General features: G+C 43.4%; 110 protein-coding genes and 2 pseudogenes (2 of these 112 cut by a window edge). 75 read left to right on the forward strand and 37 right to left on the reverse strand.

What is annotated here, in order from left to right; translation table 11 throughout:
* The 14 genes from ITG09_08030 to ITG09_08095 form a co-directional block, all read left to right on the forward strand.
* Positions 1 to 8338, forward strand: the 3' portion of a protein-coding gene (locus tag ITG09_08030; protein ID UPR53557.1) for an amino acid adenylation domain-containing protein. 2642 nt of this gene lie to the left of the window's left edge; only the last 8338 of its 10980 coding nucleotides appear in the window; the start codon falls outside the window, past its left edge; its stop codon occupies positions 8336 to 8338.
* Positions 8335 to 13914, forward strand: coding sequence for an amino acid adenylation domain-containing protein (locus ITG09_08035; GenBank protein ID UPR50680.1), 5580 nt, complete (start codon positions 8335 to 8337; stop codon positions 13912 to 13914). The genes ITG09_08030 and ITG09_08035 overlap by 4 nt, the downstream gene beginning before the upstream one ends.
* Before the next feature lie 160 nt (positions 13915 to 14074).
* Positions 14075 to 16261, forward strand: a complete 2187-nt coding sequence (locus ITG09_08040; protein ID UPR53610.1) for a TonB-dependent siderophore receptor — start codon at positions 14075 to 14077, stop codon at positions 16259 to 16261.
* Positions 16251 to 17228 (forward strand): acetyltransferase, encoded by a 978-nt coding sequence (locus ITG09_08045; protein UPR50681.1) that lies wholly within the window; start codon positions 16251 to 16253, stop codon positions 17226 to 17228. The genes ITG09_08040 and ITG09_08045 overlap by 11 nt, the downstream gene beginning before the upstream one ends.
* Before the next feature lie 74 nt (positions 17229 to 17302).
* Entirely contained in the window at positions 17303 to 18592 is a 1290-nt protein-coding gene (locus tag ITG09_08050; protein UPR50682.1) for a lysine N(6)-hydroxylase/L-ornithine N(5)-oxygenase family protein, read from the forward strand.
* 356 nt (positions 18593 to 18948) lie between these two features.
* On the forward strand, positions 18949 to 19203 hold the full coding sequence (locus ITG09_08055) for a DUF3297 family protein (GenBank protein ID UPR50683.1): 255 nt from the start codon (positions 18949 to 18951) through the stop codon (positions 19201 to 19203).
* A gap of 500 nt (positions 19204 to 19703) precedes the next feature.
* Entirely contained in the window at positions 19704 to 21077 is a 1374-nt protein-coding gene (gene glpT / locus ITG09_08060; GenBank protein UPR50684.1) for a glycerol-3-phosphate transporter, read from the forward strand.
* A 240-nt stretch (positions 21078 to 21317) separates the two neighbouring features.
* Positions 21318 to 21782, forward strand: a complete 465-nt coding sequence (locus ITG09_08065) for an ASCH domain-containing protein (GenBank protein UPR50685.1) — start codon at positions 21318 to 21320, stop codon at positions 21780 to 21782.
* Between the two features lie 96 nt (positions 21783 to 21878).
* Complete coding sequence (locus ITG09_08070; protein ID UPR50686.1) at positions 21879 to 22808, forward strand: D-2-hydroxyacid dehydrogenase family protein; 930 nt, start codon at positions 21879 to 21881, stop codon at positions 22806 to 22808.
* Positions 22809 to 22860: 52 nt separating this feature from the next.
* Entirely contained in the window at positions 22861 to 23361 is a 501-nt protein-coding gene (locus ITG09_08075) for a GNAT family N-acetyltransferase (GenBank protein UPR50687.1), read from the forward strand.
* Positions 23362 to 23403: 42 nt separating this feature from the next.
* On the forward strand, positions 23404 to 23928 hold the full coding sequence (locus ITG09_08080) for an HAD family hydrolase (GenBank protein ID UPR50688.1): 525 nt from the start codon (positions 23404 to 23406) through the stop codon (positions 23926 to 23928).
* Entirely contained in the window at positions 23921 to 24517 is a 597-nt protein-coding gene (locus ITG09_08085; protein UPR50689.1) for a class I SAM-dependent methyltransferase, read from the forward strand. The genes ITG09_08080 and ITG09_08085 overlap by 8 nt, the downstream gene beginning before the upstream one ends.
* A gap of 112 nt (positions 24518 to 24629) precedes the next feature.
* On the forward strand, positions 24630 to 25010 hold the full coding sequence (locus tag ITG09_08090; GenBank protein UPR50690.1) for an STAS/SEC14 domain-containing protein: 381 nt from the start codon (positions 24630 to 24632) through the stop codon (positions 25008 to 25010).
* 228 nt (positions 25011 to 25238) lie between these two features.
* Positions 25239 to 25640 carry an NUDIX domain-containing protein gene (locus ITG09_08095; GenBank protein UPR50691.1) on the forward strand — a complete coding sequence of 134 codons (402 nt, stop codon included), beginning with the start codon at positions 25239 to 25241 and terminating at the stop codon, positions 25638 to 25640.
* A 53-nt stretch (positions 25641 to 25693) separates the two neighbouring features.
* Here the strand turns inward: ITG09_08095 and ITG09_08100 are convergent, their stop codons facing one another.
* Positions 25694 to 26095: a YkgJ family cysteine cluster protein gene (locus tag ITG09_08100; GenBank protein ID UPR50692.1), complete on the reverse strand. Its 402-nt coding sequence runs from the start codon at positions 26093 to 26095 to the stop codon at positions 25694 to 25696.
* Between the two features lie 198 nt (positions 26096 to 26293).
* On the opposite strand from ITG09_08100, the gene ITG09_08105 reads away from it, so the two are divergent.
* The 21 genes and pseudogenes from ITG09_08105 to ITG09_08205 all read left to right on the forward strand — a co-directional run bounded on the left by ITG09_08105 (position 26294) and on the right by ITG09_08205 (position 38226).
* A complete protein-coding gene (locus tag ITG09_08105) occupies positions 26294 to 26455 on the forward strand; it encodes a hypothetical protein (protein UPR50693.1) in 162 nt (53 codons plus the stop codon).
* Positions 26455 to 27144, forward strand: coding sequence for a pseudouridine synthase (locus ITG09_08110; GenBank protein UPR50694.1), 690 nt, complete (start codon positions 26455 to 26457; stop codon positions 27142 to 27144). The genes ITG09_08105 and ITG09_08110 overlap by 1 nt, the downstream gene beginning before the upstream one ends.
* A 68-nt stretch (positions 27145 to 27212) precedes the next feature.
* A complete protein-coding gene (locus tag ITG09_08115) occupies positions 27213 to 27587 on the forward strand; it encodes a VOC family protein (GenBank protein ID UPR50695.1) in 375 nt (124 codons plus the stop codon).
* A gap of 96 nt (positions 27588 to 27683) precedes the next feature.
* Positions 27684 to 28292, forward strand: a complete 609-nt coding sequence (locus tag ITG09_08120; protein ID UPR50696.1) for a sugar O-acetyltransferase — start codon at positions 27684 to 27686, stop codon at positions 28290 to 28292.
* Positions 28293 to 28452: 160 nt separating this feature from the next.
* Entirely contained in the window at positions 28453 to 28791 is a 339-nt protein-coding gene (locus ITG09_08125) for a hypothetical protein (protein ID UPR50697.1), read from the forward strand.
* 475 nt (positions 28792 to 29266) lie between these two features.
* Positions 29267 to 29884: an RraA family protein gene (locus ITG09_08130; protein UPR50698.1), complete on the forward strand. Its 618-nt coding sequence runs from the start codon at positions 29267 to 29269 to the stop codon at positions 29882 to 29884.
* 288 nt (positions 29885 to 30172) lie between these two features.
* Positions 30173 to 30730 (forward strand): nucleotidyltransferase family protein, encoded by a 558-nt coding sequence (locus ITG09_08135; GenBank protein ID UPR50699.1) that lies wholly within the window; start codon positions 30173 to 30175, stop codon positions 30728 to 30730.
* Positions 30731 to 30869: 139 nt separating this feature from the next.
* Complete coding sequence (locus ITG09_08140; GenBank protein ID UPR50700.1) at positions 30870 to 31286, forward strand: NUDIX domain-containing protein; 417 nt, start codon at positions 30870 to 30872, stop codon at positions 31284 to 31286.
* Positions 31287 to 31311: 25 nt separating this feature from the next.
* Positions 31312 to 31764, forward strand: coding sequence for an NUDIX pyrophosphatase (locus ITG09_08145; protein UPR50701.1), 453 nt, complete (start codon positions 31312 to 31314; stop codon positions 31762 to 31764).
* 73 nt (positions 31765 to 31837) lie between these two features.
* Positions 31838 to 32245, forward strand: a complete 408-nt coding sequence (locus ITG09_08150; GenBank protein UPR50702.1) for a VOC family protein — start codon at positions 31838 to 31840, stop codon at positions 32243 to 32245.
* Between the two features lie 142 nt (positions 32246 to 32387).
* Positions 32388 to 32744: a hypothetical protein gene (locus ITG09_08155; protein ID UPR50703.1), complete on the forward strand. Its 357-nt coding sequence runs from the start codon at positions 32388 to 32390 to the stop codon at positions 32742 to 32744.
* A 36-nt stretch (positions 32745 to 32780) separates the two neighbouring features.
* Positions 32781 to 33251, forward strand: coding sequence for a GNAT family N-acetyltransferase (locus tag ITG09_08160; protein UPR50704.1), 471 nt, complete (start codon positions 32781 to 32783; stop codon positions 33249 to 33251).
* Positions 33252 to 33331: 80 nt separating this feature from the next.
* On the forward strand, positions 33332 to 33676 hold the full coding sequence (locus tag ITG09_08165; protein ID UPR50705.1) for a hydroxylase: 345 nt from the start codon (positions 33332 to 33334) through the stop codon (positions 33674 to 33676).
* 119 nt (positions 33677 to 33795) lie between these two features.
* Positions 33796 to 34212, forward strand: coding sequence for a VOC family protein (locus ITG09_08170; GenBank protein UPR50706.1), 417 nt, complete (start codon positions 33796 to 33798; stop codon positions 34210 to 34212).
* A 52-nt stretch (positions 34213 to 34264) separates the two neighbouring features.
* The gene (locus ITG09_08175; GenBank protein UPR50707.1) at positions 34265 to 34684 is read left to right on the forward strand and encodes a GNAT family N-acetyltransferase; all 420 of its coding nucleotides are present in this window, start codon (positions 34265 to 34267) and stop codon (positions 34682 to 34684) included.
* A 63-nt stretch (positions 34685 to 34747) separates the two neighbouring features.
* Positions 34748 to 34921: pseudogene (locus ITG09_08180) on the forward strand (GNAT family N-acetyltransferase).
* Positions 34922 to 35063: 142 nt separating this feature from the next.
* Complete coding sequence (locus ITG09_08185; protein UPR50708.1) at positions 35064 to 35321, forward strand: hypothetical protein; 258 nt, start codon at positions 35064 to 35066, stop codon at positions 35319 to 35321.
* Positions 35322 to 35461: 140 nt separating this feature from the next.
* Entirely contained in the window at positions 35462 to 36466 is a 1005-nt protein-coding gene (locus ITG09_08190) for an LD-carboxypeptidase (GenBank protein ID UPR50709.1), read from the forward strand.
* Positions 36467 to 36617: 151 nt separating this feature from the next.
* Complete coding sequence (locus tag ITG09_08195) at positions 36618 to 37076, forward strand: DUF302 domain-containing protein (protein UPR50710.1); 459 nt, start codon at positions 36618 to 36620, stop codon at positions 37074 to 37076.
* 259 nt (positions 37077 to 37335) lie between these two features.
* Positions 37336 to 37851: pseudogene (locus ITG09_08200) on the forward strand (adenylate kinase).
* A 201-nt stretch (positions 37852 to 38052) separates the two neighbouring features.
* Entirely contained in the window at positions 38053 to 38226 is a 174-nt protein-coding gene (locus ITG09_08205; GenBank protein UPR50711.1) for a hypothetical protein, read from the forward strand.
* A gap of 96 nt (positions 38227 to 38322) precedes the next feature.
* Here the strand turns inward: ITG09_08205 and ITG09_08210 are convergent, their stop codons facing one another.
* Positions 38323 to 38655: an SEC-C domain-containing protein gene (locus ITG09_08210; protein ID UPR50712.1), complete on the reverse strand. Its 333-nt coding sequence runs from the start codon at positions 38653 to 38655 to the stop codon at positions 38323 to 38325.
* Positions 38656 to 38849: 194 nt separating this feature from the next.
* Here ITG09_08210 and ITG09_08215 point away from each other — a divergent pair, with 194 nt between their 5' ends.
* From ITG09_08215 to catB, 3 genes are all read left to right on the forward strand, one after another.
* Complete coding sequence (locus tag ITG09_08215; protein ID UPR50713.1) at positions 38850 to 39233, forward strand: nuclear transport factor 2 family protein; 384 nt, start codon at positions 38850 to 38852, stop codon at positions 39231 to 39233.
* Between the two features lie 125 nt (positions 39234 to 39358).
* Positions 39359 to 40090, forward strand: a complete 732-nt coding sequence (locus ITG09_08220; GenBank protein ID UPR50714.1) for a glucose 1-dehydrogenase — start codon at positions 39359 to 39361, stop codon at positions 40088 to 40090.
* A 91-nt stretch (positions 40091 to 40181) separates the two neighbouring features.
* Positions 40182 to 40808: a type B chloramphenicol O-acetyltransferase gene (catB, locus tag ITG09_08225; protein ID UPR50715.1), complete on the forward strand. Its 627-nt coding sequence runs from the start codon at positions 40182 to 40184 to the stop codon at positions 40806 to 40808.
* An 88-nt stretch (positions 40809 to 40896) separates the two neighbouring features.
* Here the strand turns inward: catB and ITG09_08230 are convergent, their stop codons facing one another.
* Together ITG09_08230 and ITG09_08235 are read right to left on the reverse strand one after the other, a co-directional pair.
* Positions 40897 to 42075: a BamA/TamA family outer membrane protein gene (locus ITG09_08230; protein ID UPR50716.1), complete on the reverse strand. Its 1179-nt coding sequence runs from the start codon at positions 42073 to 42075 to the stop codon at positions 40897 to 40899.
* Positions 42076 to 42193: 118 nt separating this feature from the next.
* Positions 42194 to 42559 carry a cytochrome c gene (locus ITG09_08235; protein ID UPR50717.1) on the reverse strand — a complete coding sequence of 122 codons (366 nt, stop codon included), beginning with the start codon at positions 42557 to 42559 and terminating at the stop codon, positions 42194 to 42196.
* A gap of 207 nt (positions 42560 to 42766) precedes the next feature.
* Here ITG09_08235 and ITG09_08240 point away from each other — a divergent pair, with 207 nt between their 5' ends.
* From ITG09_08240 to ITG09_08250, 3 genes are read left to right on the forward strand one after another with little or no spacing between them, the layout of a single operon-like run.
* Positions 42767 to 43018, forward strand: a complete 252-nt coding sequence (locus ITG09_08240; GenBank protein UPR50718.1) for a Rho-binding antiterminator — start codon at positions 42767 to 42769, stop codon at positions 43016 to 43018.
* Between the two features lie 8 nt (positions 43019 to 43026).
* Positions 43027 to 43260, forward strand: a complete 234-nt coding sequence (locus ITG09_08245) for a hypothetical protein (GenBank protein ID UPR50719.1) — start codon at positions 43027 to 43029, stop codon at positions 43258 to 43260.
* A gap of 48 nt (positions 43261 to 43308) precedes the next feature.
* Positions 43309 to 43758, forward strand: a complete 450-nt coding sequence (locus ITG09_08250; GenBank protein ID UPR50720.1) for a GyrI-like domain-containing protein — start codon at positions 43309 to 43311, stop codon at positions 43756 to 43758.
* A gap of 101 nt (positions 43759 to 43859) precedes the next feature.
* On the opposite strand, the gene gltS is transcribed toward ITG09_08250, so the two are convergent.
* The 3 genes from gltS to ITG09_08265 form a co-directional block, all read right to left on the reverse strand.
* Positions 43860 to 45083 carry a sodium/glutamate symporter gene (gene gltS / locus ITG09_08255; GenBank protein UPR50721.1) on the reverse strand — a complete coding sequence of 408 codons (1224 nt, stop codon included), beginning with the start codon at positions 45081 to 45083 and terminating at the stop codon, positions 43860 to 43862.
* Between the two features lie 75 nt (positions 45084 to 45158).
* Positions 45159 to 46532, reverse strand: coding sequence for a patatin-like phospholipase family protein (locus ITG09_08260; GenBank protein ID UPR50722.1), 1374 nt, complete (start codon positions 46530 to 46532; stop codon positions 45159 to 45161).
* Between the two features lie 159 nt (positions 46533 to 46691).
* Complete coding sequence (locus ITG09_08265) at positions 46692 to 47357, reverse strand: glutathione S-transferase (protein UPR50723.1); 666 nt, start codon at positions 47355 to 47357, stop codon at positions 46692 to 46694.
* Positions 47358 to 47461: 104 nt separating this feature from the next.
* On the opposite strand from ITG09_08265, the gene ITG09_08270 reads away from it, so the two are divergent.
* A complete protein-coding gene (locus tag ITG09_08270) occupies positions 47462 to 49717 on the forward strand; it encodes a U32 family peptidase (protein ID UPR50724.1) in 2256 nt (751 codons plus the stop codon).
* Between the two features lie 123 nt (positions 49718 to 49840).
* On the opposite strand, the gene ITG09_08275 is transcribed toward ITG09_08270, so the two are convergent.
* Both ITG09_08275 and ITG09_08280 read right to left on the reverse strand, forming a co-directional pair.
* Positions 49841 to 50305, reverse strand: coding sequence for an acyl-CoA thioesterase (locus ITG09_08275; GenBank protein ID UPR50725.1), 465 nt, complete (start codon positions 50303 to 50305; stop codon positions 49841 to 49843).
* Between the two features lie 220 nt (positions 50306 to 50525).
* Complete coding sequence (locus ITG09_08280; GenBank protein ID UPR50726.1) at positions 50526 to 52349, reverse strand: ABC transporter ATP-binding protein/permease; 1824 nt, start codon at positions 52347 to 52349, stop codon at positions 50526 to 50528.
* 533 nt (positions 52350 to 52882) lie between these two features.
* On the opposite strand from ITG09_08280, the gene artP reads away from it, so the two are divergent.
* From artP to ITG09_08350, 14 genes are all read left to right on the forward strand, one after another.
* Positions 52883 to 53626, forward strand: coding sequence for an arginine ABC transporter ATP-binding protein ArtP (artP, locus tag ITG09_08285; protein ID UPR50727.1), 744 nt, complete (start codon positions 52883 to 52885; stop codon positions 53624 to 53626).
* A 120-nt stretch (positions 53627 to 53746) separates the two neighbouring features.
* Positions 53747 to 54478, forward strand: a complete 732-nt coding sequence (locus ITG09_08290) for a transporter substrate-binding domain-containing protein (GenBank protein UPR50728.1) — start codon at positions 53747 to 53749, stop codon at positions 54476 to 54478.
* Positions 54479 to 54481: 3 nt separating this feature from the next.
* Entirely contained in the window at positions 54482 to 55168 is a 687-nt protein-coding gene (gene artQ / locus ITG09_08295; GenBank protein UPR50729.1) for an arginine ABC transporter permease ArtQ, read from the forward strand.
* Entirely contained in the window at positions 55165 to 55833 is a 669-nt protein-coding gene (gene artM / locus ITG09_08300; protein UPR50730.1) for an arginine ABC transporter permease ArtM, read from the forward strand. Before artQ ends, artM begins: the two co-directional genes overlap by 4 nt.
* A 312-nt stretch (positions 55834 to 56145) precedes the next feature.
* Positions 56146 to 56778 carry a hypothetical protein gene (locus ITG09_08305; GenBank protein ID UPR50731.1) on the forward strand — a complete coding sequence of 211 codons (633 nt, stop codon included), beginning with the start codon at positions 56146 to 56148 and terminating at the stop codon, positions 56776 to 56778.
* A gap of 96 nt (positions 56779 to 56874) precedes the next feature.
* Positions 56875 to 57081 carry a hypothetical protein gene (locus ITG09_08310; protein ID UPR50732.1) on the forward strand — a complete coding sequence of 69 codons (207 nt, stop codon included), beginning with the start codon at positions 56875 to 56877 and terminating at the stop codon, positions 57079 to 57081.
* Positions 57078 to 57560: an ATP-binding protein gene (locus ITG09_08315; protein ID UPR50733.1), complete on the forward strand. Its 483-nt coding sequence runs from the start codon at positions 57078 to 57080 to the stop codon at positions 57558 to 57560. Before ITG09_08310 ends, ITG09_08315 begins: the two co-directional genes overlap by 4 nt.
* 208 nt (positions 57561 to 57768) lie before the next feature.
* Positions 57769 to 58191, forward strand: coding sequence for a hypothetical protein (locus ITG09_08320; GenBank protein ID UPR50734.1), 423 nt, complete (start codon positions 57769 to 57771; stop codon positions 58189 to 58191).
* 16 nt (positions 58192 to 58207) lie between these two features.
* On the forward strand, positions 58208 to 58660 hold the full coding sequence (locus ITG09_08325) for a hypothetical protein (GenBank protein ID UPR53611.1): 453 nt from the start codon (positions 58208 to 58210) through the stop codon (positions 58658 to 58660).
* Positions 58661 to 58770: 110 nt separating this feature from the next.
* Entirely contained in the window at positions 58771 to 59103 is a 333-nt protein-coding gene (locus ITG09_08330) for a hypothetical protein (protein UPR50735.1), read from the forward strand.
* 59 nt (positions 59104 to 59162) lie between these two features.
* The gene (locus ITG09_08335) at positions 59163 to 59444 is read left to right on the forward strand and encodes a hypothetical protein (protein ID UPR50736.1); all 282 of its coding nucleotides are present in this window, start codon (positions 59163 to 59165) and stop codon (positions 59442 to 59444) included.
* A gap of 64 nt (positions 59445 to 59508) precedes the next feature.
* A complete protein-coding gene (locus ITG09_08340; GenBank protein ID UPR50737.1) occupies positions 59509 to 59958 on the forward strand; it encodes a DUF3291 domain-containing protein in 450 nt (149 codons plus the stop codon).
* Positions 59959 to 60076: 118 nt separating this feature from the next.
* A complete protein-coding gene (locus tag ITG09_08345; protein UPR50738.1) occupies positions 60077 to 60409 on the forward strand; it encodes a YnfA family protein in 333 nt (110 codons plus the stop codon).
* Positions 60410 to 60443: 34 nt separating this feature from the next.
* Complete coding sequence (locus tag ITG09_08350; protein UPR50739.1) at positions 60444 to 60659, forward strand: hypothetical protein; 216 nt, start codon at positions 60444 to 60446, stop codon at positions 60657 to 60659.
* 124 nt (positions 60660 to 60783) lie between these two features.
* On the opposite strand, the gene ITG09_08355 is transcribed toward ITG09_08350, so the two are convergent.
* The 5 genes from ITG09_08355 to ITG09_08375 all read right to left on the reverse strand — a co-directional run bounded on the left by ITG09_08355 (position 60784) and on the right by ITG09_08375 (position 68631).
* Positions 60784 to 62277, reverse strand: a complete 1494-nt coding sequence (locus tag ITG09_08355) for an efflux transporter outer membrane subunit (GenBank protein ID UPR50740.1) — start codon at positions 62275 to 62277, stop codon at positions 60784 to 60786.
* 2 nt (positions 62278 to 62279) lie between these two features.
* Positions 62280 to 65399 carry an efflux RND transporter permease subunit gene (locus tag ITG09_08360; protein UPR53612.1) on the reverse strand — a complete coding sequence of 1040 codons (3120 nt, stop codon included), beginning with the start codon at positions 65397 to 65399 and terminating at the stop codon, positions 62280 to 62282.
* 10 nt (positions 65400 to 65409) lie between these two features.
* Positions 65410 to 66543 (reverse strand): efflux RND transporter periplasmic adaptor subunit, encoded by a 1134-nt coding sequence (locus ITG09_08365; GenBank protein ID UPR50741.1) that lies wholly within the window; start codon positions 66541 to 66543, stop codon positions 65410 to 65412.
* A gap of 99 nt (positions 66544 to 66642) precedes the next feature.
* A complete protein-coding gene (locus ITG09_08370) occupies positions 66643 to 67521 on the reverse strand; it encodes a LysR family transcriptional regulator (GenBank protein UPR50742.1) in 879 nt (292 codons plus the stop codon).
* Between the two features lie 189 nt (positions 67522 to 67710).
* On the reverse strand, positions 67711 to 68631 hold the full coding sequence (locus ITG09_08375; GenBank protein UPR50743.1) for an IS5 family transposase: 921 nt from the start codon (positions 68629 to 68631) through the stop codon (positions 67711 to 67713).
* Positions 68632 to 69148: 517 nt separating this feature from the next.
* Between ITG09_08375 and ITG09_08380 the strand changes: the two genes are divergently transcribed.
* The 5 genes from ITG09_08380 to ITG09_08400 all read left to right on the forward strand — a co-directional run bounded on the left by ITG09_08380 (position 69149) and on the right by ITG09_08400 (position 72951).
* On the forward strand, positions 69149 to 69586 hold the full coding sequence (locus tag ITG09_08380; GenBank protein ID UPR50744.1) for a hypothetical protein: 438 nt from the start codon (positions 69149 to 69151) through the stop codon (positions 69584 to 69586).
* A 1-nt stretch (position 69587) separates the two neighbouring features.
* On the forward strand, positions 69588 to 70334 hold the full coding sequence (locus ITG09_08385; protein ID UPR50745.1) for a hypothetical protein: 747 nt from the start codon (positions 69588 to 69590) through the stop codon (positions 70332 to 70334).
* Between the two features lie 14 nt (positions 70335 to 70348).
* Positions 70349 to 71143: a hypothetical protein gene (locus ITG09_08390; GenBank protein UPR50746.1), complete on the forward strand. Its 795-nt coding sequence runs from the start codon at positions 70349 to 70351 to the stop codon at positions 71141 to 71143.
* Between the two features lie 109 nt (positions 71144 to 71252).
* Positions 71253 to 72047, forward strand: coding sequence for a hypothetical protein (locus tag ITG09_08395; protein ID UPR50747.1), 795 nt, complete (start codon positions 71253 to 71255; stop codon positions 72045 to 72047).
* 109 nt (positions 72048 to 72156) lie between these two features.
* Positions 72157 to 72951 carry a hypothetical protein gene (locus ITG09_08400; protein UPR50748.1) on the forward strand — a complete coding sequence of 265 codons (795 nt, stop codon included), beginning with the start codon at positions 72157 to 72159 and terminating at the stop codon, positions 72949 to 72951.
* A 55-nt stretch (positions 72952 to 73006) separates the two neighbouring features.
* Here the strand turns inward: ITG09_08400 and ITG09_08405 are convergent, their stop codons facing one another.
* The 9 genes from ITG09_08405 to ITG09_08445 all read right to left on the reverse strand — a co-directional run bounded on the left by ITG09_08405 (position 73007) and on the right by ITG09_08445 (position 83562).
* The gene (locus ITG09_08405) at positions 73007 to 74518 is read right to left on the reverse strand and encodes a sigma-54-dependent Fis family transcriptional regulator (GenBank protein UPR50749.1); all 1512 of its coding nucleotides are present in this window, start codon (positions 74516 to 74518) and stop codon (positions 73007 to 73009) included.
* 237 nt (positions 74519 to 74755) lie between these two features.
* Positions 74756 to 75160: an Hpt domain-containing protein gene (locus tag ITG09_08410; protein UPR50750.1), complete on the reverse strand. Its 405-nt coding sequence runs from the start codon at positions 75158 to 75160 to the stop codon at positions 74756 to 74758.
* A gap of 572 nt (positions 75161 to 75732) precedes the next feature.
* Positions 75733 to 76965, reverse strand: coding sequence for a glycine betaine/L-proline ABC transporter ATP-binding protein (locus ITG09_08415; protein UPR50751.1), 1233 nt, complete (start codon positions 76963 to 76965; stop codon positions 75733 to 75735).
* Positions 76958 to 77857: a proline/glycine betaine ABC transporter permease gene (locus ITG09_08420; GenBank protein UPR50752.1), complete on the reverse strand. Its 900-nt coding sequence runs from the start codon at positions 77855 to 77857 to the stop codon at positions 76958 to 76960. The genes ITG09_08415 and ITG09_08420 overlap by 8 nt, the downstream gene beginning before the upstream one ends.
* Before the next feature lie 143 nt (positions 77858 to 78000).
* Positions 78001 to 78993: an ABC transporter substrate-binding protein gene (locus tag ITG09_08425; GenBank protein UPR50753.1), complete on the reverse strand. Its 993-nt coding sequence runs from the start codon at positions 78991 to 78993 to the stop codon at positions 78001 to 78003.
* A 555-nt stretch (positions 78994 to 79548) separates the two neighbouring features.
* Positions 79549 to 80238, reverse strand: coding sequence for a chromosome partitioning protein ParA (locus ITG09_08430; GenBank protein UPR50754.1), 690 nt, complete (start codon positions 80236 to 80238; stop codon positions 79549 to 79551).
* Positions 80238 to 82337 (reverse strand): SLBB domain-containing protein, encoded by a 2100-nt coding sequence (locus tag ITG09_08435; protein ID UPR50755.1) that lies wholly within the window; start codon positions 82335 to 82337, stop codon positions 80238 to 80240. Before ITG09_08435 ends, ITG09_08430 begins: the two co-directional genes overlap by 1 nt.
* Positions 82334 to 83170: an OmpA family protein gene (locus tag ITG09_08440; GenBank protein UPR50756.1), complete on the reverse strand. Its 837-nt coding sequence runs from the start codon at positions 83168 to 83170 to the stop codon at positions 82334 to 82336. The genes ITG09_08435 and ITG09_08440 overlap by 4 nt, the downstream gene beginning before the upstream one ends.
* A 62-nt stretch (positions 83171 to 83232) precedes the next feature.
* A complete protein-coding gene (locus tag ITG09_08445; protein UPR50757.1) occupies positions 83233 to 83562 on the reverse strand; it encodes an STAS domain-containing protein in 330 nt (109 codons plus the stop codon).
* Positions 83563 to 83873: 311 nt separating this feature from the next.
* On the opposite strand from ITG09_08445, the gene ITG09_08450 reads away from it, so the two are divergent.
* Positions 83874 to 84716, forward strand: a complete 843-nt coding sequence (locus tag ITG09_08450; GenBank protein UPR53613.1) for a DNA ligase — start codon at positions 83874 to 83876, stop codon at positions 84714 to 84716.
* 101 nt (positions 84717 to 84817) lie between these two features.
* Here the strand turns inward: ITG09_08450 and ITG09_08455 are convergent, their stop codons facing one another.
* Positions 84818 to 86188 carry an MATE family efflux transporter gene (locus ITG09_08455; GenBank protein ID UPR50758.1) on the reverse strand — a complete coding sequence of 457 codons (1371 nt, stop codon included), beginning with the start codon at positions 86186 to 86188 and terminating at the stop codon, positions 84818 to 84820.
* A 427-nt stretch (positions 86189 to 86615) separates the two neighbouring features.
* Here ITG09_08455 and ITG09_08460 point away from each other — a divergent pair, with 427 nt between their 5' ends.
* Positions 86616 to 87224 carry a riboflavin synthase subunit alpha gene (locus ITG09_08460; GenBank protein ID UPR50759.1) on the forward strand — a complete coding sequence of 203 codons (609 nt, stop codon included), beginning with the start codon at positions 86616 to 86618 and terminating at the stop codon, positions 87222 to 87224.
* A 177-nt stretch (positions 87225 to 87401) separates the two neighbouring features.
* Here ITG09_08460 and ITG09_08465 read toward each other — a convergent pair whose 3' ends face one another.
* Both ITG09_08465 and ITG09_08470 read right to left on the reverse strand, forming a co-directional pair.
* A complete protein-coding gene (locus ITG09_08465; GenBank protein UPR50760.1) occupies positions 87402 to 87605 on the reverse strand; it encodes a CPXCG motif-containing cysteine-rich protein in 204 nt (67 codons plus the stop codon).
* A gap of 110 nt (positions 87606 to 87715) precedes the next feature.
* Positions 87716 to 88582 carry a fructosamine kinase family protein gene (locus tag ITG09_08470; GenBank protein ID UPR50761.1) on the reverse strand — a complete coding sequence of 289 codons (867 nt, stop codon included), beginning with the start codon at positions 88580 to 88582 and terminating at the stop codon, positions 87716 to 87718.
* 585 nt (positions 88583 to 89167) lie between these two features.
* Here ITG09_08470 and ITG09_08475 point away from each other — a divergent pair.
* Entirely contained in the window at positions 89168 to 89512 is a 345-nt protein-coding gene (locus ITG09_08475) for a DUF3802 family protein (protein UPR50762.1), read from the forward strand.
* A gap of 108 nt (positions 89513 to 89620) precedes the next feature.
* Here ITG09_08475 and ITG09_08480 read toward each other — a convergent pair whose 3' ends face one another.
* Positions 89621 to 90106 (reverse strand): C40 family peptidase, encoded by a 486-nt coding sequence (locus ITG09_08480; GenBank protein ID UPR50763.1) that lies wholly within the window; start codon positions 90104 to 90106, stop codon positions 89621 to 89623.
* Positions 90107 to 90210: 104 nt separating this feature from the next.
* Between ITG09_08480 and ITG09_08485 the strand changes: the two genes are divergently transcribed.
* The gene (locus tag ITG09_08485; GenBank protein UPR50764.1) at positions 90211 to 92256 is read left to right on the forward strand and encodes a methyl-accepting chemotaxis protein; all 2046 of its coding nucleotides are present in this window, start codon (positions 90211 to 90213) and stop codon (positions 92254 to 92256) included.
* Positions 92257 to 92427: 171 nt separating this feature from the next.
* Here the strand turns inward: ITG09_08485 and ITG09_08490 are convergent, their stop codons facing one another.
* Positions 92428 to 93231, reverse strand: a complete 804-nt coding sequence (locus ITG09_08490; GenBank protein ID UPR50765.1) for a sterol desaturase family protein — start codon at positions 93229 to 93231, stop codon at positions 92428 to 92430.
* A 68-nt stretch (positions 93232 to 93299) separates the two neighbouring features.
* Here ITG09_08490 and ITG09_08495 point away from each other — a divergent pair, with 68 nt between their 5' ends.
* Positions 93300 to 94046 carry a DTW domain-containing protein gene (locus ITG09_08495; protein UPR50766.1) on the forward strand — a complete coding sequence of 249 codons (747 nt, stop codon included), beginning with the start codon at positions 93300 to 93302 and terminating at the stop codon, positions 94044 to 94046.
* A gap of 163 nt (positions 94047 to 94209) precedes the next feature.
* Positions 94210 to 95118, forward strand: coding sequence for an N-acetylglucosamine kinase (gene nagK, locus ITG09_08500; protein UPR50767.1), 909 nt, complete (start codon positions 94210 to 94212; stop codon positions 95116 to 95118).
* A 192-nt stretch (positions 95119 to 95310) separates the two neighbouring features.
* Here nagK and ITG09_08505 read toward each other — a convergent pair whose 3' ends face one another.
* The 6 genes from ITG09_08505 to ITG09_08530 all read right to left on the reverse strand — a co-directional run bounded on the left by ITG09_08505 (position 95311) and on the right by ITG09_08530 (position 100816).
* Positions 95311 to 95577 (reverse strand): DUF2960 domain-containing protein, encoded by a 267-nt coding sequence (locus tag ITG09_08505; protein ID UPR50768.1) that lies wholly within the window; start codon positions 95575 to 95577, stop codon positions 95311 to 95313.
* A 302-nt stretch (positions 95578 to 95879) separates the two neighbouring features.
* Complete coding sequence (locus ITG09_08510) at positions 95880 to 97697, reverse strand: bifunctional molybdopterin-guanine dinucleotide biosynthesis adaptor protein MobB/molybdopterin molybdotransferase MoeA (GenBank protein ID UPR50769.1); 1818 nt, start codon at positions 97695 to 97697, stop codon at positions 95880 to 95882.
* A complete protein-coding gene (gene mobA, locus ITG09_08515) occupies positions 97697 to 98281 on the reverse strand; it encodes a molybdenum cofactor guanylyltransferase MobA (protein UPR50770.1) in 585 nt (194 codons plus the stop codon). Before mobA ends, ITG09_08510 begins: the two co-directional genes overlap by 1 nt.
* Positions 98259 to 98978 (reverse strand): energy-coupling factor ABC transporter ATP-binding protein, encoded by a 720-nt coding sequence (locus ITG09_08520; GenBank protein ID UPR50771.1) that lies wholly within the window; start codon positions 98976 to 98978, stop codon positions 98259 to 98261. The genes mobA and ITG09_08520 overlap by 23 nt, the downstream gene beginning before the upstream one ends.
* A gap of 10 nt (positions 98979 to 98988) precedes the next feature.
* Positions 98989 to 99687, reverse strand: coding sequence for an ABC transporter permease (locus ITG09_08525; GenBank protein UPR50772.1), 699 nt, complete (start codon positions 99685 to 99687; stop codon positions 98989 to 98991).
* Between the two features lie 322 nt (positions 99688 to 100009).
* Positions 100010 to 100816 carry a substrate-binding domain-containing protein gene (locus ITG09_08530; GenBank protein UPR50773.1) on the reverse strand — a complete coding sequence of 269 codons (807 nt, stop codon included), beginning with the start codon at positions 100814 to 100816 and terminating at the stop codon, positions 100010 to 100012.
* Positions 100817 to 101118: 302 nt separating this feature from the next.
* Here ITG09_08530 and ITG09_08535 point away from each other — a divergent pair, with 302 nt between their 5' ends.
* Positions 101119 to 102582 carry a sigma-54-dependent Fis family transcriptional regulator gene (locus tag ITG09_08535; GenBank protein UPR50774.1) on the forward strand — a complete coding sequence of 488 codons (1464 nt, stop codon included), beginning with the start codon at positions 101119 to 101121 and terminating at the stop codon, positions 102580 to 102582.
* Positions 102572 to 104599 carry a cache domain-containing protein gene (locus ITG09_08540; GenBank protein UPR50775.1) on the forward strand — a complete coding sequence of 676 codons (2028 nt, stop codon included), beginning with the start codon at positions 102572 to 102574 and terminating at the stop codon, positions 104597 to 104599. The genes ITG09_08535 and ITG09_08540 overlap by 11 nt, the downstream gene beginning before the upstream one ends.
* Before the next feature lie 138 nt (positions 104600 to 104737).
* On the opposite strand, the gene ITG09_08545 is transcribed toward ITG09_08540, so the two are convergent.
* Positions 104738 to 105625 (reverse strand): mechanosensitive ion channel, encoded by an 888-nt coding sequence (locus ITG09_08545; protein UPR50776.1) that lies wholly within the window; start codon positions 105623 to 105625, stop codon positions 104738 to 104740.
* Between the two features lies 1 nt (position 105626).
* Positions 105627 to 107972 carry an ATP-binding protein gene (locus ITG09_08550; protein ID UPR50777.1) on the reverse strand — a complete coding sequence of 782 codons (2346 nt, stop codon included), beginning with the start codon at positions 107970 to 107972 and terminating at the stop codon, positions 105627 to 105629.
* Positions 107973 to 108433: 461 nt separating this feature from the next.
* On the opposite strand from ITG09_08550, the gene ITG09_08555 reads away from it, so the two are divergent.
* A complete protein-coding gene (locus ITG09_08555; protein ID UPR53614.1) occupies positions 108434 to 110017 on the forward strand; it encodes an ABC-F family ATPase in 1584 nt (527 codons plus the stop codon).
* A gap of 216 nt (positions 110018 to 110233) precedes the next feature.
* On the opposite strand, the gene fdhD is transcribed toward ITG09_08555, so the two are convergent.
* Complete coding sequence (gene fdhD / locus ITG09_08560) at positions 110234 to 111079, reverse strand: formate dehydrogenase accessory sulfurtransferase FdhD (GenBank protein ID UPR50778.1); 846 nt, start codon at positions 111077 to 111079, stop codon at positions 110234 to 110236.
* A gap of 398 nt (positions 111080 to 111477) precedes the next feature.
* Here fdhD and ITG09_08565 point away from each other — a divergent pair, with 398 nt between their 5' ends.
* The 5 genes from ITG09_08565 to ITG09_08585 all read left to right on the forward strand — a co-directional run.
* Positions 111478 to 111942: a DUF3305 domain-containing protein gene (locus ITG09_08565; protein UPR50779.1), complete on the forward strand. Its 465-nt coding sequence runs from the start codon at positions 111478 to 111480 to the stop codon at positions 111940 to 111942.
* A complete protein-coding gene (locus tag ITG09_08570; GenBank protein UPR50780.1) occupies positions 111932 to 112612 on the forward strand; it encodes a DUF3306 domain-containing protein in 681 nt (226 codons plus the stop codon). Before ITG09_08565 ends, ITG09_08570 begins: the two co-directional genes overlap by 11 nt.
* 299 nt (positions 112613 to 112911) lie before the next feature.
* Positions 112912 to 114573, forward strand: coding sequence for a 4Fe-4S binding protein (locus ITG09_08575; protein UPR50781.1), 1662 nt, complete (start codon positions 112912 to 112914; stop codon positions 114571 to 114573).
* A 9-nt stretch (positions 114574 to 114582) separates the two neighbouring features.
* Positions 114583 to 115215, forward strand: coding sequence for a molecular chaperone TorD family protein (locus ITG09_08580; GenBank protein UPR50782.1), 633 nt, complete (start codon positions 114583 to 114585; stop codon positions 115213 to 115215).
* Between the two features lie 78 nt (positions 115216 to 115293).
* Positions 115294 to 115343, forward strand: partial view of a twin-arginine translocation signal domain-containing protein gene (locus tag ITG09_08585; protein ID UPR53615.1) — the 5' end (the start) only. The gene runs 151 nt beyond the window's last position; the window shows 50 of its 201 coding nt (coding positions 1-50); its start codon is at positions 115294 to 115296; the stop codon falls past the right edge of the window.

The following is a 115343-nucleotide window of genomic DNA, read 5'->3' on the forward strand; positions in this document are numbered from 1 at the left end:
GCTTTCAGGCGCGGAGTTCTGTGCTGTTGTCGATCATGAATCTCCCACGGGTAAAAAGCTTGTCGGTTATGTTCAGCTAAGTGAAGGACAACAAAGCGAGACTCAAGCAAATGAGGCCGAACTAAACGATGTTTTATCGCAAAGTACTCATAGAAATGAAGAAGTTCGATGGATTGAGCAATTAGGGCAAACACTGCCTGATTACATGGTACCTGCCTGTATCATTGTGCAAAACAAGTTGCCTCTGACACCTGCAGGCAAGGTCGATAGAAAGCAATTGTTTGCTCCAGACTGGGCTGAACTTCACAACGAACAAGGTGAAATTGAGAACGAGCGACAACAAGTTCTCGCTGATATTTGGTGTGATCTACTTAAAGTGAAGAGTGTTGGAGCGAATAGCCAATTCTTTGCGCTAGGTGGTGACTCGATTACGGCTCTTCAACTAGTCGGAAAGTTGCGTCAACAAGGTTTGATGTTATCGCCAAAACAAGTTTTCGATTTTCCGAAGTTAAGTGATATGGCGGACAATCTAACCGAAACCAAGCTGGTGAAAGCTGAACAGATTAAGCTTCAAGGCGAAGTCGCACTGTTACCCATTCAGCAAAGATACATCGACCATTTTGATCTGAGTCGTTGTAATCAGTTCATTCAGTTTAATTGGCACTACCCAGTAGATGTTGAACGATTGACTGCTTCATTCAAAGGTCTTGTTGAACACCACGACGCATTGAGACTGCGCTTTGCTCATTCGTCGGACTCTTCATTAAAAGCGACGGCAAATTATCAAGACAATGCCGAGTTTGCTATTCATTCATTTGAAGACGAGATAAACCTTGAACAAGTTCAGGCGAGCATAGATCTAACTCATGGTGTTATAGGTGCTGTCGGAATTCGTAGCCTGAACAAACACGATGAACTTGGTCAGCAAAGCGAGATTTTAATTGCGATTCACCATCTCGTTGTAGACGCACTTTCGTGGCCAGTGATTATTGAAGACCTCGCTAAGCTTTATAGTGCACATCAAGAAGCTTATGACACTCAAGATACGGTTCAAAAAGCATCACCTGAACTCTCATTGAGTCAAAAGACTCATCATCAAGGTAATTGGGGCTATACCTTAAGTACATTGACGATATCTGAAGATCAAAAAGCGTACTGGGCAGAGCAAACGAAATCACCGCTTTATCCTACAACACGTGGAAAGCCTATTGCGATGCAATGGCATACTCCTTTATCAAAAATCAATGCTCTAAATAAAGCTGGCCAAGAATTTGCTCGCCTCACTCTGGAACAAATTGCATTCATTGTGAGTGCTTTAACGGTCAGTTCGTTAAACCAAGGAAAGGCGTTAACCATTCATCGTGAATCTCACGGTCGCTATACCGAGGACTCTGGGATTGATTTAAGTCGAACTGTCGGGTGGTACACATCATTATATCCGCAAGTCGTTCCTGCTCTTGATTCGTTGGAAGAGTGGGTGAAATCCCTCAAAGATAATTCTAGTGCAGACGAGTTAGGCGGCGTAACGTTCCATGCTGGTGTTATGCAAAATCTTTGGCCTCATGTTGGTGATATGGATGTGCTGTTTAACTATCTAGGCAATCTTACTCAACAGATTAATGACGTGGTTGAGGTAACAAATACGGGTTTATGGCGAGATGAATCAAACGCTGCAGATGCGGCGATTGTTATCAATGCTTCTGTGCACACTGAGCACTTAACATGGGATGTTGAGTTGGATAGCCACAGTTTCAAACAAGTTGAAGTTGAGGCACTACATGCGGTATTTGATAGCAGCATCGAACGTTTACATGAATTGTTTATTGAAGCCAATCCGGTATTAACCAGCAACGATGTACCGCTGGTTGAGTTGACTCAAACCCAATTAAATCAACTTTGTGCTGGTGCAAGTTCATCAAGCTCATTACCTCGAACAATTTTACCGTTATCAACCTTACAACAAGGTTTATATTTCCATGCGAAGCTCTCTGAAAGTGATAGCACGTACGTTAACCAGATAACGTTGCCTTTAAACAACGTTGATGTGACCAAGATGATTGATGCTTGGCAAGGTGTGATGAATAGACATCAAATGCTGCGTTCTACATTGTTCTCATTTGATGGTGGGGCTTACCTTGCCGAATGGCCAGAACTTAGTCTGGATTACACGATATTGGATGTTCGAAAGCGTAGCCAATTTGACCTTGACTCCTACAAGCAGAAAACGATTGAGCAAGGCTTTGCGTTAGAGCAGTTTGTTGACCATGCAAAAGTAAAACCTTTGTGGCGCGTCGATTTCGTTCAAACTCATGATGATCAAGTGCAATGTATATTTACGATCCACCACATTCTAATGGATGGTTGGAGTACGGGCGTACTACTCAGCGATCTGTTTGCCTTGTATAAAGGTCATACTGTTGCACCAGTCAAAGGAGAGTTTGCAGACTATTTATCTTGGATACAGAATCAAGATAGTCAGCAGTCTAATCAGTATTGGCAGCGCTACCTTCAAAACATGGAATCACCAACACGTTTGGTTGAATCTTTTGGAAAACCGAATGCCGAGGTCACTGATTCTAATGTATCGAGTTTCCATCGTTACAATGACGACTATTCATCTGAGACCATCAGCGAATGGTTACCTAAGCTAAAACAAGCGGGTGTGACGCTTAACACGTTAACTCAAGCAGCTTGGCTACTGACATTGAACCGCTTCACCGGGCAAGAGAGCCCAGTTTTTGGTAATACGGTAGCGGGGCGTCCGACAGAGTTGGCTCACAGTGATTCGATGGTGGGTCTGTTTATCAATACGTTGCCTATCTCTCATCGAATCGATCTTTCTAAATCTGTATCTGAATGGATGTTAGAGATTCAAACATCATCCAGTGAGCAGCGTGAGTTCAGTTATTCTTCTCTGTCAGATATCCAAGCACAAACTGGGTGGTCTGGTGAAAACCTATTCGACACCTTAGTGGTTTTTGAAAACTACCCATTGGATGAAGCACTTCTAAATAGTGAAGGGAACGGTGAATTTAGCATTGGTGAGCCAGAAAGTTATGAGTTTACCCATTACCCGTTAACCTTGGCTATTTTGCCGAGCGAGTCGCTTCGCATCGTTTTTGCTTACGACGAGAGTAAGTTTACACCCCAACAAATAGAAGCTCTGTGTACAACTAATCGACACTATTTAACTCAACTGGTTCAACACTTAACGGAACGCTTAGGGCGATTGTCTGAATTGGCTCCAGAGCAAGTGAGTGAGCTTAGTTCATTTGACCGTGAACCAGAGGCTTGGACATTTGAACCGTTTACCGACTTAGTGGCAAAGCAGATGTTACTGCGTCCTGATAGTGAAGCGCTAGTATCGAACGTTGAGGTTGATAATGGACAACAAAGACAGCGTTTAACTTATCAACAAATGGTTGAACAGAGTGATGCGATAGCTTCGAGGCTCATTACTGAAGGTGTTGAACGCGATGATATTGTTGGTGTGCTCTTTGAGCGTGACTGCAATATGCTGGTGGTAATGATGGGTGTCATGAAAGCGGGTGCGGCTTTCTTGCCACTAGACCCTTCATATCCCCAAGAGCGCTTAGACTTTATGGTCAAAGATAGCGGGGCACGTGTTTTGGTTCATGATTTACTAAGTGAATCGTTAGCGAATCGTATTAAGAACCAAGCTAAAGCTATCGGCTATAGCTCGTTTGATTTAACTGAAACCCTCAGTCAAAAGCCTACGATATTACCTGACCAACTGGCATACATGATCTACACATCGGGTTCGACTGGCAAGCCGAAAGGGGTTTGTGTGTCGCAACAAGGATTGAGCATGCATGTCCAAACCATCGGGCAGCGATACGGCATGACGGCAAACGATGTAGAGCTACACTTTGCGTCAATCAGCTTTGATGGCGCCATTGAACGTTGGACTGTGCCATTGGCATTCGGTTCACGCTTAGTTATTCGAGACCAATCATTGTGGAGCGCTCAACAAACCTGCGATGTATTAACACGTGAACAGATCACTATTGCGTGTTTCCCTCCAAGTTATGTGTTGCCATTGTTAGAGTGGATTGAAGGCTGTAGCCCCGAACTCTATGTGCGCTCGTGGACATTAGGTGGCGAAGCCTTCACTCGTGATACCTATTTCCAATTGCAACGCGTTCTAAAACCTAAGCGAATCATTAATGGTTACGGGCCAACCGAAACCGTTGTCACGCCAATGATTTGGGAGGCGTATCCAGAAACTGAATTAGAAAGTGCTTACGCACCTATCGGGAAAGCCGTCGGAAATCGAACTTTATACGTGCTGGATTCGGCATTAAACCGGGTTCCTGCCGGTGTTTCTGGAGAGCTCTATATAGGGGAAGAAGTTGGGCTCGCAAGAGGTTACTTTGAACGTCCTGATCTAACATCTGAACGTTTTATTCCTGATCCATTCTCAAGTAATGGTGAGCGAATGTATCGAACCGGAGATGTGGTGAAATGGCGTTCAGATGGCGTTATGGAGTATCTCGGTCGTAGTGACGAACAGGTCAAGATTCGAGGGTTTAGAGTTGAGCTTGGTGAAATAGAATCTCGCCTACAAAAGATCACCGGTTCGGAGCAGTGTGCGGTCATTGCTTGTGACAGCCCATCAGGTAAACAGCTGGTGGCATATATTCAAAGCGATAACGAACTATCTAATGATCAAGCTCTGAAAGATCTTGCCAGAGATCTTCCTGATTACATGGTGCCTAGCCAAGTTGTCAAAATGGATAAGATTCCTTTAACTCCAGCAAGTAAAGTCGATAAAAAGCGCCTACCAATGCCAAACTGGCAAGAGGAAGCTAGCTCAGAGTATATAGCGCCAATTGGGGAGATGGAGTTAGCGTTAGCAAATCAATGGCAAGTGCTATTTAGCAAAGAGAAGATAAGCCGTGAGGATGACTTCTTTGCTTTGGGCGGTCAATCGCTATTGGCGACCCAACTTGTAGGAAGGCTGAACCAACAAGACAACATCAGGCTGCCGTTACAGGCGGTGTTTGATACGCCATTGCTTAAAGACCTTGCTGCTGAATGTGTGTTGTCAGACGCTCAGAGTCGAAGAGAAATGGCTGTCATCGAGCGCGTGTCACGACTGCCATACATGCCGGCTTCTGCTGTACAAAAACGATTGTGGTTCGTTCAACAACTGCTACCAACCAGTGCCGCTTACCACATGCCTTTAGGACTTAAATTTAATGGGGATGTGAACGTTACGGTTCTTGAGCGAGCAATCAATATTCTGATTGCTCGTCATGAAATCTTGAGGACGAACTTTAGCCAGGTTGAAGGTGAGCTGATGCAGTCTATTCATGCTGAGCGAGATATTTCTCTTGGTCTTCATGAGCACTTTGCATCCGATGAACACAGGTTGTCTGCTTACCAAGATCTGATTGCTAAACCGTTTGATTTTTCTGAAGGGCCGTTGATTCGATTTGATTGGATAATCGGTAAACCTGAGACATCAGCGAATGTTAAACAGGGCGAATTGCTTATTGTCGCGCACCATATTATTTGTGATGGAATCTCCATGCAGCAACTGCTTTCAGAATTGGCTGATTGCTATGTATCCATGATCGTAAGTGGAGAGGAAAGGAAAGGACAGGGGCTACGAACACCTGAAATTACGAATGATTTACAGTACGCAGACTATGCGAATTGGCAAAAGCAGTGGCTTGAATCTGAAGAAGCATCCGAACAAAAAGCATGGTGGTTGAATGCGCTGAAATATGACATTGAACCACTGATATTGCACAGTGACGTGTCGAGAGAACAAGCGGATACGCGAGGTAACCGACTCCACTTTGAACTGACAAGTGAGCAAGTTTCCAATATCACTGCATTAGCTGTATCGCATAACACGACTCCTTTTAATGTCATGCTGACGTTGTGGCACTTGCTGATGCACAAGTATTCCGGCCAAGAGCAAGTACGTGTTGGTGTGCCAGTTGCGGGTCGAACGCAGATTGAAACACAGACGATGCAAGGCTGCTTCATTAACAGTTTGGTTATTCCGGCTCAATTTAATGGTGAGTTGTCTTTCTCTGGTTTACTGAATCAAGTGAAGTCATTCACTGAACAGGCACTACAGCGACAAGGCTTCCCATTTGAAATGTTGGTTGAATCACTTGGGATCACCGGAAATCTGCGGTACCACCCAGTGTTCCAAACCAGTTTCAACTTCCAGAGCTTTGATGAGCAATCCTTGTTCGATTGGCAAGGACTCGATGTCGAGCCATTTGATCCGGGTGTTGTGAATGCTCAGCTCGAAATCGGTATGGATATCCAACAGATGTCTGAAAGTAAGTGGCTTGGTTTCGTAAGCTATGTATCACCGATTTTCACACAAGATTTCGCACAAGCGTTGCTTGATCATTGGCTATTGCTTTTAGATCGGGCAGCTACAAACAGTGATAAGTTAGTTAGCCAACTTCATTTGATCGATGAGAATGCAACACAGCAAAGTCGAGCGTTCAATAACACCTCCCTTGATTGGGGGAGCTTCGTGACGCCGTCACAAGCAGTTCAACAGCAAGCTGAAAAAACGCCAGATGCCGTCGCCTTATCTATGCAAGGAAAAACCCTTACATACAAACAATTTGATGAGCGTGTTAACCAACTCGCTAACTGGCTACGTGAGAGAGGGGTTACTAGTGAAACGCGTGTTGGTTTAGGGCTAGAGCGTTCGTTTGACTTAGTGGTTGGTTTACATGCTATCACTCGTGCCGGTGGTGCTTATGTGCCATTGGACCCAAGTTATCCGGCAGAACGACTTCAGTATATATTGCAGTCGGCGAATATAGACTTGCTGCTTACGGATTCAAGCTCAATGCACTTGTGGCCAGAAAGCGAGGGCTGCGAATATCTCGATGTAAGCCAGTTAGATACGTCAGCGCAGTCATCAATGCCACCATTAGTTCACTGGCATCCAGAGCAGGCGTTGTATGTGATCTTTACTTCTGGTTCAACGGGTTTACCAAAAGGAGTGGTGAACACCCAAGCCGCATTACAAAACCGTTTGAATTGGATGCAGCAAGAATATGCACTCAATGAATCCGATTGTGTGTTGCAGAAAACGCCATTTAGTTTTGATGTTTCGGTATGGGAGTTTTTCTGGCCATTGATGACTGGCGCACGCCTAGCGATCGCGCCGCCTGACGCTCATCGCCAATCAAGTTTCCTATCCGAAGTCATTCAACAAGAACAGGTCACAACACTCCACTTTGTGCCGTCGATGTTGAACGCATTCTCGGTAGAAACAGACATATCAGACTGTGTGTCTTTAAAGCGCATTATCTGTAGTGGTGAAGCACTACCTGCCGACCTTGTTGATCAAGTGCTTAATAACGCTCCTGTTCAAGTGCATAACCTATACGGACCTACTGAAGCGGCGATCGATGTGACGTATTGGCCGTGTGAGTTACCCGCGTCTAAGCGTATCCCGATAGGTTATGCAATCAGCAATACTCAGCTACATGTACTTGATGACAACTGGAACCCTGTACCGATTGGTGTTCCTGGTGAATTGTATTTGGCGGGTGTTGGATTAGCGCGTGAATATCTAGCTCGCCCTGACCTTACCGCAGACCGATTTGTACCCAATCCGTTTAGAGCGTCAGGAAGCCGAATGTACCGAACGGGAGATCAGGTTATTCAACTTGCTGATGGTCGATTGGAATATTTGGGTCGTTTGGATAACCAAGTCAAAATTCGCGGTTTGCGCATTGAGTTAGAAGAAATCGAAAATGTGATTAATCAACTCGAATGGGTAGAAGAGTCTGCTGTGATTGCGTTTAAGCATCAAACTGGCGACCAATTGGTTGGCTATGTCATCGACTCCAATTGGGATCAAGACAAACAAGATCTTGTAAACAAACACCTTTCTGAACATCTCCCTGACTACATGGTGCCAAGTATATTGGTTGGGTTGAGTGAGATGCCACTTTCTCCAAACGGTAAGCGTGACAGAAAGGCTCTGCCGGCTCCGGAATGGCAGTCAATCGAATACCGCGCTCCCGAAACGGAGTTGGAATTGTGGTTTGCGAGTAATTGGGAAGAGGTTCTAGAAGTCCCTCAAGTGGGCTTAAACGACAACTTCTTTGCTCTGGGTGGTCATTCACTATTAGCAACTCGAGTGGTCGCTAAGGCACATCAAGAGCTTGGTTTAGAGGTGGTACTGAAAGACTTTTTCGAGGCCAATAACCTGCAGGCGTTAACGGATAGCTTGCAAGCTCAATATCAAACACAAAATGAACATCAACAAGACGAATTCGATGCCATGGCAGCATTGATGGACGAACTGGAGCTGCTATGAACGACCCAATAGACAAGAACAATCTACAAACAAAGAGTCAGTCAAAAGCGACGACTCAACCCAAGGCGACTAACCAAGGACAAATCGATAGACACGCGTTAGCAAAACGTTTTCTACAACTGGGAAAACCAGAGCAAATCAAGTTTATCGAACTGCTGAGTAACAAAGGTTTAGATTTCGAAAAACTACCTATTGTTGCGGTTGGTTCTGAGCAGAAAATCTCGCTGTCTCCGGCACAACAACGTTTGTGGGATATTTATCGTCTAGACAAAGGCAACAGTGCCTACCATATGTCGGGGACGTTCAAAGTTAATGGTGATTTGGATATTGACCGATTAACCCAGCTCGTCAACCAAGTCTTAGAACGCCATGATGTGTTGAGAACACGCTTTATTACCAGTGCCACAGAGCAGGTTATTCAGTTTGTCGACAAAGCGGCGGTGATGCATCCGGTTGGTGTTGATGCTCAAAGTTGGAATCAAGAGCAAATTCAAGACGCCGAGCAGGAGTTTATTGGCAAAGCGTTTGAGCTTGAGACTGAACTGCCAATTCGTATGCAATGTTTACGAACCGGTGATCATTCGTGGAAGCTACAGCTTGTCATGCATCACATCGTTTCTGATGGTTGGTCGATTGGCGTATTTTTAAATGAACTCGTTACGCTTTATCAACAAGATAAATTGCCAGAGTTAGCGATTCAATATCGTGATTATTCTCATTGGCAAAGCGCGTTATTGGATGCGGGGAAAGGGCAGCAACATATTGAGTTTTGGAAGCGTGAGCTTTTACAAACAGATCAAAGCCCACTGTTCCCTTGGCATAGTGACGTTACACCAAATCAAAGACGCATTGCTGATTCGATCAGCTATGAACTCAATGAGTCGCAATCTGACAAACTAAAACAGATTGCGCGTCAGTTGTCGGTAACGACTTCGAGCTTATGGTTAGGGATATGGCAGGCTGCTTTAGCCAAGGTAACGTATCGCACAGATATATCAGTCGGTGTACCGATGGCGAATCGTACCCGCCACGAAGTGTCTAATCTGATAGGCTTTTTTGTGAATACTATGGTTATTCAGCAATCCATAACGCCTAACAGCTCTTTATCTGATGTGATTGAAGGAGCCCACAACAAAGTACTTGAGGCGCAAGAACATCAACTATTGCCATTCGATCAGTTAGTCAGTGCTTTCACGGCTGAGCAAAACGACGGTGAGCCAAAGAATTACGAACGAAAAGCAGGACAAACTCCCTTGTTTCAAGTGCTTTTTAACCATCAAAGTTCGTTGGCTGATGAGATTCAATTAGATAGCCAACTTACATTGAAGGCTGAGCAACAAAACGGGGAGTTTGCGTTATTCGATATTGCACTGGATATCCGTGAGACAGAGCGAAAAACAGGTGTCGTGCTCACGTATTCAAAGGATCGAATCGATTCTGATGCGATGGTTGAGTTGAATTCTGTACTTGAACATCTCACCGGCAGTCTGGAGTCGCATGTAGATAACAACCTGGCCCGAATCAATCACCTCACACGACACGATGCATCTGTTTTAGAAAAACTATCGCAACCAGAAGGTGAGTGGGAGTTTCAGTCAATTGTTGAACTTATTGGAGTTCAAGCCAAAGCACGACCTGATGCCATCGCACTAAAGTATCAAGACTTTGAGTTGAGCTACGCGCAATTGGATTCGGCGTCATCAGAATTGGCGTCCAAACTTGTCGCTAAAGGCGTAGTTCGAGATCAAGCGATCGGTGTGTTGTTCGAGAGAGGCGTCGAAATGATTGTCTCTATGGTTGCAGTCATGAAGGCGGGCGGGGCATTTCTACCACTAGACCCTGATTATCCAACTGAGCGTCTTGCATATATGGTTCAAGATTCTAAGGCGGGGTTTGTGATTACCCAGCAAGGCCTAGAGCTCCGTTGGCAAAACATTCAATCTGAGTTTGACGTTTCATTACCAAAAGTAAGTTATTTCGTTTATCGCCAGCAAGACTTAACTCAATCTTTAGATAACGGACAATGTTTACCAACTGAATTAATGCCAACGATACTCCCTGAACAATTGGCATACATCATTTATACCTCCGGTTCGACAGGTAAACCGAAAGGCGTGGCAGTCAACCACAATGGTTTGTCTATGCACGTTCAAACTATTGGCAAGCAATATGGTATGACACCAGAAGACGTTGAGCTGCACTTCGCTTCGATTAGCTTTGATGGTGCCGTTGAGCGTTGGACAGTGCCGTTAGCTTTTGGTAGCAAGCTTGTCATCCGAGATCAAGAGTTGTGGAGTGCTGAGAAAACTTGCGAGGTGCTGTGCAATGAAAAGATTACCATTGCCTGTTTCCCGCCGAGTTACGTGGGTCCGTTGCTTGATTGGATTGAATATCAAAAACCATCTATCAATGTCCGCTCCTGGACACTTGGTGGCGAAGCCTTTACCGCTGAAACCTATCAACGTTTGCAAAAGGTCGTGAACCCTTCGCGTATTATCAATGGTTATGGTCCAACAGAAACCGTAGTCACACCGATGATTTGGCGTGCATACCCTCAGGATAAATTGGACAGTGCGTATGCTCCGATTGGTCAGCCTGTCGGCGAACGTCGTTTGTACATATTGGATTCGCAACTTAATAAGGTCGCACTTGGCGCCGTTGGGGAATTATACATCGGCGGTGAAGTCGGGTTGGCTCGTGGATATTTAGACCAACCGGATTTAACTTCTGAGCGGTTCATACCTGATCCTTTCAATACAGATGATACGACTAGTCGAGATAGCTCTCACAAACGAGCAGGCCAACGTATGTATCGCACTGGTGATTTGGTTCGTTGGAATCAAAGTGGCGTGATGGAATATATAGGGCGCGTGGATCAGCAGGTTAAAATCAGAGGGTTTCGAGTTGAGTTAGGAGAAATTGAAAGCCGCCTTCAAGCACTATCTAAGGTTGAGCATTGCGTTGTTGCAGTGAAAGAGGCCGGCCAACAAAAACAGTTGTTTGGTTATTTGCAGAGTAGCGAGCCTGACCGTTTTGATCTTGATGAGATTCTCGAAGCGCTTTCACGAGAGTTACCCGATTACATGGTCCCAAACCAATTAGTGCTCTTGGATAAATTGCCTTTAACACCTGCTGGTAAAGTTGATAGAGCCTCGCTCCCCGCTATGGATGAGAACGTTCAATCGATCGCGGCTGTTGTATTACCTCAAACCGAACAAGAGGTGTTGCTTGTAGATATATGGCAGCAGCTACTAGGCATAGATCAAGTGAGCTGTGCGGATAACTTCTTTGCATTGGGAGGTGATTCGATACTTTGCTTACAAATGGTGAGTAAAGTACGCGTTGCGGGCTACAACTTAACACCACAGCAAGTATTTGAAGGCAAAACGTTAACTGACCTAGCCGAAGTATTGGATATCCATAAGGCAGCGACAGAGCGTGTTTTGACCGAAGAAGTGTTTGGCTTAATGCCGATCCAGGCTCATTTCTTTGCTCAAGAGTTTCCTGAGCCTGATCATTGGAATCAGCATATCTGTGTTGAGCTTAAACAAGACATGAATACCGACTATCTGGAATTGGCGATTCAGGCGTTGGTGAAACAACACCCAAGTTTGAGGCTCGCATTTAAACAACATCAAGGTCGTTGGAAACAACAGTATCAACCTTATCAAGAACGCCAATACCTTTGGATAAGCTCGGTGAGCTCTGAAGATGCATTTTCAGCATTTGCACAAGAGATTCATCAAAGCATGGATATCGATACTGGTCGATTAATTCAGGCTGGTTACGCGCAATGTTCGGACTCCCCCAATCGCTTGATGATAGCGATTCACCACTTAGCAGTGGATGGTGTGTCTTGGCGAATTCTTTTAGATGACCTTTGGAAGGCGTATCAACAACAAGTAGCAGGGCAAGCTATCCAGTTGATGCCGAATTCGAGTGAAATCGATGAAGCCGTCCGTCAAGTTGAACAGTGGTCGACTACTGAGCAAGGAAAGTTGATGCAATACGCTTGGCATGAGTTGACTCAAAAACCGGCTGATTCCATAGAAATTAAACAAGAGATAATTCCTGCTCTTTATCAAGACAAACAAGTCTACAAAACTGAGTTATCGAATGATCTAACACAAACATTGTTACGTGTTTCAAATACCAGTCACGGGGATATCCAAAGCGTGTTGATTGCTGCGTTAGTGTCAGCATTAACGAGTGAAGCGCAACCTGAGATTCCTCTTTACTTAGAGGGGCATGGTCGAGAAGCCTCTGTTTTCTCTGGCGTTGATCTATCAAGAATGGTGGGTTGGACGACCAGTTTGTACCCAATGATTGGGCATTTTCAACCTGATATTCTTGGTGTACTCAACCAAACTCATGACTATCTAGAGAGCGTTAAGAAAGATGGCGGCATTGGCTATGGCGTTAGGTACCTAAACAAAGAAATCGATGAGACCTATCGTGCAAGCGCGACATTTAACTACCTCGGACAATACGCTAGTGATGGGTTCGCACACTGGTGTACACCTATCGAAGACGGAAGCCTACCTCAATCCGGATTCAATCAGATGTTGACGCCACTTGTTGTTAATTCTCAGGTTGTGTCTGGGCAGTTGAGCCTGTCATGGGAGTTTGCGAAAACGCATTATTCGTTAGCGGACATCGAGCAAATAGCAGAGCAGTATGTTGAGCGTTTAACGGCGCTTGTCAGTGCTATGAAACAAGAAGCGAAAGTAACAAATAGTAATCAGAGCTTAGCCAATCTGCGACTGGTAGAAAAACTCAATAATACAACGTGCGAGAATGAACCTGTTTTCTGTATTCACCCTGTGACAGGGCGTGTGACGGGTTACCAGAGACTCGCACAAGCACTCGAAGGAGATAGAAGTGTATTTGGCATAAAGTCACAGAGCTTTGTATCAGAGAGCGTATTTGATTCCTCGTTTAATGATATGGCCGAGACGTACTACCAAACGATCAAACAGATCCAGCCTCATGGTCCTTATCGATTAGTCGGATGGTCATTAGGTGGGGCACTTGCTCAGGAAATCTCATTACGTTTAGAGAGGAATGGCGACGATATAGCGTTTGTTGGGTTACTCGATTGCTATGTGCCAGGCACTGAAATTGCTGAAGACCAATGGGACTCACCAACCTCAAAAACCAAACTCATGGAACATATTTCATTGCTGCTTGTTTCAATTACGAAAGCGCAGGGGCAGCGATGTTTACAGTTGCTCGATTCTGCGCCTCCTCAAAGGTGGCCAGAAGTCTTTAATACATGGTTGGCGGAAAATAACTTCGACCACTACATGGCGGACAACGCAAAACAAATGCTCTATAGCTGGGCTGTTGAACAACACATGCGTGCTTTGTGTCGCGGGTATCAATTACCGAGCGTAAAAACCCAATTGCATTGTTGGTGGGCAGGGCAGCCAAATGGGCGCTCAGAGCTGTTATCAAAAGGGTTGAATAAGCATAACAACCTCCAATATTCCGCTGTTATAGACACGGATCATTTAGGTATCGTTCAGAATAATCAAGTAATCAAAGACTTATACAGACATTTGTATTGTGAATAATTTTATAAATATCTATTGCTGAGATGTTTTATTTTGAAAATTACGTGGTACACTCCGTTAAATTATTAATCGCAATGATAACTATTATCGTTATTGTTTGTGTTTTTATTGCAATTGGTTCATAGCCGTATTGAAGGAGAAATATATGAATCGGCACTTTATGCGCACCCCAACAGCACTTGCGGTCGCTTTAGTTATAACGTCAGGAATGGTTCAGGCCAACGAAGATGAAACCGTTGTTGTTATTGGTCAGCAGCTAGAAGACAGTTCAGTCGGTCCAGATTTTAGTTACGTGGGATTAAGCAGTCGCACGGCAACCAAAACAGACGTTGCGATAGGCGAGACGCCACGTGCAATTTCTATTGTTACTCGTGAGCAGATGGACGACCGAGCGTCAATCAGTATTGCCGATGCATTGCAATACACACCGAGTATCCAAGCGAATTATTTTGGTGAAGACAACAAGCAAGATTGGTTTGTTATCCGTGGCTTTCAGCAAGCAAACAGTGGCTTGTATCAAGACGGTACTCGTTTGTATTCATCCGGTTTCTACAGTTGGCAAATCGACCCGTTTGGTTTGGAGCGTGTAGAAATCTTACGTGGTCCAGGATCAGCGTTGTACGGCCAAACCCCTCCTGGTGGTGTTATTAACGTAATCAGCAAGCGCCCACAGTTTGATGGTGGTTCGGGTCAGTTTGCTATCGAATACGGTACTGATGATCGCAAGCAAATTAGCTTAGATGTGAACTCTGAAGTTAACGATAAAATGGCGTTTCGCCTGCAAGCACTTGGTCGTAAAAATGGCAGTCGTGTCGATGGTGTAGAAGCTGAACGCATTTTTATCGCTCCTTCTCTGGCTTATAAATTCACAGACGATACAAAAATCACACTGCTAACTAGCTACCAGAAAGATGATTCCGACCCGTACCTACAGTTTTTACCAATGGAAGGAACGTTAACCTCGAATCCAAATGGCAAAATCAGTGATAGCACAGCTGTAGGTAATACAGATTGGGAAACGTTCGAGCGTGAACAACTGTCATTAGGTTATGAATTTGAACACCATTTCAATGACAGTACCTACTTCATGCAGAACACACGTTACAGCAAGATGGACATTAACCTTCGTCAAATGTACACGATTGGCTACGCGAAAGACTTGGGCTTTCCTGACCCCACAAGCAGTAATATTCTACGCGGGGCTACTACTGAAGAAGGCTCGTCTGACGCATTTAATATCGATAACCGTGTTGTGCACACCTTTACCACTGGCATTGTAGAACATACTTTGTTGGCTGGTATCGATTACCAAAATATTGATATCGATAGCAAGGACTATCCTACAGACGGTGTTGCATTTAATCTTGGCTCAGATCCATTTGTCGCAGTTGATGGAAACCTACTGTTTAACATTTTTGACCCTACATATGGCAACAATGTCGCTTTGATCAATCCGGTTAGCCAGCAACCGTATACAGAGTCGGATCGTGAAACGACGAAAACCAAAAACAATCAATTAGGTTTGTATTTACAAAATCAAATGATGATTGCGGATAAGTGGGCAGTACAAATCGGTGTTCGTTACGACGATTCCCAAAACAAGACACATAACACGACTACTGGCGCTAAAACTAAGGTCGACAACGAAGAGTGGACAACCAACTTCGGTGTTGCTTACCTAATGGATAGTGGCTTTACGCCATACGTTAGTTATGCACAGTCGTTCAATCCTATTATTCAACTTGACGCAAATGGCGACCCGGCTAAACCAGAACGCGGCGAACAGTATGAAGTGGGTTTGAAATACCAACCGCGTAGCTTTGAAGGCTACTTCAACATAGCGGCATTTGAAGTCTCGAAAGAAAACCTAGCACGTACTGTTAATAGCCAGCTAACGCAAATTGGTGAAGTTCGTAACCGTGGTATTGAATTAGAGGCGGTGGCTAACGTAACAGAAGAGCTAACGTTAATTGGTAACGTGTCATTCATTGATTCTGAAATAACAGCAGATTCGACAAGCAGTAATGTAGGTAACACGCCATCACAAATTGCTGACCAACTTGCTTCAGCTTGGGCAAATTACCGCTTCCTAAATGGTCCTCTTGATGGCTTAACGATTGGTGCAGGTGCTCGTTACGTTGGTGATTCATACGCCGATAATACAGAAACTAACGTTGTTCCTTCTTACACATTGTTTGACGCAACACTGAGTTACCGAATCGAAGATTACAAGTTCCAAGTTGCAGCGAAGAACTTAGCGGACAAAGAATACGTGGCGACTTGCTCTGGTTCTTGTTTTTACGGTGATCGCCGTAACGTAATTGCGAGCGTAACCTATGACTGGTAAGCACCAGCCTCTGAACACTCTGCCCGATGGGCAGAGTGTTTCTTTAAGTGAGGCACAAGACAGTTACTGCGTGGAAGTAAGCTCAGGTGTGATTGAAGTTGTACGTGAAACAAACCAGTTCTGGCGTTTAATTCAAATGACAGCGCTCAATACGGAACAACTTTCTGCCTTTGCCATTCTATGTTCTGCTAACCCTGAGATTCGAACGATTGAACTCGGACAGTTTAAAAGCGAAGTGTTGGATTCTTTGTGTTTTGAAACTGCTGAAGGTTTAAAGGTGTTATGGCGTGAAGCCGTTATGCAAACACCTGATCTTTGGCTAAAAAACCAGAATCATAACCTTTACCCGCACAAGCAAATCCTCGACGCAGCAGGGTATCACCCAGCCAGACCAAAGCCCTTATTGGGTGAGTTGTATCGCCGTTATATTCCCGATCTTAACGCTGTTCTCACTCTCGAAGGCTTAGATTTCGACAAGCACTTAACCCTCTTCAATAAGTGGCAAAATAGCCAACGTGTTGCGAATTTCTGGGAGCAAACTGGTTCACTGGAAGAACACAAACAGTACTTAGAAGAATCACTTAAAAACACCAAAAATCAGCTTCTTATTGTGTCTTTAGACAATCAGCCTTTCGCCTACGTCGAAGTGTACTGGACCAAAGAAGACCGAATCGCACCTTATTATGCGGCGGGGGATTATGACCGAGGTATTCATATGCTGGTCGGTGAAGAATCCCACCGTGGTGCACATAAAGTAGCGGCTTGGCTGCCTTCCGTTTGCCACTTCATCTATCTATCAGATCCCCGTACAGAAAAGATTGTTAGCGAGCCAAGAGCCGATAACGACAAGATGATCGGATATCTGCAGAAATATGGATTTGCCAAAGTAAAAGAATTTGAATTTCCGCATAAACGTGCGGCTTTAATGTGTCAGTTGAAAGACAGCTTTTTCAGTAACGAGTTCTAATAATGAAGCGATAAGTACTGGTAAAGGGAGTCGGAATAGGGGCCTTGTACCCAACAATTATCATGAGGTTATACATGACGAAACAAATTAAGGAATATGATGTTCTCGGAGTAGGTTTTGGCCCTGCTAATTTATCGATAGCCATTGCGTTAGAAGAACAAGCTAAAGATAAAGGCTTGAGTTATTGCTTCTTAGAGCAAAAACCTCATTTTGAATGGCACGGCGGCATGCTGCTTGATGGAACAAGAATGCAAATCTCTTGTTTAAAAGATCTGGTGACGTTACGAAACCCAACAAGCCCATACTCGTTCGTAAACTATTTGCACACCAAAGACAGACTCAACGCTTTCATCAACCTTGGTAGCATGAACCCGTCCCGTGTTGAGTTTAACGACTACCTGACTTGGGTCGCTAATCAATTCTCAGAACGCGTAAATTATGGACAGCGAGTCATTGATATTGAAGCGATTGAAGAAAACGGTCATAGCTCAAAAGTAAAAGTTACCTCTACCGATATACATGGCAATCAGACGGTTCGAATCGCTAAGAATCTTATTGTTGGTATGGGAGGAATGCCGAAGCTACCGAAACAGTTTGAAGGCCATGATAATGAACAAATTATCCATTCTTCAAAATACAAAGCATGGCGCGAGACCTTTAAAGGAAATTCAGAGCCTAAAATCGCGATAGTCGGAGCAGGGCAGAGCGCTGCAGAAATATTCGTTGATCTAACAAACCGTTATGCAGATGGCGAGATTCATATGGTCAACCGTCGCTTCGCATTACACCCTGCCGATGACAGTCCGTTCGTTAATGAAGTGTTCGATCCTGATTTCACTGACCACATGTATGAAAGCACGCAAGAGCAGCGCGATCATATTCTTTCTCGTTTTAGTGCTACCAACTACTCGGTAGTCGATACAGAAGAGCTTAATACAATATATGAGTTACTCTATTTACAAAAAGTAACGGGAGAAGGCAAGCATCAGCATCTACGTTGCCATGACATTCAAGAGGTCGCGCAGAAAGATGACAAAGTCGCATTACGCTTGAATGACACGATCAACAAAACACAGGTATGGAATGAATACGATGCCATCATTCTTGCTACTGGTTATCGATACGATGAGTTCAACCAAATGCTGAGCTCAATTGAACCTTTGATTGATAGTAAATCGGTAGGGCGTTCATACCAACTAGACATGAAGCCAAGCTGTGACGTCAAAATCTTCCTACAGGGTTGTTGTGAATCTTCTCACGGCCTGAGTGACACGCTTCTTTCAGTGTTGGCTGTTCGTTCTAAAGAAATCGTGGATGCGCTTCTTTTTAGCTCTAACCAAACGGTTGAGACTGAAAAAGCGTAATCAACATAGCTACATAGCTACATAGCTACATAGCTACTTAGCGCCGAGCCCCTGAGTTTGGCGCTAATTTTCTAGATACATAGATAGCTCGCCTATTTTCATACTCGTTCGCTACCTTTCGCTTATTCCTACCAATAATATTCTTACTTGAGTCATCGCTATTCTCACCTCAACACTCGATTGTGTTACTGCTGGGTTTATCTTGGGTTCAAACAGAGCAACTATCGCCGATAAATCAAACAACTAGACGCTGATTAAAACTATCAATACGATTTATTACAGCAGTTGTTGAGCACAAAGCCTATATTGACTAGAATGACGCACTTTTTTTATTTACGTACATACAGGTAATGAACATGAGCGATACTAATTCAAGACCAGCTTTACCAGATCATCTTGCAGGCAACCCACGCAGCCCACACCACGTGGCTGAGTGTTTCGAATACCCAATCGGCATTCGTCTAAATGGTAAAGAGCGTACTGATGTTGAAGAATACTGCATCAGCGAAGGTTGGGTTAAGATCCCTTCTCCAAAAGCGCTAGATCGTTTTGGTCAGCCAATGCTTATTACTCTAAAAGGCACTGTAGAAGCTTTTTACATCGACGCATAATCACTTCGTGTGGCTAGCTAATACAAAGTAATTAGTTAATGTTTGTCTAATTAGTCAACATAAAGCCACCAAGCGTTGTCACCTAAAAGGGTCTAGAGAAATCTAGCCCTTTTTGTTTGCATTGATTTTGGCGAACTTCTTTAACCAATAGCCCAAACCACCTTCATAACTCGACAGATTTAACCAAAATTGTCGTTATTCACTATGCATTCGCAGTAATAACAAAGTTGCTGTTGGTTGAACTATGTTCGCTCGCTCTTTTCTTGTGCATTTACATTCGAAATTTCTGATGTTTAATTAGACAGAACCCCACAGAAATATGAAGCGTAGTCTAATTAAATGAAACTAATTTGCTGTATTTAAAGTAATTAATTGTTAATGGCTATCTCTGTCACAGAAATTAATCCTGAAGCACATACAATCCCTCCTGTTTTCGAATGAGCGTGAATTTTTTCGTTCGAGCATTTTATTCTTCCTTCGCCCAATAATATGAGGTTCCTATGTTTGGAATATTCAAACCTATGGCACATATCGATCGTTTGTCATCAGATAAGATCGATAGCACCTACACACGACTACGATGGCAGCTGTTTCTTGGCATCTTCGTTGGCTATGCGGGTTACTACTTAGTCCGTAAAAACTTTAGTTTGGCGATGCCTTATCTCATTGAACAAGGCTTTAGCCGCGGAGAACTAGGGGTAGCATTAGCAGCGGTATCTATCGCTTATGGCTTATCTAAGTTCTTAATGGGCAGTGTTTCTGACCGTTCTAACCCTCGTTACTTCCTCAGCGGTGGTTTGTTAATGTCGGCACTGGTGATGTTCTGCTTTGGCTTTATGCCATGGGCAACAGGCAGCATTACTGCAATGTTTATTCTGTTGTTCTTGAATGGTTGGTTCCAAGGTATGGGTTGGCCGGCTTGTGGACGAACCATGGTGCACTGGTGGTCACGTAAAGAGCGTGGCGAGATAGTGTCGGTATGGAACGTCGCGCACAATGTTGGCGGCGGTTTGATTGGCCCAATGTTCTTGTTGGGGCTGTGGGCTTTTAACGACGATTGGCGAACCGCTTTTTATGTTCCTGCATTTTTTGCCACTCTCGTTGCTGTCTTTGTTTGGTTTACCGTAAGAGATACGCCTCAGTCTTGTGGTCTACCTCCAATTGAAGAACACAAAAACGACTACCCAGATGATTACGACAAATCTCATGAAACTGAGATGACAGCAAAAGAGATCTTCTTTAAGTATGTCTTCAATAACAAACTGTTGTGGTCAATCGCTATCGCGAACGCGTTCGTTTACCTGATTCGTTATGGTGTACTTGATTGGGCGCCTGTTTATCTAAAAGAAGCAAAAGACTTCTCAGTAGATAAATCGTCTTGGGCTTACTTCCTGTATGAGTGGGCAGGTATTCCGGGCACGCTACTGTGTGGTTGGATTTCAGATAAGTTATTCAAAGGTCGCCGTGCGCCTGCTGGTATCTTGTTCATGGTGCTAGTGACTATCGCAGTATTGGTTTACTGGTTTAACCCTGCGGGTAACCCAACGGTTGATATGTTGGCTCTAATTGCGATTGGCTTCCTAATCTATGGTCCTGTAATGCTAATCGGCCTATACGCACTTGAGCTTGCCCCTAAAAAAGCCGCGGGTACAGCGGCTGGCTTAACCGGTTTGTTTGGTTACTTAGGCGGTGCAGTTGCTGCAAACGCAGTATTAGGCTTCATGGTTGACCATTACGGCTGGGATGGTGGTTTCACAATCTTGGTTGGCGCTTGTATCGCTTCAATCATCTGTCTGATTTACGCGTTCTTAGGTGAGCGCGCGCACCATAAACAAAAAGATCTCGAACGAGAGGAAGAAGCGCTAGCTCAGTAGTGTATTTACTGAATCACATATATCAATAACAACAGAGGCAGGTATATCCTGCTTCTGTTTTATTTAAGTGTCCATTCCCAAACAATCCTACCCACAATCTTGCTACTTGTATCCCCCCCCCATTTTGACATGTCACTGGTTTACAGCAATAACTTGCCTTGATAGGTTACTATCAATGTAGTCAGGTATTTAATCTATAAGTACTTATCGGCTCAACCTAATATTGAATTTGGAAAGATCATGGAAGAAAGAAGCAAAGCTTATCTCGATAGCTACCTAAGCACATTGCCAGCAGACTTTGCTTCGCAATATACCTCTTTTAGTGCCGACTATTACTGTGCTGACGAATACAACGCTAACCTCTGCGCTCAGTTAATTCTTAAGGGTGAAAAACAGGCGTCTTGTAGCCTTGAATATTGGTACAGCCATGAAGGAGAAGCGATGCCTGTCGTAGGGCATTTGCAAGTCGTCACTGACTGGGATGGCAAACCTATCTGTATTGTTGAGATAACCTCTGTTTCCTTGTGTCCATACAATCAAGTGACCGCTGAATTTGCTGCCGCCGAAGGTGAGGGCGATAAAACACTCGAATGGTGGAGGGAAGCGCATTGGAACTTCTTCTCACGTGAATGTGAAGAGCTTAAGATCACACCGAGTGAAGACATGATGTTGGTGCTTGAGCGTTTCAAAGTGGTTCATCAATAAGAGTAAGATTAAAAAGTGCCCATTGGTTTAATTGAATCTTAAGTCGCGGCACTTAGATCTCGAAAAGCAGTCAAGCAATACAACAAGGAGTGTGTAGTGAAAATTGCAATATTGGACGATTATCAGAACGTAGTAAAAAGCCTTGTGTGTTACCAAAAGTTAGAACAGCACAAGGTTACGGTATTCACAGAAAGTTACCTTGAAGACGAACTTGCGCTGAAGTTACACGATTTCGAGGCGCTTGTGTTGATCCGCGAACGTACCGAAATCACCGAGTCGTTATTATCCAAGTTACCCAATCTCAAGTTAATCAGCCAAACAGGTAAGGTCAGTAACCACATCGACCCACACATGTGTGAACGGTTCGGCGCGAAAGTATTAGAAGGGCGCGGTTCACCTGTCGCTCCGTCTGAACTGTGTTGGGCGTTGATCATGGCTGCATCTCGTCATATTCCTACTTACTCTTCAAACCTCAAGCAAAACCAATGGCAAGATTCAGGCTCACTTGGTTTAGGAAGAGCATTAAAGGGCTTAAAGCTAGGCATTTGGGGCTATGGAAAAATCGGACGTTACATCGCGCAATATGCCAAAGCATTCGGAATGGATGTGATGGTGTGGGGAAGCCAAACCTCAAGAGACCAAGCACAGGCCGACGGATTTGAAGCGGCAGAAGACAAACACGCGTTTTTCAGTAACGTAGATGTACTTTCTTTGCACCTGCGCTTGAATGACGCCACTAGAGGCTGTGTTACTGCTGATGATCTCGGCCTAATGAAGCCAGACTCACTGTTCGTGAATATCAGCCGAGCAGAGTTGGTCGAGACAAAAGCCCTATTTAATGAACTCACCAAGGTGGCAAGCAAACGAGCGGCGATTGATGTTTTTGAAATAGAGCCCGCTACGTCAGAGATTGAACCTCTGTTAGCCTTGTCAAACGTCACTGCGACACCGCATTTAGGCTACGTCGAACAAAATAGCTACGAACTCTACTTTGATATCGCTTTCGATAACATTCTGTCCTATTAAAGGGGGGGGCATATCGATCTAGAATCTGCCCAAAGAAAAAGGTAGAGAAAGTATGAGCTTAACAATCAGACAAGTCACAGTAGATGATGCTCAGGGTATTATCGATGTATTAAACCCAATCATCATCGAAGGGCGTTATACCATCTTAGATCAGACGTTTACGTTGGATGAAGAGAAAGGTTTTATTGAGTCGTTTCCTGAACGTGGCGTGTTCAGTGTTGCTGTCAATCAAACGACTAACCAATTGCTTGGTTTTCAAAACGTAGAGCCGTTTGCCTCTTATACGAAAGCCTTTGATCATGTCGGTATTATTGGAACATATGTAGACGCAAACAGCCGTGGGCAAGGCGTCTCAAAGCAGTTATTTGAACACACATTCGAAGTCGCAAAAACCAAAGGCTACGAAAAGCTTTTTGCTTATGTTCTAGCTGGTAACGAACGCGCATTAGCGGTGTACCTCAAGCAGGGCTTTGAAACTGTTGGAATAGCAAAGAAACACGCCAAGCTTGGCGGCCAATACTATGATGAGATTCTTATCGAGAAGTTCTTATAAGTACAGCGAAACATTCGCTACATCATCGATGCAGGAGGCATGATGAACAAAGCTACAAAATCAACGGTTTCAACCAAACTAACCAAAGCCGTCTTATTTGACTGGGGTAACACCTTAATGATCGACTTCCCAGACGCGCAAGGGAAAATGTGTGACTGGGAAACCGTGCAAGAAGTGAGGGGTGCTCGCGCATTACTGGCTGAACTCTCCCAAAATCACCAAATCTATGTTGCCACCAATGCTGGTGATTCTAGTGAAGACGACATCATTCGAGCCTTTGAGCGTGTTGGCCTGTCTAAATATATCTTGGGTTACTTTTGTAAGGCGAGCATTGGTTTTTCTAAGTTCGATTCGGGCTTTTATCCTGCCATCATTACCAAACTCGGTGTTGCACCACAAGATATCACCATGGTAGGTGACACCTTAGACAAAGATATTTACCCAGCACTTGAAGCGGGTTTGAAAGCAGTGTGGTTGAACACAGAAGGCACTGCTCTTAAGTCAGGGTATCCGAATATCGTACAAGTTCAAAGCCTAAGCGAACTATTGGAGAAGTACCATGGATGATCACTCTGAGATCTGGCGTCAGTATTACCAAAAGGCACTAAGCAAACCTCATTTAAAGAGAACTGAGTACGCAATTAAACTGAATGAGTCAGGCTTAAATGTTGCGATTGATTGTGGATGTGGAACAGGTAGTGATATCGCCTTTTTAGAACAGCAGGCGTATCAAGTGTATGGGTTCGACGTTAATCCTGATGCCATTACACTATGTCGTGATCGTTTTGGTCGCAAATCTTTGGTCGAGATATCTGAAAGTGGATTTGAAAACTATGATTACCCGAAATCTGGTGTAGTGATCGCTAATTGTAGTCTGTTTTTTGCTGACCCAACCCGTTTTGACGAGGTTTGGCACAATATTGCAAACTGTCTTGAAGTGGGTGGCGTATTTGCGGGTGATTTCATGGGCGTTGATGATAGTTGGGCTCGTGGCTATCGAACCCCAACAACACCGTTAACGAAAGCCAAAGTACTCAGCTTGTTCAACGATTTCGAGATGGTTCGGTTTGATGAGCGTGACGAACAAGCACTCACGTCGTTGGGTAGGATGAAGCATTGGCACACTTACTCGGTCGTTGCGATTAAGCGTCGTTAAATGTCAGTAACTAAAACTCGTTCGGATGCTTGTCCGTTTTGACGCCAACTTCTCATCTCTTTGCTGTTTAATCCTCTAAGCTAACTCTAGTTTCCACTATGAGGGCTAGGTTATGAATATCGAACGTCACGGAATATCGGTTGGAATTGAACGTGTTAGCGGTGAAACCATTGTTGTGTTCAAAGCGAAAGGCAAACTCACACACGATGACTATCAAGCAATGATGCCAATTCTAAATACCACGCTAGAAGAACTCGATTCATCTAAACTCAAGATGCTAGTCGACATCTCCACCTTAACGGGTTGGGAGTTACGTGCTGCTTGGGATGATTTCAAACTAGGATTAGAATTCAATTCTAAGATAGAAAAAATCGCGATTTATGGTGACAAAAGCTGGCAAGAATTTGCTTCAAAAGTAGGGAGTTGGTTCGTGTCTGGTGAGATTAAGTCATTCGAAGACCATGACTCTGCGCTTAAGTGGCTAGTTGATTGATTCTATCTACGGACAGCTAGAGAGCAATCCGTAAACATCGCCAATGACAGTTGATGAGCATTGTCTCGAACGCTGTCATTTTTCGTTTTGGTTATGATATTTCCTATTCGATTCAATAGAGTATATTTACTGCAGCGTGTAACATACGCAGGCTTTGTTTGGTCGTGACTAATAGTGTGGTCAGATTCAGCAAAAACGAGAACTAAAACAGAAATAAGGTCTAACGACATGCATAAGGTAATTGATAAGCTGGCTTGGATATTCATCAAAGACGGCAAGTTGTTGATGGTGAGATCAAAAGGCAAAGAATTGTTCTATCTACCGGGTGGTAAGCGTGAAGCTGGCGAAAGTGATGAGCAAGCGCTGCTTCGCGAAATCAAAGAAGAGATCTCAGTCGATTTAGTGCCTGATTCCATCAAGTACGTTGAGACCTTTACAGGCCAGGCTGATGGCAAAGCGGAAGGCGTATCGGTGCAACTGACTTGTTATCTTGCTGATTATACTGGCGAACTGTCTCCAGATGCTGAAATCGAAGAACTTAAGTTTGTTGATGTCAACGACAGAGCAGTATGCTCATTGGCAGCACTGGTTGCGCTTGATTGGTTAGAAGCGAACCAGTATTTGGCTTAAGGCCTTAGCGGCTATTAGCTAATGTTGAAGATTGATCTTCAAAAGATCATCGCTTACGAATAGCTCGAAGGGCGGCTGTCTTTCATCAACAGGTCGAGTTTCCTTTGAGCTTTCTTCGTGTCTTGTAAATCCACCACCTCAATCATTTCACACTCATCTCGTACCATCTCATTAATTAGGCTTGGGTAGTGTCGGCAATCTTCTGGACGGTCTAAGTAAATGCTACATGTGTACTTGGCTTGAGCTTTGGTGTCTTTCGTCGGAACCAACTCCAGAAAAGGGCAGCGAGTTAAACGTTCGCCAGATTCAGGATCAAACCATATCTCGCTTCCTCGAACATATTCAAAGATGTCTGGGTTGAACAGCTCCCACAAATCGATCTCTTCTTGAGTCGCGGCAAGGTCGCCATCTCCGTATTTGATACAGCATTTTCCGCATTGATTACAATCTTTCATTATCGACTTCATAAGTTGGTGAGCTTTTGTCATTTTACCACTGATAGGTGTGGCACGTTGACTTAGTTGTTCATTGATCGGAGCTTTAAAAGAACGACCTCATTGGATACTGATTTATCTAAGTCACAATACTGCAAACAAGGCTGTTAACAGTGGTACAATTTGCACTTAGTAAGTTATTAAAACAAAGGCATAAAAATGAGAACCGTATACACCACTGAAGGCGACATCAACGCAAAGAAACAGAAAGACGCTTACCCAAAGTTGGCGCTATGTGATAACTGCGTGCGAGACTATGTGGTGATTGCTCAAGGTGAACGTACCTATAAGCCTTGTGCTAAATGTGGTGCAGACGATTAATGCGCCTTGATAAATACCTTTGTAAAAGCACAGACCTCACTAAACCAGAAGCCGTTCAGCAAATCCAAAACGGTAAGGTGAGTGTGAACAGTGTGGTTGTGCTAGACGAATCTACTCAGGTTCATGAAAGTAACGCTATCTTGTTTAATGGTGATGCATTAACGCTACGAGAGTTTAGGTATATCTTAATGCATAAGCCAGCGGGTACCATCTGTTCCAATATCGATGAAGTTTATCCCTCGCTGTTCAACTACATCGAGATAGAGAAAGCATCAGAACTGCATATAGCAGGGCGCTTAGATGCTGACACCACCGGTTTAGTCTTGATTACCGATGATGGGCGCTGGTCATTCAATATCACGCTGCCAAGCAAGTCATGTAAGAAGGTGTACCGCGTGACATTGTCACGAGATATCAAAGACGATGTCGCTGATAAGTTCAAAGTGGGCATTCAATTGCAAGGCGAACAAAAACCGACCCGCCCGGCAGAGCTTGAAGTGATTACTAGTAAAGAAGTGCTGTTGACCATTACAGAAGGTAAGTTTCATCAAGTAAAACGAATGTTTGCTGCGGTAGGGAATCGAGTTGTTGGCCTTCATCGCGAACAGATTGGTGATGTTCGTTTAGATGTTGAAGCAGGTCAGTGGCGTTATCTCACAGAAGACGAAGTTAGCTCTTTCAGCCAGTAACTTAAAATAAATTAAAGCATAGAGCCTAGTGATACTTCTGGGCTTTAAAACAGAAGGAATTGTTTATCATGGAAAACCTGAAAGTCACTGAAATCAAGTCGTTCGTACCCGCGAAAGATTTCGACTTATCAAAGCGCTTTTATCAAACTCTCGGCTTTGAAATCATGTCGGAGTTTCATGATATCGCTTATTTTCGGCACGGCGATTATGCATTCCTTTTACAAGATTTTTACGAACCTGCGCACTGTCACAATTACATGATGCACTTGCTGGTGGAAGACGTAAAAAGTTGGTATCAACACGTGCAAAACTCTAATGTAATGACGGAATTTGAAGTTACCGTTTCCGAGGTTGTTGAGCAGCCTTGGGGAATGCTTGAGTTTTGTATCACTGACCCAAGTGGCGTGCTATGGCGTGTTGCCGAGAACATCAGACCACGTTAGCCCATAAACTTGTTTTAAAGCCATTGAAACGCTTCAAATTATCCATATGTCGCTTTATTTATACCGCTCTTCGGTAATTATCAAATAGGTTCAAACATGGATATAAAGGCTAAAATGCACAGCCAAGACGTTTACTACTGTGACGACGTTGATTTGGTCGCAGAGCAAACTCAATGCTTAGAAGTGCTATACGATTTCAACCACACCCGCCCGAGTGAAGGTGATAAACGACAACAAATCATGAAGCAGTTGTTCGCCGAAGTTGGTGAGGGCTGCTACATTGAACCACCATTACATGCGAACTGGGGGCGTCACACGCACCTAGGCAACAACGTATACGTGAACTTCAATTTAACTTTGGTTGACGACACAGACGTATTCATCGGCGACAACGTGATGATTGCGCCTAACGTGACCATCGCCACTGGCACACATCCAATCAGCCCAGAGCTCAGGCTAAAAGCAGCGCAGTTCAATGTTCCCGTCCGTATTGGCAACAACGTTTGGCTTGGCGCACACACCGTCGTACTTCCTGGTGTCACCATTGGTGAAAACTCAGTAATAGGGGCAGGGAGCATCGTCACCAAAGACATCCCAGCTAATGTGGTTGCTGTCGGTAACCCATGCCGTGTGGTACGCGAAATCAACGAACGTGACCGAGAGTATTACCACAAAGGTCGCCGTATTCCTGATGAGCTAAAGTAAGCGATTTTTCATATCTCTTAAATTAGCTGTGACATAATTCATTGTTATACAATAGATTGCTTGTATATTATTTATGCATTTAAGACACTAGGCTGAATTATTCTGGATTTAAGTGCAGAATTTTTTGGTCTAATAGTTGCTATATGTACAGGGAGTTTCAATGAAGGGTTTTCTCAAAGGGATTTTAGCTTATCTGGTTGTGATTTCGTTAGTTCTGCTAATTTCTCGCTATTTTTTTGATTACCTATCCACAATAGACTTGGTTGACTACATTGCATATAGCGGGGTTTTACTTGTTGTATTGGGAGGCATTACATTTGATGGTAACAATCCAGCTAATCAAGACTTTTTGTCGTTAATGATTCATCGTGAACTTGTGTCCCGAACCAATGACTTTCAAGACGAAAGTAATAAAGTAAGTTTTGCAGTTAATGTCGGATTGATAGGTATATTTTTACTTATTGGTAGTGGTGTAATGGCTTGGCATATTAGCAAGTAAAACATACAACAAGGCGCTTAAGTCTGATTCGTAAACGCATGCCGAACTCGCTTCGCTCAGGCACGGCACACATTCATACACAGCTTATCGTTATGCCTCGTCATTTTTCCAGAATTAAACTAACTATCCATACCTAGTATTAATAGTTTGTTTGGGTTCACGGTGCTTTTATAAACGATTTGGTAAAGTGACAGTTCAATGTGCATGGGGGATTTACTATGGGAACAATAATCGGACTTGTGATTCTGGCTGCAATAGATTGGTATCTTTTTCGTAAAACAGGTCTTCATATTCATCAATGGATCTCTAAAAAGTATGCGACGCGTTTGTCGGATAAGGGAAACAATAAATAGTCTTTCTTATTAACTCATCAGATATCCATTGATGAAAAGCCTGAATATTATGAATTTAAAAATGAAACACATAATATGATAGGTGCGGAATTATTTGCCAACTTTGAAAGTGGAGAGTAAATATGAAGTCAGATTTTTCTAAATTAGCGACAACCGAGTATGGAAACATACTAAGTAATGAGCACTTTATTAACTTTAGTATTGTTCCTCTTTGGCTGGGAATACCGCGAATTTTTGGAGAGGCTTTTACTGTTCAGTTAACGTCAGGTGATAATTTAATGCTTCATTCTGCCATATACGAAGCTCCAGAAGGTTCCATCATTGTAGTGGATGGAGTTGATAGCGAATATGCAGTAGCCGGCGGTAATGTATGCGCAGTCGCTAAGAGTCGAGGTATCAAAGGCTTTATTATTGATGGTGTCATTCGCGATTTGTGTGAAATTTCAGATATGAAGTTTCCAGTTTTTGCGAAAGGTGTTCATCCAGTACCGGGAAAGAAAGAGATCTATTCTGAATTGGGCACTCCAATCACTTGCGGGGGAGCAAAGGTCTCTACGGGAGATATCATTGTGGCTGATGTAGAGGGGATTGTCGTTATTCCTAAATTAAAGAAAGACGAAGTGTTTTTAATGGCCTCAAAGAAAGCGAGTCAAGAAGCGTCATTAACACTCTTTGAGTGGGAAGCAAGTCATCGGGTCAAAATAGCTCAAGCAATAACTTCTGCTAAACAAAAAACTTAACTAGTGCTGCAATTGATTTATAACGCGTGGCATTTTTACCGATTAACAAGCGTTAGACAATAACGAATAAATTCACCCATGGAGAAGAGAGTGATCGTACGGACTACGACGAACTATGAAAATAACGACGTTGGTTGATAACTCTCGACTGGATAACAGGAAAGACTTAGCCGTGGAGTGCGGGCTGTCGTTGGATATTGAAACCGAGACACTAAAGTTCTTGTTCGATATGGGAAGCGGCAATACGTTTTGTCAAAACGCACCATTACTGGATGTTAATAGGTCACGATGAATACGCAAAAACTAAAGAACCTTATTCAACAAGTTCCTGAGCTAATCGAAACAGCCAACGTATGTCGTGAGGTGGGCTTGCCAAACTTCTATATTGCAGGCGGTGCTATCACTCAAATAATCTGGAATGATATCGAAAACAAACCGCTTCTAAACCAAGTTAAAGACTTCGATGTTGTCTATTTTAATAATGCTTCAGCCCTCACTGAGGACGAGTTCAAAAACCGCATTCGTTCGCGGTTAAGTCATTGTGTCGACGTTGATGTAAAGAACCAAGCGACCATTCATGAGCGTTACGCTAAGAAGTTCGGTTGCTTTATTCAACCATACGATCGTGTTGAACAAGGTATCGAATCTTGGCTTTCTGCGTTTGCTATCGGGTTTACTCTGGATGATGCTGGAGATATCAAGTTGTTTGCACCATACGGTGTAGAGGACGCGTTTGACATGCTGATTAAGCCGAATAAGCGAGCAATGACAGAAGCGAACTACAACAAAATGACCGCTGGTTATAAGGCCCGATGGCAGCAAGTAAAAGTGTTTCCTTGGGATTGACTGATAGAGCTTTACGAGATGATTCTCAACATTTGGTATTTCACTCGGCTTAGCGTCGGTGGTAAGTTTGAACGCAATCTCTGCATTGTTAGTCGCTTAGCTGTTCGTTTGTCTTTTGGTAATAATTAAGGAGTTTTAAGTGAATCAGGAAGTAAGAGTAGGTGTCGCTGCGGTTATTCTACGTGAAGGGCGAGTGTTACTTGGAGAACGAATTGGTTCTCATGGTGCTCATGCATGGGCAACGCCGGGCGGACACCTTGAGTGGGGTGAGAGCATTGAAGAGTGTGCCAAACGTGAAACACTTGAAGAGACTGGCCTAGTTGTTAGTGGATTTGAGAAGCTTTCTTTTACCAATGATATTTTTGAGAAAGAGAACAAGCACTATATAACGCTGTTTGTTGTTGCTTCTGACGTTAGCGGCGAACCAGAGATAACAGAACCTGATAAATGTAAGCAGTGGAAATGGTTTAAGCTAGATGAGTTACCTGAGCCATTGTTTCTTCCTCTGACGAATTTGTTGAGCGATCCGGTCATCCTTGGGAAGTTAGCTCCGTAAACGTGAACGATTGGAGGGTACATCAATGAGAGCACCTTTTCAGGTTTTGGTCTTTCCCTATCAAATAGTCGACACTAAACCTCGGTTTTTAATCGCACTCAGAAGGGACAATAGTGTATGGCAGGCAATATCCGGTGGTGGCGAAGACAATGAATCATTACTTGAAGCAGCAAAACGAGAGCTCTCTGAAGAGACTCAATTAGTTGGTTGTAACTGGCAGTTGCTCGATTCAATGTGCATGCTTCCAAAAGTCTTTTATGCAGGAAATAAAAATTGGACTGAGCATCCATTCGTAATTCCTGAGCATTCCTTCTCAGTAAAAGTCATGGAAGATCCTCGACTATCAAGTGAACACACAGATTACCGTTGGTGTGATTACCGAGAAGCCCGTGAACTTCTAACATATGACTCAAACAGGAATGCGCTTTGGGAGATCAACGAGAGGCTTTACAAAACAAGCTTAAAGTATACAGATTAATTAACTCTATATTAGAGTGGAAATCCTGATTAGACTTTTACTAATCTCTCGCTATTTAGTGAATAGGTAAATCATGACATTACGAGTAGTTCCAGAACTTTATTGTTTCGATATTAATGTGAGTAAATCCTTCTTTGTCGATGTGTTAGGGTTTGAAGTGAAATACGAGCGCCCAGGTGAGGAGTTTGCTTATCTAACGCTTGATAGTGTTGATGTGATGCTTGAAGGGATTGCGGGCAAAAGTCGAAAATGGCTTTCAGGTGATCTGGAGTTACCTTTAGGGCGTGGCGTTAACTTTCAATGGGATGTGATCGACATCGAATCTCTATATCAGAGAGTTAACGAAAGTGCCATTGATTCTATTTACTTAGCGTTAGAGTCGAAGTCTTATCAATGTGGTGAGTCCATCGCGATTCAGAAGCAATTCATCGTTCAAACCCCAGACGGTTATCTCTTTAGGTTCTGCCAAGATATTCGTTAACACATAAATATTATTGGTCATTTATTTATTGCGAAATAAGCTGCTAATTCTGGGATAGTGTGTCAATGACATTCAAACTCGATATCGAGCCCTTGGATGACGCATCTTCCCAATATCAAAACAATCCTTGGAGTATTTAGAAATGTTGTTTTCTAGTCTGTCTAAACCATTAGTTCATGGCTCCGAGTTATGTTCTGAACTGCTCAATTTCTTAACCGAGCACAAGAGTGATTTCGAAGAAAAGTTAATCCCCGATCTGTCATACATCGATGATATGGCACATGTGGTGAACGGCATTAAAATCAAAGACGTTCTACACATCAGTAGTAATCAATACCGACTTCAATATTCGTTTGATTGGGAGCTGTTTTTAGGATGTTCAGATAGGAACGAAACCGGTGTAGAGAATGGAAGTGTTCTATTCACACTCAATGACAGTAACGTTCTTAATATCAACTTCCCAAACTACGCCTCTCGAGACACTAGCGATGAGCTGTAGTCGGTTTTTCGTGCGTGTTATATAGAAGGAAGAACAATGATAACTATCGAAAGGCTTGAAGAATCACATGTGACGTTAGTTCAGGCTATCCAACTCGCCGATGAACAGGTTAAGTTCGCTGGCACAGCTGCGGAGTTTTTATTAGACGGCAGTGCAACGACGCACTTGCACGTGATTAAGTCTGATAACGAAGTTGTTGGTTTCTTTAAGCTTGATATCGCTTACGCAGATTCTTATGAGTTTTGCCCTGAAGGAAGCATTGGGTTAAGAGCTTTTGTGCTTGATAAAAATCAGCAAGGTAAAGGTTTAGGAACAGGCACGGTGAAGGCATTGTTTCCGTATTTACAAGCGAATTACTCAGCGTATGAGTCGATTTATTTAACCGTGAATTGCAAAAATCCCGCAGCATTCAACTGTTATCAGAAAGGTGGCTTCGAAGATACCAATGAACAGTATTTAGGTGGCGCAGCAGGCCCGCAATTTATCATGCGCGGTCGAATCGCTTAGTTCTGATTAACTGATGATGAGAAAACCCTGCACAGCTGTCTGCAGATTAAGAGTCTTAAAAAATACGAAAAGGAAATTTGATGAAAGTTCAATACCTTGAAGTGGTTACTCCAGAAGTCGATGTTGTTTGTGCAACATACGCTCAGCTCTATAACGTGAAATTCAGTGGTGCTGATGTGAACCTTGGTGGGGCGCGCACTGCAAAACTATCTAATGGTGGAGTAATTGGCATTCGAGCGCCGCTTCGTGAAACTGAAGAACCAACTGTTCGTCATTACACGCTGGTTGAGGATATTCAGTCGGCGGTAAATGCAGCTAGGAAACTAGGCGCCGAAGTCGCGGTGCCTCCAATGGAGTTACCACGTCATGGCATGTGTGCCATTGTTATTCAAGGTGGCGTCGAGCTCGGATTCTGGGAGTTATAGGTGATACATAGCCTTTAGATTGTGAAGGACGAGATACTACGATTTATGATACGACACCTAGTGTCTTTGCCGGCTTCATGGCATCATTCCACGCAGCTAAAACCCCAACAAGGTATGTTATGACACAGAATATTGTCCACATTGCACTCGTGGTAAAAGACTACGATGAAGCGCTTGATTTCTATGTAAACAAGCTTAAGTTTGATCTCATCGAAGACACGTATCTGCCAGAAGAAGATAAACGCTGGGTTGTTGTTGCTCCACCAAATTCAACCGGAGTGAGCCTGTTGCTTGCCAGAGCTTCTAAACCAGAGCAATTTGATTTTATCGGCAACCAAGCTGGTGGACGCGTATTCCTATTCTTAAACACCGATGATTTCTGGCGTGATTACGAACGTATGACGTCTTTGGGTATTAACTTTGTTCGAGAGCCTAAAGAGCAAGGCTACGGTACCGTTGCTGTGTTTGAAGACCTTTACGGTAACTTGTGGGATCTGCTTCAGTTAAACCCTGAACACCCTATGGCTAACAGGTAGATAAGCTTAACCAATAACCCTAATTCAAGTCATACGGATTTGCAGGAGCGACATGGAAGTCTCTAGGTATCAATCCAAGTATTTAACCGCTTTACAGGCGCTCTATCTAGAATCAAGACAGAGCACCTTTCATTGGGCTGATGCCGACGCTTTTAAGTTATCCGATTTCGATTTAGATACAGAAGGTGAAGAAATATGGGTCGCCGTTTCTGGCGCAGAGGTTTTAGGTTTTGCCTCTATTTGGAAACCTGAAAGCTTCATCCATCACCTCTATGTTTGCCCGCGAACGCTACGTTCTGGGGCAGGCTCTGCTTTACTTAATACCTGCAAACAATATTACTCTAATCTGACATTGAAGTGTTTGGCTGCCAATGAAAATGCTATTGGCTTTTATCAGTCGCAAGGCTTTGTTATCTCATCCACAGAGGAAGAGGGGTTAGAGCGTTATCACTTAATGACTTATCAAGCTTAGTAATAACAATCACAAGCCCTGCAATTACAACAAGGGCATCAAGTCGGGAGCTAAACAGAGAATATGGAAATAAAAAAGCTTTCAGCGACGGAGGTACTTCTGGTTAGGCATCAAGTGCTTTGGCCTGATAAACCGATGTCGTTTTGTATGGTGCCAGATGACGAACAAGCAACGCATTACGGCGCGTTTATTGGTGAACAGCTGGTTTGTGTCGCGTCTATCTATATCCAAGGTCATTAAAGTAGATTCAAGATGCATGGCACTTATCTTATGTCTCATTTCTTTCTAATAAGACTCTAATGGACAACAATAAGTTCGAGAACCGAGTGATAAGTTGTTAGTATGCATCAACTTTATAAATATCAGTTGGCTTATGTAAATGCTTGATAATAAGTATATTAAACACCCTTATCACTGTGAGCAGTGCAACGCGCTTACCCCGCACCTTGCTGTTAACCCTTCCGATGCTCAATCTAAAGCGGACGCTGAATCTGAAAAGAGACAATGGAAACTAGGCGTGTTGATGGAATACCTGATGACGTTATTGTTTAAAGGTGACCATAATGTTCCTGGTTTTTATGTCGACAGTGATTACGAATACCAATGTGAAAAGTGTGGGACTAAGTCGTGGCACTGATTGGGTATGAACATTTGATTCAACCCTAATTTTCGAGCGCTAATCCTCAAAATTAACTCGCTTAAAGAACTAGTTAGCTTTAAGAATTAATGAGTTTCAATCAGGCGTATTAATCCAACCTTGTTATGGAGGACAAACGAGTGATATACCCAAAAGCTTTAAATATCGGTGACAAAATAGGATTTTTCTCACCGTCATCGCCCGCAACTGTCTTTGCACCTAATCGATTTGCTCGTGCTAAACGTTATTTGGAAAAGCAGGGCTTCATTTTAGTTGAAGGTTCGTTAACTGGAGATTCAGAAGGGTATCGTTCTGGTTCTATTCAAGCGCGAGCCGAAGAACTCAATCAGCTCATTCGAGACCCTGACGTGCGCTGTATTATGTCGACCATTGGCGGTAACAACAGCAACTCACTGTTGCCATACATCGATTACGACGCCCTTAGAAACGACCCGAAGATCATTATCGGCTATTCAGATGTCACCGCATTATTACTCGGTATTTACGCCAAAACTGGATTGGTGACTTTCTATGGCCCGGCACTCGTCGCGTCATTTGGTGAGTTCCCGCCATTAGTCGACGAAACCTTCCAATCGTTTACTGACATCGTATGCTCGGATTCAAGCCAACATCAGTACACGATGCCAGAGCGTTGGACGGACATTAAACACGATTGGGAAGCTCAAGACTCTGCAAAGCCTGTTTACGATAACGAATGGCACTTTATGGGAAGAGGTCAAGTAAGCGGTGGTGTGATTGGTGGTAATCTGAGTACGATGGCAGGGATTTGGGGCAGCGAATACATGCCAGATATTCAGTTAGGCGACATTCTGCTTATCGAAGATTCACTAAAAGGCATTGAAGCCGTTGAGCGTTCATTCGCGCACTTATTGGCTTGCGGAGTATTCGATAAAGTAGGTGCGCTTGTGCTTGGCAAACATGAACTGTTTGATGACAAAGGGACAGGGCGAACACCACTTAATGTACTTCTTGAAGTGCTGAACGGTAAAAATGTCCCGATCCTGTATGGCTTTGACAGTTGCCACACTCATCCTATGCTAGTCACGCCACTAGGTGTACAAGGCACTATTGATTTTGATGACCATACATTCAAGCTTCAAAGCCAATGGTTAGCGTCGAGTTAGTCTAAACTGATGATAATAAGACGCATTAGAAAAGTGATCCTCTCTGCAAACCGAGAATGGAAACGCGTCTATACTGACATGGGTTACGTCGCTGATTTTGGAAGTGGCGCTATGAATGTAAATTTGATTAGGTTAAATCTCAGAGGTGACGATGAAAAAATTACTACCACTATGCGCCATTTTGCTCTCGGCATCATTTTCAGCTGCGGCTTCTGATGGTTTGATTAAATACCAAAGTAATTACTCAGTGAAAGAGACCGCTGACCGCTTTGAAGAAATCGCTAAAAGCAAAGGTTTGACCTTGTTTGCGAGAATCGACCATCAGAAAAACGCGAGTAAGGTCGATCTTGAATTGAGACCAACGGAAGTCATCATCTTTGGTAACCCGAAAGTAGGGACACCATTAATGCAATGTGCTCAAGATGTCGCGATAGATTTACCACAGAAAGTGCTAGTCACTGAAGATTCTAATAAGAAAGTATGGTTGTCTTACAACGATCCTAATTACTTGGTAGAGCGTCACGCGATCAATGGCTGTGACGAGGTAGTTAAGAAAGTATCAGGTGTACTAAGCAAGCTATCAGAAGCGACAGTGGCGAAAGCGAAATAACCTAGTTCAATAAGCACTCATTAAGACTATTAGTGGGTGCGATATGACGATGATATCGCTCGTTAGCCATTGTGTTGACAACTAAGCGACAATATATAAAAGTAGTTTTATGAAACTGAATTTAGCGCCGTTTAACCAACGAATTATCATCATTCCATAGGAATGGTGGGATTGTTGATGCGCTTTGTTTATCGAACCCACCCGTAAGGTGGGTTTTTTGTCGCTGTCTTATGGGTTTTGTCTGAATAGAGGAAGTCATATGAAAAAGATCGCGGTTTTTGGTAAGCCTGGGAGTGGAAAGTCCACAGTCAGCAAGGCGTTAGCACTAGCTACAGGGATAGAGCTTCACCAGTTGGACTCGATTGTTTATAAGGCCAACTGAGAGTTTGTTGAACGTGAAGTATTCGAGCAGGCTCATGAGAGCATACTTAAGTCAGAAAGCTGGATCATCGATGGTTTTGGCCCTCTAGGCTCGTTCAACACACGGTTAGATGTAGCTGACACCTTGGTTTATATCGACCTTCCTTATTCAATTAGCTACTGGTTTGTAACCAAGAGAATGCTAAAAGGTTTATTCGTTAAACCTGAAGGCTGGCCTGATGGAAGTTCAGTTATAAAAGGCACAATACAAAGTTATAAGACACTAAAACTTTGTCCTAAATTTTGGAATGACGACTTTAGATCACAGTTAGAATTGCGCACTAAAGAGAAAGAGGTTTACATCATCAGAAGCGTGACTGAATTGAATAACTTTGTTCACCAACACGTCACTTAACAGTCGAGAGTTTACTTTTCTTTAAAACGCTCTGACTTACTCATAACTTCATGAAAATATTTAGGTTTAACTCTATGTGTGGCATATTTGCCATATGTTTAGTTTGTGCTTTGAGTTAAGGTGATAGATATTATGTATGGAAGTGATAAGACGAGAGCGTTCTGCTGTAACTGTAAGGAACTTACACTGCATAGGTACACGATGTTCAGTAGCCAAGTGCAAAAGGCACCACAAGCTGAAGATAAAGAACCGAGCTTACTCCAAAGAGTTTTATCGGAGTTTCTATCTTTTGGTGTAACAGGTTCGGGCGCGACAGGTGATTACAAATGTACCCAATGTGGAACATATCTGAATACACCAGACAACCTAGACTGAGTTTGGCCTATACAAAAAAAAACGGGAAGACCTCAATGATCTTCCCGTTGGGTATTGCTTATCTCATCGTGCTATTGGCAGTTTGAGTAAGAAGCCTTATGCACAACACTTCTTGTACTTCTTACCGCTACCGCAAGAACATGGGTCATTACGGTTAGGAGTCTTTTCAAACGTCATCGTTTTTGGCTTGTTCAGTAGAGTATCAAGCTCGATGGTGTTCTCTTCTTTGTCTGCGTCGACTGTAACAGTAACGAAGATAGTATTTTCAGCGGCGAGTGCTTCAACTTCTGCTTTGCGCGCTTCCGTTTGAACCATTACTGCGATTGGAGATTCTTCAGTACCCGCTTTTACATCGCGGTTTACGTTGTAGCCAGCAAGAACGTGGTTCTGTCTTGTTTCGATACGGCCTTTGAAAAATAGTTTCGACATTGGGTACTCATTAAAAATGTTGAATGGCGCTATTTTTAATGGCGATAGCGCAATGGAGCGGGGATTATACGCATATATCGCAATTGTTAAAGCAGTGATGTGTGCAAAGGTCACTAGGTTTTTATTAAAGAATGAAAGTGTGTTGGACAACTTGTCTGATTCTACGTTCAGATGAAAGGGATTAAGGAAGAATAATGACACCAAAACAAGTGGTATTAGGATTTTGGGATGCAATGCGCAGTAATGATTTTGCAAAGGCGAGTGAATGGTTAGCGGAAGATTTTGAAGGCTATTGGCCTCAGTCGTCTGAATTGACGGTTGGGCGAGACAACTTTATAGCAATCAATTCTGAATACCCGGCTAATGGTGTTTGGGAATTCTCGCTCAATTCAATTGTCTGTGAAGGTGATACGGTAGTAACGGACGTTTCGGTTACTGACAGTGTATTGAAAGATCGAGTGATTACCTTTCACACGGTCGTTGATGGTTTAATCCAAAAACAAACTGAGTTTTGGCCAGACCCATTTGAAGCGCCGGCGTGGCGATCGCAGTGGGTTGAGGTTGTATCGAGCAATTAGTTTGTATCGATACGACCAGTTTGTAACGAACAACCAGATCGTATCGAACAATTAGTTTGTAACGATACGATCAGTTCATATCGAGAAATCAGGTTATAACAAACAAGTGGCATTAGGAGGTTTCATTGAGCAAGGTAGTGATTGTAACAGGCGGAAGCCGAGGCATTGGCGCAGCGACGTCTAAATTGTTGGCCAGTAAAGGCTATGCCGTATGCGTTAACTTCATACACAATGAGTCGCGAGCTGAAGCGCTAGTGAACGAGATTCGTGAGCAGGGCGGAACCGCGATTAGCGTGCGTGCGGATGTGTCTGTTGAATCGGACGTGAAATCTTTATTCGAGATTGCTCGTAATAAGCTAGGCCCAGTGACGCACTTAGTCAATAATGCCGGGATCTTGTTTACGCAGTCACCATTGGTTGATATTGAATTGGATCGCTTTGAAAAGGTGATGAAATCCAACGTATCAAGCTGCTTTCTGTGTAGTAAAGCCTTTATCAAACAAGCCGATGGCGCGGGTTCGATTGTGAATGTATCGTCTGCCGCTTCTCGCACCGGCGCACCATTTGAATATGTGGACTACGCTGCGTCTAAAGGCGCGATGGATTCACTGACCAAAGGATTATCGCTAGAATTGGCTGCGCGTAATATTCGCGTTAATGGTGTAAGACCGGGTTGTATTTACACAGAGATGCATGCAGACGGCGGAGAGCCAGATAGAGTCGATAGACTATCTTCGCAGTTACCATTACAACGAGGTGGAACACCAGAAGAAGTCGCGAACTCTATCGCATGGTTATTATCAGACGAAGCGTCGTATGTAACCGGCTCGTTTATTGATATTGCGGGTGGTCGATAGGGCGTTGGCCTTTAAACTAAAACAAACCAGTTAAAACCATAAGCACGCAATAAAAGTACCTAACAAAAAGAACGAAACTAAGAGTACAAACATGAAAAATTATTTTGAGAGTCCGTTTGTCGGAAAGTCACTCAAAGAACAAGTGACCAATCCAAATATTATTGTGGGTGAGCACAGCTATTACTCGGGCTACTACCATAACCACAGCTTTGATGACTGTGCGCGTTACCTATTACCAGATAGAACCGACATTGATAAGCTGATCATCGGTAGCTATTGCTCGATTGGTTCTGGTGCCGTATTTATGATGGCGGGCAACCAAGGCCACCAAAATCAGTGGGTGAGTACCTTTCCGTTCTTCTACCAAGACGATGAAAAATTCGAAGGGGCGATCGACGGCTTTGAACGCTCTGGTGATACCGTGATTGGTAATGATGTATGGGTTGGCACAGAAGCCATGATCATGAGCGGTGTTAAGGTCGGTGACGGAGCAATCATCGCAAGTCGAGCGGTTGTGACTAAAGACGTCGCACCATACTCGATTGTTGGTTCAAACCCAGCACGTCACATCCGTTATCGTTTCGATGACACTGAAATTGCTCAGTTGTTAGAAATGAAATGGTGGGAGTGGAGCGAAGAACAGATCAAAGGCGCAATGTCGTTGATGTGTTCTTCAGATATCAATGGGCTTTACCAATACTGGAAAGCGCTAAAGTAACCGTTGTTCTCTGGGCACTTTAACTCATCGTTACGACATTATCTTATCGTTACCACTTTAGGCTATCGTGCAAGTCCTGCTTAATGAATTAGATACCCGCACCAACTTGGAAGTAGAGGGCGGTATCTTCTTCACTGAATGCAATATCAATCCCTGAAATCAGGCCATAGCGTCTCGCGATAAGGTAACGGAAACCAACGCCATAAGCCGCGTGTGAGCTTTGATCAAACATGTCGTTATCGCTGTCGCCCGCATAGCCAATCCCCGTAAATACCGCGGTTGACCAACGAGGTGTCCATTGCTTACTTACTTGAACTTCTGCTGCGACGGTGTGTTCACCTTGATAGCGATTGCGAGCGATGCCTCTCAGTTCAATGTCTGGGTAATATTGAGGAGAGAGCACTCGTTCATTGGTCGACAATGATTTGTATTGCCCTCGCAGTGCTAAGTTCCACTCCTTGTTTAACTCCCAATAGTTGAGACCTTCTAGATTAAACGTTTGATAGGTGTAATCACTGCCAATCGCATCACCAAACCAAAGATATTCCGCGACATAGTTGTAACCTTGCGTTGGATTCAAGAAGCTATTCTTGCTGTCGTATTCTGCGATTAAACCCAAACCGGAGGAGGTGGGAGATGTGTTACCGATGTTGTTTAAGATCTCTTGCGCCTTGGGATGACTATTAATTGAGAGTGTGGGTGCGAAAAATTGTTGAGAAAACCCAAGTAACCATTGGGTGTCAGGTACTCTAAATTGAAGCTTCTGTATACCACCCATGCCTTTGAGGCCTAGCTCAACACCTTCGTTTGGATCGAGTGGAGACAGTGCGTTCGGAGAGCTTTGTCGATAGAAGGTCATGTTGATATCGCCATAACCCAAGCCACCAAGGTAGCGTATTGAATCTTCCTTCCAACTACGTTTATGGCCAACAAACGCCATCCATGTGCCGTTTTCTGTGGCAAAGCCGCCCACCGCGGTAATCGCAGGCGTTAAAAGTTGAGCGCCACCATCAATGGATTTTTCGGCGAGTTGTTTACGTGTGTTTTTCTGGTCTTCCGATTCATGAAGAAAGATACCGGTGAAGCCTCCCCCGTATCCGACTGCAGGCTCTGTAATGAGAATGGGAACAGGAAGAAAACCGTAGGCATTTTCTGCGAGGTATTCTCCCATATCGAGTTGGCCATCAATCTCATCTATAAAGCTGACGGCGTGTGTAGCCGTTGAGACAAGTATCAGGCTACACAGAGCTAAGGGTTTTAAGGTCATAACATTCCGTATTATTCACTATCCATTAAATTGAGTGTAATCAATCAAATAGATAGCGCAATAGAACGGGGAGTATTAACCGAGATATCTGTTCAAAAGGCGATTGGAACAGCGTTTACTATTGGATTAGTTCTACGTACGTCAGAATATCCAGAGCATCTTGCTTTGTGATAACGCCTTGCCACGCTGGCATGCCTTGCTCTACATCGCCCTCTAAAATGTCATCTGCTAAAGAACTTGGACTGGCAAAAAAGCCGCCTAGTTTATTAGCGATGTTAGCGGGCTTGTGTGCTAATGAAGTGGCAGTAGAGCCATCACCATGTCCTTTGTCGCCATGACACACCTGACAAAGCTGTCGATATTTTGTTTTGCCATTGGCGAAGTGACTCGCATCGACTTGTGAAGCAGCACTCGCATTAAACGCCATCATTGAAGCGACTAAACCCAAGAAAGCTAACACGTGTAAATGGTTCATGGTTTTCATTGTTCTATTCTCGATTATTATTTAACAGTGAAAGAATAATCAGGTGTGAGTAAAAGAAACGTGAATGGGAAAGCTTGATTAGCCCGAATTCAAATGCAGGTTTGGCTACGGGTGAACATCAATGTGATGTAGGTAAATGATTGATTATATGCATATTGCATAGTATGGCGTGTCGCATTAGCGTGGTGGATGAATTGGAGGGGTATTATGATTAGTTGCAACGATTATGATTATATTGAGATTGTGTGTATGCACCGATACCCAATCAAATTAACGCTGAAGTCTGGCGAGCAGATTGAATGTGTCGGATTAGATACTCAACGCAATGATAGCCGTGAAGAGTGCATTAAGGTCAGTATTCAAGGTGTAGAACAACTTGTCGTACTCACTGATCTTTCCACACTAGAAGTCTGTGTCGACAATCCTCATTTTCAGCAGATTTCATTCAAAACGTCATAGGCTTTCAAATGAATAACAGCATAGAACAATGCTATTGCACCGCGTGCAGAGAAGACACACAACATGTTGTTGTGTTGGTCAGAAAGACGAGTGCGTTTGCAGACAAACCTAACCAAAAGCGAAGCGAGTTTTGGGCAGGCATGATAAAAGGTTGGTTCCTTGGCCCATTTATCGCGTCAATGGATGACTTTTCTCGTCATCTCGTCTGTGAAAAGTGTGGCCATAAAGAGATACAAGATTAGTTAAGATTTTACATAGTTAAAGCGTCGATTGGCATAGGAATAAAACGTATGAAAGTAGAAACGATTGAAGCCGTAAAGGCGTATGGGTTTTCAGTAAGAACCACTAATACCGATGAGATTGATCCAGCAAAAGCAAAGATAGGTCAATTATGGCAAGGTTTTTTCGATCAAGCTTTTCCTAAGCTGACACCAGATTCAAAGGTTTATGGCGTCTACACCAATTACCAATCGGATTTTACTGGTGAGTTTGATGTTGTTGCGTGTACCAATGCACTCACCGATAACAATTTAGCTGACCTAGTTGAAACCAATATCGAAGCAGGTAAGTACTTAACGTTCTCGGCTGAAGGTGAACTCCCTCAAGCTGTGATCGATCTTTGGGGAGAAGTGTGGGCGTATTTCAACGCTGCGGATTGTCCACATACGCGAACTTACACAACTGATTTTGAGTTTTACAAAGGTGAAACTGGAGTCGAGATTTCGATAGCGATTCAATAAGCTTTTAATTTTAAGTTATTGATAGAATGTTAATAATAAAAGAGCCACTCTCTGATGAAGTGGCTCTTTTTTTGGTTGATCCTGCTCGGAATTAAGGCTAACTACATCAATCTCATGAAGTAAGGAATGATCAAAGCATTGGCTAAATCAATAAAGAACGCACACACCAATGGCACGATAATAAAGGCTTGCACTGAGTGACCATACTTTTGGCTTACCGCGGACATGTTCGCCATCGCTGTGGGTGTTGAACCCAATGAAATCCCACCGAAACCGGCACACACGACCGCTGCATCATACGTTTTACCCATAGATGGGAACACGATGAAAATATTGATGATTACGGCTAATAGAAGCTGCATTGCCAATATGGCAAAAATCGGGCCTGCTAAATCGATCAGTGTCCAAAGCTGCATACTCATTAAAGACATCGCTAAGAAAGTACCCAAAGATATTTCTGCAATGAGGTCGATAGCGGGGGAGCGTGTTGGCCACTTTGTACCTGAGATTCTTGGATAGGAGTCTGGCATCAAGTTAGTAATCACGATACCGGCGAACAAACAAGACACGAACAATGGCAGTTGCAAGCCTGTTTGGCTGATCAATTCATTCAATAAAGCGCCGACGATGACACAAATATGAATTGCTAACACGGCATCGAGAAATTGAAAAGACGTGAGCGCTTGCTTGTGCTTATTGGTATTCGAATTTTCAGCGTTAGTTTGGCCTTCTGCTGGCTTTAAGTTGTGACGCTTGATAAGAAACTTAGCAATTGGGCCGCCCATCAAACTGGCTAAGATAAGCCCAAATGTGGCGCTGGCGATACCAATCTCCATCGCGCTTTGTAATCCAAATTCATCCGCAACCTTTGGTGCCCACGCGATCGCGGTTCCGTGCCCACCAATCAATGAAATACTGCCACTCAACAAGCCAAACACAGGCTCAAGACCAAACATCGATGCGACAGAAATACCGACAATGTTTTGCATGATCATAAAGAAGATCGTGATGACGAGTAGAATCACCAAAGGTTTGCCGCCTTTGAATAGGTCTTTCAAACTTGAATTAATACCAATGGTGGTAAAGAAGTAGACCAACAATACATCGCGAGCAAACAGATCAAATTGAACCTCAATCGAAGTCGTTGCATAAAGCGCTGCAAATAAAAGTGACGCTAAAATCCCACCGGATACGGGTTCTGGGATGCTGAACTCTTTTAAAAATCCGACGACTTGATTCAGCCTTCGTCCGATAAATAGCACCACGATACCCATGGTCACCGCAAAAAATGATCCGAGATGTAAGATGTTGTTTTCAAATTCCATAGTTGTCCTTGTAAGGGAAAAATGCTGACGTAATTTCTGATTGCCTAACGGTGTTGATAAGCAACTAGATTAACATTATTTTTTGCGTTCAAATGATAAGAATTTTTGAAATTCCGGATCGGCAATAAGTTGTTTGTTTCCTTCTTTAATCAGTAGGTCTACGTTTGCTTTGTCTATCATAAAATCTGTCGGTATTTGATTGAGCAAGTAACGTTTGGCGCTGGTATCTGATTTATTCGGGCTAATCTCAATGAAGTAGGGAGAAACAGTATGACCTTGATGAGAGGCTAGCTCCGACCAAGACTGCAACTCGTCAACGATCAGATCTTTTGTTGTATCGTTATATCGATGCAATTGGATATCGGTAATGACGTCGACAGTTTGTTTCATCGATGGCGCTTCAATCGACTTTCTAATACCTGATTCCGGAGAGGTCGATGCATCAACCGAGATGATGACAATAGGGCGCGCTGATTGGTTTTTGTGCAAGCTTTGCAGTTCTTCTTTGTCGTTGAAACGCAAATATTCGGACATCTCATAAACAGATAACAAGCCAAGGTTATCAGTAATCCCACCGTCCACTAGATGAAGATAATTGACTTCGTCTTTATGGCTATAGGACTCTAGCGATTTGATGAGGTTTCTATTGCGATAACTGGTGGCTTCAAACGAAGGCTGCAAATGATCTGATTTGTCACAGTCATTTTTGTTTTCAAGTACTACAGGTGTGAAAACGAAAGGTACAGCAGACGACGCCGTCACCGAGCTCGACACGGAATAGCTGTTTAAGTCTGAACAAATCAGGTCAAAGTATTCTTGTGTGAATGAAAAGCGAGAGCCCGTCGATATATCCGTTGCGTTAATTACTATGTAAGGCGCACCTTCGCGTCGAATGTCCGCAAATGTGCTGTCACCAAAAATGTTGTCATCGTAATAATCGGTCGCTTTATCGGTTCTAGTAGCGTAAGAGAACCAATAACTTGGCGATAACAGAATAGAGATTAGGTCTTCAGACACTTCGTGATAGAGAAATGCTTCTTCGTAATCTTCGAATATTTTGTCGCCATACAATCCGTAGTATGCAGCGGTAAAACTGCCCCCAGATACAGAGCTGATCATGTCGACTTCTTCTAATAGGTTGATACGTTCACCATCGATCTCTATATCGGTATCACGTAGTGCCTGTAATACACCATAAGAGAGTGCAGCCGCACGTGTACCTCCGCCTGAAAAGGAGAGGATAAGAGTGACTTTGTTGTCTTGTCTGTAGAAATTTTTTGCAGTGTAGGCTTGTTTTTGCGACGCCCCCAAGTTGCCGGTATTAGTGGTTTTATTTTTTGCGCTACAACCTGAAAGGGCTAGCGATAAGGCCACCAAAAGTGAAACTTCCGAGAAGCCTTTGAGGCCGTGATTAGATATGTTGAACGGGTTTACTTTGTTTTTGGGCATAGCACATTTCAAACTAACGTTGTGGTTGAGTGAAACGCTATTTTCGTTGAACTTTAATATGCCATCAATGGTGCCACCTGTAATTCAGTGTCACGATTTTCAAAACAATCTAGAGATAATTAAGCTTATTTAGAACTATTTATAGCTATGATTAACGACTTAGTTCCATCCAAAAATACAATCTTGTTTGGTTTCATTCCACAAAGGATATTGCTTCATTACTTGGGTGTAGAGTTTGCTGTCTAGGTGCGCTCTTAACCAACGTCCTACATTTTGATATTCAGATTGCACAAACCACTTCTTTTCAACTCTCACGAACTGGCTTACAAACGGCATGACCGCAAAATCGGCTAAGCTTGGTGTTTCTCCAAAAAAGTAGGCTTGGTCGGTGAGTAACGCCTCTAACTTACAGATGAATCCTTCACAGTCTTGGCGGCGTTGTTCGGTATCGATGTTTCGGTAACGAACCGACGCGCGATACTTTTCTAGATGACCAATAAACTCATCATCGTTGGTTTTGATGAGCTGGTGGACTTGTTCGTTGAGCGCCGGATTACTTGAACGAAGAAGATCTTGAGGATCGTTTTGTTGAAGAGCCCAGTTCATGACATCTATGCTTTGTTCAATGATGTGTCCATTTGGCAAAACCAAGACCGGAACGGTGCCTTTTGGCGAACTCGCTAATAGTTCGCTAGGCTTGTCTTTGGTAACGATTTCTCGGAGTAACACTTTTTGCTGTGATAGAGCGATGCCCATTCGGCCGCGCATTGCGTAAGGGCAGCGTCTCAAAGAATAAAGGATAGGTAGATCGGATTCGTTTGGCATTATTGAGGTCATTCAGTTTGAAAAGTGTTGTTAGGTGGTAAAGAGATCGTGATGTAGGTAGAATACGCGGCTTAAAAATTATAAGTAAGTGAGCGACTTCAAAAATGAGCAGAAAGATTGAGTTATTAGCCCCAGGTGGCGATGTAGAGGCGATTAAAGCAGCTATCGTAGCGGGTGCTAATGCAGTTTATTGTGGTTTGGACACCTTCAACGCTCGTAACAGAGCCTCTAACCTGTCGTTAGATGAGTTGAATGGTGTAATTCGCCTTGCTCATGAATATGGCTGTGAAGTGTTTCTAACTCTTAACGTTGTGCTGCTGGAGCATGAAATTAAGAGCATCACTAAACTGTTAAACCAACTAGTGAACACCAAACTAGACGGCATCATTGTCCAAGATCTTGGTTTGTTCGATTTGGTGAAAAAGCATTTCCCATCATTAGATGTTCACGCATCGACTCAGCTGACTACGCACAACGAAGGCCAGATTAAGTTCTTGTCTAAGATTGGCGCAACGCGCGTTAACTTGTCTCGTGAATTGAACCTGCCAGAAATCAAAATGCTGACGGAAGTGGCACACGATCACGATGTACTGACTGAAGTGTTCGTACACGGTGCTTTGTGTATCGCGTTCTCTGGCCAGTGTTACTCAAGCTCTGTAAGTGTGGGCAACTCGGGCAACCGTGGCCGTTGTAGCCAAGCGTGTCGTGATGAATACGAAATCACCAATGCGGGTAACAAGTACCCACTGAACTTGAAAGATAACTCAGCTTACTACGACCTACCTGAATTGGTTGACGCGAAAGTTGACTCGTTGAAAGTAGAAGGCCGTATTAAAGGCGCACACTACGTTTATACCGTAGTAGACACGTGGCGCAAGCAGATTGATAGCTTTGTAGAAAGTGGTTTGTTGATCGAAGATGATTCGAACCTGCACAAAGTATTCAACCGTGATTTCACCAACTCTTTCCTAAAGGGTAACCTAACGAAAGACATGTTCATCGACAACCCACGCGACAACAGCATGAATTACGCTGTTGATAAAGCGACGAAAGAGAACAATGAAATCTCTGTTGTGCAAATTCAAGAAGTGACCAGCGATCTTTACGAAGCTAAAAATGCGCTAGGCAGCGAAATGCGCGACAAGATCGAGTTCCTTGATATTCGTAAAACGCCGGTGTCATTGTCGTTTAGCGCGAAACTGGGTCAACCATTCACGGTGACAGTGAACACATCAAAAGAGAACTTTACGGTTCAATCTAAATCGCTACTGATAGCGGCAGGTGACAAGGCGATCGATCAAGAGCTACTTAAGAAGCGTTTTAAAGCTGTTAAGAGTGCGGTTCATACATTAGAAAGCTACAACTACGATAACCTTGATGCAGGCCTGATTGTTCCTTTGAAAGAAGTGTCCAATCTTAAAGATGAAATCGACTTCATTCTGAACGGCTCTGTAGAAGTGATTAAGCACGTTGACGTACCAGCATTGCCTCAGCACCCTAAAGTGAATGAGAAGCCGACTATGTCGATGCTTATCGCGGATGTGGAAGACTTGCACCTGTGTGACGTAACTGACGCGGATGTTTACTTCAAACTGCCAGAAAGCTTCAAGAAGCGTTGTAACAAGTACATCGATATCTTGGCTGCAAACCCACGCTTGATTCCTTGGTTCCCTGCAGTATTGATCGGTAAAGACTATGACGAAGCGGTTCGTATTCTTGAAGAGATCAAGCCAGCTCGTATCGTAACCAACAATACGGGTATTGCTTACAAAGCTTACGAGATGGGTATTGAGTGGGTTGCAGGCCCGTTCATGAACACAACTAACTCTCATGCGTTGGTGACTCTGAAAGAAGAGCTTAACTGTGCGGGTGCGTTCATTTCGAACGAGATCAATAAAGGTCAGATTCGTCATATTCGTCGCCCAGAGAACTTCAAACTTTTCTACAGCATCTACCACCCAATCTTAATGATGACCAGTCGTCAGTGTTTCTTCCAAAGAACCGTCGGTTGTAACAAGCCAAGCATCGAAGCGGGTTGTATGTTGAAGTGTGAGAAAGCGACCACGATTACTAACGTGAAAGGCATTTCTTTCGCGGTTGATAAACAGAAGGGTGGCTACCCAAGCATTTACAACCACGAACAGTTCTTAAACCATGATGCTGTAACGGATTTCTCGGGTCTGTTTGACGAGTTCTTCATTGACCTAACCAACATCGGTGCAGGTTCGAAAGAAGTACAAGACAAAGTAGAGCTGATCAAACACTTCCAAGGTTTGATTGACGGCGTTGATGGTTCACAACAGAACCTAGAGCAGATGGTTGAAGTTCGAACTAATGCTCAGTACGTTCAAGGTTTATAGGGTGCAAGGTCTATAAGTCTTAACCGCTTATAAGCTCTCTGAACCAATAAACAATAGGCCACTCAATCGAGTGGCCTTTTTAATGTCTGAAATTTTCTGAGTCTTTCTCAATCGGCGAATGCGTTATTCCGTTACCGCTTCCTGCTTAAAGCATGGGCTCTTTAACGTGTTCATCTTTTCGATTTCATTGGTTAAGCGCAACGAGAGCAGGGCTTTTTGGTTTGAAGCAAAATCGAACATAACGATGGTCGCGGTTCCGATTGTCGTTAGCTTCTGCTGAGTCTTGCTGACGATCGCGTATTCCATGGTGAAGCGGTCGTCTTGAATATCAGTGACGCGAGAACCAATCAGCAGAGTATCTGGATACGTGACTGGGCGGAAATACTTACAGTAAGTGTCACCAAGAACAGGGCCAACTTTGGTAATCGCCATCTCTTCCATCAGCTCAACGTGCTTGAAAAAATCTAAGCGAGCGGTTTCGAAATAGCGAAAATATACGGCGTTGTTAACGTGATTGAGTGCGTCCATTTCTCCCCAAGCGACAGGGATTTCTGTTACTACCGGGTAGTCAGATAATAGTGCTTCCATGCGAACTCTCTTATTGTTATCTGTGTAGTTAATGTTATCTGGGTAATTAACGTTATCTACTTATCCTTCATCGGGATAAGTTGTTATTGGAATAAAAACCCTACCGTTAAATTAACAAAACTGCAACACGTGTGATTTAAGTTTTTGAAGCTTGAAACCACACAATGTCAGGGACTTAGTCTTTCATGAACCAATGACTCAAACGCTTTTGCTCTGTAACTTAGCTACTGAGGTGTTTGAATTGCAGTTCAACCAATCGTCGGTACAGTTCACAGCTATTGATGAGCGACTGGTGGTCGCCGATGTCTACTAGCTGTCCTTTATCGAGTACCGCAATTTGGTCGGCGTGTTTAATTGTTGATAAACGGTGCGCGATAATGATCGTCGTTCTGCCACGCATTAACTCTTCTAAAGCTTGTTGAACATGATGCTCACTTTCACTGTCTAGCGCACTGGTTGCTTCATCCAATAAGAGAATATTCGGATCTTTTAAGATGGCACGTGCGATTGCAATACGCTGACGCTGACCGCCAGACAATCTCACGCCACGTTCACCAAGAAAGCTGTGATAGCCTTCAGGTAAGTTCTGAATGAACTCGTGCGCGTGCGCTTTTTTCGCCGCTTCGATAACTTGCTCGTCTGTTGCTTCTGGGTTCCCGTAGCGAATGTTATGGAACACATCGTTACTGAACAGAGCAGGCTGCTGTGGAACGAGAGCCATCTGCTTTCTTAGTTCATTTGGATCAAACTGATTCAGCTCAACACCACCTAACGTCACTTTACCCACTTGAGGGTCGTAGAAACGTTGCAATAGTTCAAACAGGGTAGTTTTACCTGCACCAGACGGGCCAACCAGTGCCAACACTTTACCTTCATGGGCCGTTAGCGTGAGGTTGCTTGTTGCGGGCTGGTCTGGTCTTGATGGGTAACAGAAGGTCACATCATCAAACGCAACTTCTGGTGTCACGTTATCCAGTGAGGTTGGATTTTCTACAGGCGCAACAATGTGGCTTTCAACTTGTAGGATCTCGATTAATCGCTCGGTCGCACCTGCCGCGCGTTGCAATTCACCCATCACTTCAGAAATCGTACCTAATGACGAAGCGACCATAATGGCATAGAAGACAAACGCCGCTAAGTCACCCGCCGACATCGTGCCGTTGATGACATCACTGCCGCCAACCCAAAGCATGCCTGCAATCGCACTGAACACGATAACAATCACACCAGAGATAAGAATCGCACGCTGTTTAACGCGTTGACGACCAATCTCGTAAGCCTTTTCTACTTCTACGGCGAATGACGCTTTCTCTTGCGCTTCACGGCTGTAGCTTTGCACGGTTTTAATGTGCTCAATCGCTTCACCTGCATAAGAGCCGACATCAGACATCGAATCTTGGCTTTGGCGAGATAGGGCTCTTACACGACGCCCGTAGACAAGAATAGGAATCAAGATAAACGGCACCGAGGCCAAAACAATCAGCGTCAGCTTAATATTGGTCGCAAACAGCATGATGATTGCACCAATACACATCAATGCACTGCGCATCGCCATAGAGAACGATGAACCAATGATGCTTTGAAGCAGAGTGGTATCCGTGGTGATGCGCGACATGATGTCACCACTGCCATTGGTCTCGAAGTAACTTGGATGCAGCGTCACGACATGATTAAAAACTGATAAGCGAATGTCCGCACTCACACGTTCCCCAACAGAAGAAACCAAATAGAAGCGGAAGAAAGTACCAATCGAGATCAACACGACCACCACCATGATGAATTGAATCGCGCTGCCTAAGTCTGACAACGATTGTTGGCTGAAGCCTTGATCGATAAGAAGACGAATACCGTGTCCGACCGAAAGGGTTAAGCTCGCCGTGAAGATCAACGCGATCAACGCAGCAATAACACGACCTTTATAAGGCTGAATGAATTTACTCAGCTCAAACAAAATACTAAGGCTTTTTTTCTCAGGTTTGGGTTCTGGCGTTTGTTGAGTCGTTCGCTGAGTTGAGTCGAGCGTAGAAGAGACATCGTTTTGCATATGACTGCCTTAATGTGTTGTCGCTTTGAAAATAGATGACTTGTTACTTATTGGTTATGGCTTATTGCCTGTACTGCGCGTTGTTCGCTGGGAAGTAATTGTTGTTGAGAATAGGACCCATTAAAGCATTTATTGCGCTGTGACGCTCCCTAGGAAACTCAATTTCCAATATTTCATCACTACTAAGTGAATAATCCGAAACGACCTTAAAGGAAAGTTAAGCATTCTGAACCAATCAGTTCGATAGCAAACTAAGCTAATTAACCCTAATTTTTATGCAAGTAAATTGGCGTTAATAGGAGAGTGCACTCATAAGTTAGCAATCGAGTAATGATTTATAAATTGATAGCAAAACGTTTGCTTTTTGTCTCGATATTAACCTTATCAATGACTTGAAAGCTTTGGTTGTAAGACCAGTTATAGCGACTGTTTTTTGTGCAATATTTGTTACAAAAATTCAACAAAGTAGTTTTTTATACATTTTTCTTGCATAAAACCTCGGATTGAATAGAATAACCAACAAATGACAATTAATGCAGTATTGTGGCATGAGTATTCAAGTAAAGAGCATCAACAAATCATACGGTGATACCCAAGTTCTTCACGATATCAGTTTCGACTGTGAGAGTGGTGAAACTTTGGTATTGCTTGGCCCAAGCGGCGCGGGCAAGAGTTCATTACTGCGTGTATTGAACCTGCTAGAAATCGCGGACAACGGCGAATTAGACATTGCGAACGAGCAATTCGATTTTTCAAGCCAAATCCAAGAGAAGCAGGGGCTTAAACTTCGTCGTAAAGTCGGCATGGTGTTCCAGCAATACAACTTATGGCCACACATGACGGTAATGGAAAACTTGATTGAAGCACCAACCAAAGTTGCAGGTTTGGATAAGCAAGAAGCGGTCAAGCAAGCTCAAGAAGTACTAAAGACACTTCAACTTGCCGACAAAGCAGACGCTTGGCCACTTCAATTGTCTGGCGGTCAACAACAGCGTGTTGCGATTGCACGTGCGTTGATGATGAAACCGGATGTGTTGTTGTTTGATGAACCAACAGCGGCGCTTGATCCTGAGATCACCAACCAAGTCGTGAGCATCATTAAAGAATTGAGCGGAACGGGCATTACCCAAGTGGTCGTGACGCACGAAGTCGATTTCGCGAAGAAGATCGCTAGCCACGTTCTGTACCTAGAGAAAGGGTACATCGTTGAACACGGCACCAGCGATTCATTTATTAATCCGCAGACACCAGAGTTTGCTGAATATTTGACTCACTAAGTAAGTCATTTATTAAAAGAAAGTTGACTCATTAGATTTAGCTAAACACAACATCAATTAAAACAATCAAATTATAAGAATGGCCACAGGCCGCTACTACACAGTATTCGGAGTAACAAAATGAAAAAGATTCTACTAGCTTCACTTATCGGCCTTGCTTCTTTCAACGCAGCAGCTCAAGAAGAAATCAAATTCGCAATGGAAGCAACTTACGCACCATTTGAATACATGGATGAGAACAACCAAATCCAAGGTTTTGACGTAGACCTAGCAAACGCACTTTGTGAAGAGATGAAAGCAACCTGTACTTTCCACAACCAAGCATTTGATAGCTTGATCCCTGCACTTAAATTCAAACGTTACGATGCAGCTATCTCAGCAATGGACATCACTGAAGCGCGTCTTCAACAAGTGAACTTCTCTAACGCTTACTACGATAACTCTGCAGCATTCATCTCTTTTGAAGGCAAAGTAGCAGACCAAGCAGCACTAGAAGGTAAGCGTGTTGGTGTTCAAAACGGTTCTACTCACCAGAGCTTCTTACTTGAGCAAATGACTGGCGTAACAGCGGTACCTTACTCAAGCTACCAAGATGCATTCATCGACATGAAAAACGGTCGTATCGATTCTGTATTCGGTGACACAGCCGTTGTAGCTGAATGGTTCAAGAAAGAAGACAACCTAACGTACGTCGGCGACCAAGTAACAAACCAAGAGTACTTCGGCAACGGCTTTGGTATCGCAGTAAACAAGAGCAACCAAGAACTTGTAGACCAACTTAACGTTGCACTTGCAGCAGTGAAAGCGAACGGCGAATACGACAAGATCTTCAACAAGTACTTCGGTAAGTAATTTATGGAATTAACGGGTTACTCTTTAGGGCTCGTCGAAGCAAGCTGGATGACTGTTCAGCTTGCGTTCGTAAGCCTATTAGTTGGATTGGTTCTAGCAGTTTTGTTTGCAAGTGGTGAGATGTCTCGTCGTATTGCAATCAAATGGCCAACGACTGCATTTGTGACGATTGTTCGTGGTTTACCAGAAATTCTGGTCGTACTGTTTATCTACTTTGGTTCGACACAAGTTCTGTTCATGATCACTGGCGACTTCATCGAAGTGAGCCCGTTCTTATCTGGTGTTGTTGCACTGTCACTTATCTTTGCTTCTTACGCTTCGCAAACCTTGCGTGGTGCATTAAAAGCAGTAAGCAAAGGGCAGAGAGAAGCAGCAAGCGCGCTTGGTATTTCTCAGTCTCGTGCATTCTTTCGTATCGTGTTACCTCAAGCAGTAAGACACGCACTACCAGGGTTAACCAACCAATGGTTAGTGTTATTGAAAGACACTGCATTAGTATCGCTGATTGGCGTAACAGATTTGCTGAAACAAGCACAACTAACATCCGCTGCAACGCACGAAGCATTTACTTGGTACGCGACAGCAGCAGCAATCTACTTGGTCATCACTTTAATCACACAAAGATTGGTAAAAGTGATTGATGGTAAGTTCTCTATTCAAGGTTTGGGTAACAAAGGGGCAATGGCATGAATCAACAATACCTCTCTCAAATGCTTGAAGGCTTAGTGACCAGTCTTCAACTCACAGGTGCTTCATTACTTGTTGGTTGTATCTTGTCACTGCTGATGACGGTAACGCTAATCCTAAGAATACCGGCGATTCACTGGTTCACTCGTGGCATCATTACGCTGTTCACTGGCACCCCATTATTGGTGCAAATCTTCTTGGTGTATTACGGCCCGGGTCAGTTTGATTGGATTCGTGAAAGCTTCCTATGGACTTGGTTAAGCCAACCTTGGTTCTGTGCAATGTTAGCATTAGCTTTGAACACTGCCGCATACAGCACGCTACTGTTCAGAGGCGCATTCAACGCGATTCCAGCAGGGCAGTGGGAAGCATGTCGCGCACTTGGCATGGACAAAGTAGCAACGCTTAAAGTGTTACTGCCATACGCTCTACGCCGCGCCGTTCCAGCTTACTCGAACGAAGTGATTCTAGTCTTCAAAGGCACGTCACTGGCAAGCACCATCACCATCATGGATTTGATGGGTTACGCTCAGCGTATCAACGGCCAAACCTACGACACACTCACCGTGTTCGGTATTGCTGGCGCATTCTACTTAGCAGTAAACGGCATACTAACGTTGATCTTCCGTCAGGTAGAGAAGAAAGCCCTCGCATTCGAAGCCGCGTAATCTACGCCACTCACAAGCTTAACTAACGTATAAAGCCTGCCATTTATGTTCACATAGATGGCAGGCTTTTTTGTGTTTGGTGTATGTCTAGGGGAACTGTGTTTGTATCCAGTTGGACGGGGTTTCTACGAAATTCATACTATACGTAAATATGCTTCATTTTATCATGCAATGAATTTATCTATGTTTTAAGTCACTGAAATACTGTGATTAATTGTGGTAGAGTTCCGCCTATATGAAACTAGACTGAATAATTCTGTATTTAAAAGCAGAATGTTTCTGTCTAATAGCTTTAAGGCATTAGGAGGTAAAATGCAGAAATCCGATCAAGTATCGTTGTATTTTTTGTCTGACTTAGAAAATTTTCGGGTTTTTGTTGAGCTATCAGAACGTCATTGGTCTGAAGAATTAATTAAGTACAACGAATCTGATATAGAAGATAACGAGTCCGTTTGTTGGGATAGATACAAGTATCGCAATGATTTAGGCGCGCACTTTCAAGAAGTATTTCCTCAATACCAGAAACAATCATTTTTGCTCATGTTGGTGTCGCTTTTTGAAGACTATCTTAACCAGCTGTGCCACAGCTTTAACTTTGAAAAAGGTTTGAATTGTATTTTAAAAGACTATCCTGGTTTAGGTATTGAGAGAGCAAAAAACTACTTACGTAAAGTCGCTAGAATTGAAGTCCCTACAGGCACTGTCTCTTGGAGCAGAGTCGTTGAAGCAAGAGATATCAGGAATATCATTGCTCACAATGCAGGGCACTTAGACGAGGCGCTTCATAATAATCAAATTAAAATTGTTGCCAAAAGTCTCAATTTAAATTCGCATAAATTTGCTAGAGTCCATCTTGAAGTTACACAGGTGTATATCTTTGAAGTTATTGAAGCTATGACTAGTGTGGCTAACGAGCTCTGGCGCAACACGACGGAAAATGCCTAACAATTTAAGAATGAATCATTAGGCTCGGCATTTTTAGTTCTGGTTGTAACATTACTCACACCTACACATGGTTTTGCTTTCTAAGAGGGAACGAACATGAATCAAGGTATTTTCAAGAATCTGAAGCTGGCATTAGGTGTTGGTTTGGGTGTCGCCATTCATCAGTACTTTTTTATCACGGATAGTGCGTTTGATTTCTATCGACCAATTGTGGCGCTTGGGTTTACGTTTGTCGTTAGCAGTATTGGTACACTTCTGAAAGATAGAATCATGCGTAACAAGGAGACTAAAGGGGCATCATGACTAAAATCTATTTAGTGTGTGGCTTTGTCGGCTCGGGTAAGACGACTTACTCTAAATCGCTTGCAGAAAAGCATGGGGCTTTTCGTTTCTCGATCGATGAGTGGATGATTCCTTTGTATGGCGAACATATGGAACGTGAAGTTTTTGATCGCCGGTTGGCTACGCTACAAGGGTTATTCAAGGAGTCTGCAATGCAGCTTTTTTCCTTGGGTGTTCCTGTGATTTTTGACTTTGGTTTTTGGCGTAAGTCTGACCGAGATTCTTTTACAAGCTGGGCATCAAAACTAGGTGTGGACAGCGAAGTTCACTACCTTGATGTTCCGTTTGAGACTTGCAAGCAGAGGGCATTTAGCCGGAACTCGGAATTGAATGGTAAGTCTTATGAAATGACACCGGAAATGTTAGATCTGTTTTGGTCTTGGTTTGAGGTTCCAACTTCAAATGAAGATGTTGTTTGGGTTCAGCTGGAAGCTCAATAAAATATGCGACTAGGCGTGAAGGTGAGTGGCCTTTTTGTTATCTAGCTTGTGTTCTAAGCCTTAGGTTACATCGGGTTTATGAAAGTCTGAGTTGTCCATCGAGTAGTAGAGCGATAATTGCACTCCAGTTACGCCATTTTTGGTAATTAACATTCCCTGTCGATTATCGAATCTTTCATCAAACCAACTATTAAGACAGGGAACTGAAATGAACAGAATGACATGGGTCGCGCTGGCTCCGTTATTACTATCAACGGCAATGATATTTCGTACTTTTATCTATGGAAGCCAAAGCCACATCGAAGTTATAACGGTGTCGTTGGTATTGTCTGCGCCTTTGATTTTTACCTTTGTACTTGTTTTCTTATTTTGCCGAGATAACGTTTCTGATAGATATGCGCTACTTGGAACAATCGCAATTTGCGGGCACTTATTTACAGTGATGCTCCATGTATTGTGGAACGGCTTTATGTTGGCGGATGTGATTAACAAAGATGATTTAGGGCCAGCACAAGGCTATACCGGTTTGATACTTTGGGTTGGTAGCGTCAAAACGATGCTACTCGGCTTGGCTGTAGGGTTATGCCTTCATTACTTACCACGTTTATTTAGAAAGGCCGCAGCAAGATAGCTGTTTGGCTAGTTCGTTGCCTATAGGAGTTGTCACCGTGTTTTATAGTAAGGAATTCAACAAGGGATTGCTGCTAATCCTTATTTCAATAAGTGCTTTCATTGTCATTACCTCTGATAACAACCCTGAGACATTAATCGCTCACGCCATCAACGGCTTAATTGCTTTGCTCTTTTTCTCCATGACAATTGAAGTCAAAGACAATGTACTAAGCTGGTATTTCGGCTTTGGCTTTTGGCGTAAGAATGTCGAGGTGTCAGACATTGCAGAGACATCGTTCTATCAAAGCAAGTGGTATCAAGGTATAGGCATCCGAATGCTGAGCGATGGCTGGTTGTATAATGCATCGATAGGTTCAGCGCTGAAGTTAAGCTTAAGCACTGGAAAGCATGTTTACATTGGTTGTAAAGATACGGATGGTTTAAAGCTGGCCTTGAAAACCGCTAACGAACAGATAACTCAAAAGTGATTTACGAGGCTTGGCATTTTTCGTTTAAGGTTTGGTTAATGTTCAGGTCATATAGTTGTGGGTCAGTGGTGTTGTTCGAATCGTAAAGTATTATGTTGACAGGGGAAGTTATGAATCCACAAGAAGCCTTTATAGGGTTTGCGGTTTATGGGGTTATCAGTAGTTTTATCTGCTTGTTTACGTTTTTTATTATCAAAGATGCAAAGTGCAAACAAACATTGTGGACTTTGCAAGCTGTTGTTTTTGGTATCTTCTTCGTTGGCTTTATCTATTGGTCTGGTGGTGATGGGCCAAAATTGTTGGTCTGGATTCCGCTTGTTATTTTAATGTCTATCTACAATATCCACTCTCTGAAATTTTGTGGTTCTTGTGGAAAAACTAACGTAAGAAAAAGCGGATTGTCATCCATTAAATCATGTAGTGAATGTGGTAATGCTTTATAGTAAAGCTAAGAAATATCGGACGTTTGTTCATTTTAGTTTCAGCCTTAAAAGGAAGTTGTATGAATTTAGATAAAGCTAAAAAACGCATCGCAAAGCAGGTTAAAAAAGGCGACAACGGATACCCAAAAATCACGTTAGCGTATTACGGATCGACCAAAGATCTCGCAACGGAAGTCGCAGTTCAATTTATGCTGGGTGAGGGCGATGGTGTTCAAGAAGAGCGTTTTTCTTGTGAAACCGAAATCCGAGATAATGAGCTAATCCAAACGACGTTACTCAAGATAATCGAGCGCGCTAATGTTAACTCAGTGATTGAAGTTGAAGGCGTGACGGTTCTTTAGTTGTCTTAGTATCAGTCGGTGCGTTTGAAATTTTCTACTCATAATTTATCAAGGAAGGAACATTATGAAATTAGCTCAGTTAAATATCGCTCTGGCTAAATACCCGTTAGATGCGCCGGAAATCAAAGAGTTTGTCGATAACTTAGAGCTGGTTAACGGAATCGCAGAAAGCAGTGAAGGGTTCGTTTGGCGTCTGAAAGATGAATCTGGTGACGCCACCAACATCCAAGCTTTTGATGATCCTAATATGATTGTGAACATGTCGGTGTGGGATTCTGTGGATTCGTTAAAGAACTTCATGTTCCGCACACATCACCGTGATTTCATGCGCCGAAAGGGAGACTGGTTTCAGCGTTTACCTGAAGATACTTATGTTCTTTGGTGGATCGAAGAAGATCATATTCCCACACTCGCAGAAGCGATAGAGCGACTTGAACACCTCAGAGAAATCGGTGATACGCCGTATGCCTTCACTTTTAAAACCAATTTTACAGAGTCAGAAGCGCCAAAATAGCGTTCGTCCAACCAACGTTACGTTCCATTGAAATTAAAATAGGGTGGTGTGTGGGAGTTGTTGATGTTGGATGGATCATCGATAGTGTTTTCTGCATTTAAACAGATAAAGGTAAGTTGTGATTGAATTTAAAACGGTCGGTCTTTTTGTACTTACGGCGGTGGCCGAGATTGCAGGGTGTTATCTACCTTATCTTTGGTTAAGAGAAGACAAGAGCATTTGGTTATTGATTCCTGCTGCGATAAGCCTTGCGTTGTTTGCTTGGTTATTGACGCTTCATCCTACCGCGACAGGGCGTGTTTATGCGGCCTATGGTGGGGTGTATATTTCGGTTGCATTGATATGGCTGTGGCTTGTTGATGGCGAAAAGCCGACAACGTGGGATCTGGTTGGTGGATCAGTAGCACTACTCGGTATGGCGATTATTATGGTTGGGCCTCGCAACGCGTAGTGCATGCATTGAGATGACAGGAAGAGAATAAACCATGGAAAAGGTTGATTGGCACAAGAATCAGATTGATGACAGTACCGTCATAACGGACAGCTACAAAACGACTCAAAACGTGCGTCGATATTTTAAGTCCAAGCTTGGCGAAGAGTTTAAATTTGACCGTGATTTTATGCAGTGGATGAACAATGCGACAGGATTGACTATGGGTGATGCCTTACAAGAGTGGGCGAAGCGTAACGATATAAAGTAACGGATTATCTTGTTGGTCAACTCATTTACCAGCTAGCCAGTTCATAAAAATACCGCCGTAATCAACGGCGGTATTTTTTATTACGCTTATCGCATTATTCAGTAGATAACGAAGAGCAGTTAGCCTAGTTTACGCGGGCTAATTCAACAGTTTGCGTTTCACTCGCTACTTTCCAATCGCCACCTAAAGCTTTGTACACTGCAATCGTGGTGTTGGCTGTTTGAAGCTTGGCGGCCACTTGTCGATCTTGCATCGCTTTTTGTTGTCTTTGTGCGTCTAACACCGACAGGTAATCCACGAGGCCGGCTTTGTATAAAGATTTGGCTTTGCTCACTGCGTTATCAACGGCAAGGGTGGCTTCATCGATGCGCTTTTGGTTTTCTTGGCTACGACCATAGGCAAACAAGCTTGAATCGACTTCTGCAAAGGCGCTGTCTACCGAGTGTTGGTAGTTAAGCGCTGCAGAACGGAACCTTGCTTCGTTCATTTCAACCATGGCTTCACCTCGACCACCATCGAATACATTCCAACTGATACCGGCAGATGCAGCCCAACCGAATGAGTCGCTACTGAATAGGTCATCAAAACTTCCTGCGGATACTCCTGGCGTTCCCGTTAGGAAGAACTTGGGGTAGCGATTGGCAATGCTTGCACCGAGTTCTTCGTTAATGGCTGCCATTTCTCGTTCTGCAATACGGATGTCTGGGCGTTGTTCTAACAAATCAGAAGGTAAGCCTGTCGGAATAACATCGTTCATTCGCGGCAAGGTAAATTCACCTGCTAAACGTTGGTTCACGCTCGTAAGTGACTCGCCTAACAACACTGCCATGCGCTGTTTGTGTACTTGCTCTGCGATTTCAAGTTGAGGAACAATGGATTCAGTCGCAGCAAGCATGGCTTTAGCTTGAGCTAGGTCTAACTCTGAGCCGTAGCCACTTCGAACCACTTTGGTGACCAATTCTAAGGTTTGCTTTTGGTCGGCAATGTTTTCTAGTGCGATCGCTTTTCGCTCTTGAGCACCGCGATATTGCAGGTAGTTGTGAATGACATCTGCAGTGATCAAGGTGTTCAAACCCGATTGAAAGATCTCCGCTTGTTCCACTCGGATCGTCGCCGCGTTGGATTGTTTATCGATACGTCCAAACAAATCCATTTCCCATGCGATGCTCGCACCTAAGAACCCACCATCGTGTTGGGCTTCGAGTAACGACATGCCCGTTGCTGATTCAACTGCATCAGAGGCGCCAAATACCGGGCCGAGTAGGGAGTCGTTCTCACTCAGCTGGTAGTTGTAATAACCACCACCAACATTCACAGTCGGGACTTTGAATGATTCGACTACGCTTTTGTACGAGTTCGCCATGGTGATACGCTCGGCGGCCAATTTAAGTGGGATGTTCTGGCTTTGGACATCGACCACTAACTGATTGAGCGTTGGATCACTGAACTGTGTCCACCAATGATTGTGTTGTTGGTTTTGGCTCACACCGTCTTGACTATATAGAAACGTTTCAGCCATGGTCGTTTGTGGTTCTACGTAATCAGGGCCAACCGCACAACCTGTCAGCAACAAGGCGAGAGCAATAGGAGCCACTTTAAACTTTGTTAATGGATACATGTTTATTGCTCCTTGTTGAATGAGGTTGTAGTGCCGCTGTTTGTAGATTGAGGCGTTGCATCAAGCACGATCACTGCGTCTTTGATGGCTTCCTCTACTGTCTTTTTTTCTTCAGTTCGATAGAAAAGCTTGTACAGCGCAGGCATTACAAACAGAGACAACACGGTTGCCGCAGCCAAACCACCGATAATGGTTGCTGCCATCTGGTCAAACAGTAGATCGCTTAGCAATGGGATCATACCAAGTGCCGTGGTGAGTGCGCCCATTGAGATCGCCATCGTACGGTTCACTGTCGCTTCTTTGATTGCGTCAGACAGTGAGCGACCGTTCTTACGTTCGAGCTCGATTTGGTCCATCAACACGATGCCATTCTTGATGATCATACCTGTTAATGTTACCGCGCCAATCAGAGCCATGAAGCCGAATGGTTTATCCAACAACAATAAACTGAATGTTGCACCCGTCGCCGCAAGCGGTAGGGTGGTGAAGATGATCACTGGCTGTTTGAAGCCGTTAAACATCGCCACTAAGATAATTACCATCAACAACATTGCTTTAGGCAGTTGCTTAAGAATATCGCTGACCGCTTTATGCTCGTCGTAATATTCGCCACCCCATTCCAAGTGGTAACCATCTGGAAGGTGGATTGATTCAATTTGCTCTTTAACGGAGTTTCTTACTGCTGCAGGTGTGGTGTAACGACCAACGCCAGCTTGTGCAGTGATGGTTTTCACTCGGTCACGACGCCAAATCATGGTCTCTTCACTGGTTAGCTCAAACCCATCGATGACTTGGCCGAGTGGAACGCTGTGTATGCCCAATAGAGAGCGAACCGGCAGAGTTTCAAGTGATTGAATTGAGCTTTCTGTCCCGCGCAGTTGAATCGTGACCAACTCATCGTTCAAGTTCATACGACCCAGCGGCATACCTTCTGACGCGCGCTTTATCGCGAATGCAATGTCTGCGCGGTTAATACCTGCAAGGCGCATCTTGTCTTGGTTGATGATAGGTTCTAACACTTTGCTTTTTTGACGCCAATCGTCACGTACGTATTTGGTGTCTGGATGTTGAGCAAATATAGCTTTCGCTTGCTTTGATAGTCCGTGAAGAACCTCGACATCCGGGCCGGAGAAACGCGCTTCAACACTGAATTTATCCGCCGTCGCCAATTTTAAGCTTATAAAGCGAGGGTCTGCATTTGGAAACTCTTCCATTAACCATTTATCACCACGTGCAATTAACGGGCTAAGTGATGGAAAATCCGTAGCGTTAATCAAGATCTGACCGTAAGCCGGGTCAAACGGTTCTGGTTCAATGGTCACTGAGAAACGTGGAGCACCCGCGCCAACGTATGTTGAAATACTGTCGACTTCCGGCTGTTCTAACAACCATTGCTCGATGCGTTTCATATCCTCTGAAGTTTGTTCAACCTTGGCACCATTTGGTAGCCAGTAATCTAAGAACAGAATAGGTCTGTCGGCTTGTGGAATAAAGTTAACCGCAATGTTCGGAATAGCCAGTGCCGTCACTAAAATCAGTGGAATAAGTCCCGTCAGTGCTTTGAGTGGGTTATCTACTGTCCAGTTTACGCTTTTACGGTATAAGCTCACTTTGGTGTCGTCAGCTTGTTTGGTTGGCTTGATAAAGAACCAACACATCAAGGCTGTAAACGTCATCGCGACTAGCCAAGACAGTAATAGTGAAGAGGCGATGATAAGGAATACTGAGCTAGCGAACTCAGCGGCATCCGTTTTTGAAAAGATAACAGGGCTCGCACCCATGATAGCGATAACTGTCGCGCCAAAGAGCGGTGTTGCTGTCTCTTTCACAGAATCAATTGCGGCTTTGGTGCGGTCGATGCCTTTGTTGATTTTTACAATCATCATATCGGTGATAACAATGGCATTATCCACCAACATGCCGAGCGCAAGAATGAACGTACCTAGCGAAACTCGGTGTAAATCGATTGAAGCCATGTTCATGTAGATAAGCGTTAACAAGATAGTCAGCAGCAAGCTTGAACCAACGATAGTTGCGCTTTTTAGCCCCATGAATACGGACAGGACGATGAATACAATCGCGACACTCTCAAGCAAGTTGCTTACGAAGTTGTCGATCGATTTCTGAACTTCTTCCGGCTGGTTTGCAACTGTCGAGATATCGACGCCTAACGGTAGAGTTGCTTGGAAATCGCTGACGATCTGGTGGATTTCATCGCCAAGCGATACCACGTTAACGCCCGCAACAGGACTCATTGCCAATGTAACTGCAGGTACGCCGTTGTAGCGGTTCTCTGTCATCAGTGGCTCTTGGTAGCCCATTGTGATGTCTGCGATATCGCCCAAACGGATTAAGCTGGTTCCGAATTCACTCACGCCGCCTTTGATCATCAGGTTTTTAATATCATCTAATGAACCAAACTCGCTCGACTGTTGAACACGAATACGCTCAGTGCCTGCTGAAAACTTGCCCGCGTCAAAGGTCATGTTCTGAGTATTGAGTTGTGACCAAACTTGCGTGATAGATAGGCCGTATTGTGCCAATCTTTCATCTGGGATGTTGATGTGGACAACACGTGGCTGAACACCATGTAACTCAATCTTCTTAATGCCATCGACGGTTTTGATGCGTCGTTGTAACTCTTCTGCGTAACGTCTTAGTTCAGCAGGCGATGCATCCGTACTGTGGATAGAAAAAAGCATTCCGTAGACTTCAGAAAACTCATCCTGTACGACACTGATCTGTGCCGCCGAAGGCAGTAACAGCTTCATGTCAGACACTTTACGACGCAACAAGTCCCACTCTTGAGGAAGTGCTTTTGAATTAAGAGACTCCTTTAAGTCAACAAATACCATCGACATGCCTGGACGAGACAGTGAACGCAGTCGGTTCAATGAACCCATTTCTTGCAGTTTGGTTTCCACGGTATCGGTGACTTGTTGCTCCACTTCTTCTGCAGAAGCGCCAGGGTAGAGGGTTACTACCACGGCCGTTTTGATGGTGAAGCTTGGATCTTCGAGCTTGCCAAGATCAAAGTAAGAAAACAGGCCCGCAATTACACTCAATGCAGTGAAAAACAGGATGAAGGTGCGTTGTTTTATCGCAAAATCAGCTAGATTCATCATGATTTACCTACAGGCTCTTAACTTGAATATCAGAGAAGTGTTGGCCTTCTATGACGTATTGAGCACCGCTCACCACGACGAAATCACCATCGCTGAGTGTAGATTCGACACACACAGTATTTTGAGACATCGACACTACTTCCACAGTCACGCCATGCGCTTGTTCGTTTTGAAGGGTGAAAACTTGCTCAATGCCCGATTGGTTCACGATCGCTGAATACGGTAAGCAGAAATTATTGGTTGGTTCGCCAAGTTGAGTCGTGAGTGTAACGGCTTTCCCCGGCAATACAGATTTGTCGGCTGACTCTACATGGTAAGTAACCGAATAAGTCTGCTTAATAGGGTGAGGTGACGTCGCAATTTCAGTGGCGTGCCCAATCAGTTTTTCCTCTGAACCATACCAGTTGATACCCGCGGTTTGATTCGGTTGGAATTCATGAATCAAGTTTTCTGGGACTTGGATTTTAACTTCAAGCTGATCAGGGTTGTGGATGGTGAAAACTGAAATGCCCGGCAGGACTTGTTCAAACTGATCGAAGTTAGATGCCGCGACCACGCCGTCGAATGGCGCGAGCAGTTCGGTATAACGAATCGAATTTTTTGCGCGGCGTATGTTTTGTTCAACCACTTTAACCGCCGCTTCACTTCTTTCGTACCCGCTGATTGCACGGTCCAGATTAACATCAGCAATCGCGTTGTCAGCAATGGCTTGTTTCACTCGTGTAAGTTCAGTCTTAGCCAGCTTGTGTGCGGATTTTGCTTCAAGAGAGCGGGCTTGTAACTCTTCCAATGCTACTTGGTAATCGTGCGGATCGAGTTGTGCCAAAGGTTGGCCTTTCTTAACTGAATCACCAACCGAGACCATGACGTTTTGAATAGTGCCAGGCACACGAAAGGCGACACCAGCCGTTTCTGATGATTGTAATTTACCCGTGAAGGATCTTTCAACTTGATGAGAAAGAGGCTCAAGTTGGATCACTTGAATTGGTCGAGTTTGTTTTTGAGCTATCGTCGCCTCAGAGTCATTGCAGCCAAAAAGAGAGACTAGGCTTAGTGCAATGACTGTCTGTTTAAGAATTGGTGAGCGCTTAAACGTAGGTGTCTGCTGAAAGATAGACGATTGTTGAGATATAGGCTTCATGGATTACTCCTGTCAATTTATGGAGTAATTCTATCTTTCAGTGATGTCTAGATAATCTAGTCTATTCGCGAAACACTGTCATAAAATTCATTACAATAACTAAAGATTTGGAAGTTCTTGTAATAGAAAATCAATCAAAAGTTGAGCAGAATGACTCAGCGCTTTGCGTTGCGGGTAGAGTAGCCATGCTTCTTCTTTTTGAAGGTTCTCGTCAGGGAATAGGTTTATCAAGGTTCCGTCTTTGAGTTGTTGTCGTACCAAGATTTCTGGTAGCAATGCGATCCCTCTGTGACGTGTCGCGCCACCGATCACGAAGCCGATACTGTCACTCACGACCGAAGGCTCGACCTTGATGATGTGATCTTTGATATCCCATTGCTTGTCGATGTCACCACTTGGCCATCTAAAGCAAACGAAGGGGTAGTGGGTAATCTCTCTTAAGCTTGAAGGTGTGCCTTCTTTCTCTAGAAAATCAGGACTTGCGACAAAAACACGCTGTAAAATCATTACTTTGCGCGCTACTACGTTCGCGTCACTTAAAGTACCACCGTGCATCGCGAGATCTAAACCTTGTCGGTACATATCGACAAAACCATTGCTGATCGTACGAATATCAAGCTCAATTTTTGGGTACATATCTTGGAATTTAAACAGTGTCGATTGCATGATGTCGCTGGTTTCTGGCAACAGGCCAATCTTAACTTGTCCGTGTGCAACTTCTGATAGGTTAGAGGCGATATGGTTCGCTTTGTCGAGCGCATTTAACGCATTGAGTAATTCTTTATAATACAACTCACCAGATTTAGTTAAGGAAAGGCTGCGAGTGGTTCTAAAGAACAATTGAATGCCGAGAGACTTCTCAAGGTCGTTAATTCTCCGGCTAACATTCGCACGAGGAAGGTCGAGTGCATTGGCAGCGGCAGTAAAACTACCCAGTTCAACAACGGTGGTAAATAGCTTTAGATCTTCGATTTTCATAACAACGGCATTTAATCGTTTTTAGAACAATATGTTGGCATCGTATACCAATTGGTATACAAAACCCAAATATTCATCTGAATAAATGACTTTTTTTTGGAAGGCGGTTCTTTTGATAAGAATTACAACTCGTAATGGCTTTGTTGCGTAATTCAGTTTAAAGACAGAGCCGCCCATTTCGTGTGTTTCTTAGTCAATACGACAAGTTTCAGGCATACCTAACCCAGTAAGCTTGTTTAACGCTTTTATCATCGCGTAAGTTTCACCCACTTGGGCATTGTAATTTCTTAAACTTAAACGACCGCCAAGCAGCTGTTTGACTCGATACATCGCTGTTTCTGAGAGTGAACGTCTGTGGTATCCATATCGCTCTTTCCAATACTTATTTGAGCCGTATAACTTCTGGCAACCCACGGCGAAATTTCGAGGATGACCACGCTCCCAGAAGGCCGCCCCCTCTCTTGGGGGAATAAACGCAACGGCTCGCTTCAGCTTAATAGCAGCGTGACACGCTCTCGTGTCGTAAGCGCCATCACCAGACACCTCAAGGATGCTTCGGCGTGTTTGTTTCAGTAGGTTCGGGAGTACTTCGCCATCTGTAACCGTTGATAAACTTAGCTCGGCGGCAATGAGCTCATGAGTGCTTGTATCAACTGCAATATGCAGCTTTCGCCAGACTCTCCGCTTGCCATCCGTCCCGTGTTTTTTGGCTTTCCATTCACCTTCGCCATAAACCTTAAGGCCAGTTGCATCAATGGCTAGGTGTTGTATCGCTCCTCTCGTTTTATTCTTAAATGAGACCTCAACTTGCTTGGCTCTACGACTGATGCAGGTGTAATGCGGACAACTTAACAGCACATGGGCTAACCTAAATATCGAGTCGATAAATCCTTGCAACGCTCTCAGTGGCATAGAAAAAACTCGTTTCACCATGAGTGCTGTCGTAATAGCTAAATCACTGAACCGACGTGGCCTCCCGCGCTTATTCTGTTTGCTTTGCACCCACCCACTTATTGCTTCTTCATCAATCCAAAAGGTCAGAGAACCACGGTTAATGAGTGATTGGTTGTATTGCTTCCAGTTGGTTGTTTTGTAACGAGGTTTAGGCATAGAGCTTCGAGATAGAGTGGACGTAACTGATCAGATCGTAGGTTCTGGATTTAGTTCCAATGAATTACGCAACAAAGCCACTCGTAATGATTTTATTTAACGAGATTCTATGGTGTAAATAAAAATGCAGATTAAAAATAATTTCTATATATGGTGATATGAACGCTGATTTATCACTAAACCGACACTACCAGTAGATATACAAAGTGATATAAACCTCTGCAGGCAAATTTACTATTATGTTCGGAGTGTACTCTGGAACACAGTTTCTTTTCCGTCTTTTATAACATCTCATTAAATAATAATTATTAAACACCTTTTGTAATAGTTTAACAATATCACTTCATCATGATTTTTATCAAATAAATTCTCAATTTGAGAATTTATTTGATAAAAACCATAAGGGTAGCAACTTAATTGTAAAGATTTGTTTAAAAACAACAACTTAAAAATATATAATAGTTGGCATTACGTTTGCTAGTATTAATTACCTGATTTTATTGTTAATGGATTAAAAATGAAATTACCATATATAATACTAATTTTCTCTTTTGGCGTTAACTCAGCACAAGTTACTTATAGCCTCACAAACCCAGTCTTTGGCGGTTACAACCCTGGTTTTGTAAACGCATCAAAAGAAAGAATATCAATTGTTGAAAAAAACAAATCACAAAAAGAAAGAATATTGAAAGAGATAGCAAGGCAAGAAGCCAGCGAAGACAGAAATAGCCCTTCTAAACAATTAGAACGAACTCTTGTTAACTATATTAATTCTCAAGTTTCAGAAAAAATAGCACGTTCAATTTTCGATGATAACCAAGATAGCGGTAGTATAAATGTGTCAGATGGCTTAAACCTAGATTATGAAAAAAATGGTGATATTTTAACAATAAATATATCGGGTGAGAATGGAGACCAAAATATTGAACTATCAGTTCCAGGGATTGGAGATTAAAATGAAAATTATAACTATTATTTTGTCTGTTATTTTAAATATAGGGTGTTCTTCATTAGAACAAAATATAGTCGAAAAGCCATATACGGAAAATAATGTTAAATTTGATAGTGAAATTATCTATCCAGAACATTCTAAACCCATGAATGTAACTGTCTATCGTTTTTCCGACTTTTCAGGACAAAGAAAACAAGGCTTATTATATCAAGAAGCTTCTACTGCTGTTCCTCAAGGTCTTGATTCTATGTTAATGCACTCGCTTTCTGGGTTAAATGATGGGAAGCTTTATAAAGTTATTGACAGAACGTTTCTTGCCCAAATGTTAGATGAAAGACAATTAGCTTCGGTATCGGTCAGCCCAAAGAGTTTAGGAGTTTTGAAAGTACCAAGTATTGTATTCACTGGGGGAGTAATAGCTTATGACCACAATAACAAACAGGCTGCTGGTGGTTTTTTCTTTAATGATTTTTCACTGTCTAGCGAGTATTCGGTAGACACCGTGACCGTATCTTTAAGAGCTGTATCAGTTAAAACAGGCGAGATATTACTTAGTAGTATCTCTAAGAAAACAATAATATCCATGTCTGCGGGAATAAACTCATACAAAATTTTCGATGACAATTTAATGCAATTAGAGATGGGAGGATCATATAACGAACCAGTAAGTGTTGCAACTCGACTAGCAATCGAACAGTCTATTCTAGATATAACGGAAAAAGCGTTAGAACTAGGGTGGTGGAATATATGAAGAAGGAATTTAATATGAAAAGTTATATTTATACAACGACTACTTTAGCTGTAATGGTATCACTAAATGTCAATGCAAATGAAGTTAGAATTCAGCAATCTGATAATGGTGAACTATTAAATCAAGTAAGTATTACGCAATCGACAGGTACGGGGAATAAAATTCAAAAGGCAGACACAGTCACTCTACCGGAAAATGCGATTTTGAATGGTCTTACATCATTCTCTGCAAACCAAAATGGAAGCGATAACAGCGCATACATTAATGTAAATGTAGATACCGGTCAGACAGACTCGAGTAGTTGGAATAGTTTGAGTGTTTATCATTCTGGCGATAGTAATGTTTCCACTATCACTGTTGGCGACACGATTAAGCCCAAAGGCTTGACAATGTCACATTATATTCAAGGTGATGATAACAATTTAACTTCGATCTATGACACTACCGGTAACGTTAGTGCTTATATGTCAGTTAATGGTGATAGCAATACTGTGAATCACGTAATCAATTTGAATGATACAACGGTTAATAGTGATGCTACTCTGAATCTTAGTGTTAATACTGATTCAAGTACGTATAACTTAAATCAAAATGGTGTAGATGCTAACCTAAGCCTTAACTTATATGGTGATGCTTCGAATGTAACCACCAATGTAAATCAAAGCGGGGACAATGCTTATGCGTATATTTATGCCAATAGCCTTCCCGATAATGCAACCATTACTGTTAACCAATCTAACGATGATGCTCATTTAACAGCGTCAATCAACAATCCAGGAACAACGTTTTCAATGAATGTTTCACAATAAATGTACATAAGGGAGATTATTTGATCTCCCATTGTTGCAATGCCACCCTAAACATAAAATGTTATGTGTTAGAAGTAGGATTGTGGGATATATGAAGAAGGAATTTAATATGAAAAGTTATATTTATACAATGACTACTTTAGCTGTAATGGTATCACTAAATGTCAATGCAAATGAAATTAGAATTCAGCAATTCGATAATGCTGAGCAATTAAGCCAAGTAAATATTACGCAATCAGCCGGGGCTGGAAATAAAATTCAAAAGACAGATTCAGCCACTCTCCCTGAAAATGCGATTTTGAATGGCCTTACATCTTTCACTGCAAGCCAAAATGGGAATGAGAACAGTGCATACATTAATATAAATGTAGATACAGGTCAGATAGATTCAAGCAGTTGGAATAACCTTAACATACATCATTCTGGTGATAGTAATATTTCTACCATCACTGTTGGCGACACTATTAAGCCAAAGGGGCTGACAATGACGCACAATGTTCAGGGTGATAGTAATCAAATAACGTCGACCTATGACACTACCGGTAACGTTAGTGCTTATATGTCAGTTAATGGTGATAGCAATACTGTGAATCACGTAATCAATATGAATGATACAACGGTTAATAGTGATGCTACTCTGAATCTTAGTGTTAATACTGATTCAAGTACGTATAACTTAAATCAAAATGGTGTAGATGCTAACCTAAGCCTTAACTTATATGGTGATGCTTCGAATGTAACCACCAATGTAAATCAAAGCGGGGACAATGCTTATGCGTATATTTATGCCAATAGCCTTCCCGATAATGCAACCATTACTGTTAACCAATCTAACGATGATGCTCATTTAACAGCGTCAATCAACAATCCAGGAACAACGTTTTCAATGAATGTTTCACAATAAATGTACATAAGGGAGATTATTTGATCTCCCATTGTTGCAATGCCACCCTAAACATAAAATGTTATGTGTTAGAAGTAGGATTGTGGGATATATGAAGAAGGAATTTAATATGAAAAGTTATATTTATACAATGACTACTTTAGCTGTAATGGTATCACTAAATGTCAATGCAAATGAAATTAGAATTCAGCAATTCGATAATGCTGAGCAATTAAGCCAAGTAAATATTACGCAATCAGCCGGGGCTGGAAATAAAATTCAAAAGACAGATTCAGCCACTCTCCCTGAAAATGCGATTTTGAATGGCCTTACATCTTTCACTGCAAGCCAAAATGGGAATGAGAACAGTGCATACATTAATATAAATGTAGATACAGGTCAGATAGATTCAAGCAGTTGGAATAACCTTAACATACATCATTCTGGTGATAGTAATATTTCTACCATCACTGTTGGCGACACTATTAAGCCAAAGGGGCTGACAATGACGCACAATGTTCAGGGTGATAGTAATCAAATAACGTCGACCTATGACACTACCGGTAACGTTAGTGCTTATATGTCAGTTAATGGTGATAGCAATACTGTGAATCACGTAATCAATATGAATGATACAACGGTTAATAGTGATGCTACTCTGAATCTTAGTGTTAATACTGATTCAAGTACGTATAACTTAAATCAAAATGGTGTAGATGCTAACCTAAGCCTTAACTTATATGGTGATGCTTCGTATGTAACCACCAATGTAAATCAAAACGGGGACAATGCTTATGCGTATATTTATGCCAATAGCCTTCCCGATAATGCAACCATTACCGTTAACCAGTCTAACGATGATGCTCATTTAACAGCGTCAATCCACAATCCAGGAACGACGTTCTCAATGAATGTTTCACAATAATTATAAGTAAGCGAGGTTATTGTTAATCTCGCTTATTGTTATGTGTAAAATAATGCTAAGTGTAAGAGTTTTTGATGTTTTTATTCCCATCTTCTGATTCCCAAATCAGTTTCTTACGGTAAACTGTAGAAGGGCTAAGCTCTAATAATACGGCAGCATTAATTACGTTCCCATCACAATAATTTATAGCATGTTGAATCGTTTCACGTTCTATTTTCCACATAGGTCGAATATTACCATTATTACTAATCAGAGTTAGTACGGAGGACGCTTTGTTTTTATCTGCTAGTGCTTTTTCAAGATATTTCTGGTTTCTGGTTTCAAACTTTTCGATTGTTGTTAATGAGGCTTCATTCAATTGGTTTTCTTTTTTTATTGACATTGGTTGTGGAACGGTTGTTAAGTTGATAGGAGGTGGTAACATGTCCTTTCTTATACAAGCTTCATTATTTAAAACTACAATATTACGAATTACGTTTTGTAACTGGCGTACATTACCCGGCCAGTTATATCGTTTGAGGATATTTTGTGTCTCTATATCTATTGAATCAAATTTTTTGTTATCTTCTTTAGCATATAGTCCTAGAAAGTAATCGGCCAATATAATAATGTCCCCCTCACGTTCTCTTAGAGGTGGCATCTCGATTGGCACAACATGCACACGGTAGTAAAGATCTTCACGGAACCTGCCTTCTGCAACTTCGACCAGAGGGTCACGGTTGGTTGCACAGATAATTCTGACATTAACTCTGATTTCTTGATTGCCACCTAATGGTATGAAAGTACCAGTTTGTAAAAATCTTAATAGCTTCTTCTGCATCTCTAACTCCATTTCACAAAGCTCATCAAGAAATAGAGTGCCACCATCGGCTTGCATCGCCGCGCCTTTGCGGTCTGTTGTTGCGCCGGTAAACGCACCTTTTACGTGGCCGAAGATTTCACTCTCCATTAGGTCTCGAGGGATAGCACCACAGTTAATGGCAACGAAGGGTTTACCGTTGCGTTGGCTTTCTTGGTGAATCGCTTCTGCACACACTTCTTTACCCGTACCACTTTCGCCGTTAATAAACACGCTAGCAGTAGTAGGCGCAACGGAATCAATGATCTTGTAAACCGCCTGCATTGGTAGGCAAGAGCCAATGAAATTATGAAAGCGGTCACGATCAAACTTGCTTTGCATGTCATCAACGAGGTTCTCTAGCTTAGCTCGTTTCAAATGCAAGCGAACAGAGGTCTTAAGTCGATCGGCTTGAATTGGCTTTTCCAAGAAATCTTCCGCACCGCGTTGGATAAGGTCTACAGCAATATTAACTGAGCCATGTGCTGTCGCGATAATGACGGCGGTCGGTATTTCATTTTCGCTAACCCAATCTAGTACTTCTTCACCTGGCATGTCGGGCAGCTTAAGATCGAGAATAACAAGCTGTGGTGAGTGCCTTTTAATGAAGATCTTAGCTTCCGCGCCGGTTTCGACGTGGAAAATATCGTAGGGTTCGTCTTTTACGTACTGCTTATAGAGTACGGCGAGTGAGGTGGAGTCTTCAACTAACAATACCTTAGGGCGCATTGTATATTCCTTTTGAAACTTTATCCTAACCAATCAATAACATAGTGGTATGCATCCATCAATACGAGTCTTGTTTATTTGTTATCTACCGCATGCAATCTCTTAACAAACTATAGATGTACTTCTCGCGTTGTTGGTCACGCCGGACTGCATGTTAAGGGTGGCTATATTGATAACCACTATATTGATAACGACTATGTTGAGTTTTTGTCTGATACTTATGATGAACATCCAAAGTTAACTGAAACCAGCCTCTTTTCTTTCAAGCAAGGCTTTGATTGAACGATCTGCGAGTTCTAGTAATTCGTCAACTTGTCGAAATGCCGCATCATGATTATGTTCTAAACATTGCTTCTCTAGAGCGCGAGCTAACTCACCCAAGGGGCGATTACCTAATGAGAGCGCGGTGCTGCCAAGAGTGTGGACCTCGAACTCAAGTGTTTGAGCGTCTTTCTGAGCGACAGCCTCTTTTATGGCGACCAAGCGTGTTTGTGATTCTTCGACGTAATGGTCGATCAAGATCGGGATAATATCCGCACTTGTATCTCGAATCATTTGCTCTAGAACGCTTTCATCAACAAGCTCGCTAACTTCTTGTGAGTTTAGATCTTTAGATGCGTCTGACGCTAAAGTAGAGTTCATCAAACTAAGTCCTTTTGTTGAGCCTAATATCCGTGAGTACTAGGGCGTGTTGACCTTTCGTGGTTAAATTTTGTTCGAGATGAAAGCGTTTTAATCGCGGCGAGGGGGAAGTAGCCTAGTCACTCTAAGCAAATCCCCCTCAACAAAGAGTAAAACGCTTTTAGCCGAACCCTTCGGGCAGCGTTTGCTGGCCATTTCTACTACGTTATCGGCTTCTCATGTAGGCTAGCTACACATCGACGCCTCTGCCTTGTATAAATACCCAGCAACTCGCTGCAAAAATCAGCTCGAAAGATCAACACGCCCTAATAAGTTCTAGTCATTTTCTAGAATAATTTCAACTGCTTGCCGTATAAACAGAGCAATTAATCACCATCTCACTCATATTGCTACAGGGTTTGTGACAAGCCTAACGGACTGATTTAATTTTGTTTTCTCTTATGAAATATAAACTTAGGTGCCTATAAACGTAAGGGGCGGGTAGAGCTCAGGAGAAAACGAGGCCGATACAAATAAACAGACCACTGCAGTGAATTAACAACAGTGGTCTTGGAGGGGTTAAGTAGTTTAGGCTACGAAGCTTTATCAATCTTTGGCTTTGGGTCAGCTTCTACTTCTTCCTCGCTACTTTCAGAGAATATATCAGCAACGGCGCTTCTCTCTAATTCACCCTTTAGATTTCCATCTTCGTCGACAACTGGAAGGGAGTAGTCACAAGACATGGTGTCTGGTAGAACTTCTTCAATGACCGCATCAGGTAAAACAGCAGGAACCTCTTCGTAAATCTCATCACTGAAGTCATGAACAGAGGCATCTTCAACGGCGTCTTGTAGGCTCTCTTGTGTAACTAGGCCTTGATAGCCGTCATCCGTTACGTGATAAGCGTAATCGTTTTTCAGCATCTTCATTTGTGCCAGAGCACCTTCAATCGTTTCTGAAGTGATTCGATAGAGAGGAGGCTGCATAACCGTTTCAACCGTCAATGCACGAGCACGGTTTACGTCTTTAACGAACGCCTCTACATAGTCATCGGCTGGATTCAGCAGAATCTCATGTGGTGTGCCTTGTTGTACCAACTCGCCATCTTTCAAAATTGCGATTCGATCGCCGAGACGGAGTGCTTCATCCAAATCGTGGGTGATGAAAACAATCGTCTTATGAAGCTTCTGTTGAAGTTCGATAAGCTGATCTTGCATTTCACTTCGAATCAAAGGGTCGAGTGCCGAAAAGGCTTCATCCATTAACAAGATTTCAGCGTTAGTACACAGAGCGCGAGAAAGGCCAACACGTTGTTGCTGACCACCAGAAAGCTGGGCAGGGTACTGCTTGCCGTAACCTTTCAAACCCACTGTTTCTAACCATTCATTGGCTTTTGCTAAACGGTCTTCTTTTTTGATCCCTTGTACTTCCAACCCGTACGCAACGTTTTCTACCACGGTGCGATGAGGCATTAAGCCAAAGCGTTGGAATACCATCGACATTTTATGACGGCGGAACTCTTCTAATTGCTTGGTGTCGAGGCTCATTACATCAATGCCTTCGACCATGATTTTACCCTGAGTTGGGTCAATTAAACGGTTGAAGTGGCGAATTAGAGTCGATTTACCCGAGCCAGAAAGCCCCATTATAACGAAGATTTCACCGCGGTTAATCTCGAGATTAATCTCTTTTAAACCGACGGTATGACCTGTGTCCGCAAGAATCTGATCTTTGTGTTCGCCGTTCTGAACTCGGTTCATAACAGACATCGGTTTCGGTCCAAACACTTTGTATAGACCACTAATTTCAATCAATGGTTTAGTCATGCTTGAGTCCTCCTAAATGCGCATTGGTTCTTCTTGCGTATGCCTGTGAAGCGCGGTCAAAAAGAATTGCGAGGGCAACAATGGCAAAACCGTTCATCAAGCCTAATGTGAAATATTGGTTGGTGATGGATTTAAGAACTGGTTGTCCTAGGCCTTTAACGCCAATCATGGATGCGATAACAACCATAGACAGTGCCATCATGATGGTTTGGTTGATACCCGCCATGATCGTTGGCATTGCCAGGGGAAGTTGAACACCCCATAAGCGTTGTTTTTTGCTCGCACCAAATGCGGTAGCGGCTTCAAGAACTTCTTTGTCGACCAAGCGTATGCCTAGGTTGGTTAAACGAATCACGGGTGGGATAGCGTAGATAACCACGGCGATTAGACCTGGAATTTTACCGATGCCGAGTAACATCACCACTGGGATCAAGTAAACGAATGCTGGCATGGTTTGCATGATATCAAGCATCGGTGTAACGATAGATTGAGCTCGATTTGAACGAGCCATCGCAATACCAATCGGAATGCCTAAGAATATCGAAACCAAGGTACAAACAGTAATGATACTGAGCGTCCGCATGGTGTCTTCCCACATTCCAAAGTAACCAATAAGGAGCAAAGAAACGACACAACCTAAAGCCAGTTTCCAAGAACGACTCGCGGCGTAGACAAGGCTGGTACAAACGGCGAGGACTATAACCCAAGGGGTTGAGATAAGAAGTTTTTCAAACCAAACAAGGAATGAAAGAAGAGGGTCAAATAAAGATTCAATCATTTCACCGTATTCACGAGAGAATTCACGGTATGCGCCATCTAGCGTCTTTTTTATGGTTCGTAAATCAGCGCGTTCCATCTCTGGAAAGCTTGATAACCAATTGCTGTCAGCCATTTTATATCCTTATAGTTCGGAGCCACTTGTTCATGAGATGAGGTATCGCCTGTGAAAAGGGCTCCGAATCATGAATAACATCAAGTATAGCGACGTTATTTCCGTATTATTGAAGCGTAATTGCTTGTTATTAAACCAAGCTCTTACAGCTCTGCTTCAACTTTCTTAGCCACTTCTTGAGAAACCCATGGGTGCCATACTTCTGGGAATTCACTCAAGAAATGCAGACTCGCTTCCTCACCATCAGCTTGGTTATCTTCCATCCAAGCAAGTAGCGAGTTCATTTTGTCGTTTGTGAAACCACGTTTTGTAAAGTAGTCGTACGCTTCTGGTGCTCGTGACGCAAAACTTTCAGTGGTAATAGTGTGGACAGGTGAAGGCGGGTACATGGTCGCTTTTGGCGATTCACAATCTTCTTTGGTGGTACAGTTAAGGAACTCTTCCTCATTAACGCCACTGCCAAAGTCGACTTTAACCATGTCGTATTTACCTAGAACAGCAGTTGGTGCCCAGTAGTAACCAAACCAAGCTTCTTCGCGTTCGTAAGCTTTTGCGATAGAGCCAGATAAACCGGCACTCGAGCCAGGGTCAACAATCGTGAAACCACTGTTTTCTAGCTCAAGAGCATTAAACAAGTTTCCGGCGCTGATCTGACAGTTCCAGCCTGCAGGGCAGCTGTAGAATGCAGATGTATCTGGGTCTTCAGGGTGTTTAAATAAACTAGCGTTCTTGCGTACGCCTTCGATGGTTGCCATTTCAGGGTACTGTTTAACGAGGTAAGCTGGAACCCAAAAGCCTTCTTCGCCGCCGTTCACAAGTGCTTTACCTGCGTAGCGAAGACGTTTCTCTTCAACACCTTTATCTAATGCGTCTTTTAAGCTGTTGCTCCAAAGTTCAGGTGCAACATCAGGCTGGCCTTTTTCGATCATAGACGTGCCTGTTGGCATCGTGTCGCCAGGGATAAGTTCAGCATCACACCCATAACCATGTTCAAGGATGAATTGGTCGATATTGGCGATCAGTGTTGCAGAGTTCCAGTTCATATCTGCGATTGTTACGCTGCCACATTCTCCAGCGTTAGCATTACCGCTGGCTGCTGCTACTAACAAAAATACGGAGCTTAACTTGTATTTCATATTGAGTTTCCTTTCTCTTTAATAATACAACTAAGGTAACCAAGGTAAATTGATTATCTAAATTGCTCGATGGTGATCCTTTCCGTGTATTTGAACCATTTGAGCAGAAGGGGGGATGGGTGAAGTTTGAAATAGATAAACGTGCAAAGTCAGTGAAGTGTGATTTGCCAATTCATCCACTGTGTTTCAACAGCCATCGGATAACTTTGTCAAACTATTACAAATTCGTCAAAAACCACCTCTATTTATAATCTTAGGGAATAATCGTACGAATTCCATCTTTGATGCGATTTACATGGCACTTTAACCGTCTGTGTCACATTACCGCTAAAGTTAGGCATGGGGCTGTTGATTTTTGGAGGGATTTAAAGGTGGTAAGACCATGATTGACGTGTGTGAAATGCGTTGAATGGTTTTTAAAATCTTATTTTAAATGATAATTTCGCCAAAAATGGTTAATTTGGTTTTGGGCTATTAAGAGTTATCATGCTTGAAGTCCAATAGGATAGGTGGCTGCCATGGTTTTAATGACAGCCAGAAAGCAACACAAGAAAGTTACATTGGAAGGTTCAAAAACTCATTTTGATACAGCTTATTTGCCAAGCTATTGCGAAGCTTAGCAGGGATGAATTTCATTCGATTGATTTGTCTGACCAACTCTTGCGCAAAGCTTGGCTTTTGTTTCATGTTCATCACACTGCCCATTAGGTTGATACTTTGTGCATCAAGCAGCTTTTTCGCTTGTTCTAGGTGGTGAGTTGACGTTTCACCATAGGCGACAACCATCAATGTGCTGTCACAGGCACTCGCAACAGACTGTGCAGGAATGTTGCCTTTGTTTATGTTGAGAAGCGGTGAGGTATCAATGATGACTCGATCGTATTTCTCTAGCCATTTATTTACCACTTTTTGTAACGTTGTCGGATCTTTATAAGCAAGCAGTGTTGATGCAACTTGAGGTGCTGGGACACCGATAAACGTACGATGAGACTCAACATGTTCTATTAACTGCCCCTGTTGACTGTCTTCTAACATGTTCAAATCTTTGAAAGCGGGGTTGTATAAGTTGAGGTCAACATAAAGCGTGGAGTGACCAGCAAGAAGAAAACGTTCCGCTAATGCAGTTGCAACAGAGGTTACCCCGTCACCTGAGTGACAGGCCGTCACACAAATCGATTTCTGTCCGTTAAGTTCAGAAGCTAAATACAGTTGCTCGACTTCGGCATGGGTTGCTGAAATAGTCATTATAAAGCTCCTATTAGTACGATGGTGGTCGTAATACGTAGTATGTCATCTAATCCAACACGTGCTTTTTCGATAAAGCTTTCACGACGATCTGGGATGTAAATGGTGTCACCAGCACGAAGTACCGGCAGGTTGTAAATGTTGGCTGTTTTGCTGAATTCAACAAGGTCAAAGGTACGCGCTTGACCTTGGCAACAAGACATATTAACGATGGTAATTTTCTCTACATAAGCACTGTCTGTTGGCCCCGCGGCTTCTGCCAAGATATCAAGAATGGTCATGTTGTCATTAAACACATATCGACCAGGATTGTTAATGGCACCAAGGACACGAACCGTCTCTTCTTTTGGTGTATCTAACCAGTTTTTGCCTTTTTCAGGGATGTAAATCGTGTCGCCGGTGGTTACGTTTGGCAGTAATGATTCATCGCCTGTTTCAAAATACAGCGACAGGTTCAGTTTGCTGACCTTAGAATAAGTTTTATCGCGGTGAGTAACGCGAACATTATGAATGTCAGCATCCTTAGTTGGACCATCAGCTGCTGACAAGATGTCTAGGAAGTGCATGTCTTTGGTGAAGCGGTAACGACCGGGCGCATTCACTTGCCCAAAGATGTAGATTGAAGCGTCTGAGCTTTGACGAACCCATTGTGACTTATTGTCTGATGGATCTTGTGGCAAGTCATGAACTCGCACGATAGAACCTGCGCGAATTTGAGGCATTTGGTCGCGTGGCGCACCATTGCGAATGAAATCATCAAGGTTAAACACAACCAGCTTTCTACCAGTCACGACTTCAATTTTCGATGTATCAGCGCGTAGCGTAGGGCCGCCGACATGCGCCAATAATCCCATGAAGTTCATTTCATCCGACCATTCGATACGACCAGGTCTGTTCACCTCACCAATCACGTTAACCGCTCTGTCTGGCGTAATTTTCAACCAAGATTTTTCGTTCATGTCGGTTTTCTCAGGAACGAAAATCGCGTCACCGGCATTGATGCTAGGAGGGTTAGAGTTAGGCAAGCCTTCGGTGTAAGCCGCTAAATCGAATTTTAGCACTCTGCCATCCGCTTTGATCACACGGATTTGTCGTGACTCTGCGAAACGAGTCGGGCCGCCCGCATTGGCAAGGATATCCATAAAGGTCGCGTCTCTTTTGCCTTCAAAAGCACCAGGGGCAGCGACTTCACCCATCACGTAAACCATGTTTGCGCCGGATTTGATTTCTTCTTCTTGCTTAGGAACGAAAATGGTCGCGCCCGGGCGTAAAATTGGAAGCAGACTTTCGTCACCAGAATCTAAGTAACGTTTTAGATTGAACAGCGTTGGGGTGTTGTTTGAGATCACTCGTATTTGCTCAACACTGGCATAGCGAGTAACACCGCCCGAACGCATTAGTACGTCGACAAGGTCGGTGTTCTCTTTGTAAGTGAACGAACCTGGCGCGTTTACCTCACCAAATACTTTAATTGAATTGCGAGAGTCGGCACTGTCACCTGAGTTAGCAAGCTTTGCTGCGTCAAACTCTTGCTCAATGTTACCGACTAATGGAGAAGCAGGAACAAATAGTGAATCCAGTGATTGAAGAGTAGGTAATGTTGATTCGTCTCCTGAATCAAGGAATCGTTTGTAGTTAAACTCTTTCTTATCCGCGCCTCTTTTAAGAATAAGCTTATCCAGTTGCGCGCCCGGGCGTAAACCACCTGCAGCGTAAAGCGCCATTTGAATGCTAGAACCTAATGCAAGTGTGTATTCGCCAGGTTGTTCTACATAACCTTGCACGTAGATGATGATTTGCTGTTCTTTTACATATACTGAAGCGTTCGAAAGATCTTTATAAGCGGTTGCCAGTGACTCTAGAACGACTTTGTTAAGCTGCTCACTGTCGTAACCTGCAACAAACACAGCGCCGACTTCAGGAAGGGTAATACGACCACGTTTATCCACTTGGAAGCCCGTATTTAAGGTACTTTCACCGGGTACGTTAACTTGAATAAGGTCACCGACTTGAACTGCGTCTGAAAACTCGTCGCTAGCATTCACGATATTCGCAAAGCATAACGATAGGGTGATGACAAAAACGATCAATGATTTCATAGTCCACCTCCCATTTTCTCAGCATTCTTAGGCGAGATAATTTCGATACTCACTCGACGGTTAGTTAATCGCGTACCGTCCGAGTCACCTTCAAAAAGAGGAACGGTTTCGCCGACAGAAACAGCTTTGATTCGTTGAGCACCTAAGCCAAAAATAGTTAGGTAGCGTTCGACTTGTTTCGCTCGTCCAAGTGCTAACTTATCGTTGTATTCTTCGGCACCCGTTGCATCAGCGTGGCCAGTAACAACAAGGTCTAGAGATTTGTGTTCTTTCAACAGGTTGGTCGCTTCAGCAAGTCGCCCCATGTACTTTGGGTTAACTTCAGTGGAGTTTTCAGCGAATTGATTGTCGACGTTGAACAAATCGTATAGTTGCTGAATGACAGAAAGTTGCATGCGGAATTGGTTTTCGTTTTTAGGTGGTTCGCAACGGGCTTGTGAGGTCACGTAATCAAGTTGAACTTCAAGTTCATTTAGACGTTTTCTTTGGATCACTAGGTCGTTGGCTGCATCCAGTAGTAGACCACCTTGAAGTTCACGAGCAATACGATTTTGCTTTTCGATGGCTTGGACAACAGCAGCTGGGAAACACCAGCGAGCACCTTCTTGTATCAAAGCATCTAGGTGCAATTTAGCGAGTTGCCAATCGAAACGTAATCCATGTTCTGGCCCAAGAGGCTCGTCTGGCATGACAGGAGAGAAGTCTGAGTTTTGATAGTTGATAGAATCATAACTTTCAGCCAAACCCCCTGTGCCTTGTTCAGGATAGCTAGTACAGCCACCCAGAACGAGAGCGGACAGAGAAAGGGCTATGTAGTTTTTCAATATTTTCATGCCAACGTCCTATGTTTCTAATTTTTCTTATTATTTTTTGTTACTTCTAGCTTAGTGTGTCTTCATGAATTTGCAGGATTTTTTGAATTTACTGGGATAGCGTGGCCAATACGCAGCAAGTTCATAATTTCAAGTGGCTGGCCTGTCACATTTTCAAGTCGCATGTTACGTTCGCGCTCGGTCAGACGTTTGAACATGTAAACAATCGCGCCAACACCAGATGAGTCTAAAAACTGAACTTGGCTAAAATCAACTTCGATTTCAGGGTGGCCATCGTTGGAAATTACATCATCGATGTCTGTTTGTGCATCACGACTGCCTGCTGCATCCAAATCACCGAAAATAGAAAGTGTCAGTGTCGTTGTGTTCAAATCAATTTTACGTAGTTCCATAGCGGTATCTCCTTTTAAGTATGTATGGACAATTGCACTGAATGTGCCAACTTTTATATCGTTATTTTTCAATGACTTATTTTTGGCGCGAATTGCCATCTCAAATTGAGAAAAGCCGTTTCTCAATTTGAGAACTAAAAACGGCGGAACATATGAGAGTTATAAGTCATTAATTTAATGAATAAATGCAAAGGTTAGATAAGGTTGATGAGTTGATCGCATCTTCTCGCAAAGATTATCTAACTGCGTGTTAGAGCGCTTAGGATTAAAGGCATTTGTTGACCACTACAGATATTAATACGGAGCAGATGATGAGATTAACCAAACTGGCTTTAGCCACTTTATGGGCGTGTTCGCTTTCATCTCATTCATCCTATTTCCCGCCCGATCATTTGGTGCTTGCAAACTCCTATCAGCAAGGCATAGATGTTTCTGAATACTGGAAGAGTGAAAAGCTTGATGGGATTCGGGCTCTATGGGATGGACAGCATCTTTATACACGCAATGGAAATCGTATTTACTCACCGAAATGGTTTACGGAAAACTTGCCTAAGGTCCACCTCGAAGGGGAATTGTGGGCAGGAAGAGGCAAGTTCCACCTTGTCCAATCTACCGTTCTCGATCATACGCCTAATGACACAGCATGGCGCCAAATAGATTTCATGCTGTTTGATATGCCTGGCGCTGCGGGTGATTATCAAAAGCGCTATTACAACATTTTGCACTGGGTAAGCGTGATTGGAGAATCTCACGTCAGCTATATAGAGCATGTACCGATTCACAGTGAAGAAGCACTGTTTCACCAGCTTGATAATGTCGATGAGCGTAATGGCGAAGGCTTGATGCTTAGAAAGATCACCAGTCGTTATCAAGCAGGCCGAAGCAACGACCTATTAAAACTCAAAAGGCATCATGATGCCGAAGCAACTGTTATTGGCTACAAAGGCGGGACAGGAAAGTATAAAGGGATGATGGGGTCGATTTTAGTTCACACAGAAGCGGGTGTGGAATTTTATATAGGCAGTGGGTTCAGTGATCAAATGAGGCTTGCACCGCCTGAGATCGGCAGCCGTATTACCTTTCGCTACAATGGCTTTACTCAAAACGGCAAACCCAAGTTCGCGCGCTTTGTTAGAGAAAAAAGTGAATATTAAGGTACATATGATCTATCTGACCAGTTAACGAAAAAGAGCCCTGAAAATCAGAGCTCTTTTTTATATTCGAAATCAGATAGACCGACTTAGCGAGTGCGAATCTAGCGAGAACTAAATTCTAGCTGAACGTCATCGTCCTGCTTGTGCATCCAGTGTAAACGCATACCAAGCATAATCGCTGCTGACGTTAGACCGACAATGAAACCAATCCAGAAGCCGTGCGCGCCCATAGGTTCAACAATCCAATCTTTCATTCCTAAGATGTAGCCGATAGGAAGACCAAGCAGCCAGTAAGCAACGAAGGTAATGTTGAAGATTGAACGCATGTCTTTGTAGCCACGCAGAGCACCAGCAGCGATAACTTGGATTGCGTCAGTGCATTGATAAACCGCCGCGAATAACAGCAATTGCATTGCAACGGTAATTACTGCAGTGTTCTCTGTGTAAAGTAATGCAACCTGCTCTCTGAACAGGACGGTTAATGCCGCTGTCATTAAGGCTGTAACCAAGCCAACAATGATACCCACGTGTGTTGCGATCTTCGCACCTTCAGTGTTGTTTTCGCCTAACTTATGGCCAACACGAATACTCACAGCAGCGCCAATACTCATTGGAATCATGAAAACTAGCGAAGAGAAGTTGATCGCGACTTGGTGCGCCGCAACAATCAATGAACCCAATGGTGCAACCAACAGAGAAACTACCGCGAACAGGGTTACCTCGAAGAAGATAGCGGCCGCCACAGGGAAGCCCAGTCTAAACAGACGAATTTGAGCTTTAAGTTGCGGCTTGTGGAACGTACCGAAGATATTGATTTTCGCCAAACGTTTTGATGTTAAAACGTAAGCGAACAACAGTGAAAACATCACCCAATATACGATAGCCGTTGCAACACCACAGCCAACACCACCTAAGGCAGGAGCACCAAGCTTTCCGTATACGAACATCCAGTTCAGCGGGATGTTTAATAGCAAGCCGATAAAACCAATCACCATCGCTGGCTTAGTTAAAGACATTCCATCGGTAAAGCTTCGCAATGTTTGGAACAACAAAAATGCAGGTACAGCAAACATCACCGCATTCATATAGCCGATGGTCTTTTCCGCCATGAGTTGTTCAATGTCCATCCACTCCAATATCAACTGTGTCTGGAACAGTACGCCAATGATTGGAAGGGAAATGACGAGTGCTAAAAACGCTCCTTGTTGAATCTCAAATGGAATTTTGACTTGTCGACCAGAACCATTCAGCTGTGCAACGACAGGAACCAACGCCATCAATAAACCGACACCAAATAAGATTGATGGTAGCCAGATACTTGCTGCAATCGAAACCGCCGCCATATCGATAGCACTTACGCCACCGGCCATTACGGTATCGACAAAACCCATTCCAGTTTGTGCAACAGATGCGATCAATACTGGGGTCGCAAGTTTGATTAGATTTGAGGATTCTTCTTTGTAACGATGCACAAACAACTCCAAATAAGAGGGAAAATTAGAATAATAGTGTAGGAAAGGACATTCTGAAGGAATCAGAGACAATGATCTTAAGCTTCCACTGGACGAATCATAAAGAAATGTCACAATAACTGCTATGAAAAACTGTTATTAGGGCGTGTTGATCTTTCGAGCTGATTTTTGCAGCGAGTTGCTGGGCATTTATACAAGGCAGAGGCGTCGATGTGTAGCTAGCCTACATGAGAAGCCGATAACGTAGTAAAAATGACCAGCAAACGCTGCCCGAAGGGTTCGGCTAAAAGCGTTTTACTCTTTGTTGAGGGAGATTTACCTAGAATGACTAGGCTACTTCCCCCTCGCCGCGATTAAAAAGCTTTTATCTCGAACAAAATTTAACCACGAAAGGTCAACACGCCCTAGAATGCTAAATAGGAATCTTATGTTTACAGGTATCGTTCAAGGCATGGCAACACTGGTTGCTATCAACAAAAAAGAGTCGTTTCAAACTCATACCATTGAGCTAAGCGATGAAATGATAGAAGGATTAGCCATTGGTGCTTCAGTAGCTCATAACGGTTGTTGCTTAACGGTAACGGAAATTTCAGGTAACCAGATTGCTTTCGATTTAATGCAAGCGACATTGCGATTGACTAACTTAGGCCAGCTGAATGTTGGTGACAGAGTGAATGTTGAGCGTGCAGCAAAGTTTGGTGATGAAATTGGCGGGCATAGTATGTCTGGCCACATTACTCTGATGGCTAATCTCGTTGATGTGATTAAGACAAAAAACAACCGCACGCTTTGGTTTGAGCTGCCTCAAGAATCAATGAAGTATGTGTTGAGCAAGGGCTACATTGGCGTTGATGGTTGTTCATTGACTATCGGTGAAGTGGAAGAGAACCGTTTCTCTGTTCACTTGATCCCAGAAACGCTGAATCGTACTCTGTTTGGCGGCCGTGAAGTAGGCGATCAAGTAAACATTGAGTTTGATCCTCAAACACAAGCGATTGTCGATACTGTTGAACGCGTACTAGCAAACCAAAAATAGTAGTAGCGGTTTATCAACAGCACTTGCTTAAAAAGCGCTGACTAAGCAAACGTCGAAGATATTAAAAAAGAGCACATTAGGTGCTCTTTTTCTATTTTTGTGTATTTCTAGGCTAGCCTCAGAATCGAGGGTAGCTTTAAATCGAGGTGTAGATCCAACTCGACAAGAAAGTAGGTGTTAGAAGACTTGTTCGTCGTCTGCATCAATCGAGAGATTAATTCTGTCTCTTACTTCATCTACCTGCATGTCGAGGTGAATGGCATTGCAACACGCTGGGCAATCGTCATAAAAATCTTGGCTCCCATTAGAAGCATCAAGCGTGATGCTGATGGCATGCCCACAGTGGGGGCAGGAGACATGTTTCTCTGTGTATTTATGCATCGCGGACTCTCCTCACTGTAACTTGTTCCAATCGTAGTAGCTTTATAGATCTCAGTAGCTTGTATAGATCGCAGTAGCTTATATATCGCTATAACCAGTTGTGATTGGTATTAAACGGCCTGTATCTTCTGAATGCATGCTTCAGTTTGTGCTAAATATTCGCCACCAAATTGATTGCAGTGGTTAAGAAGATGGTACAAGTTGTAAATGTCTTTCCGATCAGTATAGCCAACGTCGAGTGGATTGACGCTCTGATAACCTTCATAAAACTCTTTTGGAAACCCTTCAAACAATTCCGTTAATGCCAAGTCACATTCATGATCGCCCCAATAACAAGCAGGGTCGTAACAGATTGGCCCAAAGGCTGAATTTGCTACATTGCCATTCCAAAGATCCCCATGAAGCAAAGAAGGGCGAGGGTTGTGGCCAGCAAGACGCATATTCACCACATCAACGATGTCATCAATATCACCGAACTCGATGCCTTTCTCTTTCAGTAGTTGCAGTTGGAAACCGATGCGTTGCTCAGAGAAAAAACGTCCCCATTTCTTATGCCAAGGGTTGGGTTGAAGTGTGCTGCCAATATAGTTGTCTTGGTCACAACCAAACTCTTTTTGCTCGCCCCATTGATGAAGCTGCGCAAGCTGTACTCCGAAATCGAAACTGTTGTTGCCCGTCTCGAGCGGTTTGGTCGGCAAATAATTGAGAATAATGAACGAGCACTCTTTGGTTTTGCCAATAAGCACCAACTCGGGAACGTAGACGGTGGAGGTTTCTCTTAACAAGCGTAAGTTCTCAGCTTCTATTTCAAACTTAGGTAAAAATTCTCGCTGATTCACTTTCACAAAGTAACGTTCATTACCATCGCTGATCATATAGCAATCGTTAATGTCGCCACCAGAAACCTTGGTACGTTCAGTAATCTGAAAGTTAAATAGAAGAGTATCTGAAAGTTGTTGAGAAATGGCCTGCCACATAGGAAATCCTCAAAGACTGAAAGTTAAAAAGATTGAAGGTTAGAAATACTGTTTGTTTAATAGCAATAGTTTAGGATAAATCTGAGCAATTTATAGACGCACTCGTCAATGTTCTTAGCTCTTCTTCATCTTACGCAGAATCAATTGGCCGAATTGTGAACTCGAACTGATTCAAGCTCTTTGAAATACAAACATAAATTGAAAACCTGACGTGATGAAATAGTTTGGAACTGGTCTCACAATCGAAACGGTTTTGAACGCAACAAACTGGAAAAGTGATTTGAGCTTGTTATCGTCTAGCGACTAAATTAAATGAGCTTTTCGAGTTAGTTGAAAGGGCTATTGTTAACTGGCGCAATACTTTGCTTCAAAGTTTGTCTTACACTTTGTTGGCGTGAATTTACTTATGGCTCAAGTAGGCAGGTATACCACATAGCGCTATATCGATTTAAATTTAAGCTGAAATACTAACTAGGATCATTTTAATGCGGTTTTGGGCAATAAAGTGATGACAAATAGCTTCATTTACATAGTATTAGGAAAGTACGTATTAATCTGCTTTAGAGCTTAAAACGGAGAATTATTGTGGTTGTAGAAACCGATGGCTATTTGGCTTTAATCGAGCACCTATCATTCAACCTTGATGTGTTTACCAATAGTAATGGTGATACTGGAAACGAAAGTGTCGAAGACATTGTTACCGACATGATTTCAACGAACATCATGGCTATTTTCGAACAAAACCCAGAGTTGCATTCGAGTGTTCGTTTTCAGCTTTTGAAAGAAGCCGATGCGGTAGTAGCGGACCTTGGTGAAGTATTAGCGGGTGTGTGGGCTAAGAAAGCGACTAACGAACAAATTGTATTCCTTGATGAATACATCGCGTTAGTGAAGAACCTGTTTGATACTGCTGTTGCTAAATACGACTAACGGTTTATTTGCCCATTTATTGTCGTAATTAGTTAGGATAAATAACTACGGGCGTTTAAGTCGTATCTTTCTAGAGTTACCTCGCTCAGCGGTTTATCTTTCGAACCGCTATAAACGCCTAAAATGCCAAAACTTGGAAGCCCAATAAGGGTTATCTAACCTAGAAATAATGACACCTTTTGATGTCGAGGCATGTAGAAATTGGTTGTTTCCTAAGTAAACGCCAACGTGTCGCACCGTCATCGAAGTCTTGAAAAACACCAAGTCACCGCTTGTTGCCTGCCCATACGCGATTTCTTTCCCCTTTTTACTCTGGTCTTTTGTCGTTCTTGGTAAGGCTTGTTGAGTCGCATTTTGCACGGCAATTTGAACAAAAGCGGAGCAATCTATCCCTCTAAATGAGGTACCGCCGAAATGGTACGGCACACCTTTCCATTGTTCATACACACTCATATAGGCGTTTGTAGTCAATTGTTCTGACCTTGATAAAGGTTTCTGTGCGGTTTGACTAAGCTGAGAAGGCGATGGTGACGAGCTACAAGCAGCCAATGTTGCTAAAGTTATTGTAACTACAGCCGTTTTTCTGATTTTCATATGTAACTCTTCTGACAAAAAACTGAAATAAAAACGTCATCAAGGACTTCTAGTATACGGACTAACTTAAGGATATCTCTTTTCTTAGTCAAACTGGATTTCACATGCCCGACACAAATTTATCAACAAAACCCTCACGTTATACATTCTCGCTCATTCAAACTGTCACTGCTGTATTTATTTCCATTCTTTTACTTGTTAGTTTTTTATCAATGGTTAGTATTCGGGGCGTTGAACGGGTAGGTGGACACTTTGACGCACTCTCAGAACAAGCCTTACCCCTTGCTCTGCACAACGCCGAATTAACGCAAAGCGTATTAGAACAAGTAAAACTTCTCACATACAGCACCCAATCAACCGACTTAGATACACTGAATGCTACAAGGGGCTCAATTGACCAACTCGCGACAGAGAGTAATAGCACGCTAGAGGAACTTCTTTTTATCTCCCAGTCTTTTCCTGATGCGATCTCTTTAGAGCAACAACAAAACCTTATCGATGACATGGCACAACTACAAGCCATGACCAACATGGTACTACTAGCGCAGATTGAGATTCAAAGTAAGCAAAATCTAATCGACAGCAAAATGGGCGAGTTCCGCTATGGCGTTGGATCTATTGGACCAGAAATGAATCGAATTAGCTCATTCTTGGTTGAAGGCAACCCGGAAGCGAGCGATGCAGCGAACCGATTTACATCCAGTGCGTCTGCTATGGCAAACACCTTCTTAATGTTGATGATGCAATCTGACCTTAATAAAGCACAAGACGAATATCGTCAATTGAGAAACCGAATTGCAGGCCTTAACTTAGCTTACAGTGATTTTTCCGATTGGCATCCAGACATAGCTGAGTTCGCGAGCTTGACGGCGCCTTACGAGATGGTGAAAGAGGGCTTTACCGAAGAGGGCGTAATTAAACAAATCCTCTTGAAACTCGAACTGGTTCAGCAGCAAGAGCAGAACCTAACGCAAGTCATCACCTTAGCGAACACCGTCATCAGTACACTGAATCAGTTGTCTTCTACCGCTTCCCACTTGATTGATGAAAGTGAATTGGTTGTAAATCAAACCATCACCAATATTGATCGTGTGTTGTTTATCAGCGGGCTAGTGATTGCCATAATCATTGTGATTTCATGGTTCGTGTTACGTCGTTGGATGAATAAAGGGCTTAAAAACATTACTCAACAGTTGAGTTCACTGGCAGATCATGACTTCTCTAAACAGAGCGAATTGCTTGGGCCGCTAGAGCTGCAAGTTATTACTTCAAAACTCAATACGGTCGTTGATTCCACAGCTGATTCGGTTCGTTTGGTCACGCGCAACTGTGAAACGCTTTACCAAACCGCTGAAGTAAGCCACGACGCTGCAGAGCAAACCAATTCGAGCTTGAACGAACAGAACGAATCACTTCAGAATATGATTACCACGATTACTGAACTGGAAGCTTCCATTGGTGAGATTGCTCGTATCTCTAATGCATCAAACGACGATGCGCAAATAGCAGAAGATGAGTCAGTGAATGGCAGCCAAGTGGTTGGTCTTAACCAGCAACGATTACAAGCGCTTGAGCATTCGCTTAGCATGAACGAAGAGTCGATGGCTGACTTGGATGGTCGAGTGAAACAGATTCGTGAAATGGTCGACATGATCAGTGGTATTGCTGAAAACACCAACTTATTGGCACTGAACGCTGCAATAGAAGCGGCGAGAGCAGGTGAACAAGGTCGAGGCTTTGCGGTTGTTGCCGACGAAGTGCGTAAATTGGCGAGCGGCACATCCCAGCAAACCACCAATATTCGCAACATGATGAATGAGCTTGTCACGGCAGCTGATCGCTCGCGCGCTTCTGTAACGGAATCGAGAAGCGAAATGGCCAATGCACTGGAAACCAGTGGCGATGTAAGACAGGCCTTCGAGAAAATCGAATTCGCGGTTAGCCAGATCAAAGGGCGGGTTGAACAAATCATGGTGGCTACCGAACAGCAAGCTCGTGCAACTGTCGATGTAACGCATTCAATCACCCGAGTATCTGAGCAAGGTGAGAATACTAAGCTGCAACTTGAATCTATGATCGAGAGTTCAGAACAAGTCGGAGAGATAGCAGGGCACCAACAAGCTATGCTCCACAAATACGTACTGAAATAAACGACCGTGCTGAGTTAAGCCTGAAAGCACAAGAGTAGAAGCATTAGCTGCTCTTACCGTTATATCGATACAGAAACGCCCTTAAGTTCTCACAAGAATCTAAGGGCGTTTTGTTTTCGGATTAAGATAAATTCAGCTCAATATAAGTTTGAGAATCAACTCAATTCGAACCTAGTCTTTCGTTGTCGGGAATCGTACAAATGGCTGACGCAGCATCAAATCCAACCGTTGCTCTTTACCATCTTGAATCTCTGGAACGCCAATTTGAACGTTATCGTGGCCAAGCTTTGGTTGAGCGCGGTAAGTCTTAAACCAGATGTCCCACACAGATAAAAAGAAACCAAAGTTTGAATGGGTTTCTTTCACAATGACCGAGTGATGAACACGGTGCATATCTGGTGTCACAATCACTTTTCTCAATCGCTTGTCGAACCATAGTGAAAGACGTGCATTGCTGTGGTTAAACATTGCACTGGCATTAAGAACAATTTCAAAGATCACAACAGCAGTGACAGGCACACCAAGCGCGATCACTAAACTCACTTTGATAAGCATTGAAAGAATCATCTCAATAGGATGAAAGCGCGTTCCGGTTGTGACATCGATATCTAGGTCCGCATGGTGAACTCGATGTAGCTTCCACAGCCAAGGAACACGGTGGAACACCAAGTGTTGCAGGTAAATGGCACAATCCAAGAGCAATACACAAATCAGAATGGTGAGTTCTTTCGGAAGTGACAGGGTATTGAACAAACCCCATTGGTTGTCTTGTGCGATGACCGCCGCTTGGAATGCAGCAATAGGAATGAGAGTGGCCAATAGAAAGCTGTTCAAAGCAACCAGCGCAAAGTTGTTTCCCCAGCGAAACCATTTGCTTTGGGTTAGTGTTTTACGTGGGAAACGGTATTCCCAAAGCGCACACAATCCAAAAACGACAATAAAACAAACAAGGCGAAGCAGGGATGGGGCTTGCATGGGAATTCCTTCTATCATTCTAGGGACACTGTAAGTACAATCGTGCCACTTTTCTAGATTTATCGTTATTGTCCATGAGAATCCACGCTTTTCACCGTTTATATCAACACCGTTTGTCTCTTTCTACCAAGCCGTTTAACGCGCGCGGGTGTAAAGTGGTTCGATGTGAGTTCTGTAAAATCAAACAAGACAGTTGTATCTGTAAGCATCAACCAGACGTCAATACGAACATCGCGACCATGTTGATCTTATCGGACAACGAAATACTCAAGCCAAGTAATACCGGCCGTTTAATCCTTGATACCGTTAAAGACAGCTATGCCTACCTTTGGCACCGCACTGAACCGAATCAAGAGATGCTTGATGTGCTAAAAGACGATAAATATCAGCCAGTCGTGGTCTTTCCTGAAGATTATACCGATGACAAATCGCGCGTGGTTGCAGACCTTGGTGAAATGCGAGATTCGAACAAGACGTTGCTGCTGATCTTTATTGATGGCAGTTGGCGTGAAGCGCGACGTATTTTCCGTCGTTCAGAGTATCTGCAAGACTTACCGGTGTTGTCGATTGAACCAGAATCGGTTTCCCAATACATGATGCGTAAGTCAGACAACGAACAACATCTTTCGACTGCAGAAGTAGCGAGCTTGGTTTTGAAACAGGCAGGTGAAGAGCAGGGCGCAAAGACTTTACAGCTGTGGTTTGAAACATTTCGCGAAAGCTACATGCTAAGTAAGACGCGTTATAAGTCCGATCCAACCAAACCAAGCCTGAACGCTTTCATAGAGCACACTAAAAATGAGACGTCACTCTAACCTTTAACCGCTTTGTGCTGACTTGTTGTTCAAACAGATTCGAACACGAGATAAGTTTGTTATCTATCACGGTTTGTAGGGGGAGTGTTATGGATAATGCTTCCTAGATGTTTAATTTAAAAAATTTATTTGCCCGAATTTAGGGAAAAATTGGAGAGATTTCATGTATTACGGCTTCGATGTTGGCGGCACAAAAATTGAATTTGGTGCGTTCAATGAAAAACTTGAGCGAGTAGCAACAGAACGCGTACCAACGCCTACTGAAGATTATCAACTGCTACTGGATACCATTGCCGGTTTGGTGAAGAAGTACGACAGCGAATTTTCTTGCGAAGGTAAAATTGGTCTTGGTCTTCCTGGTATGGAAGATGCTGACGACGGTACAATGCTGGTTGTTAACGTGCCAGCTTCAACGGGGAAACCACTACGTAAAGACCTAGAAGCGCTTATTGGTCGTAGTGTAAAAATTGAAAATGATGCGAACTGTTTTGCGCTTTCAGAAGCGTGGGATGACGAGCTGAAAGACGAACCATCAGTAGCAGGCCTAATTCTAGGCACTGGTTTTGGTGGCGGTTTAGTTTACGAAGGCAAAGTTTTCTCTGGTCGTAACCACGTTGCAGGTGAACTGGGCCATATGCGTCTTCCTATTGATGCTTGGTTCCACCTTGGCGACAACGCACCGCTACTCGGTTGTGGTTGTGGCAAAAAAGGTTGTCTAGACAGCTACCTATCAGGTCGTGGCTTTGAATTGATTTACGAGCACTACTTCGGTGAGAAGAAGAAAGCAATCGAGATCATTCAAGCGTACAACGAAGGTGAAGCAAAAGCGGCTGAGCACGTGGATCGTTTCATGGAGCTATTGGCTATCTGTTTCGCGAACCTGTTTACCGGTCTTGACCCACACGTAGTTGCATTGGGCGGCGGTCTTTCAAACTTCGAACTTATCTACGAAGAGATGCCAAAACGTATCCCTAAATACCTACTGTCTGTAGCGAAGTGCCCTAAGATCATCAAAGCGAAGCACGGTGATTCGGGCGGCGTTCGTGGTGCTGCATTCCTTAACATTAAGTAATCGTCACTTAAGTTAAGCTAGTTAAGGTTAGATAGTTAAAAAGCACAAATAAAAATGCCGCAATCTCGAAAGAGGTTGCGGCATTTTTTATTGTTCAGTGTTTTCGTTTCTTTAGATCTAAGAGCTTAGAGCTTAACTACAAGCGAAAAGCTAGAGTCTAGAAGCTAAATATCAAGAAAAGAGCCAGAGGGCTTACTTCTTCTTTTTACCAACACCAAGGTTGTCTTTTTGCTTCAACGTAAGCTTAGTAAAGCCAAGCTTGCGGAAGTAGTTGTCTTGGTAGTTGCGAACCGCTTTAGTATCAGAAATCAACTCAAGCTGTTGCTCAGTTTTTAGATACTCAGAGATGTCGATGCCTTCAGCTGCAGCAACAGCTTCTTGGATCGTGCGGTGTTCTTGTTTTGAAAACAGTAACTCTTTGTCTTCGTCTTTGTAAGTGTACAGAATGGTACGAGCCATGGTGCTCTCCAATAGAATTATTACTTTGCGCGCACTCTACATAAAAACCGTACGTGGCTCAAGGTAATGGTAAGAAATCTTAAGATTATCGTTCTAAACGTTTAGCGTAATTTAAGCTATTTGTCTTTTAGGAAACGAACAGGTTGTTTTTCACGAAACGAAAAGAACAAAAAGCCCCTTAACATCGAAAGCTCGATAGAAGGGGCTTCGTCTATGTCTTGGCGAAGATCTTCCAAATCAATTAAAAAGCTTCTAAGTCAATTAAAAAGCTGCTAAGTCAATTTAGTTGTTTGAGCTTTGAATCAAACGCGACCTTGCAGAGGAATGATCGTCACTGTCTCGCCAACTTTCACAGTATCAACCGCTGGAGAGATTTCGATTAAGCAGTTCGCTTCGCTCATTGAACGCAGAATACCTGAACCTTGCTTGCCCGTTGTTTTCACTTCAAGCACGCCTGATTCATTCATCGAGAACACTCCACGGCTAAATTCAGTACGGCCTTGGCGTGAGCGCAGTTGTTCAGTTGCTACAGCATTAGCTTTCACTGGCGTCCAGTTCGTTTGACCTTGAAGCTTGCGGATCGCTGGCTCAACAAAGTTAATGAACGACACCATTACTGCAACTGGATTACCCGGCAGACCAAAGAACGGTTTGTTTTCAATTTTACCGTAAGCCAATGGGCGACCTGGACGCATGTTGATACGCCAGAAGTTGATTTCACCCAGCTTATCTAATGCCAGTTTAATGTAGTCAGCATCACCAACAGACACACCGCCAGACGTTAGCACCATGTCGGTCTCTAACGACGCAGCATGAAGTACATCCATCATCTTTTGTTCGTCATCTTCAATGATGCCGTAGTCAACGATGTCACAACCTAGCTTCTGAAGCATACCGATAATAGTAAAGCGGTTTGAATCGTAGATAGAGTTTGGTTTTTGCTCGCTGCCCGGTGCTTGAACTTCATCACCCGTAGAGAACACACCGACTTTTACTTTACGTAGAACAGGGCAGCTACCAAAACCCAATGACGCCATCATGCCCATTTCTGGTGCTTCGATTCGTGTGCCTCGCGTAAAGACAGGTTGGCCGATTTCTAAATCTTCACCCGCCATACGGACATTTTGTCCAACTAAGATTTTCGCGTCAGGGAAGCTAACCTTGCCACCTTCTTGAACAGCTTGCTCACGCATCACAACAACATCAACGCCTTCTGGCATTGGCGCACCTGTCATGATCTTAACAGCTTCACCTTGTTGAACGGTTTTGTCGTAGCTGTGGCCAGCCATAACTTCAGCAACCAATTGGTAGCAGCCCAATTCTAGATCTTCACTACGAATCGCATAACCGTCCATTGCAGAGTTGGTATTCTGAGGCACATTGATTGGTGAAATCACATCTTCAGCCAATACGCGACCGTAGCCTTTTTCTAACGCCACTGATTCTGTGAGAACCAACGCGTCAATGCTATCAACAATCTTTTGCTGACCTTGAGTAACGGTTAAACCTGCAGGAGAGAACGAATCACAACAAACAGCTGGAGCTACGTCTTTTGAAGGTGAGCATGAGACTGCTTTGCCTGTTGCAGAGGCAAGGTCGAATGACTGAGCATACTCGATGATGAAATCACGAATCGCTTCTAAGTCGCTGATCGCCATTTGAGGCAAGTCAGATTCAACGTGGCTGTCTGCCGCGATAGCAATAATGTTGTTATCGTTCGGATACAACCAAGGTTTACCCACTTCATCTCTGTGCAATTCAATTTTAGGGAAAGCGATGTTCTTACAGCCTTCAACCAAAATCAGGTCAAGCGTGTTGGTATCAAAGCTAGTCAGCAGGTAATCGAAGTCTGCTTCGGCTTCTGGCGTCTCTGTCATCATCACGTGACGGTTGCGAGAAGCGATCAACATCTGGTTCGCGCCCGCTTTACGTAAGCGGTAACTGTCTTTACCCGGCTTATCGACATCAAAATCGTGGTGAGCATGTTTTAATACGCCAACTTTTAAACCCGCATCAGTTAATAAAGGAAGCAGGGCTTCAAGTACGGTCGTTTTACCTGTACCGCTGTAAGCAGCAAAGCCCAATAAAGGAAGGTTAGGACGTTGTTTAGAATCTTTCATTATTGAAGCGTTCCGAATTGGGTGAGTTCTTCTGGCGTGTTGAGATTGACAAAGCAGTTAGGAGAATCGCTAAAATCAACGTATTCGGTGACACACTCTTTGTATAGCAAGATGATTTTACGATCACCACGTTCCAAAAACGCTTCTAACTTTGGCAGAACACGTTTGTGGAATAGGGTGAATACAGGTTGCTTAAATTCGCCATCATGCGCGACAAGAATGTCGCTGTCTTCTTTAACTGCAGAACAAAAACGCTCAACAAGGTCGTCACTGATTTGTGGGCTGTCGCACGGGACAAAGCCAACCCAGTCGGTGTTCGCGTTTTTAAGGCCAGCATGAATGCCACCCAAAGGACCTGGGTAGTCAGGGAAAGAATCGGAAACAACCGGAGCAAATGCTTGGTAACTGTCTAAGTTACGATTGGCATTGATGGTAATGCTGACATCTTGTTGTGACAGCTTGTTTATAACGTATTGAATAAGCGGAGAACCGTTGAGCTCAACGAGTCCTTTATCTTTTCCGCCCATACGGCTGGCTTGTCCGCCAGCCAAAATAACCCAACTAGTTTGCGTTGGAAGCAGCATAAATATTCTCTTGTGCTTTGTTCTTTTTAATAACTTGCAGAAGCGGTGATTCGGTCAAAGTGTTGTCTTTGATCCACCACTGCTTCTTACATAAATCGGTTAACGCGTTAGTTTGGTGACTGGTGATGACTAAACTCGCGCCTCTCTGAAGAAGATCTTCGGCCATAATGACCAATCTTTCAATAGATTCTTTGTCTAAAGAAGCACTTGGTTCATCCATAAGCAAGATTGAAGGCTTAAGAATCCAAGCTCGAGCCATTGCTACGCGTTGACGCTCACCACCAGACAGCACCGAGATGTGCTCATCTGCCAAGGTTTCTAAACCTACCATTCTCAATGCATTAATTATTTGAGCTCGCTTATCTTTTTGGCTCTCTTTGTTAAAGCGAATGCCATAAGCGACATTTTGGTACACCGAACCATCAAAAAGATATGGGGTTTGATGCAGGTAGATAATGTCTTTGAACTTGAGCCTAGGGAACAAGATCTGCTGCCAGCTTTGTATCGGAGACTGAATGCGGCCAGAGCTCGGCTTGATCAATCCTGATAAGATTTTAAGTAGGGTCGTTTTGCCAACTCCGTTATCGCCTTTGAGATAAATGGCATCGTTAGGGCCGATCGACAGTTCGGGAATGTGGAACAAAACGCGCTCTTTGTAGCGCATTGAAATTTGCTGCGTTGTTATTTTTATACTCATGACAGCGTTCCTAAGTTCTTAAATAGCCTTTTCCTCTCACACTGGAAAGGAAAAAGTTAAGGGCTAATGCCAATGCTAATAACACCATACCGAGGGCGACGCCTTGAGCGAATGCGCCTTTGTGGCTTTCCATGGCGATAGCTGTTGGGATGTTTCTTGTCATTCCCATAATGTTGCCACCGACCATCATTGAACAACCTACCTCTGTCACGATACGAGAGAAGGCAGCAATGGTTGCAGCTAATAGAGGAAAACGTGTTTCCCAAATCAAAGTACACGCCACGCGTGTTGTTGAAACGCCAAGTGTACGCGCTGTTTCTACCGCTCGGCGGTCACTGGCCTGCAAAGCGCCATGCATCATCGCAACTAGGATAGGGAAACATATCAGCATCTGACCTAGAATCATCGCCTTTTGGGTGAACAGTAATTGCCAATCACCTAGCGGGCCAGAGCGAGAAAGCATCATGTACATCAACAAACCGATAACCACAGTAGGGATTGCTTGCAGGGTGTTGATCACAGAAAGCAGAGCCCATTTCCCGGGGAACTCGGTATAAGCCAATAAGAAAGCCATAAGGATTGCAGGAACAATCACCAATGAGATGGCGGACAAAGATACGCTGAAGGATACCGCGACGATTTGCCACAATTCGTGGTCAAAACTCACCAGTAGATTCATTGCATCAATCGTTGTTTGCCATAGGGTCATGAAGTATCTCGTGTAAATCGATAATAGGTTTTATCGGTAATGACTGATGTTAATCATAGCTGACACTAACTATTTGAGTGTGTATTGGTCGGCTATTGTTCTTAAGCATGAATGTGTTTTTAAGCGTGAATGTGTTTTTAAGCGTGAACGTTATTAAAGCGAGACAGCTTTATAGCGATCTTCTGTTAAAACAAGATAGTTTTTAAAGCGACATTGCTTAGGTGCTTCGTTAACTGTTTAGTTAAGCGTAGCGCTAATTGATTCGGGTTGAACCCTTAGCGCTACTTTTACTTACAGAAAACGACTGTTCACTTACAACAAACTATTCTGCGCTTGCAACAAACAGTTGTTTGCCGTGCAGTTTAAAGTCGTTAATCAGTTTCTGACCTTTAGGGTTCACCAACCAATCACTGAACACTTTCGCAGCTTGGTAGTTAATGCTTGGGTAGCGCTCAGGGTTAACCAGAATCACTTGGTAAGGGTTAAATAGGTTCTTGTCACCTTGGAAAAGAATTTTTAAATCCAGTTTATTTTGGTAAGCCAACCAAGTACCACGATCTGTCATGGTGTAGCCTTGCATCTCTGACGCCATGTTCAGAGTAGGGCCCATGCCTTGACCAACACTGCGGTAACCACCAAAGTTTGGTTCAATTTTAGTTTGCGCCCAAATACCCATCTCTTTCTTATGAGTGCCAGAATCGTCGCCACGAGAGACAAACGTCACGTTATTAGTCGCGATCGCTTTAAACACATCTGCTACTGCTTTTTGAGATTCAATTTTTGCAGGGTCGCTTTGTGGGCCAACAATGACAAAGTCGTTGTACATCAGCTTACGAGGTAAAACGCCGTAGCCTTTTTCTACGAAATTTGCTTCCGCTTTTGGTGCGTGAGTCATCACCAAATCAACGTCACCATTTTCACCCATGCGAAGTGATTTACCCGTACCCGCGGCAAGAACATCAACCTTGATACCAGAATCCTTTTCGAACTCAGGCAATAAGTAGTCCAGTAGACCAGAGTGATAAGTACTTGTGGTTGTCGCCAACTTAATATGAGTGGTGTCTTCCGCGCTGCTAGCCGTGTAACTGACGATAGATAGAGCTGCAATAGTTAGGGGAATTGCTTTCATTATTATTATGTCCATTCTGTTATAAATGAATGACATGCCTTCATTTTAAAGGGCTCAAAGAAGGGCATGTACATAAGATGCTAATTCTTGTAATTAGAAATCATCACCTTATAAGCAAGCTTAATGCCAATAAATGATGCATCAGATTTCATTAAATTGCTGTTATTTCGGACAAAACTGCGCCATTTGACCCTATAAAATGAATCAAAACATGAGCTAGGACAAAATGTCGCACTTTGACCCTGTTGATCAAAAGGTTAATTGGTACACTCTGTCCCAACTTTCCTCATCGGCTAATCATTATGTCTTTACCTAGTTCATCTGCATCCAATCTAAACCCGAACACATTGACTCAGTATCAGGCGTTTTCCGTTTTGGTCGTCGATGATGAATTGGGGATGCAGGCTATCTTAAAGAAAGCACTGGGTAAGTTCTTTGGCAAGGTGTCGAGCGCAGGGTCGGTTGAAGAGGCTGAGGTTCTGCGTTGCAATGAACACTTCGATCTCATTGTTCTCGATATCAACCTTCCAGGTCGTTCTGGTATTGAATGGGAAGAAGCCTTTAATGACAGTGACCGAAAAGCTGATGTGATTTTCATGACGGGCTACGCCGATCTAGAGATGACCATATCTGCACTTAAGCTTGGTGCTTCAGATTTTATTCTTAAGCCGTTCAACCTCGAACAGATGATACAAGCGGTTCTGCGTTGTATGGATAAACGACTCGACCAAAGAATGCAGTACGCGTTGAAGCGTGATGTTAGTCGTCATATCAAGACCGAATTGATCGGCAATTCAGACAAGACTAAACAGCTTAAATTGCTGATCAGTCAATTTGCACCGTCTCGCGCTTCCGTTTTGATAGAAGGTGAGTCGGGTACCGGCAAAGAACTGGTTGCGCGAGGTGTACATGAAGCCAGTAAACGCACGGGGCCATTTGTACCAATCAACTGTGGTGCGATTGCACCAGAACTTTTAGAAAGTGAATTGTTTGGACATACCTCGGGGGCATTTACCGGCGCGAAGAAAAACCGTGAAGGCCTATTTAGAGTCGCAAGTGGTGGCACCTTGTTCCTTGATGAGATCGGTGAAATGCCACTGCCAATGCAAGCTGCGTTGTTACGTGTGTTAGAGCAAAGAACGATTCGTCCGGTCGGTAGCGAAAAGGAAATTGCCGTTGACGTGCGAGTGGTGGCGGCGACTAACCGAAACCTTCAAGAAGAGGTCGACAAAGGGCACTTCCGCCGCGATCTGTTCTACCGACTCAATGTACTTAAGATTGATGTGGTGCCATTAAGAGATCGCCCATCAGACTTGATTGAACTTGTTCCATACTTTACTCGTCTTTTATCAAGCGAACTTGGCATGCCTATTCCAAATTGGGCACATGAAGATATCTTGGCGATGAACGAATACGAATGGCCGGGGAATATTCGTGAGCTTAAAAACTTAGTTGAACGATGCATTCTTTTAGACAAGCCACCAGCACACTATTGGCGTGAGATTAATGGCGATCCTATACCCGCTAGCATTTCAGTGACGGTGTCACATGGCGCAGAAATGCCAAACTTGAATAATGCAGACGCTGCCGAGGGTTACCCAAACACTTGGACACTCAAAGAAGTGGAAAAATCTCATATAGAACAGTTGGTTAGTTTCCATGATGGCAATAAGTCGGCTGCTGCGAGAGATCTTGGCGTCGCGCGTAAAACGCTAGAGCGTAAATACAAAGATTGGAACACAGAAGGTTCTGAATATGCCGATTAGACGTCGTTGGTGGTCAAAGTGGGCGTTCCGGTTCAAAACCATGGTTCGCTACCGCTTATTATTTCTAACATCAGCTCCAATTATTCTTACCTTGTGTGCGCTTGTGGCGATCACACTGTATTGGTCAATACATTACACGTGGCAGGGCGCTCTGATTGATGTTGATGAACGCTTGGATGTTGCCGATAACAGTATTCACCTGATCCAAAATCAGCAAGCATACAACGTTCGTGCGTTTGCTGAGTCTTATAACTTTCGAACCAAGCTTGCGAGTGATCTTTCACACGAAGACCTAACTCGCTGGGTGTCTGAAAACAAATCTCGTTATGAGCTCGATTTTCTGCGCTGGCGCAGTGTCGAGAGCATGGAAAAGAAACTTGAATATCTGAACCTAACTCACAAGTCTTCTTTTTTCAGTGTATTAAGCCGTAATGAACTCAATTATCTCGACCGTGACCTCGCTAAAAAAGCAGAAGTTCCGATGCTCAATGGGCAAGAAGTTGAGACCCGCGGATTGGTAAGTCGAACCGTTATATCTATCGCAGATGAACATGATCATGTGATTGGTTTTCTGGATGGTGGGATCTTACTGAATAACAGTACTCAACTTGTCGACCAAATCAACAACCTTATCTATCCGCAAAGAGAAGGCTTTAATCGTCATATAGGTACGGTCACGGTCTTCCTCGATGATCTTCGTGTCAGCACCAATGTGCCTTTGAACAGTGAAGACAGTGTAGGGCGCGCCATTGGTACGCGTGTCTCTCATGAGGTTCATTCAAAAGTTTTGAATGAAGGTAAAGAGTGGTTAGATCGAGCGTATGTTTACGATGCTTGGTACATCACGGCTTACCAACCAATCCACGACCAATTTGATAATGTGATTGGCATGCTTTACACCGGTTATCTGATTTGGCCTCTCATACAAACTTATTTAACTAACCTTGGTGAAATAAGCATTACCATTGTATTGCTATTGCTAGCTTCAGGTTTGATCGTTCATCGTGGTGCCCGTGATCTTTTCAACCCCATTGAACGCATTCATAAAGTCGTCAAGCTTGTCCAAATGGGGCAAGACAAGCGAATTGGCACGTTAGGTTTGGATGATCAGCATGAACTAACGTTGCTCGCTAAACAGTTCGACAAGATGTTGGATCTACTGCACGAGCGTAATCAAGAGATTCAACAAGCGGCTTCTGAACTGGAATGCAAAGTTCACTCACGTACGGCAAGCTTGAAAGAGAAAACTGAAGAACTCGAACTGCACATCAAACTGCTCAATCAAGCCAGAGACAAGCTGGTGGTCAATGAAAAACTGGCCGCATTAGGTGAATTAACCGCGGGGATTGCTCATGAGATCAACAACCCAACCGCAGTAATTCTTGGCAACGTTGAGCTGATGAAGTTTGAACTGGGCGATGAAGTGAGCCGTGTAGACGAAGAAGTCCACGCGATCATGGAACAGATTGACCGAATTCGAAACATCACACGAAGCCTGCTTCAATACAGCCGTCACGGCGGCGTACAAGACGAAATTACATGGCAACATATCAATCCAATTGTGGATGAAAGCATTACGCTCGTAAAAACAGGCGCGAAGAAGAAAGGCATTGTGTATGTCTCGCAATTGAATGCTAAAACCTCAGTCGAAGTGAACCGAAACCAATTGCTGCAAATTCTCGTCAACCTGCAAATGAACGCAATTCATGCAATGAACGGACAGGGTACGTTAACGATTTCGAGTGAAGATTGGGTTGAAAATGGCGTGTCTCATGGCGCTATCGTTCATGTTCAAGATGAAGGCTGCGGCATTAAGGAAGAGCAGCTGAAACGCATCTTCTCGCCTTTCTACACGACTAAGCGAGATGGTACAGGCTTAGGCTTATCCGTTTCTCAAAGTATTTTGAGCCAAACGGGCGGTGAAATACGTGTTGAATCCGAAGTAGGTAAGGGAAGTTGTTTTAGTATCTATCTTCAACAGAAAGCGACACCTCAATTGTTGGTCTCCAACCTCTGAGCCACTAATCTACTGTTCAAAATTCAGAGCACAACGCTCATTAAAAAACACCTCCGCACTTGAAATAAGTTCGGAGGTGTTTTCGTTTGTTCCTGACTAGGAGATTAGTTTACTCTCCGAGCGTTAAACCAACTGCGATTAATGCGCTGCCACTGAAATCTTCGGTGGGTTGATGTTGTGCTTCTTAAACTCTTTCATCACACGCAAGGTAATGTCGGTTTCAAACAGCTTTTCATACGCAGTATCGACAACATAAGCCTTACAGGTTAGCTGTATTGCTAGGTAGTTATCGGTAATCGTCTGTTTAACCAAAACCGTAACAGGCTTCGGCAAGTGGATATAACGACTTGAAGACGCCGCTTCTTGAATCAGGTCGCGGGCTAGGGTGATGTCTTCATCCATACCGACGTAAAACGGAATCACCACCTGCATGTCCAATGCGCCATAGTTACCACTGGTGGTCACTTCGTTTAAGAACTTGTTATTCGGAATGGTAATGATGTCGTCATTCAGTGTTCTCATTCGTACAGAACGTAAACCAATAGTGATAATGTCGCCGTAGTTACCTTCAAACGTGACGCGGTCACCAACTTGAAAGGGTCTATCAATCATCACTGTGATGCCTGCGATGAATGACGCCGCCAAGTCTTTAAGTGCAAAGCCTACCGACACGGCGAGAGTACCACCAATCAAGGCCAGTATTTGGTCGTTGATTCTAAAGCTCATCATGAACACGATAAGACCGGTGCTCACGTAAATGAAGAACTGAGTAAACGACTGCAGTTTTTGTAGTAGCATTCTATATTGCACGAATTGACTACCGAAACTGGTCACCATTGAGTTGATGAACTTAAGCAGCAACCACATTGCAGCGATAACGATCATGGAGAAGAATACGCCGCTCCATCGCACAAGACTCGCTATTTTAGAGATGTTTTCTACGTTAGCTAACTCTTCCGTCGCAAAGGTCGGGAAACTAACCGCACTTGCCAAGCCAACAAATAGTAGGATAAATAACTTCTTCATTTTACTTCACCAGTAGATGTTGACGGTCGAGAACGTTAGTAATGTGGCGGAACCAGTGCTCGGAAATTCGAGCCTTATCTTCATGCCAACCAATATAACCACGGCTTTCAAAGTAACGCAGAATCCCGGTGATTTCCGCAATGCTTAACTGAGTACATTCAGACAGCACCTCAGGAGACGCAATCTCCAGTTGCACGATAGAGCGCAACACAGCCAACATAGGTTTCGGCATGTTTTCTAACTCTTGTGCTTCAGGAACATGGAACAAGCGCACCACGGCTTGATCGGTATCTTTGTTTCGATTCAAAGAGAGTCGGAAGAAGCGTAGAGCAACGGTAGGGTTACCATCAGAGTAATGCCACAAGATTCGGTAGAAGCCTTGACGTGCGCGGTCTTCCTCGCTCATGTCATCTTGGTCCCACTGTTTAGGCACCACTAAACCATCAAACGATAACGGCTTCTCAAGCTCCGTATTGATACGGCTATTTAGAAGCTCACCGACTTGTTTCTCTGTCCAACGAGGTAGAAAACACACCAAATCAAACAACAGACGTTCACCACGCGCTCGATCGACGAATCGCCAGCTCGATTTAGCAATCGAAATCACGATACGGTGATTCTTTTTAGAGCGACGCAGTAGGTTGGTCAAACGGATTAAATCAGACAGGCCACCAACCATTGGCTTAACCAATCGCTGTGCATTGTCGATCGCAATCAAGTACGTTGTCTTGCTTTTACGAAGATGTGCCAAAATCTGAATCTCTGTCGCTTTTTCTTCCAAGCCTATGCTAACGGCTAGATGCGCTAACAGCTCTTGATAACCCGCGTAAGGGCAACTTACGTAAACAGGTTCAGCGTTAGAGACTTTGTGCAGCAGGGTATAAAGCAGCGTTGTTGCTCCCACACCACGTTCACCAGAAACAATACAAATAGCAGGACTGTCCGACATCAGGTAGCGAGACAGTTGCTTAACCTCATCACCGGCGTAATCAATCAGCGTGCTGTCGATATTGCCCGGCAGGATGTATTCATAGGTTTGGTCGCCTTTGATTCGAACCAAGTTTTGTTGGTTTTTATCAAGGTCAGACTGCTTAGCCACTTCAATTCTAAACAGATAGGCTAAGGCTTGGCTAAACAGCGTGTAATTAGACAGCAAGGCCATGATACGGTGCTGAAAGCTGTACACGCTCAACCATACGATGCCAATTGCCGTTGCCAATATATTAAGTAGGAAGGTTTCCTTACGGTTTACCGCCCAATTCACCCATACCGGACGATCAGAGATGTGTTGAAGCGTATCAAAGACTTTCGCTCGCCATAATCTAAGCACTGAAATGGTAACCAGTACAAACCAGAAAAACAGAGCGCTGTAGATCCAGCTATAGATAGTGCCTTTGCCTAGCGTGATGCTCGATATTTGCAAAGTTACACCCGCAACAATGAAGCTCCATACATAACGGCGAATAGTCGATAGGCGCAGCGCAATCACTTCTTGATTGGATGTACGACCCAAACGATACGCAAACTCCAAAATAAAGCTGATGGCAATCGAACCACCTAGAATCCACCAGGTGAAGATCTCAAGGAAAATCAGGTGTTGCAGGCTAGGGATGCTAGAAAGCACTCTTAGTGAAAGCGTAATCGCGATTAACCAAGCAATCGCACGATCAGCGCGGCTGATATACCAGATCACACGCACTAAGAAAGGAGGGTTAGTTTTCGCTTCAAGAAAATTAATTCTGAACAACTCAATCAAGCGAGTGCTGTTGGCAAGCCACCACGCTAAACCAAAATAGATGAACAACACTTTTAACGATGCACCAATCACAGGCACTGGCGAAATAAAGATGTCGTTAACGAGCGCTTTAAAGCTACGAATCTGGAAGTAAACAAGATACTCAATGTTGAGCTTGGTTAATTCCCACTCTTGCTTAAATTGAGTTACGCCGTAAGGGCCAAAACCTGTTAGACGCTCTTTATTAGCGGAGTTCGTCTGCTCTAACAGGTGTTGCTTGCTTACATTCAAGCTATTCAAAGTGACGTAACTGGTTTGAACGGCAAACCATTGCTCGGCGTCGTTGTTCGCTCTGTAGGCTTTTATCTGTTGCTCGAAGGTTTTGATTTCCTGCTTTTGAACTCGCAGAACTTCAGCGAGCAAGATATTGACTTGGCGTCTATCCGACGGCTCCATAAAGAGGGGGTCGGGTAAGGAGTCAATTCGATCATCGAGGTTAACAGCAGAATCGGATACCTGCGGCTGAGATTGTAAGTCATATTCCAAGTTGGCATGACTAGGCCAAGAGAGAATGGCCAAAGTGAGGATTAAGAAGCGCAATAGTGAACGCATAAAAGTCTCTTAGAATTATGAGGTTAGGATTACTATAGTTAGATAATCTGACTTTGTGAAATCCAACCCCGTGTCGGGGGCGAGTACTTTATTCCTGTTTCTAGCGATTTTGTCATGAAATTGTCAGGGATTAAGCTAATATTTGAGCATCTCTGCTATGTCTACTGTTGCGTTGTTCGGGTTGCTTTTGCTGTGACCAATCAGAATGCGATATATTCAATGGTTAGCATGATTTGGGACGTTATATACCACCCGTTACGGGGCGCTGTTCGATATTTTATTTTTCCTTAAAATCGACGGCTTTTCGGATATAAATAGAAAATCAAAAATGTGAGTCAGCTCAAACTATGATTTGGCTAGGTTATCACTCACTTAATGGGCAGTAATTGCAATCAATACTTGCAGTTAAAGCCCTGAACAAGTAACGTTGCGGCGTTTTTCACATTAATAAGGTAATGGCATTGATCTCCACAGCAAATATCACCCAACAATTCGGCGCTAAGCCACTTTTCGAAAATATTTCAGTTAAGTTCGGCGAAGGCAACCGCTACGGTTTAATCGGCGCGAATGGCTGTGGTAAATCGACGTTCATGAAGATCCTATCGGGTGAACTTGAGCCAAGTGCTGGTAACGTAAGCTACGATCCTAACGAGCGCGTTGCTAAGCTAAACCAAGACCAATTTGCTTATGAAGAATTCACGGTAATCGACACGGTTATCATGGGTCACAAAGAGCTTTGGGCTATTAAACAAGAGCGTGACCGCATTTACTCTTTGCCAGAAATGAGCGAAGAAGACGGCATGAAAGTGGCTGACCTTGAAGTTCAGTTCGCTGAAATGGACGGCTATATGGCAGAAGCTAAAGCGGGTGAGCTTCTTCTTGCGGTAGGTATTGAAGAATCAATGCACTTCGGTCTAATGAGCGAAGTAGCACCGGGTTGGAAACTTCGTGTTCTATTGTCTCAAGTATTGTTTGCAGACCCGCATATCATGCTTCTTGACGAACCAACGAACAACTTGGACATGGACACTATCAAGTGGTTGGAAGATACGCTAAACCAACGTAACTGCACAATGATCATCATTTCGCACGACCGTCACTTCCTAAACTCTGTTTGTACACACATGGCTGACCTTGATTACGGCGAACTTCGTCTATTCCCAGGTAACTACGATGAGTACATGACGGCTGCGACTCAAGCTCGTGAGCGTCTACTGTCTGACAATGCTAAGAAGAAAGCGCAAATTGCTGAACTTCAAACGTTCGTATCTCGTTTCTCTGCTAACGCATCTAAAGCGAAGCAAGCAACGTCTCGTGCTAAACAGATCGATAAGATCCAACTAGACGAAGTTAAAGCGTCGAGTCGTCAAAACCCATTCATCCGTTTCGAACAGTCTAAAGAGCTATTCCGTAACGCACTTGTGGTTGAAAACCTATCTCAAGGTTTTGAAGAAGACCTATACAACAAGTTCGACGGTATTTTCGAAGTCGGTGAGCGTGTTGCTATCATCGGTGAAAACGGTGTAGGCAAAACAACACTACTTAACACACTAGCTGGCGCTCTTGAGCCACGCACTGGTCAGTACAAGTGGTCTGAAAACTCAAACATCGGTTACTACGCTCAAGATCACGCACACGATTTCGAAACAGACATGAACCTGTTTGATTGGATGAGCCAATGGCGCCAAGAAGGTGAAGACGAGCAAGTTGTTCGTGGCTTCCTAGGTCGTATGTTGTTTGGTCAAGACGACATTAAGAAATCTGTAAAGGTTATCTCTGGTGGTGAACAAGGTCGTATGCTTCTTGGTAAGATCATGATGCATAAACCAAACATCCTTCTAATGGATGAGCCAACAAACCACATGGATATGGAATCTATCGAAGCGCTTAACTTAGCTCTTGAGAACTACAAAGGCACATTGTTCTTCGTATCTCACGACCGTGTATTCGTAGACTCGCTTGCAACTCGTATCCTTGAAATCAAAGATGGCAAAATCAACGATTTCCGCGGTACTTACGCAGAATTATTGAAAGCACGCGGCTAAGCTTTAAGTTAGCCTTAGTTTTCAACTCAATACGTTGGAAATTAAGGCTATAAGCTAATAAGTCATAAGCTATAAATTAAAAACGCCGTCATACTGAAAAGCATGACGGTGTTTTTGTATCTAGCTGAGTTTCTATGTCTCTATCTTTGATGGGTCACTAACTCTTTACATCAGAGTTTTTAAATTAGAAGCGGTTAGTGAATCATCAAATCGAACTTACGCTTTTTTTCCGACTGCTGATTGTTCACCTTTCACATCAAAATCGATCTTGTCTGCACCCGTGAACACTTGGAAACGTAAACCTTTAGCACGAGCAATGGTTGTGATACCGAACTTCTGAGCCAAGTCTAAGCCCATTTGCGTGACGCCAGAACGTGATAACAGAACAGGGATGCCCATCTGCGCTACTTTGATGACCATTTCAGAGGTTAAACGACCTGTGGTATAGAAGATCTTGTCTTCACCTGACTCTTTGTTAAGCCACATCTCACCAGCTAAGGTATCAACGGCATTGTGTCGGCCAACATCTTCAACAAACGATAGAACCTTGTCATCTTTGCAAACCGCACAACCGTGCACCGCACCGGCTTTCTTGTAGGTATCGTTGTAATGAGTCAATGCTTCAAGCGCTGTATAGATTTCAGATTGCTTAATCTTGTTTTGAGGCACTTGGTAATCTTCCAACTGCTTCATTACGTTGCCATACATGGTGCCTTGACCACAGCCAGAGGTCACTGTCTTCTTCTTAAGCGCTTGCTCAAGTTGGCTTGTATCTTCTTTGGTGATAACCGCAGCAGAGCTGGTTTCCCAATCGATGATAATAGATTCAACCGCTTCAGGATCGGAAAGGAAGCTTTGGTTTTTCAAATAACCTAATACTAATGACTCGGGACGAGAGCCCAATGTCATTAACGTTACGATCTCTTTCCAGTTCAACATCACGGTAAGAGGGCGCTCACACGCGATCTGTTTTGTTAGCTTTTCGCCATATTCATCAAACACTTCAACTTCGATTGTCTGAAGTGGGTTCTCACTGGTTTTTATTATGTTTGGTTTTACCACAGTCACGTCCTACTTAATGAGATAGCGATTTTAAGAGATAAGAAGTTAGGCAAGAGTCATCATACGACTCTTTAGAATACATGCGTTCTCTGTCACTTAGTCAGTCTTAGCTTTAACTCAAGCATTTAGCAATTCTCATTCCAAAATAGCGGCTATTCGAGAAAACATGAAGCATTCGATTAAAATAGAGCAAAATATGAGAGTTCACGGGTAGAGCTGTCTGAATTTACGCGTATCGACTAACGTTATAAGGGTGACTGACTAAAAAAAGCAGCGATGTTTGTTGATGTAGGTTAGCGGTTATTGGCGTGTTTATTGCTTTATAGGGCTTATATGATTGCGCTCAGTACAAAATGTCCTAAGTGCGTTCAGACCAAAGGAAATCAATTGGGTGAAGTATGTCTGAGATAAAAGAATTCAAAGAACAATATGAGAAAACAGAAGCAGCTTGGCCTATCGGCGTCCAAAGAATAGAGAAAGAGATCAAAACGGGTATCTGGGTAACCACTCAATGGGAATTGACCGGATTTGAACTGTCACCAGAAGACGACACGCAAGACATGTGTTTGCTTCAGTTACACAAAGACGAACGTACTGACTACCGATTCAATTTAAGCTCTCAACAACCGAAGCTTTTCTTAGTGATGGATAATGTCGATTCAGGTGTTAAGCCAATCATTCAATTGCTGACAGCCTCACAAACCGTTGCAGGGCAATACATGGACGGAGACAACCAAGTACTGTCTTACGACATGCCTTTGCCTGTACAAGCTTGGATGGAAGCCTTTATCGGCCGTCATGGCGAGTTGTTAGAAGCAAGACGTAAGAAGCGCAAAGGGGCGGGCAGATCAAATGGCAACTAATTTCTTTAGCCGTTGGTCTCAACGAAAACTCGACGACTCTGCTGATCAAGCATCACAAGCAGAACAAACATTAGAATCCGAGCAAACGCTTGAAGAAGTTCAAGTGGCGTTCTCAGAGGCCCCAACTTCTGAAACTTCGACTGATGATCCCGACGTAGAAACATCTGAGTCATTAGAAAACGCTCCAGATACTGAGATTGAAGCCACACAAGATGGAGTAACAGAAGCCAGTGAAGATTTGTCTGTTGCTCAACTATTGGTATCAGAAGCCTCAGAAAGCGTAAAAAAAGCCGCATTGCGTAAATTATTCCTCTCAGAAGAGTTCAACGTTCGTGATGGTTTAGATGATTACGACGACGATTACAGTAATTTGAAGTCTCTTTCTGAAGGGGTAGCGGAAACCTTGCGTGATTGGGTTAAAGACAAAACGGAAGAAGAAACCACACCAGAGGAAGAGCAAGTCATTGATAATAAAGACGAAGATGAAGTTTTAGAAAATTCTGAAAGCGATCTTGAAGTATCTGACAATGAACTTGAAACGTCAAAAAGTGTCGAAATAGCCGCAGAAGAAAAAGAACTGTATAAAAACACAGCGCAAGATATTGGCGCTACAATGTCAGACGAAGCTGACCTGAAAGAGATGGGACAAAATATACCACACAAAGAATAGGTACATTTTGACTAAACACTCAATGAACCGCTTGCGACAAAATGTCCCAAGCGGTTTTTTTATACGCACAATAAACGTTATAAAGGATTAAATTACTGAAATATAAGACATATTAAATTGGCATGGCATTTGCTAAATAACGTTCATTATCAACTTTTTTGTAGATAGACGAGTTCATGGTCTGACGAACGGCACACTGGCTAAAGGGTTAGTTGTTAACTGATTACTCAGCAAGTTCTCTATCGCTTACTACAATGAAGGTTGAACAGATTATCCATGTCCAAAGATGGAACTGAGCAATGCTTAAACAATTATTAGAACAAGCAACTTCAAATAACGCTAAAGCAAGACTGTATGCATTTGAAAATACAGTTGAGTTAACAAATCTGATTCCACCTACTGTTAGCTACGAAAGCGGCGGTAATACTCTTGTTATTGGTCCAACTGCGATCATTGAAAGTGCTGCGGCTCAATTACCTCAATTAACGAGCCTAACCTTATTGTCAACAGACGGCGAAAAGGGCACAAACCCTGAACTGTACTTCGCGAATTCGGTTCAAGTTTCTGGTTTCCTTGGCACGTTTGAAGTTGTGATCGAAAGTAAAGGCACATCGAGCAACCTAGCGAAAGTGGCCATTAATCACGATTGTTTCGATGTGGTTTTAGACCTTTGCCTAAATAGTTGCATGACAGAAGAAGTACCTGTACCGGGTTATTACCCAGTAGGGCGCGGCTATCCTAAATTGGCTGAAGCGTTGGAAGAGATTCCTACGTTAATGGGCACATTTGATAAGCCTAAGTTCTTCCGTTTAGACACAGACCTTTGTGCGCACAGTTCTCGTGGCGTGAAAGGTTGTGAGCGTTGTGTTGATGCTTGTCCTGCCGGCGCGCTTTCAAGTGAAGGCTCAGATAAGACGGGTCACAAGATCGAGATTAACCCTTACCTATGTCAAGGCGTGGGTACTTGTGCAACGAGCTGTCCGACAGAAGCTATCTCTTACGCATTGCCTAATCCTGACGATACTCAAAAATTCATTGAACGTACGCTAGCTAACTACGAGCAAGCGGGCGGTTTGGATCCTATCGTACTTATCTGTAGCTCACGTCATGAAACTTACAACGTGATGGCTCTTAAAGCGCTACCAGATAACGTGATTCCAATTGTTGTCGAAGAACTGCCTTCTATTGGTATCGATACTTGGTTTGCAGCTCTCGTCAATGGCGCGACTCAGGTTCTATTTGCAGCATCTAGATTTATGCCAGAAACGATCATTCGAGTTCTGAATAACGAAGTAGGGATTGCACAAGAACTGCTAGACCAAATCGGTATTCCAAAAGAAACCATCGATATCCTGTATCTAGAATCGCTACGTGAAGGTCCTCCAACATTGTGTGTTGATTCGTTCGACCTAGCACTTGGCGATCTTCACGGTAATAAACGCCAACGTCTATTCACAGCACTTGATGCTATGTCTTCGGCTCGTATTCCAGTTGAGAACATTGTTGAGCTTCCATCGAATGCGCCATATGGCACGGTTTCGTGTGAAAGCAAAGATTGTACTTTGTGTATGAGTTGTGTGGCTGTGTGTCCGACACGCGCACTTCATACCGACGGCGCATCTCCATCACTTAAATTTGTCGAACAAGACTGTATTCAATGTGGTCTGTGTGAAAAAGCATGTCCTGAGAATGTTCTGACTCTAACGCCTCGTATGAACTGGGTGAAAGAGGAGCGTCAGAAAGCGGTTGTGATTCATGAAGAGAAAGCAGCGGAATGTGTACGTTGCCATAAACCATTCGCACCTCAATCTATGATTGACATGTTACAGAACAAGTTACGCGGTCACTCTCACTTTTCAGATGAAGCAGCGATTAATCGTATTGCGATGTGTGAAGACTGTCGTGTGGTGGATATGTTCGATTCAATGGCTCAAGACCCATTGAAACAATTGAAATACTAGGAGTTAGCCTTGGAAACGAATTTGGATCAAGAACAGACACTAAGAACAGAGATCTATTTGGTTCTCTCTGCACTGTTTCGTAGCGCACCTTCTGAAGAGGTAATTGATTTTCTAAAAACGCTAGATATTGAAGCGTCTGAAAGCGCTATGCAAAAGGCTTGGATTGCCATTCAACAAGCGGCAACAGAATCAAACCGTGAAGCACTAGAAGACGAATATCAAGATTTGTTCATTGGTATTGGTCGTGGAGAGGTCGTTCCATTTGGTTCTTGGCATCGCACTGGCGCCATGATGGAAAAACCATTGGCAGAGATTCGTCATGATTTAGAGCTTTTAGGCATTGAGCGTGATGATCAAGTTAAAGAGCCAGAAGATCATATCGCAGCATTGTGTGAAGTGATGACCATGCTAACGGCTGAAGAAGAAGCATTGCAACAAGCGGTATTCAATAAGCACCTTGGCCCTTGGTTTAACTCTTTCACGCGTCAGCTTGAAGGGGCAGAAAGCGCGAACTTCTATAAGTCGGCAGCTCAACTGTGTGAAGCATTCCTAACGTTAGAACAAGTACGTTTTAGCGTGAATACAAAAAGCAGTAAGCACAAATTAAAGATTGATGTGAAAAACGTCACTGATTACGAGTAATCGAGCAGTACGCGATTATATCGATAGAGGGGCATTAAGCCTCCAAAAAAAGATCTACCGTAAGGTAAGGAAGCAATGATGAAAGATAATAAAGATATAAATACAAGCCGTAGGGACTTACTCAAAGG

The sequence above is a fragment of the Vibrio cyclitrophicus genome, from assembly GCA_023206055.1.
Lineage (GTDB): Bacteria > Pseudomonadota > Gammaproteobacteria > Enterobacterales > Vibrionaceae > Vibrio > Vibrio cyclitrophicus_A.

Coding starts and splice junctions, on each gene's coding strand:
- ITG09_08035 (UPR50680.1), top strand. CDS start 8,335: ATGAACGACCCAATAGACAAGAACAATCTACAAACAAAGAGTCAGTCA.
- ITG09_08040 (UPR53610.1), top strand. CDS start 14,075: ATGCGCACCCCAACAGCACTTGCGGTCGCTTTAGTTATAACGTCAGGA.
- ITG09_08045 (UPR50681.1), top strand. CDS start 16,251: ATGACTGGTAAGCACCAGCCTCTGAACACTCTGCCCGATGGGCAGAGT.
- ITG09_08050 (UPR50682.1), top strand. CDS start 17,303: ATGACGAAACAAATTAAGGAATATGATGTTCTCGGAGTAGGTTTTGGC.
- ITG09_08055 (UPR50683.1), top strand. CDS start 18,949: ATGAGCGATACTAATTCAAGACCAGCTTTACCAGATCATCTTGCAGGC.
- glpT (UPR50684.1), top strand. CDS start 19,704: ATGTTTGGAATATTCAAACCTATGGCACATATCGATCGTTTGTCATCA.
- ITG09_08065 (UPR50685.1), top strand. CDS start 21,318: ATGGAAGAAAGAAGCAAAGCTTATCTCGATAGCTACCTAAGCACATTG.
- ITG09_08075 (UPR50687.1), top strand. CDS start 22,861: ATGAGCTTAACAATCAGACAAGTCACAGTAGATGATGCTCAGGGTATT.
- ITG09_08080 (UPR50688.1), top strand. CDS start 23,404: ATGAACAAAGCTACAAAATCAACGGTTTCAACCAAACTAACCAAAGCC.
- ITG09_08085 (UPR50689.1), top strand. CDS start 23,921: ATGGATGATCACTCTGAGATCTGGCGTCAGTATTACCAAAAGGCACTA.
- ITG09_08090 (UPR50690.1), top strand. CDS start 24,630: ATGAATATCGAACGTCACGGAATATCGGTTGGAATTGAACGTGTTAGC.
- ITG09_08095 (UPR50691.1), top strand. CDS start 25,239: ATGCATAAGGTAATTGATAAGCTGGCTTGGATATTCATCAAAGACGGC.
- ITG09_08100 (UPR50692.1), bottom strand. CDS start 26,095: ATGAAAGATTGTAATCAATGCGGAAAATGCTGTATCAAATACGGAGAT.
- ITG09_08105 (UPR50693.1), top strand. CDS start 26,294: ATGAGAACCGTATACACCACTGAAGGCGACATCAACGCAAAGAAACAG.
- ITG09_08110 (UPR50694.1), top strand. CDS start 26,455: ATGCGCCTTGATAAATACCTTTGTAAAAGCACAGACCTCACTAAACCA.
- ITG09_08115 (UPR50695.1), top strand. CDS start 27,213: ATGGAAAACCTGAAAGTCACTGAAATCAAGTCGTTCGTACCCGCGAAA.
- ITG09_08120 (UPR50696.1), top strand. CDS start 27,684: ATGGATATAAAGGCTAAAATGCACAGCCAAGACGTTTACTACTGTGAC.
- ITG09_08125 (UPR50697.1), top strand. CDS start 28,453: ATGAAGGGTTTTCTCAAAGGGATTTTAGCTTATCTGGTTGTGATTTCG.
- ITG09_08130 (UPR50698.1), top strand. CDS start 29,267: ATGAAGTCAGATTTTTCTAAATTAGCGACAACCGAGTATGGAAACATA.
- ITG09_08135 (UPR50699.1), top strand. CDS start 30,173: ATGAATACGCAAAAACTAAAGAACCTTATTCAACAAGTTCCTGAGCTA.
- ITG09_08145 (UPR50701.1), top strand. CDS start 31,312: ATGAGAGCACCTTTTCAGGTTTTGGTCTTTCCCTATCAAATAGTCGAC.
- ITG09_08150 (UPR50702.1), top strand. CDS start 31,838: ATGACATTACGAGTAGTTCCAGAACTTTATTGTTTCGATATTAATGTG.
- ITG09_08155 (UPR50703.1), top strand. CDS start 32,388: ATGTTGTTTTCTAGTCTGTCTAAACCATTAGTTCATGGCTCCGAGTTA.
- ITG09_08160 (UPR50704.1), top strand. CDS start 32,781: ATGATAACTATCGAAAGGCTTGAAGAATCACATGTGACGTTAGTTCAG.
- ITG09_08165 (UPR50705.1), top strand. CDS start 33,332: ATGAAAGTTCAATACCTTGAAGTGGTTACTCCAGAAGTCGATGTTGTT.
- ITG09_08170 (UPR50706.1), top strand. CDS start 33,796: ATGACACAGAATATTGTCCACATTGCACTCGTGGTAAAAGACTACGAT.
- ITG09_08175 (UPR50707.1), top strand. CDS start 34,265: ATGGAAGTCTCTAGGTATCAATCCAAGTATTTAACCGCTTTACAGGCG.
- ITG09_08185 (UPR50708.1), top strand. CDS start 35,064: ATGCTTGATAATAAGTATATTAAACACCCTTATCACTGTGAGCAGTGC.
- ITG09_08195 (UPR50710.1), top strand. CDS start 36,618: ATGAAAAAATTACTACCACTATGCGCCATTTTGCTCTCGGCATCATTT.
- ITG09_08205 (UPR50711.1), top strand. CDS start 38,053: ATGTTCAGTAGCCAAGTGCAAAAGGCACCACAAGCTGAAGATAAAGAA.
- ITG09_08210 (UPR50712.1), bottom strand. CDS start 38,655: ATGTCGAAACTATTTTTCAAAGGCCGTATCGAAACAAGACAGAACCAC.
- ITG09_08215 (UPR50713.1), top strand. CDS start 38,850: ATGACACCAAAACAAGTGGTATTAGGATTTTGGGATGCAATGCGCAGT.
- catB (UPR50715.1), top strand. CDS start 40,182: ATGAAAAATTATTTTGAGAGTCCGTTTGTCGGAAAGTCACTCAAAGAA.
- ITG09_08230 (UPR50716.1), bottom strand. CDS start 42,075: ATGACCTTAAAACCCTTAGCTCTGTGTAGCCTGATACTTGTCTCAACG.
- ITG09_08235 (UPR50717.1), bottom strand. CDS start 42,559: ATGAAAACCATGAACCATTTACACGTGTTAGCTTTCTTGGGTTTAGTC.
- ITG09_08240 (UPR50718.1), top strand. CDS start 42,767: ATGATTAGTTGCAACGATTATGATTATATTGAGATTGTGTGTATGCAC.
- ITG09_08245 (UPR50719.1), top strand. CDS start 43,027: ATGAATAACAGCATAGAACAATGCTATTGCACCGCGTGCAGAGAAGAC.
- ITG09_08250 (UPR50720.1), top strand. CDS start 43,309: ATGAAAGTAGAAACGATTGAAGCCGTAAAGGCGTATGGGTTTTCAGTA.
- gltS (UPR50721.1), bottom strand. CDS start 45,083: ATGGAATTTGAAAACAACATCTTACATCTCGGATCATTTTTTGCGGTG.
- ITG09_08260 (UPR50722.1), bottom strand. CDS start 46,532: ATGCCCAAAAACAAAGTAAACCCGTTCAACATATCTAATCACGGCCTC.
- ITG09_08265 (UPR50723.1), bottom strand. CDS start 47,357: ATGCCAAACGAATCCGATCTACCTATCCTTTATTCTTTGAGACGCTGC.
- ITG09_08270 (UPR50724.1), top strand. CDS start 47,462: ATGAGCAGAAAGATTGAGTTATTAGCCCCAGGTGGCGATGTAGAGGCG.
- ITG09_08275 (UPR50725.1), bottom strand. CDS start 50,305: ATGGAAGCACTATTATCTGACTACCCGGTAGTAACAGAAATCCCTGTC.
- ITG09_08280 (UPR50726.1), bottom strand. CDS start 52,349: ATGCAAAACGATGTCTCTTCTACGCTCGACTCAACTCAGCGAACGACT.
- artP (UPR50727.1), top strand. CDS start 52,883: ATGCAGTATTGTGGCATGAGTATTCAAGTAAAGAGCATCAACAAATCA.
- ITG09_08290 (UPR50728.1), top strand. CDS start 53,747: ATGAAAAAGATTCTACTAGCTTCACTTATCGGCCTTGCTTCTTTCAAC.
- artQ (UPR50729.1), top strand. CDS start 54,482: ATGGAATTAACGGGTTACTCTTTAGGGCTCGTCGAAGCAAGCTGGATG.
- artM (UPR50730.1), top strand. CDS start 55,165: ATGAATCAACAATACCTCTCTCAAATGCTTGAAGGCTTAGTGACCAGT.
- ITG09_08305 (UPR50731.1), top strand. CDS start 56,146: ATGCAGAAATCCGATCAAGTATCGTTGTATTTTTTGTCTGACTTAGAA.
- ITG09_08310 (UPR50732.1), top strand. CDS start 56,875: ATGAATCAAGGTATTTTCAAGAATCTGAAGCTGGCATTAGGTGTTGGT.
- ITG09_08315 (UPR50733.1), top strand. CDS start 57,078: ATGACTAAAATCTATTTAGTGTGTGGCTTTGTCGGCTCGGGTAAGACG.
- ITG09_08320 (UPR50734.1), top strand. CDS start 57,769: ATGAACAGAATGACATGGGTCGCGCTGGCTCCGTTATTACTATCAACG.
- ITG09_08330 (UPR50735.1), top strand. CDS start 58,771: ATGAATCCACAAGAAGCCTTTATAGGGTTTGCGGTTTATGGGGTTATC.
- ITG09_08335 (UPR50736.1), top strand. CDS start 59,163: ATGAATTTAGATAAAGCTAAAAAACGCATCGCAAAGCAGGTTAAAAAA.
- ITG09_08340 (UPR50737.1), top strand. CDS start 59,509: ATGAAATTAGCTCAGTTAAATATCGCTCTGGCTAAATACCCGTTAGAT.
- ITG09_08350 (UPR50739.1), top strand. CDS start 60,444: ATGGAAAAGGTTGATTGGCACAAGAATCAGATTGATGACAGTACCGTC.
- ITG09_08355 (UPR50740.1), bottom strand. CDS start 62,277: ATGTATCCATTAACAAAGTTTAAAGTGGCTCCTATTGCTCTCGCCTTG.
- ITG09_08360 (UPR53612.1), bottom strand. CDS start 65,399: ATGAATCTAGCTGATTTTGCGATAAAACAACGCACCTTCATCCTGTTT.
- ITG09_08365 (UPR50741.1), bottom strand. CDS start 66,543: ATGAAGCCTATATCTCAACAATCGTCTATCTTTCAGCAGACACCTACG.
- ITG09_08370 (UPR50742.1), bottom strand. CDS start 67,521: ATGAAAATCGAAGATCTAAAGCTATTTACCACCGTTGTTGAACTGGGT.
- ITG09_08375 (UPR50743.1), bottom strand. CDS start 68,631: ATGCCTAAACCTCGTTACAAAACAACCAACTGGAAGCAATACAACCAA.
- ITG09_08380 (UPR50744.1), top strand. CDS start 69,149: ATGAAATTACCATATATAATACTAATTTTCTCTTTTGGCGTTAACTCA.
- ITG09_08385 (UPR50745.1), top strand. CDS start 69,588: ATGAAAATTATAACTATTATTTTGTCTGTTATTTTAAATATAGGGTGT.
- ITG09_08390 (UPR50746.1), top strand. CDS start 70,349: ATGAAAAGTTATATTTATACAACGACTACTTTAGCTGTAATGGTATCA.
- ITG09_08395 (UPR50747.1), top strand. CDS start 71,253: ATGAAAAGTTATATTTATACAATGACTACTTTAGCTGTAATGGTATCA.
- ITG09_08400 (UPR50748.1), top strand. CDS start 72,157: ATGAAAAGTTATATTTATACAATGACTACTTTAGCTGTAATGGTATCA.
- ITG09_08405 (UPR50749.1), bottom strand. CDS start 74,518: ATGCGCCCTAAGGTATTGTTAGTTGAAGACTCCACCTCACTCGCCGTA.
- ITG09_08410 (UPR50750.1), bottom strand. CDS start 75,160: ATGAACTCTACTTTAGCGTCAGACGCATCTAAAGATCTAAACTCACAA.
- ITG09_08415 (UPR50751.1), bottom strand. CDS start 76,965: ATGACTAAACCATTGATTGAAATTAGTGGTCTATACAAAGTGTTTGGA.
- ITG09_08420 (UPR50752.1), bottom strand. CDS start 77,857: ATGGCTGACAGCAATTGGTTATCAAGCTTTCCAGAGATGGAACGCGCT.
- ITG09_08425 (UPR50753.1), bottom strand. CDS start 78,993: ATGAAATACAAGTTAAGCTCCGTATTTTTGTTAGTAGCAGCAGCCAGC.
- ITG09_08430 (UPR50754.1), bottom strand. CDS start 80,238: ATGACTATTTCAGCAACCCATGCCGAAGTCGAGCAACTGTATTTAGCT.
- ITG09_08435 (UPR50755.1), bottom strand. CDS start 82,337: ATGAAATCATTGATCGTTTTTGTCATCACCCTATCGTTATGCTTTGCG.
- ITG09_08440 (UPR50756.1), bottom strand. CDS start 83,170: ATGAAAATATTGAAAAACTACATAGCCCTTTCTCTGTCCGCTCTCGTT.
- ITG09_08445 (UPR50757.1), bottom strand. CDS start 83,562: ATGGAACTACGTAAAATTGATTTGAACACAACGACACTGACACTTTCT.
- ITG09_08450 (UPR53613.1), top strand. CDS start 83,874: ATGAGATTAACCAAACTGGCTTTAGCCACTTTATGGGCGTGTTCGCTT.
- ITG09_08460 (UPR50759.1), top strand. CDS start 86,616: ATGTTTACAGGTATCGTTCAAGGCATGGCAACACTGGTTGCTATCAAC.
- ITG09_08465 (UPR50760.1), bottom strand. CDS start 87,605: ATGCATAAATACACAGAGAAACATGTCTCCTGCCCCCACTGTGGGCAT.
- ITG09_08470 (UPR50761.1), bottom strand. CDS start 88,582: ATGTGGCAGGCCATTTCTCAACAACTTTCAGATACTCTTCTATTTAAC.
- ITG09_08480 (UPR50763.1), bottom strand. CDS start 90,106: ATGAAAATCAGAAAAACGGCTGTAGTTACAATAACTTTAGCAACATTG.
- ITG09_08485 (UPR50764.1), top strand. CDS start 90,211: ATGCCCGACACAAATTTATCAACAAAACCCTCACGTTATACATTCTCG.
- ITG09_08490 (UPR50765.1), bottom strand. CDS start 93,231: ATGCAAGCCCCATCCCTGCTTCGCCTTGTTTGTTTTATTGTCGTTTTT.
- nagK (UPR50767.1), top strand. CDS start 94,210: ATGTATTACGGCTTCGATGTTGGCGGCACAAAAATTGAATTTGGTGCG.
- ITG09_08505 (UPR50768.1), bottom strand. CDS start 95,577: ATGGCTCGTACCATTCTGTACACTTACAAAGACGAAGACAAAGAGTTA.
- ITG09_08510 (UPR50769.1), bottom strand. CDS start 97,697: ATGAAAGATTCTAAACAACGTCCTAACCTTCCTTTATTGGGCTTTGCT.
- mobA (UPR50770.1), bottom strand. CDS start 98,281: ATGCTGCTTCCAACGCAAACTAGTTGGGTTATTTTGGCTGGCGGACAA.
- ITG09_08520 (UPR50771.1), bottom strand. CDS start 98,978: ATGAGTATAAAAATAACAACGCAGCAAATTTCAATGCGCTACAAAGAG.
- ITG09_08525 (UPR50772.1), bottom strand. CDS start 99,687: ATGACCCTATGGCAAACAACGATTGATGCAATGAATCTACTGGTGAGT.
- ITG09_08530 (UPR50773.1), bottom strand. CDS start 100,816: ATGAAAGCAATTCCCCTAACTATTGCAGCTCTATCTATCGTCAGTTAC.
- ITG09_08535 (UPR50774.1), top strand. CDS start 101,119: ATGTCTTTACCTAGTTCATCTGCATCCAATCTAAACCCGAACACATTG.
- ITG09_08540 (UPR50775.1), top strand. CDS start 102,572: ATGCCGATTAGACGTCGTTGGTGGTCAAAGTGGGCGTTCCGGTTCAAA.
- ITG09_08545 (UPR50776.1), bottom strand. CDS start 105,625: ATGAAGAAGTTATTTATCCTACTATTTGTTGGCTTGGCAAGTGCGGTT.
- ITG09_08550 (UPR50777.1), bottom strand. CDS start 107,972: ATGCGTTCACTATTGCGCTTCTTAATCCTCACTTTGGCCATTCTCTCT.
- ITG09_08565 (UPR50779.1), top strand. CDS start 111,478: ATGTCTGAGATAAAAGAATTCAAAGAACAATATGAGAAAACAGAAGCA.
- ITG09_08570 (UPR50780.1), top strand. CDS start 111,932: ATGGCAACTAATTTCTTTAGCCGTTGGTCTCAACGAAAACTCGACGAC.
- ITG09_08575 (UPR50781.1), top strand. CDS start 112,912: ATGCTTAAACAATTATTAGAACAAGCAACTTCAAATAACGCTAAAGCA.